This window comes from Bacteroides sp. 1_1_14 (assembly GCF_000162515.1).
In the GTDB taxonomy this organism is placed as follows: domain Bacteria; phylum Bacteroidota; class Bacteroidia; order Bacteroidales; family Bacteroidaceae; genus Bacteroides; species Bacteroides thetaiotaomicron.
This window is the reverse complement of record NZ_GG774704.1, coordinates 406,880-492,261: the sequence shown is the minus strand read 5'-3', so window position 1 is coordinate 492,261 and position 85,382 is coordinate 406,880. Positions and strand designations below refer to the sequence as shown.

The 85,382-nt window shown below is 44.7% G+C and carries 66 protein-coding genes, 1 tRNA gene and 3 pseudogenes; 37 read left to right on the top strand and 33 right to left on the bottom strand.

What is annotated here, in order from left to right:
* Positions 1-434, top strand: a pseudogene (locus HMPREF9007_RS27585) (hypothetical protein); the annotation flags it as partial.
* 173 nt (positions 435-607) lie between these two features.
* Positions 608-1,534, top strand: a complete 927-nt coding sequence (locus HMPREF9007_RS15985; protein ID WP_008761078.1) for an Rpn family recombination-promoting nuclease/putative transposase — start codon at positions 608-610, stop codon at positions 1,532-1,534.
* Positions 1,535-1,730: 196 nt separating this feature from the next.
* Here HMPREF9007_RS15985 and HMPREF9007_RS15990 read toward each other — a convergent pair whose 3' ends face one another.
* Positions 1,731-1,952, bottom strand: coding sequence for a carboxypeptidase-like regulatory domain-containing protein (locus HMPREF9007_RS15990; RefSeq protein ID WP_008761077.1), 222 nt, complete (start codon positions 1,950-1,952; stop codon positions 1,731-1,733).
* A 341-nt stretch (positions 1,953-2,293) separates the two neighbouring features.
* On the opposite strand from HMPREF9007_RS15990, the pseudogene HMPREF9007_RS15995 reads away from it, so the two are divergent.
* Both HMPREF9007_RS15995 and HMPREF9007_RS16000 read left to right on the top strand, forming a co-directional pair.
* Positions 2,294-5,263 (top strand): annotated as a pseudogene (locus HMPREF9007_RS15995) (SusC/RagA family TonB-linked outer membrane protein); the annotation flags it as partial.
* A gap of 11 nt (positions 5,264-5,274) precedes the next feature.
* Positions 5,275-6,888, top strand: coding sequence for a SusD/RagB family nutrient-binding outer membrane lipoprotein (locus HMPREF9007_RS16000; RefSeq protein ID WP_008761075.1), 1,614 nt, complete (start codon positions 5,275-5,277; stop codon positions 6,886-6,888).
* 294 nt (positions 6,889-7,182) lie between these two features.
* Here the strand turns inward: HMPREF9007_RS16000 and HMPREF9007_RS16005 are convergent, their stop codons facing one another.
* Positions 7,183-7,581, bottom strand: a complete 399-nt coding sequence (locus HMPREF9007_RS16005; protein WP_008761074.1) for a response regulator — start codon at positions 7,579-7,581, stop codon at positions 7,183-7,185.
* Between the two features lie 144 nt (positions 7,582-7,725).
* Here HMPREF9007_RS16005 and HMPREF9007_RS16010 point away from each other — a divergent pair, with 144 nt between their 5' ends.
* From HMPREF9007_RS16010 to HMPREF9007_RS16030, 6 genes are all read left to right on the top strand, one after another.
* Positions 7,726-9,363: an ABC-F family ATP-binding cassette domain-containing protein gene (locus HMPREF9007_RS16010; protein WP_008761073.1), complete on the top strand. Its 1,638-nt coding sequence runs from the start codon at positions 7,726-7,728 to the stop codon at positions 9,361-9,363.
* A gap of 105 nt (positions 9,364-9,468) precedes the next feature.
* Positions 9,469-9,879 carry a DUF6769 family protein gene (locus tag HMPREF9007_RS0124835; RefSeq protein ID WP_011108102.1) on the top strand — a complete coding sequence of 137 codons (411 nt, stop codon included), beginning with the start codon at positions 9,469-9,471 and terminating at the stop codon, positions 9,877-9,879.
* Positions 9,880-9,965: 86 nt separating this feature from the next.
* The gene (locus tag HMPREF9007_RS16015; RefSeq protein ID WP_008761072.1) at positions 9,966-11,237 is read left to right on the top strand and encodes an efflux RND transporter periplasmic adaptor subunit; all 1,272 of its coding nucleotides are present in this window, start codon (positions 9,966-9,968) and stop codon (positions 11,235-11,237) included.
* A 129-nt stretch (positions 11,238-11,366) separates the two neighbouring features.
* Positions 11,367-14,495, top strand: coding sequence for an efflux RND transporter permease subunit (locus HMPREF9007_RS16020; protein WP_008761071.1), 3,129 nt, complete (start codon positions 11,367-11,369; stop codon positions 14,493-14,495).
* A gap of 49 nt (positions 14,496-14,544) precedes the next feature.
* Positions 14,545-15,738, top strand: a complete 1,194-nt coding sequence (locus HMPREF9007_RS16025) for a TolC family protein (protein ID WP_008761070.1) — start codon at positions 14,545-14,547, stop codon at positions 15,736-15,738.
* An 84-nt stretch (positions 15,739-15,822) separates the two neighbouring features.
* A complete protein-coding gene (locus HMPREF9007_RS16030) occupies positions 15,823-16,647 on the top strand; it encodes a hypothetical protein (protein ID WP_008761069.1) in 825 nt (274 codons plus the stop codon).
* A 74-nt stretch (positions 16,648-16,721) separates the two neighbouring features.
* Here HMPREF9007_RS16030 and HMPREF9007_RS16035 read toward each other — a convergent pair whose 3' ends face one another.
* Entirely contained in the window at positions 16,722-18,200 is a 1,479-nt protein-coding gene (locus HMPREF9007_RS16035; protein ID WP_008761068.1) for an rRNA cytosine-C5-methyltransferase, read from the bottom strand.
* A 108-nt stretch (positions 18,201-18,308) separates the two neighbouring features.
* Between HMPREF9007_RS16035 and HMPREF9007_RS16040 the strand changes: the two genes are divergently transcribed.
* The 6 genes from HMPREF9007_RS16040 (at position 18,309) to HMPREF9007_RS16065 (ending at position 22,785) form a co-directional block, all read left to right on the top strand.
* The gene (locus HMPREF9007_RS16040) at positions 18,309-19,061 is read left to right on the top strand and encodes a DUF6249 domain-containing protein (RefSeq protein ID WP_008761067.1); all 753 of its coding nucleotides are present in this window, start codon (positions 18,309-18,311) and stop codon (positions 19,059-19,061) included.
* Positions 19,058-19,606: a sigma-70 family RNA polymerase sigma factor gene (locus HMPREF9007_RS16045; RefSeq protein ID WP_008761066.1), complete on the top strand. Its 549-nt coding sequence runs from the start codon at positions 19,058-19,060 to the stop codon at positions 19,604-19,606. The genes HMPREF9007_RS16040 and HMPREF9007_RS16045 overlap by 4 nt, the downstream gene beginning before the upstream one ends.
* Positions 19,590-19,919 carry a DUF5056 domain-containing protein gene (locus HMPREF9007_RS16050; protein ID WP_008761065.1) on the top strand — a complete coding sequence of 110 codons (330 nt, stop codon included), beginning with the start codon at positions 19,590-19,592 and terminating at the stop codon, positions 19,917-19,919. Before HMPREF9007_RS16045 ends, HMPREF9007_RS16050 begins: the two co-directional genes overlap by 17 nt.
* A gap of 263 nt (positions 19,920-20,182) precedes the next feature.
* Positions 20,183-21,454, top strand: a complete 1,272-nt coding sequence (cls, locus tag HMPREF9007_RS16055) for a cardiolipin synthase (protein WP_032850290.1) — start codon at positions 20,183-20,185, stop codon at positions 21,452-21,454.
* A gap of 37 nt (positions 21,455-21,491) precedes the next feature.
* Positions 21,492-22,286: a thymidylate synthase gene (locus HMPREF9007_RS16060; protein WP_008761063.1), complete on the top strand. Its 795-nt coding sequence runs from the start codon at positions 21,492-21,494 to the stop codon at positions 22,284-22,286.
* Positions 22,287-22,290: 4 nt separating this feature from the next.
* Positions 22,291-22,785: a dihydrofolate reductase gene (locus HMPREF9007_RS16065; RefSeq protein ID WP_008761062.1), complete on the top strand. Its 495-nt coding sequence runs from the start codon at positions 22,291-22,293 to the stop codon at positions 22,783-22,785.
* A 20-nt stretch (positions 22,786-22,805) separates the two neighbouring features.
* On the opposite strand, the gene HMPREF9007_RS16070 is transcribed toward HMPREF9007_RS16065, so the two are convergent.
* Complete coding sequence (locus tag HMPREF9007_RS16070; RefSeq protein ID WP_008761061.1) at positions 22,806-23,285, bottom strand: Lrp/AsnC ligand binding domain-containing protein; 480 nt, start codon at positions 23,283-23,285, stop codon at positions 22,806-22,808.
* A 152-nt stretch (positions 23,286-23,437) separates the two neighbouring features.
* Between HMPREF9007_RS16070 and HMPREF9007_RS16075 the strand changes: the two genes are divergently transcribed.
* Positions 23,438-24,715: a M64 family metallopeptidase gene (locus tag HMPREF9007_RS16075; RefSeq protein WP_008761060.1), complete on the top strand. Its 1,278-nt coding sequence runs from the start codon at positions 23,438-23,440 to the stop codon at positions 24,713-24,715.
* A gap of 180 nt (positions 24,716-24,895) precedes the next feature.
* Positions 24,896-25,432, top strand: coding sequence for a GNAT family N-acetyltransferase (locus HMPREF9007_RS16080; RefSeq protein ID WP_008761059.1), 537 nt, complete (start codon positions 24,896-24,898; stop codon positions 25,430-25,432).
* Positions 25,433-25,614: 182 nt separating this feature from the next.
* Here the strand turns inward: HMPREF9007_RS16080 and HMPREF9007_RS16085 are convergent, their stop codons facing one another.
* From HMPREF9007_RS16085 to HMPREF9007_RS16125, 9 genes are all read right to left on the bottom strand, one after another.
* The gene (locus tag HMPREF9007_RS16085) at positions 25,615-26,085 is read right to left on the bottom strand and encodes a biopolymer transporter ExbD (RefSeq protein WP_008761058.1); all 471 of its coding nucleotides are present in this window, start codon (positions 26,083-26,085) and stop codon (positions 25,615-25,617) included.
* A 3-nt stretch (positions 26,086-26,088) separates the two neighbouring features.
* The gene (locus tag HMPREF9007_RS16090) at positions 26,089-26,682 is read right to left on the bottom strand and encodes a biopolymer transporter ExbD (RefSeq protein WP_008761057.1); all 594 of its coding nucleotides are present in this window, start codon (positions 26,680-26,682) and stop codon (positions 26,089-26,091) included.
* Between the two features lie 35 nt (positions 26,683-26,717).
* A complete protein-coding gene (locus HMPREF9007_RS16095; protein ID WP_008761056.1) occupies positions 26,718-27,203 on the bottom strand; it encodes a hypothetical protein in 486 nt (161 codons plus the stop codon).
* Positions 27,204-27,209: 6 nt separating this feature from the next.
* The gene (locus HMPREF9007_RS16100) at positions 27,210-27,995 is read right to left on the bottom strand and encodes a MotA/TolQ/ExbB proton channel family protein (RefSeq protein ID WP_032850289.1); all 786 of its coding nucleotides are present in this window, start codon (positions 27,993-27,995) and stop codon (positions 27,210-27,212) included.
* 91 nt (positions 27,996-28,086) lie between these two features.
* Positions 28,087-28,174, bottom strand: a tRNA-Ser gene (locus tag HMPREF9007_RS16105).
* A 120-nt stretch (positions 28,175-28,294) separates the two neighbouring features.
* A complete protein-coding gene (locus tag HMPREF9007_RS16110) occupies positions 28,295-29,071 on the bottom strand; it encodes a TatD family hydrolase (RefSeq protein ID WP_008761054.1) in 777 nt (258 codons plus the stop codon).
* Positions 29,065-29,781: a hypothetical protein gene (locus tag HMPREF9007_RS16115; RefSeq protein WP_008761053.1), complete on the bottom strand. Its 717-nt coding sequence runs from the start codon at positions 29,779-29,781 to the stop codon at positions 29,065-29,067. The genes HMPREF9007_RS16110 and HMPREF9007_RS16115 overlap by 7 nt, the downstream gene beginning before the upstream one ends.
* A 15-nt stretch (positions 29,782-29,796) precedes the next feature.
* A complete protein-coding gene (locus HMPREF9007_RS16120) occupies positions 29,797-30,771 on the bottom strand; it encodes a polyprenyl synthetase family protein (protein WP_008761052.1) in 975 nt (324 codons plus the stop codon).
* Positions 30,772-30,841: 70 nt separating this feature from the next.
* Positions 30,842-31,525, bottom strand: coding sequence for an energy transducer TonB (locus HMPREF9007_RS16125; protein WP_008761051.1), 684 nt, complete (start codon positions 31,523-31,525; stop codon positions 30,842-30,844).
* Between the two features lie 221 nt (positions 31,526-31,746).
* On the opposite strand from HMPREF9007_RS16125, the gene cmk reads away from it, so the two are divergent.
* The 3 genes from cmk to pfkA all read left to right on the top strand — a co-directional run bounded on the left by cmk (position 31,747) and on the right by pfkA (position 34,433).
* Complete coding sequence (gene cmk, locus HMPREF9007_RS16130; RefSeq protein ID WP_008761050.1) at positions 31,747-32,436, top strand: (d)CMP kinase; 690 nt, start codon at positions 31,747-31,749, stop codon at positions 32,434-32,436.
* 18 nt (positions 32,437-32,454) lie between these two features.
* Complete coding sequence (locus tag HMPREF9007_RS16135; protein WP_008761049.1) at positions 32,455-33,324, top strand: 4-hydroxy-3-methylbut-2-enyl diphosphate reductase; 870 nt, start codon at positions 32,455-32,457, stop codon at positions 33,322-33,324.
* Positions 33,325-33,452: 128 nt separating this feature from the next.
* Positions 33,453-34,433 carry a 6-phosphofructokinase gene (pfkA, locus tag HMPREF9007_RS16140; RefSeq protein ID WP_008761048.1) on the top strand — a complete coding sequence of 327 codons (981 nt, stop codon included), beginning with the start codon at positions 33,453-33,455 and terminating at the stop codon, positions 34,431-34,433.
* A 462-nt stretch (positions 34,434-34,895) separates the two neighbouring features.
* Here pfkA and HMPREF9007_RS16145 read toward each other — a convergent pair whose 3' ends face one another.
* The 3 genes from HMPREF9007_RS16145 to HMPREF9007_RS16155 are packed head-to-tail and all read right to left on the bottom strand — an operon-like array spanning position 34,896 to position 37,767.
* Positions 34,896-35,747 (bottom strand): SDR family oxidoreductase, encoded by an 852-nt coding sequence (locus HMPREF9007_RS16145; RefSeq protein ID WP_008761047.1) that lies wholly within the window; start codon positions 35,745-35,747, stop codon positions 34,896-34,898.
* Positions 35,744-36,967, bottom strand: coding sequence for an NADH:flavin oxidoreductase (locus tag HMPREF9007_RS16150; RefSeq protein ID WP_008761046.1), 1,224 nt, complete (start codon positions 36,965-36,967; stop codon positions 35,744-35,746). The genes HMPREF9007_RS16145 and HMPREF9007_RS16150 overlap by 4 nt, the downstream gene beginning before the upstream one ends.
* A gap of 38 nt (positions 36,968-37,005) precedes the next feature.
* On the bottom strand, positions 37,006-37,767 hold the full coding sequence (locus HMPREF9007_RS16155; RefSeq protein WP_008761045.1) for a DUF1295 domain-containing protein: 762 nt from the start codon (positions 37,765-37,767) through the stop codon (positions 37,006-37,008).
* Positions 37,768-37,939: 172 nt separating this feature from the next.
* Between HMPREF9007_RS16155 and HMPREF9007_RS27070 the strand changes: the two genes are divergently transcribed.
* Positions 37,940-38,098, top strand: a complete 159-nt coding sequence (locus HMPREF9007_RS27070) for a hypothetical protein (RefSeq protein WP_008761044.1) — start codon at positions 37,940-37,942, stop codon at positions 38,096-38,098.
* Positions 38,099-38,101: 3 nt separating this feature from the next.
* Positions 38,102-38,737: a GNAT family N-acetyltransferase gene (locus HMPREF9007_RS16165; RefSeq protein ID WP_008761043.1), complete on the top strand. Its 636-nt coding sequence runs from the start codon at positions 38,102-38,104 to the stop codon at positions 38,735-38,737.
* A 395-nt stretch (positions 38,738-39,132) separates the two neighbouring features.
* Here HMPREF9007_RS16165 and HMPREF9007_RS16170 read toward each other — a convergent pair whose 3' ends face one another.
* From HMPREF9007_RS16170 to HMPREF9007_RS16180, 3 genes are read right to left on the bottom strand one after another with little or no spacing between them, the layout of a single operon-like run.
* Positions 39,133-40,476 (bottom strand): citrate/2-methylcitrate synthase, encoded by a 1,344-nt coding sequence (locus tag HMPREF9007_RS16170; protein WP_008761042.1) that lies wholly within the window; start codon positions 40,474-40,476, stop codon positions 39,133-39,135.
* Positions 40,477-40,501: 25 nt separating this feature from the next.
* Positions 40,502-41,692, bottom strand: coding sequence for an NADP-dependent isocitrate dehydrogenase (gene icd / locus HMPREF9007_RS16175; protein WP_016269563.1), 1,191 nt, complete (start codon positions 41,690-41,692; stop codon positions 40,502-40,504).
* A 14-nt stretch (positions 41,693-41,706) separates the two neighbouring features.
* Entirely contained in the window at positions 41,707-43,950 is a 2,244-nt protein-coding gene (locus tag HMPREF9007_RS16180; RefSeq protein ID WP_008761040.1) for an aconitate hydratase, read from the bottom strand.
* 54 nt (positions 43,951-44,004) lie between these two features.
* Between HMPREF9007_RS16180 and HMPREF9007_RS16185 the strand changes: the two genes are divergently transcribed.
* Complete coding sequence (locus HMPREF9007_RS16185; protein WP_008761039.1) at positions 44,005-45,960, top strand: AAA domain-containing protein; 1,956 nt, start codon at positions 44,005-44,007, stop codon at positions 45,958-45,960.
* 60 nt (positions 45,961-46,020) lie between these two features.
* Here the strand turns inward: HMPREF9007_RS16185 and HMPREF9007_RS16190 are convergent, their stop codons facing one another.
* The 6 genes from HMPREF9007_RS16190 to ilvD all read right to left on the bottom strand — a co-directional run bounded on the left by HMPREF9007_RS16190 (position 46,021) and on the right by ilvD (position 54,661).
* Positions 46,021-47,883: an LruC domain-containing protein gene (locus tag HMPREF9007_RS16190; RefSeq protein ID WP_032850288.1), complete on the bottom strand. Its 1,863-nt coding sequence runs from the start codon at positions 47,881-47,883 to the stop codon at positions 46,021-46,023.
* 799 nt (positions 47,884-48,682) lie between these two features.
* A complete protein-coding gene (ilvC, locus tag HMPREF9007_RS16195; protein ID WP_008761037.1) occupies positions 48,683-49,726 on the bottom strand; it encodes a ketol-acid reductoisomerase in 1,044 nt (347 codons plus the stop codon).
* Between the two features lie 62 nt (positions 49,727-49,788).
* The gene (locus HMPREF9007_RS16200; RefSeq protein WP_008761036.1) at positions 49,789-50,532 is read right to left on the bottom strand and encodes an acyl-ACP thioesterase domain-containing protein; all 744 of its coding nucleotides are present in this window, start codon (positions 50,530-50,532) and stop codon (positions 49,789-49,791) included.
* Positions 50,532-51,095, bottom strand: coding sequence for an acetolactate synthase small subunit (gene ilvN / locus HMPREF9007_RS16205; RefSeq protein ID WP_008761035.1), 564 nt, complete (start codon positions 51,093-51,095; stop codon positions 50,532-50,534). The genes HMPREF9007_RS16200 and ilvN overlap by 1 nt, the downstream gene beginning before the upstream one ends.
* An 18-nt stretch (positions 51,096-51,113) precedes the next feature.
* Entirely contained in the window at positions 51,114-52,811 is a 1,698-nt protein-coding gene (gene ilvB, locus HMPREF9007_RS16210; protein ID WP_008761034.1) for a biosynthetic-type acetolactate synthase large subunit, read from the bottom strand.
* A 47-nt stretch (positions 52,812-52,858) separates the two neighbouring features.
* A complete protein-coding gene (gene ilvD, locus HMPREF9007_RS16215; protein WP_008761033.1) occupies positions 52,859-54,661 on the bottom strand; it encodes a dihydroxy-acid dehydratase in 1,803 nt (600 codons plus the stop codon).
* Between the two features lie 474 nt (positions 54,662-55,135).
* Here ilvD and HMPREF9007_RS16220 point away from each other — a divergent pair, with 474 nt between their 5' ends.
* Entirely contained in the window at positions 55,136-55,711 is a 576-nt protein-coding gene (locus HMPREF9007_RS16220; protein ID WP_008761032.1) for an FKBP-type peptidyl-prolyl cis-trans isomerase, read from the top strand.
* Positions 55,712-55,841: 130 nt separating this feature from the next.
* Here HMPREF9007_RS16220 and HMPREF9007_RS16225 read toward each other — a convergent pair.
* Positions 55,842-57,130 (bottom strand): annotated as a pseudogene (locus HMPREF9007_RS16225) (L-serine ammonia-lyase, iron-sulfur-dependent, subunit alpha).
* A 132-nt stretch (positions 57,131-57,262) separates the two neighbouring features.
* Here HMPREF9007_RS16225 and HMPREF9007_RS16230 point away from each other — a divergent pair.
* Positions 57,263-58,348 carry a PCMD domain-containing protein gene (locus tag HMPREF9007_RS16230; protein WP_008761030.1) on the top strand — a complete coding sequence of 362 codons (1,086 nt, stop codon included), beginning with the start codon at positions 57,263-57,265 and terminating at the stop codon, positions 58,346-58,348.
* 90 nt (positions 58,349-58,438) lie between these two features.
* Positions 58,439-59,224 carry a porin family protein gene (locus HMPREF9007_RS16235; RefSeq protein WP_008761029.1) on the top strand — a complete coding sequence of 262 codons (786 nt, stop codon included), beginning with the start codon at positions 58,439-58,441 and terminating at the stop codon, positions 59,222-59,224.
* 15 nt (positions 59,225-59,239) lie between these two features.
* Here the strand turns inward: HMPREF9007_RS16235 and HMPREF9007_RS16240 are convergent, their stop codons facing one another.
* A complete protein-coding gene (locus HMPREF9007_RS16240) occupies positions 59,240-59,803 on the bottom strand; it encodes a calycin-like domain-containing protein (RefSeq protein ID WP_008761028.1) in 564 nt (187 codons plus the stop codon).
* 158 nt (positions 59,804-59,961) lie between these two features.
* On the opposite strand from HMPREF9007_RS16240, the gene aroC reads away from it, so the two are divergent.
* Positions 59,962-61,038 (top strand): chorismate synthase, encoded by a 1,077-nt coding sequence (gene aroC, locus HMPREF9007_RS16245; RefSeq protein ID WP_008761027.1) that lies wholly within the window; start codon positions 59,962-59,964, stop codon positions 61,036-61,038.
* Between the two features lie 101 nt (positions 61,039-61,139).
* Positions 61,140-62,504: a dipeptidase gene (locus HMPREF9007_RS16250; RefSeq protein ID WP_008761026.1), complete on the top strand. Its 1,365-nt coding sequence runs from the start codon at positions 61,140-61,142 to the stop codon at positions 62,502-62,504.
* 125 nt (positions 62,505-62,629) lie between these two features.
* Here HMPREF9007_RS16250 and HMPREF9007_RS16255 read toward each other — a convergent pair whose 3' ends face one another.
* Positions 62,630-63,688 (bottom strand): linear amide C-N hydrolase, encoded by a 1,059-nt coding sequence (locus tag HMPREF9007_RS16255; protein ID WP_008761025.1) that lies wholly within the window; start codon positions 63,686-63,688, stop codon positions 62,630-62,632.
* A 240-nt stretch (positions 63,689-63,928) separates the two neighbouring features.
* On the opposite strand from HMPREF9007_RS16255, the gene HMPREF9007_RS16260 reads away from it, so the two are divergent.
* Positions 63,929-64,804 carry a hypothetical protein gene (locus tag HMPREF9007_RS16260; protein WP_128567815.1) on the top strand — a complete coding sequence of 292 codons (876 nt, stop codon included), beginning with the start codon at positions 63,929-63,931 and terminating at the stop codon, positions 64,802-64,804.
* Between the two features lie 10 nt (positions 64,805-64,814).
* Here HMPREF9007_RS16260 and HMPREF9007_RS16265 read toward each other — a convergent pair whose 3' ends face one another.
* The 4 genes from HMPREF9007_RS16265 to HMPREF9007_RS16280 all read right to left on the bottom strand — a co-directional run bounded on the left by HMPREF9007_RS16265 (position 64,815) and on the right by HMPREF9007_RS16280 (position 73,356).
* Positions 64,815-65,639 (bottom strand): DUF5694 domain-containing protein, encoded by an 825-nt coding sequence (locus tag HMPREF9007_RS16265; protein WP_032850328.1) that lies wholly within the window; start codon positions 65,637-65,639, stop codon positions 64,815-64,817.
* Positions 65,640-66,906: 1,267 nt separating this feature from the next.
* Positions 66,907-67,998, bottom strand: coding sequence for a metallophosphoesterase (locus HMPREF9007_RS16270; protein WP_008761022.1), 1,092 nt, complete (start codon positions 67,996-67,998; stop codon positions 66,907-66,909).
* A gap of 140 nt (positions 67,999-68,138) precedes the next feature.
* Entirely contained in the window at positions 68,139-69,308 is a 1,170-nt protein-coding gene (locus HMPREF9007_RS16275; RefSeq protein ID WP_008761021.1) for a MalY/PatB family protein, read from the bottom strand.
* 115 nt (positions 69,309-69,423) lie between these two features.
* A complete protein-coding gene (locus tag HMPREF9007_RS16280) occupies positions 69,424-73,356 on the bottom strand; it encodes a two-component regulator propeller domain-containing protein (protein ID WP_032850285.1) in 3,933 nt (1,310 codons plus the stop codon).
* A gap of 495 nt (positions 73,357-73,851) precedes the next feature.
* Between HMPREF9007_RS16280 and HMPREF9007_RS16285 the strand changes: the two genes are divergently transcribed.
* From HMPREF9007_RS16285 to HMPREF9007_RS16300, 6 genes are all read left to right on the top strand, one after another.
* Positions 73,852-75,669, top strand: coding sequence for an alpha-L-fucosidase (locus HMPREF9007_RS16285; protein WP_008761019.1), 1,818 nt, complete (start codon positions 73,852-73,854; stop codon positions 75,667-75,669).
* Positions 75,670-75,908: 239 nt separating this feature from the next.
* Positions 75,909-79,145 carry a TonB-dependent receptor gene (locus tag HMPREF9007_RS16290; protein WP_022470697.1) on the top strand — a complete coding sequence of 1,079 codons (3,237 nt, stop codon included), beginning with the start codon at positions 75,909-75,911 and terminating at the stop codon, positions 79,143-79,145.
* A gap of 10 nt (positions 79,146-79,155) precedes the next feature.
* The gene (locus tag HMPREF9007_RS16295; protein ID WP_008761017.1) at positions 79,156-81,078 is read left to right on the top strand and encodes a RagB/SusD family nutrient uptake outer membrane protein; all 1,923 of its coding nucleotides are present in this window, start codon (positions 79,156-79,158) and stop codon (positions 81,076-81,078) included.
* A gap of 33 nt (positions 81,079-81,111) precedes the next feature.
* Positions 81,112-81,690: a DUF4959 domain-containing protein gene (locus HMPREF9007_RS27580; protein ID WP_277754644.1), complete on the top strand. Its 579-nt coding sequence runs from the start codon at positions 81,112-81,114 to the stop codon at positions 81,688-81,690.
* Position 81,691: 1 nt separating this feature from the next.
* The gene (locus tag HMPREF9007_RS27575) at positions 81,692-82,375 is read left to right on the top strand and encodes a DUF5000 domain-containing lipoprotein (RefSeq protein WP_277754643.1); all 684 of its coding nucleotides are present in this window, start codon (positions 81,692-81,694) and stop codon (positions 82,373-82,375) included.
* A 15-nt stretch (positions 82,376-82,390) separates the two neighbouring features.
* Positions 82,391-83,569, top strand: a complete 1,179-nt coding sequence (locus HMPREF9007_RS16300; RefSeq protein ID WP_032850283.1) for a DUF4998 domain-containing protein — start codon at positions 82,391-82,393, stop codon at positions 83,567-83,569.
* A 188-nt stretch (positions 83,570-83,757) separates the two neighbouring features.
* Here HMPREF9007_RS16300 and HMPREF9007_RS16305 read toward each other — a convergent pair whose 3' ends face one another.
* Complete coding sequence (locus HMPREF9007_RS16305) at positions 83,758-84,753, bottom strand: IS110 family transposase (RefSeq protein ID WP_008761015.1); 996 nt, start codon at positions 84,751-84,753, stop codon at positions 83,758-83,760.
* Positions 84,754-85,085: 332 nt separating this feature from the next.
* On the opposite strand from HMPREF9007_RS16305, the gene HMPREF9007_RS16310 reads away from it, so the two are divergent.
* A partial coding sequence (locus tag HMPREF9007_RS16310; protein WP_008761014.1) for an IS1182 family transposase occupies positions 85,086-85,382 on the top strand: 297 nt, incomplete at its 3' end.

The following is an 85,382-nucleotide window of genomic DNA, read 5'->3' as shown; positions in this document are numbered from 1 at the left end:
AAGAAGCCAAGCACAACGGAACTCAATACGAAAGAAACCAGCAGGAAGAAGCCAAGCACAACGGAACTCAATACGAAAGAAACCAGCAGGAAGAAGCCAAGCACAACGGAATCCAATACGAAAGAAGTCAGCAAGAAGAAGCCCCGAACGAAAACACTGCTTCCGGAGGATTCTCCGAATCCCTGCTACGCCTCAACATGGACGCCATCGGCATCCGGAACGAACCAACCGTGAAAGCCATCCTCGCCCTCGCCCGACGCAGAAAGCTGGGTGGTCCCTGCGGCACCTTATGGAAAGTCCTCAGCTCCGAATACCGCTCCACCCTGCTCAAAAAGAACGAGCCGGGCGACTACATCCTCTGGGCACTCAACCACTCGGCAGAATTTGAAGACACCTACAACGGCATCCTCAAAAAGCGAGTTAGGGGAAGATGAACATTTTTAAGAGGGAGATGAACATTTTTGAGCACCCACGTCATTTATTTCTCCCGCCAAACGCATCATAAAACAATAATTTATCCTATCTTTGTAGAATAAAGAAAAGCCTCTTCACTATACATGCGAAGAGAAACATCTCTTTACAACATAAAAGAGAAACAACCAAAACAATGAGCAAATTTATCAATCCGTTCACCGACTACGGATTCAAACTAATATTCGGCAGAGAAGTCTCCAAGAATTTACTAATCGAATTTCTGAACGACCTTCTCGAAGGTGAACGAGTGATAACCGACTTAACGTTTTTGAACAACGAACAGCTGCCGGACTACCCGGAAGGACGAGGCATCATCTACGATGTCTACTGCACCACGGACACGGGCGAAAAGATAATTGTCGAAATGCAAAACCGCATGCAGAGCAATTTTAAAGAACGCTCCATCTTCTATCTCTCCCGTGCCATCGTCAACCAGGGCCGGACGGGGCACGACTGGAAATTTGAAATAAAAGCTGTTTACGGAGTCTTTCTGATGAATTTCATCATGGACAAGAACATAAAACTCCGGACAGACGTTATTCTTGCAGACAAGGAGACAGGTGAACTCTTCTCGGAGAAGTTCCGGCAAATATTCATCGCCCTCCCCCTCTTCAAAAAAAGCGAAGAGGAATGTGAAACGAATTTTGAACGTTGGATTTATATATTAAATAATATGGAAACTTTAAAACGCCTGCCATTCAAGGCACGAAAAGCCGTCTTCGAAAAACTCGAAGAGATCGCTGATGTGGCTTCTATGTCTCCAAAGGAGAGAGAGCTATACGACAATAGCGTCAAAGTGTACCGGGATTATTTGGTGACAATGGATGCAGCGGAAAAGGAAGGAATAAAGAAAGGGATGGAAGAAGGGCTGAAAGAAGGAATGAAAGAAGGGCTAAAGAAAGGACTTGAAGAAGGACTTGAGGAAGGCCTGAAGAAAGGTCGCGAAGAAGCCTTGAACATCTTTCAGACAGCCATCGACATGAAAAAGCAAGGAATTGACAATCAACTCATTGCCGAAAAGACCGGTCTGCCCCTATCGCTCATAGAGAGCCTCAAATAAAGGTAGAACCTAAGCATCCGCCCCCTGAAAACAAGCCAAGTACCTGCCCGAAAAAGATGACTGAGATCGAAAAAGAAAGGGAAAAGGTTGCGATTATAGTAAGTGAGCCGGGAAGCCAAGTTGCGGAAAGAAGCACTTATATTCTGATTTACAATAAGATAGAATAAAAAGGAGGAAAAAGAGAGGCTTTAAAATATCAATAAGTCTTAGAAGAACTTGGTACATTCGTGATTGTAAACTTACCATCAATATCCGTGATAGTACCAAGAGTAGTGCCATTCACTAATACCGAAGCACCTACAACAGGCAGGCCATCTTCCTCGGCGGTTACCACACCGGTAACTCGGGACGTCTGCGCTGTCACCAGACCTATACCCAAAAAAAGGAAGGTCATAAAGAACATCAATTTTCTTTTCATAAATTCTCTCTTAAATTTAACCTATAAATAGACTTCTAGTCTCTAACAGGGTGCAAAGATAACACTATTTATATCAAAATTAAAAAAGTGTTACGTTTTTAACTATAAAGTATCATATTGAAAGAATTTAATCAGTATATTGATGAAATGAGAAGATTTGAGCACGATTTTAATAATATTCAAATTACATTACACGACATAAAGATAGTGTTAAAATCGTTATTTTCATAAAATAACATCAGCGAATCATTCAAAATGCTATCTTTTTATCATTTTATGCCTTAAATAGCCCCAAAAACACTTAACGCTTCCCGAAAGGGCAACTCCCCGCCGTACCAAGTTCTTCTAAAACTTTGCGCGTTTCCTATGTAGGAATGGTTCCGCAGACAGTAACGATCAAACAGGGCGTTATCAACGTAGTATTAAAAAGTGACGCCAAAGCCCTGGACGAAGTCGTAGTAACGGCCATGGGTATCTCCCGCGAAAAGAAAGCGCTGGGCTACGCCGTTCAGGACGTGAAGTCCGAACAACTGACCCAAGCTTCCAACTCCAGCCTGGCAGGAGCGTTGCAAGGAAAAGTTTCCGGTCTGGATATCAAACCTTCGAGCGGTATGCCCGGAGCATCTTCACAGATCACGATCCGTGGCGCACGTTCTTTCTCCGGAGATAACACGCCGCTTTACGTAATCGACGGAATGGCAGTGACCAGTACTCCTGACGTAGATACGGACATACAGAACAACGGTAGTGTTAGCGGTGTGGACTTTGCCAACCGCGCGGTAGATATCGACCCGAACGACATTGAAAGTATCAACATTCTGAAAGGACAGGCGGCTTCGGCACTTTACGGAATCCGCGCATCCAATGGTGTGATCATCATCACCACCAAAAGCGGTAAGGGACTGGAAAAAGGCAAACCCCAAGTCAGTTTCTCATCCAATGTCAGTTTTGACGTAGTCGGTCGCCTGCCCGAATTCCAAAAGACGTATGCACAGGGGTCCGGCGGAAGATACAGCCCAACTTCAGGATTATCCTGGGGACCTAAGATTTCTGAACTGTCCAACGATCCCAATTATGGCGGCAACACCGACAACGAATTTACTCAAAAGTATGGCATGCAATCCGGCAAATATTACGTGCCGCAGCGTGCTTCAGCAGGTCTTGACCCTTGGGCTACTCCACAGGCTTACGACAATACAAAAGAATTCTTCGAAACAGGTATCACTTGGAGCAACTCGCTGAACGTGGCACAAACGCTGGAAAAAAGTTCATACTCCGTTTCTCTTGGAAATACGCACCAAGACGGTATTATCCCCAAAACTGGCATGGACAGATACAACGTAAAAGTAAGCGCCGAAACGAAACTGACGAATAACTTCACAACCGGTTTTGCAGGAAACTACATCACGACTTCGATTGACAAGGCGGTAACGTCCGGAAACGGACTGCTGAGAACTGTTTACGCTTCGCCCGCAAGCTACGATCTGGCAGGTATCCCCAGCCATGTAGACGGCGACATTTATAAGCAAAACTCTTTCCGTGGAAATTTTGACAATGCCTATTGGGCTATTGACAACAACAAATACACAGAAGACACCAACCGTTTCTTCGGAAATGTATATGCCACTTATCAAACAGATTTCGGAACGGCCAACCATAAACTGAACGCGAAATATATGTTAGGTGTAGACGCTTATACCACTCACTACTCTGACAGCTACGGATACGGAAGTAACACCGGCGGCGGTCGCGGCCAGATAGAAAACTACGGTTGGACAAACGCTACCTACAACTCATTGCTGACCATCAACTACGACTGGCGCATCAATGACGACTGGGGATTGAACGCTGTAGCAGGTAACGAATTTATCCAGAGCAACAGAAAGAAATACTACGAATACGGAACAAACTATAACTTCGCAGGGTGGAATCATATCAACAATGCAACCACTCAGCTTACAGAAGAAGAAAGATGGAAAAACCGTACTGTCGGTTTCTTCGGCAACGTATCGGCTTCGTACAGAAACATGCTTTATCTGACTGTGACCGGACGTCAGGACTATGTGTCCAACATGCCGCGCAACAACCGTTCGTTCTTCTATCCCTCTGTGTCAGCAGGTTTCATCCTGACAGAACTTGACGAACTGAAAAATGATGTAGTCAACTACGCCAAACTGAGAGTTTCTTATGCGGAAGTAGGACAGGCTGGTGATTTCCTTGAGAATTATTACTCGACTCCCACGTACGGAGGAGGATTCTATTCGCTGACTCCCATCATGTACCCCATCAAAGGTACTACTGCCTATACCCCGTACTACACAATATTCGACCCGAATCTGAAACCGCAGAATACACGTTCGTACGAAATCGGTGCCGACGTGAACTTCTTCGACAACCTGATTACGTTGAATTATACTTATTCGCGTCAGAACGTCAAAGACCAGATATTTTCAGTGCCTTTGGCGTCTTCTACCGGTGCCAGCAAACTGTTGACAAACGGTGGTAAGATTCATACCGACACGCACGAAATCACATTGGGATTCAACCCGATCCGCACGAAGAATATCAACTGGGACTTCGGTTTCAACTGGACCAAAATCGACAACTATGTAGACGAACTGGCTCCGGGTGTGGAAAACATTTCACTGGGTGGTTACGTCACTCCACAGGTTCGTGCATCAGCAGGCGAAAAATTCCCTGTAATCTATGGCGTAGGATACAAGAGAGACGCTAACGGCAATCGTCTGGTAGACGAAAACGGTTTGCCTGTCGCCGGTGAGGCACAGGTGATCGGAAAAGTTTCTCCGGATTTCGTAATGGGTTTCAATACGTCATTGCGTCTGTGGAAATGTACCATCAGTGCTGTACTTGACTGGAAACAAGGTGGCCAGATGTACAGCAGAACTACCGGTTTGTCCGACTACTACGGCGTCAGCAAAAGAACAGAGAATCGGGAAGGCACGATCATCTTTGACGGTTACAAACAGGACGGAACCAAAAACGATATCGCCATCACCGGAGCCAATGCGCAACAAGTGTACTACAGCCGCCTGAACGATATTGACGAATCTTCTGTATACGACAACTCGTTCATCAAACTCCGCGAAGTGGCAGTAAGCTACAAAGTACTCCAGAAAAAGTGGATGGAACTTTCGGTGAATGCTTTCGCAAGAAATATCCTCGTCTGGGCACAGATGCCTGACCTTGATCCGGAAGCCAGCCAAGGAAACAACAATATGTCCGGAGCTTTCGAAGACTATTCAATGCCGCAAACAGCTAGCTTTGGTTTCGGCTTTAATATTAAATTTTAATCTGCAAGACAATGAAAAAATATAAATCAATAGGAAAATTGCTGGCAGTTTCTTTCTTTACTGCTGTCATTGCTTCTGCTTGTACGGAAGATGCAATGGACAAAGTCAACAAGAATCCCAATAACCCGCAGGATGCTCCGGCGAAGTTTTTGATAACAGACTTGGGAGTCAGCACTGCATTCAGCACAGTAGGAGGAGATTTTTCACTCTATTCGTCCGTTTACATGGAGCACGAAACAGGTATCGGCAACCAACTCTACCGGGCAGAAGTCCGCAGCGGAGAACCGACCACTGCCACGACCTACAACAATGCGTGGATCAGCGTTTACGCCAATATAAAGAATGCAAAGATTGTAATCAACAAGTGTCAGGAAGACCCATCGGAAAAAGGCAATGTAGTAACTGAAGCAATAGCCAGAATCCTTCTTGCCTACAATGGTGCGGTAGTAGCCGATGTGTTCGGAGACACACCGTTCAGCGAAACCGGAGTTTTAAATCCGGACGGCACACCGAAGTATATGCAACCTAAAATTGATTCACAAGAGTCTATCTACAAAGAAGTAATGCAGAACCTGGATGCTGCTATCACACTTTTGAAGGATGGAACAGCCGAAGACGAAGGATTATCAGGTGCAGTGGGATCAAAAGACCTCATCTACGGATCAGACCAAGATGCACAAGCCGGTCTGTGGCTTAAAACAGCTTATGCACTGAAAGCACGCTATACAATGCGTCTTCTTAACAAAAGCGCCAATCAGACTACCGATCTCCAAAACATTCTGACCTATGTAAGTAAATCATTTACCAATGCAAATGAAGAATGTAAACTGGACATTTATGACGGTGATTCTCAACTAAATCCCCTTTGGGCTTTCAGCTATAGCCGCAACAGCCTTGCAGCCAGCGAAAGTCTCATCGAGAAATTTGCAACAAGAAATGACCCGCGAGCTCCACGCTCATTTATCCAACCTGATCCTAGCGGAAATGTTGTATATGGAGGCGGTGCAAATCAAGCCACAACAATCGATGCCATCAACGTAGCTCCTAACGGCACCCCTCAGGAATTACAGAATAATTATGGCATGTCTATGGCCTCATGGGCTATGACCGCTCCCACACAACTGATCAGTTACCATGAAGTAAAATTCCTCGAAGCAGAAGCCCTGTGTCGTCTGGGTGGCAGAGTAGATGAAGCAAAAGCCGCTTTGAAAGATGCCGTTATCGCTGCATTTGCCAATTTGGAGAATACAGTTGCCGATGCCGCCAGAAACTGGCTGGGCGGGAAAGCCGATTTCTTGGGTGACGCCGTCGCCGAAGCCTATTTTGATAATGAAGTAGCTCCTCTTTTTGCCGCTAACCCATTAAAAGAAACAATGGTACAGAAATATCTCGCATTCTTTGGTGCATCCGGCGAATCTTTGGAAGCTTACAACGACTACCGCCGTATGAAAGGTGCGAACGAAAACTTAGTGGAACTGAAAAACCCGCTGAACTCTAACAAATTCCCGCTGCGTTTCGGTTACGGAGCAGACGATGTATTGGCAAATGTAGCCATCAAAGAAGCCTTTGGTGACGGACAATACGTATACTCCGAACCCGTTTGGTGGGCAGGTGGAAGCCGATAAAAATCGCTCTTAAAATCTCTCAAAGGAGAGACTTTACATAGAGTCGTTTCTGAACTCTAACAAATTAACGGAAACGAACAGAAATAGGCCGACCGTGAGGTCCGCCTATTTTATTTTACAGCCGTCAGCTATTTGTTAATATCACAAATACAAAACAGGAAAAAACACCCGAATTGTTATACCGTTTTTCTACTCAGCGATACCGTTTTGCCGGATAAAGATCATGTCTGCCGGAACAAAGACCGGTTTAACAAACAAAAAAGATCAGTCTACCGGACAAAAAAAGAGATCAGTCTACCAGACCAATTCGGGGAAATACTTCGTCAACGTATTGCGCAGAATCGACAGTGTGATCGGTTTCACCAGCACTTCGCTCGCTCCCGCGTTCATCGCATTCTCCTTGTCAGAGCTGAAAGCGTAGGCGGTCTGCATGATAATAGGGATTTCCTTGTTTTCTCCGCGGATGATCTTCGTAGCATCCAGTCCGTTCATCACAGGCATTTTGATGTCCATCAGGATCGCTTTGGCCTCGTTGCCGTATTCCTTGAACAGTGCCACGATTTCTTCGCCATTCTTGGCCCACTGTATATCACATTTCTTTCCGATGATTGCTTTGATCAATTTGAAGTTGCTGTCGTCGTCCTCGGCCACTAAGATAAGAGGTCTGAATTCATTTGTTTGTCCGCCTTCCATATCGTTTCTATATTATTTTTAAAATTATTCTCTAAAATTACTTTTTAGTCAACATATTTCAGTTAATAATGTTTTTCAGCCCGCAAGTTATAAAAAAGATTGATATATTTCGCTATCTTTGCGCCTCAAATTATAAAGAATTGTATGATTTCGATAGACGGACTAGCCGTAGAGTTTAGCGGCACTACCCTATTTAGTGATATTTCTTTCGTTATTAATGAAAAAGACCGCATCGCCCTGATGGGAAAAAACGGAGCGGGAAAAAGTACCTTACTCAAGATTCTGGCAGGAGTCCGACAGCCTACCCGTGGCAAGGTTTCGGCCCCCAAGGATTGCGTAGTAGCCTATCTCCCACAGCATTTGATGACGGAAGACGGCAGGACCGTGTTTGCCGAAACGGCACAGGCTTTCGCGCATCTGCATGAGATGGAAGCACGGATAGACGCACTGAACAAGGAGCTGGAAACACGGACGGATTACGAAAGTGACAGCTACATGGCACTGATCGAGGAAGTGTCCGCCCTCAGCGAAAAATTTTACTCCATCGACGCAACCAATTACGAAGAGGACGTAGAGAAATCATTACTCGGACTTGGATTCACACGCGAAGATTTTCAACGTCAGACGAGCGACTTCAGCGGAGGCTGGCGCATGCGCATCGAGCTCGCCAAACTGCTGCTGCAAAAACCGGACGTACTCCTGCTTGACGAGCCGACCAACCACCTCGACATCGAATCGATCCAATGGCTGGAAGATTTTCTGATCAATAACGGCAAAGCGGTCATCGTGATCAGCCACGACCGCAAATTCGTGGACAACATCACCACCCGCACCATTGAAGTAACGATGGGCCGCATCTACGACTATAAAGTAAACTACTCCCAATACCTGCAACTGCGCAAGGAACGCCGCGAACAGCAACAGAAGGCTTATGACGAGCAACAGAAGTTCATCGCCGAAACGGAAGCCTTCATCGAACGTTTCAAGGGGACGTATTCGAAGACTTTGCAAGTGCAGAGCCGTGTCAAGATGCTGGAAAAGCTGGAATTGCTGGAAGTAGACGAGGAAGACACTTCGGCACTGCGGCTGAAATTCCCGCCTTCGCCCCGTTCGGGCAGTTACCCCGTCACGATGGAAGGCGTCGGGAAGACGTACGGCGATCATGTCGTGTTCCGCAACGCCAACCTGACGATTGAACGTGGCGACAAGGTGGCTTTCGTAGGCAAGAACGGTGAAGGTAAATCGACACTGGTGAAATGTATCATGAACGAAATCGACCACGACGGCACGCTGACGCTGGGACATAACGTACAAATCGGATATTTCGCGCAGAATCAAGCCTCGCTGATGGACGAAAACCTCACGGTTTTCCAGACGATTGACGACGTGGCAAAAGGAGAAATCCGCAACAAGATACGTGACTTGCTGGGCGCCTTCATGTTCGGCGGACCGGAAGAGTCTATGAAGAAAGTGAAAGTACTCTCGGGTGGCGAACGTACCCGCCTGGCAATGATCAAGCTCCTGCTGGAACCGGTCAACCTCCTGATTCTGGACGAGCCGACCAACCACCTCGACATGAAAACCAAAGATATCCTCAAGCAAGCGCTGATGGATTTCGACGGCACCCTGATCGTCGTTTCGCACGACCGTGACTTCCTTGACGGACTGGTGACAAAGGTCTACGAATTCGGCAATAAGAAGGTGACGGAGCATCTTTGCGGCATCTACGAATTCCTCGAAAAGAAGAAGATGGATTCGTTGCAGGAACTGGAAAAGAAATAATAAACAATAAAAAGACATTATCTGCTTTAGGTGAAAGAAAAAGTATTTGTATATTTGTGCAAATTTAATAATAGACTTAGAGCAGACAATGTTCTGCAATAAAGGATGAAAGGGAAGAAACGATTCATAGTAACGATGCTATTCTTTATCAACATCATTATGTTGGTAGCCGCCGTTATTCCCCATCACCACCACCCCAACGGGATGATCTGCATGAAGCAGGACCAACCGGTAGAGCAGCAATGCCCCAACCACCATCATCACCCCGCAAGCGATTCATGTTGCAGCAGCGAATGCATGACCCGCTTCCACTCCCCCATCCCCTCCGTGCACACGGACAGCGGACCGAATTACGTATTCGTCGCCACCCTGTTTACGGATACGATCATCGAACATTTATTACGACCGCAGGAAAGACGAGTCAAAAATTACTACATCTATCGTGAATCCCTGCACGGTACGAAAATACCTCGTACCTCCTCACTTCGGGCCCCTCCCTACTCTGTTTTTGCGTAATGACGTAAATGCAAGCAAGTTGCATCTGCGTTACTCTATCTTTGTAGCGTACAAAAACAGTAAAACTTAGTAGGAAAACAACATTTATGAAGAAACTTATCTTTATAGGAGTCATGGGATTATTCGTCCTGGGCTCTTGCAATAGTAAAAATACTGGTCATGAAGGGCATGACCACGAGACCGTCACACACAATCATGATGAACACGAAGGACATGACCACGAAGTGGAAGGTCATGACCACGAAGCCGAAGGAGCCGACCATTCACACGAAGGTGAATGCAGCGGAGGACACGATCACGGCAAAGTTGCCACCAGCGAACCCGCCGGCGAGCACAGCGATGAAATCATCCTCCCGAAAGCGAAAGCTGACGCTGCCGGTGTAAAGGTAAATGCTATCACACCGGCCCCCTTCCAGCAAGTCATCAAGACAAGCGGACAGGTACTCGCTGCCCAAGGCGACGAATCGGTGGCTGTAGCCACGGTGGCCGGAGTCGTTTCTTTCCGCGGCAAGGTGACGGAAGGAATGAGCGTCGGTCGCGGCACTCCGCTGGTGACTATTTCTTCGCACAACATCGCCGACGGTGACCCCGTACAACGTGCCCGAATCGCTTACGAAGTATCCAAAAAGGAATACGAACGAATGAAGTCGCTCGTCAAAAACAAGATTGTGTCCGACAAGGATTTCGCACAGGCGGAGCAGAACTACGAAAACGCCCGTATCAGCTACGAAGCGCTCGCCAAAAACCACTCGGCCATCGGTCAGAATATCACCGCGCCCATTGCCGGATACGTGAAAAGTATTCTGGTCAATGAGGGAGACTACGTAACCATCGGTCAGCCACTGGTCAGCGTGACGCAGAACCGCCGGCTTTTCCTCCGTGCCGAAGTATCGGAAAAATACTACCCGTATCTCCGCACAATCAGTTCCGCCAATTTCCGGACACCTTATAATAATGAGGTCTACGAACTGAATGAACTGAGCGGCAGACTGCTTTCCTTCGGAAAAACTTCCGGAGACAACTCCTTCTACGTGCCCGTCACCTTCGAATTTGACAATAAAGGAGAAGTGATTCCGAGGTCATTCGTCGAAGTTTATCTGCTTTCCTCCCAACTGGAAAACGTGATATCCGTGCCCCGCACCGCCCTGACGGAAGAGCAAGGCATCTTCTTCGTCTACCTGCAACTCGATGAAGAAGGCTACAAGAAACAGGAAGTGACCCTCGGCGCCGACAATGGCAAAAGTGTACAAATCCTGACCGGAATCAAACCCGGAGACCGTGTAGTGACCGAAGGCGCATACCAAGTTCGCCTGGCAAGCGCAAGCAACGCCATCCCTGCCCACAGTCATGAGCACTAGCGGCAAAGCGCCGCATCCAAGTTCCCTTGCGGCACACACAGAACTCATTTATAGTTACGCAAGTTTATCCCCTGTCCGGCACTTCTCAAAAGTAAACCGGGAGGAACCAGACTTAATCAATGAAATATCATGCTAAATAAAATCATACATTACTCCCTGCACAACCGACTGGTTGTGCTCTGCGCGGCCATCCTCCTGCTTATCGCGGGGACTTACACCGCCATGCACACGGAAGTAGACGTGTTTCCCGACCTGAACGCCCCGACAGTGGTCATCATGACCGAAGCCAACGGTATGGCAGCCGAGGAAGTGGAACAGCTCGTCACCTTCCCCGTCGAAACAGCCGTAAACGGAGCTACCGGCGTGCGCCGTGTCCGTTCTTCTTCGACCAACGGTTTCTCCGTTGTCTGGGTAGAGTTCGACTGGGGCACAGATATATACCTCGCCCGTCAGATCGTCAGCGAAAAGCTCGCTGTAGTCAGCGAGTCACTTCCCGTCAACGTGGGCAAGCCGACTCTCGGCCCCCAATCGTCCATCTTGGGCGAAATGCTCATCGTCGGTCTGACCGCCGACTCCACCTCCATGCTCGATCTGCGGACGATTGCCGACTGGACGATCCGCCCGCGCCTGCTCTCCACCGGAGGCGTGGCACAGGTGGCAGTGCTCGGAGGAGACATCAAGGAATATCAGATTCAGTTGGACCCCGAACGGATGCGCCACTACGGCGTATCGATGGGAGAAGTGATGGCCGTCACCCAAGACATGAACCTAAACGCCAACGGCGGAGTACTTTACGAATTTGGCAATGAATATATCGTGCGCGGAGTACTCTCTACCCCCAAAGTGGAAGAACTCGGCAAAGCGGTAGTGAAAACGGTGAACAACTTTCCGGTGACGCTGGAAGACATCGCCGACGTGAAAATAGGTCCCAAAGCCCCGAAACTGGGCACAGCCTCGGAGCGTGGCAAACCGGCCGTACTCATGACCGTCACCAAACAGCCCGCCACCAGCACGCTGGAACTGACGGACAAATTGGAGGCCTCTCTGCAAGACTTACAGAAAAATTTGCCTGCGGACGTCAAAGTCTCCACGGATATTTTCCGCCAGAGCCGCTTTATCGAAAGCTCTATCGGCAACGTGAAAAAGTCTCTTTTTGAAGGAGGAATCTTTGTCGTCATCGTACTTTTCCTGTTTTTGGCCAATGTACGCACTACGCTGATTTCCCTTGTCACGCTGCCGCTTTCACTACTCGTCTCCATCCTCACGCTTCACTACATGGGGCTGACTATCAACACGATGAGTCTGGGAGGTATGGCGATTGCCATCGGTTCGCTGGTCGACGATGCCATCGTCGACGTGGAAAATGTATACAAGCGACTGCGGGAGAACCGTCTGAAAGCGGAAGCCGAACGCCTCAGCACGCTCGAAGTGGTATTCAACGCTTCGAAGGAAGTGCGAATGCCGATTCTTAATTCAACGCTGATCATTGTCGTCAGCTTTGTGCCGCTGTTCTTCCTAAGTGGAATGGAAGGACGTATGCTGGTACCGCTGGGTATCGCTTTCATCGTGGCGCTGTTCGCTTCCACGGTCGTTGCCCTCACGCTGACTCCGGTGCTCTGCTCTTACCTGCTGGGCAGCAACAAGACGAACAAGGAACTGAAAGAATCTTTCGTAGCCCGCTGGATGAAAGGCATTTACGAAAAGGCGCTGACATGGGTGCTGGCTCACAAACGGGTGACACTCGGCAGCACCATCGTCCTTTTCCTGATCGCCTTAGGGGTATTCTTTACGCTCGGGCGCAGCTTCCTTCCTTCGTTCAATGAAGGCTCGTTCACCATCAATATCAGTTCGCTGCCGGGCATATCTCTGGAAGAAAGCAACAAGATGGGACACCGTGCCGAAGAATTGCTGCTGACAATCCCCGAAATACAAACCGTAGCCCGCAAAACGGGACGTGCCGAACTGGATGAACACGCGCTCGGCGTAAACGTTTCGGAAATCGAGGCACCGTTTGAACTGAAAGACCGCCCGCGCAGCGAACTCGTCGCCGAAGTGCGCGAGAAACTCGGAACGATCACCGGAGCAAACATCGAAATCGGTCAGCCCATCAGCCACCGTATCGACGCGATGTTGTCCGGTACGAAGGCAAATATCGCCATCAAACTCTTCGGAGACGACCTAAACAAGATGTTCTCGCTGGGCAACCAGATCAAGGGAGCTATCAGCGACATTCCGGGAATTGCCGACCTCAACGTGGAACAACAAATCGAACGCCCGCAGCTGAAGATACAGCCCAAACGGGAAATGCTGGCGAAATTCGGCATCACCCTGCCGGAATTTTCTGAATACGTGAATGTGGCGCTGGCAGGAAAAGTGATTTCGCAAGTGTACGAGCAGGGCAAGAGTTTCGACCTCATCGTCAAAGTGAAGGACGACGCACGCGACGAAATGGAGAAAATCCGCAACCTCATGGTCGACACCAACGACGGACGCAAAGTTCCTCTGAACTACGTGGCGGAAGTGGTTTCCTCCATGGGACCGAACACGATCAACCGCGAAAATGTAAAACGGAAAATCGTTATCTCCGCCAACGTTGCCGACCGTGACCTGCGCAGTGTTGTAAATGATATTCAGAAGCAGGTAGACGCCACTATCCAGTTGCCCGAAGGCTACCACATCGAGTATGGCGGACAATTCGAAAGCGAACAGGCTGCCAGCCGTGTATTGGCGTTGACATCTTTCATGAGTATTGTCATTATTTTCCTGTTGCTTTACCACGAGTTCCGCAGCGTCAAGGAGTCCGGCGTGATCTTGCTGAACCTGCCTCTGGCATTGATCGGCGGCGTTTTTGCGCTTGTCATCACGACCGGCGAAGTAAGCATTCCGGCAATTATCGGTTTCATCTCGCTGTTCGGTATCGCGACCCGCAACGGTATGCTGCTCATCAGCCACTACAACCACTTGCAGCAAGTGGAGGGGCTGAACGTGTACGACAGCGTGGTACAAGGCTCTCTCGACCGTCTGAATCCGATCCTGATGACAGCTCTCTCCTCTGCGCTGGCACTGATACCGCTGGCTCTGGGCGGTGATCTGCCGGGCAACGAGATTCAAAGCCCGATGGCTAAAGTGATTTTAGGCGGACTTTTAACATCTACTTTCCTGAACGGTTTCATCGTTCCGATTGTTTATCTGATGATGCATCGCCAGCGTAGCACCGGAGCAAATTCTCCATGCGGCGTACCGGCGGAACAGGCATAATTATCAGTTAAATATAGCTACTATGTATATAGAAACAAATAAAAAAAGTATGAAACAAATCATCATCATAGGCTCTTTGGTAAGCTGCGCACTTCTCACCCTCACGGGCGAAGTGCAGGCCCAAAGCGGCATCGAACAGGTTTTGAAGAATATCGAAGCCAACAATAAGGAGTTGCAAGCAAACGCCCAACTCATCACCTCGCAAAAGCTGGAAGCCAAAACGGACAATAACCTGCCGGACCCGACTTTATCATACGCCCACCTCTGGGGAGCGAAAGATAAAAACGAAACGATCGGCGAACTTGTGGTGTCACAAAGTTTCGACTTTCCGAGCCTGTATGCCACCCGCAACAAGCTGAATCGTCTGAAAGCAGGTGCTTTTGACAGTCAGGCGGATGTCTTCCGCCAAGAGAAATTGTTGCTCGCCAAAGAAGTGTGTCTGGACATTATCATGCTGCGCCAGCAAAAACACATCTTGGAGGAACGGCTGCGCAACGCGGAAGAACTTGCCAAAATGTACGCCAAGCGCCTCCAAACCGGAGACGCGAACGCCCTCGAAACGAATAAAATCAATCTGGAACTGCTGAATGTCAAGACGGAAACTTCGCTGAACGAGACGGCACTGCGTAATAAGTTGCAGGAACTGAACACGTTAAACGGCAATATCCCCGTAGTGTTCGAAGAAAGCACGTATCCCGCGACGCCTTTCCCTGCCGACTATCAGATACTGAAATCGGAAGTGCTCTCCACCGACCGCACATTAATGGCGTTCAACAACGAAAGCCTCGTTGCCCGCAAGCAGATCGCCGTCAACAAGTCGCAATGGCTGCCGAAACTGGAACTCGGCTACCGCCGGAACACCGAAACGGGAACGCCTTTCAACGGAGTAGTAGTGGGATTCTCCTTCCCGCTTTTCGAGAACCGCAACAAGGTGAAAATAGCCAAAACGCAAGCGCTGAACATCGACTTGCAGAAAGACAACGCCACCCTGCAAGTGGAATCCGAACTGGCACAGCTCTATCGGGAGGCCAAAACGCTGCACACCTCTATGGAGGAATACAGGAAAACTTTTCAGGCACAACAAGACCTCGCACTGCTGAAACAGGCTCTGACAGGCGGACAGATCAGCATGATCGAGTATTTTGTCGAGGTATCCGTCATTTATCAAAGTCATCAGAATTACCTCCAACTGGAGAATCAATATCAGAAGGCAATGGCACGAATTTATAAGAGCAAGCTATAAATTCCCGCTTTATTTCGCCCGATTATTGAATAAATAAAAAGAATGCATTACATTTGGGGACTGTAAAAAAAACACTAAACTATTATGAAAACTAAAACCCTCTCTTACACCCCCATCTTGTTTTGCATTCTTATTTTATGGAGTGCCTGTAAAGACGATGCCGATGCCCCCCTGCGGTTTTACGACAGCAAATACGAAGTGCCCATGGGAGGAAGACGCTACCTCGGAATCGAAAGCGGAAACGGAGACTACTCTTTGGAAATCGGAAATCCCCGCATCGCAAGTGCCGGAATCGAAAGCGGCTGGAGCGGAGTTCCCGCCGGACGAATGATTTACATATCCGGAATTCTCACCGGAAGCACGTATCTGAAAGTGACAGACAACGCCACACAGGAAACGCTCACTCTGCCCATTAAAGTGGTGGACTACTACGAAGATCTCAATCTGATACACGGCTCGTCCTCCCTGCGTCCCAATGGGGACGAGAACCTACTGCCGGGTGTTGACGACATTTTCCTTGTCAGCAACGCTGCCCGTGACGCTTATTTCTTCAAACAAGGACAACGAACCGCTTTTTCATCGGGACTCGAACTGATCACCAAAGGAACTTATGCACTGAAGCAAGAGGACGAGAACAAAGCCACACTGACCCTTACTTTCTCATTGGATGCCTCACCGGCTACGGAACACCATTTCACCGTATGGGGAAACACGTACCTGCTTCACCGGCTGGACAAGAACTTACATCTGAACTGGGGCACGCCGCCCATTGGAGAAACACGGACATCACCTGCCCCGCCTCCGGCCTACACACTGGAAGAAATAACGGAAGGAGCAGAACCGGGAACAGGCAGACAGGTCGGTTTCATTCTCAATTATAAGGAAATACCCACTGGAATACTTCCCTAAATTATGGATGATAAATTAGCCGAGCTATCAAGATAAGCATTCTATCCGTTGTCCGTTTCTTTCGGAAATAATCTTTACAGCGTACGTATCTCCTCCGGCAAATACCCGCTGCGGATACGCCACTCCTGCGGATAAAGATTATTGGCACGATTCCCTATATTCTTCACAAATCCGAGAGGAATATTCCGGTAAGTAAGCAAGATATAACCACGAGGGGCTGTTTCCGACAAGGTAATAGCCTCTTTTCGTAAATAAGCGATAGCCTGTTCATAACTCACCTCTTCCGTATCAAAAGCATCCTGCCGCAAGAGCGTAGCGCTCATTGCCAGCGCATGAGCGGGAATCAAATCTCTCCCTTTCACTTCACCAGTCAGAACGCCTGCCTGTATCACTTTCAGATGCTGTTTCATGGCAGCCAGTTCATCGGTATATCGTTGCGGAAATGCGACGATGCCCGCGCCTTCCGCAGACAGGGTGTATTTTTCAACATTTTCCTGCTTCAGCCAGTTCAGTGCCATCCCCATGTGTTCTTTGGAAACGGGAGAAGCAGCCGCTCCGCCTTTCTTATCTTTTTTCTTGGACGCCTTTGCTTTTGAGAATGAATAGGCTGCCGGTTCATCTTCCGCATCCGGTTTACGAAGTGCCGCCAGAAAGAATCCTTCGCCTTTTGTCTTATGAGGAAGAAAATGACAGACAGACAAACTTCCCTGAGATTCATCCTCTCCATCGAGTAAATTCCCTGTTATATTCCACTCGTTCCGCACCTCCAGAGGCAAGAGCTCCGCACCGAATTCCTGCTGAATCCAGCAGACGTTCTCTTCATCTTCTTTGCTATTATAGGTACACGTACTATATATTAATATGCCGCCCGGTTTCAGACAGGGCCAAATATCCGCAATAATCCGCCGCTGACGCTGCCAGCAGATCTCTACATTCTCCGGGCTCCATTCCTCCACAGCCACGGGGTCTTTACGAAACATTCCCTCGCCCGAACAAGGCACATCGGTCAGAATGACATCGAAGAAAGATGGAAGTGCCGAGAAATCAGCCGGATCATTGTTGGTAACCACCACATCCGGATGCCCCCACTTCGTCAGATTCTCCGCCAGCACCTGTGAACGGTTCCGGATCACTTCATTCGCCACCAGCAGACTCCCTTCCGAAAGCACGCTACGCGCATGGGTTGATTTTCCTCCGGGCGCCGCACAAAGATCGAGCATCACCACCGGAGACTCGACATACTGCCGCAGCACCTGCTCCACAAACATGGACGAAGCCTCCTGAACATAGTAGCAACCGGCATGAAACAACGGGTCGAACGTAAAAGTCAGACGCTCGTCAAGATAGTAGCCGTCGGATGCCCAGGGAACTTTGTTGAAGGAAAAATGAGCAGAACTGTCTGTCAGCGAACTTAATCCTTCCTCCTTCATTCTCAATTTATTGATCCGAATGCTGACGGGAGGCTCCTGCTGCAAGGCGGCAGCCAGTTTTTCATATTCTTCATTGCCCAGTAAGGCACGGGTATAGTCGATAAAAGAAGCGGGTAAATTCATTTTTCATTTATTAATTCCTGCAAATATCAAAAATATTTCGTCTCTTTGCAACTTTCTGACATACGAACTACGTCTAACAGACAAAGAAACAAATAAAAGAATTAATATATGAAACGGATTTTAATTGCTTTACTGGTCATGATGACCATTTTCTCTCTGGCAAACGCCCAGAAACAAACGACTATTGTGAACGACTCTACCGGAAACGTAAAAGTGACCGTAACGAAAGGGAAAGGCAAGGATGCCAAGGTTAATGTCGGCAACACGGCCGTCACTGTGATCGGCATCGATGACGAAGACGCCGACACGACAAGTGTAGATACGGGCAAAGTGAGTAGCTCCTCGCGCGGCTCTCACGGAAAAGCGAGCTTCACCATCAGCTCTGACGACGATGACTTCCCGTTCAATAATTTCGGAGATGCAGTCGGAGGAGGTATTCTGGTAGCCATCATCAGCATCATTGCCATATTCGGAATGCCGGTATTCATCATATTTGTAGTCTTCTTCTTCCGCTACAAGAACCGGAAAGCACGCTACCGTCTTGCCGAACAGGCTCTCGCAGCCGGTCAGCCTCTTCCGGAAGAATTCATACGGGAGAACAAATCGACAGACCAACGTACACAAGGAATCAAAAATACCTTTACAGGCATCGGGCTCTTCATATTCCTCTGGGCCATCACCGGCGAATTCGGAATTGGCGCTATCGGACTGCTCGTCATGTTTATGGGACTGGGACAATGGCTGATCGGCTACAAGCAACACGCCAACGAGGATACCAAGAACAGAGAAACCGCCATCAGAAGCAACGACATCATCATCTCGGAGAAGAACGACGAAGAGAAGAACGAAGAAAATAGATGAGCCAACTCAACGATATATCGCTAGTCGCACAGGTCGTGGTGTTCAAGAACACCAGGGCCTTCGACCAGTTGGTACAAAAATACCAGTCGCCTGTCAGACGCTTCTTCCTGCATCTGACTTGCGGTGACAGCGAATTGAGTGACGACTTGGCACAGGATACATTCATCAAGGCATATACCAATCTGGCCTCTTTCCGTAACTTGTCGAGTTTCTCCACATGGCTATACCGTATTGCTTATAATATTTTTTATGATTATATTCGCAGCCGGAAGGAGATGGCAGACCTGGATACCAGGGAAGTAGACGCCGTCAACTGCACCGAACAAGCGAACATAGGGCAGACAATGGATGTTTATCAGTCACTCAAATCGCTGAAGGAAGTGGAACGAACCTGCATCACGTTGTTTTACATGGAAGATGTAAGCATCGACAAGATTGCAGGAATAACGGGAATACCGGCAGGAACGGTGAAAAGCCACCTGTCGCGTGGAAAAGAAAAATTAGCAACGTATTTAAAAAGAAACGGTTATGACGGAAATAGATAATGATAAACTTCTGAAAGATTTCTTTGCAGAAAACAAGCGGGAAATAGCCGACAACGGATTCAGCCGCCGCGTCATGCACCACTTGCCCGACCGCAGTAACCGGTTGGCACGCCTCTGGACTGTATTCGTAATGGCAGTAGGAGCCACGCTCTTCGTCACTCTGGGCGGACTGGAAGCCGTATGGGAAACACTGAAAGATGTACTCATCGGCATGATCAACCACGGCGCAACCAGCCTCGATCCGAAATCAATCATCATTGCAACGGTCGTCCTACTGTTCATGGCCGGACGGAAAGTAGTATCAATGGCATAACAATGCTTGTCACACTCTGTGCCAAGGGCTTGGCACAGTTGTGACACCGCACTGGCACAGCAGTGACAAGCCGTTGGCACAAGTGTGACAACGGCAGGGAACACAGCAGATCAGATGTATCGAACGAATATAATTCCCCAGATCAAGAGATTCTTGTTCATTTCTTCTGTTAAAGTATAATAAATTAGCCCTCCTCTCCCGATAGCTCCAAACATAGATGTTGTATCTTTGTTACTTTGTAAACTAAAATAGCGAGAAGAGTTTTGAAACTACGTATATTTCTTTTATTTCTGTTTCTGTCTTTATTCCGTGCTCAGGCAGATGTCATCGACAGTTTGATGACGCATTCCAGAGACTCCATAGCTCTGACAAGTGACTCCCTTGTATTACGTTTCTTATCGGAGTCAGGGATTCCTATATCCGACAATAACAAGGTCAGGTTACTGAAAAGCGGACGAGAAAAATTCATTGATTTATTCAGCGCCATCCGCGACGCCAAACACCACATTCATCTGGAATACTTCAATTTCCGCAATGACTCTATAGCCAATGCGCTTTTCGATCTGCTGGCCGAAAAGGTGAAAGAAGGCGTGGAAGTACGGGCCATGTTTGATGCGTTCGGCAACTGGTCGAACAATAAACCGCTCAAGAAGAGACATCTCAAAAAAATACGGGAGCAGGGAATCGAGATTGTCAAGTTCGACCCGTTCACCTTTCCCTACATCAATCATGCGGCACACCGTGATCACCGCAAAATAGCCGTCATCGACGGCGAAGTCGCCTATACGGGAGGAATGAACATCGCCGACTACTACATCAACGGACTCCCCAAAATCGGCACATGGCGTGATATGCACATGAGAATAGAAGGCGATGCCGTCAATGACCTGCAAGAAATATTTCTTACCATATGGAACAAGGAGACTAAACAAAACATTGGCGGCGAAGCATACTTCCCCAAGCACAAGGAGCAGTCGGACACCACCAATATAGTCGTCGCCATCGTAGACCGCACACCGAAGAAAAACAGCCGTATGCTCAGTCATGCTTATGCCATGTCGATCTATTCGGCACAGAAAAATGTGTACATTGTCAACCCGTATTTTGTGCCCACATCCTCCATCAACAAGGCGCTTCAACGCACCATCGAACGAGGTGTGGATGTCACGATTATGGTTTCTTCCGCCTCCGATATTCCGTTTACTCCGGACGCCGCCCTTTACAAACTTCACAAACTGATGAAAAGGGGAGCCACCGTCTATATGTACAATGGCGGTTTCCATCATTCCAAAATCATGATGGTCGACGATATTTTCTGCACGGTAGGCACCGCAAACCTGAACAGCCGCAGCCTCCGGTACGACTACGAGACGAACGCTTTCATCTTCAACAAGGAAATTACAGGCGAACTGAACGAAATGTTTCAGAACGATATAGAGCACTGTACGCAGCTGACACCGGAATTCTGGAAAAAGCGCTCACCGTGGAAGAAGTTCGTCGGATGGTTTGCCAATTTATTCACGCCATTTTTGTAATTTTGCATCGCACCAACTTATTGGAAAATTATTCGCTATGAAACAATATTTAGATTTACTCAATCGCGTATTAACTGAAGGAACTGAGAAAAGTGACCGTACAGGAACCGGAACGATCAGTGTGTTCGGGCATCAGATGCGTTTCAACCTCGACGAGGGTTTCCCGTGTCTGACCACCAAAAAACTGCATCTGAAATCAATCATCTACGAGTTACTCTGGTTTCTGCAAGGTGATACGAACGCGAAATATCTGCAAGAACACGGTGTACGCATCTGGAACGAATGGGCGGACGAAAACGGTGATTTAGGTCATATCTATGGCTATCAGTGGCGTTCGTGGCCCGACTACGACGGCGGATTCATCGACCAGATCAGCGAAGCGGTAGAGACGATCAAGCACAATCCCGACTCCCGACGTATCATTGTCAGCGCCTGGAATGTAGCCGATTTAAAGAATATGAATCTGCCTCCCTGCCATGCCTTCTTCCAGTTTTACGTGGCAGACGGCCGGCTGAGCCTGCAACTTTACCAGCGCAGCGCGGATATATTTCTCGGAGTCCCGTTCAATATCGCATCGTATGCACTGCTGCTACAAATGATGGCGCAGGTGACAGGACTGAAAGCGGGTGAATTTATCCATACACTTGGCGATGCCCATATCTATCTGAACCACTTGGATCAAGTCAAATTGCAGCTTAGCCGCGAACCACGCGCATTGCCTCAAATGAAAATTAATCCGGATGTGAAGAGTATCTATGACTTCCAGTTCGAAGACTTCGAACTGGTGAACTACGACCCGCATCCACATATTGCCGGAATAGTAGCGGTATAAAACCATGAGTAAAATATCAATTATTGCCGCCGTAGACCGCCGAATGGCGATCGGCTTTCAGAATAAACTGCTTTTCTGGTTGCCCAACGACTTGAAACGCTTCAAGGCATTGACTACCGGAAACACCATCATAATGGGAAGAAAAACCTTCGAATCGCTGCCGAAAGGTGCGCTGCCCAATCGCAGAAACGTTGTATTATCCACCCGTCCGGATACAGTATGCCCCGGTGCGGAAGTCTTCCCGTCGCTGGAAGTCGCCCTGCAAAGCTGCAAGGAAGATGAGCACGTCTATATAATAGGTGGCGCAAGCGTCTACCGACAGGCACTTCCTCTTGCCGACGAACTTTGTCTGACGGAAATAAACGACGTTGCTCCTGAAGCCGACGCCTTCTTTCCGGAAGTATCTCCGGCTCAATGGCACGAAAAAAGCAGAGAAGCTCATCCTGTGGATGAGAAACATCTCTGCCCGTATGCTTTTGTAGATTACGTGAAACAGTAAGCTATTTTTATTCTGTACGATTAATCTTCGTCTTCAATGTCGACCATAATCGGCATCTGCCGCTTTATGGCTTCATGGAAAGAGATCAATGTCTCCGTACGCGCCAACCCCAGAGGTTGCAATTTATCATGTATGATACTCAGCAAATGGTGATTGTTCTTAGCGTAAATCTTGATAAACATATCATATTTACCAGTAGTGAAATGACATTCTACTACTTCCGGAATAGCTTCCAAAGCTCTTGTTACCGAATCAAAGGATTCCGGATCTTTCAGATATATACCAATATAAGCACAAGTTTCATATCCTATCTTCTCAGGATCGATCACATATTCCGATCCTTTCAATATTCCCAGATTAGTCAACTTCTGAATGCGCTGGTGGATAGCCGCCCCGGAAACGTTACACGCTCTTGCTACTTCCAAAAAAGGAATACGCGCGTTCCCTGCTATTAATTTCAGAATTTGCTCATCTAAAGCATCTAATTGATGATGTCCCATTTTTGAATCAAATTGTTTTAATCAATGAATCTTTCATGCAAAGTTAGCTATTTTTCGGCAACAAATACTATGATTTATTACTTTTATTTGCAAATATCGAATAAGTCAACAATAGTTTGTACCTTTGTGAAAAACATAAATATACTATTTATATGAAACAAATTTGCAGTATTCTTCTTTTTTTCCTGATTTCGGCAGGAAGTTATGCGCAAAACTTTGCAGATTATTTTCAGAATAAGACGTTACGGGTGGATTATATCTTCACCGGAAACAATAAGCAGCAAGCGATCTATCTGGACGAGCTATCTCAGCTTCCCTCCTGGGCAGGTCGTGAACATCATTTGTCCGAACTTCCGCTCGAAGGCAATGGGCAGATTATCGTCAGAGATCTCGCCACCCGACAGTGTATCTACAAGACTTCCTTTTCTTCTCTGTTTCAGGAGTGGCTGTCCACCGATGAAGCCAAGGAGACAGCCAAAGGCTTCGAAAATACATTCTTGCTTCCCTACCCCAAACAGCCGGCAGAGATAGAAATCGTGCTGTTCTCTCCCCGCAAGGAAGTGATGACCAGCTTCAAGCACATTGTCCGTCCGGACGATATCTTGATTCATAAACGGGGAACATCACACGTCACTCCACACCGGTATATGCTTCAAAGCGGTAACGAAAAAGAGTGCATAGATGTCGCTATCCTGGCAGAAGGCTACACGGAAAAGGAAATGGACTTATTCTATCAAGATGCACAGAAAGCCTGCGAAAGCCTGTTTTCACACGAACCGTTCCGGTCGATGAAAAATAAGTTCAACGTAGTGGCTGTAGCCAGTCCGTCGATTGACAGCGGAGTCAGCGTTCCCCGCGAAAATCAATGGAAACACACGGCTGTTCATTCTCATTTCGATACTTTTTACTCGGACCGTTATCTGACTACAAGTCGGGTGAAGGCCATCCACAACGCTTTGGCCGGCATTCCTTATGAGCATATTATTATCCTTGCCAATACGGATGTGTATGGAGGCGGAGGAATTTACAACTCATATACGCTGACTACCGCTCATCATCCGATGTTCAAGCCTGTAGTGGTCCATGAATTCGGACATAGCTTCGGAGGCTTGGCGGATGAGTATTTTTATGATGACGATGTAATGACGGACACGTATCCGCTGGATGCAGAGCCGTGGGAACAGAACATCAGTACACGAGTAAATTTTGCCTCGAAATGGGAAGATATGCTTGCACCGAATACGCCTGTACCCACACCTGTAGCACAACATCAAAACTATCCGGTAGGTGTATATGAAGGCGGCGGTTACTCAGCCAAAGGTATTTATCGGCCGGCATTCAATTGTCGCATGAAAACGAACGAATATCCTGAGTTCTGCCCGGTATGCCAGCGTGCTATCCAGCGGATTATTGAGTTCTATGTACCTTAATTAAAGGCAGATGCAGGAATTCTTTTTCTTTTAGAATTCCTGTCTGACTCCTGACATAGTAACATCTCATAGTATCATATAACTGATATAATATAACACCCGATAGAGTATAACATTTGGTATAGCAATACCGGGTATAGCAACAAAAAACAATATTGTCAAACTTAAAACCCAAACCGTATGATCAGATTTCAACCGATCACCACATCGGACGTACAACATTACAAATTTATGGAAGAGCTTCTCGTCGAATCGTTTCCACCCGAAGAATATCGCGAACTGGAACATCTTCGTGAATATACAGACCGGATAGGCAACTTCCATAATAATATCATTTTTGACGATGACCTGCCCATTGGCTTTATCACATATTGGGATTTCGATGAATTCTATTACGTAGAACACTTCGCTACCAATCCGGCATTGCGCAACGGAGGTTACGGAAAACGCACATTAGAGCATTTATGTGAGTTTCTGAAACGCCCCATTGTACTGGAAGTAGAACGCCCGGTAGAGGAGATGGCCAAACGCCGTATCAACTTTTACCAACGCCACGGATTTACACTGTGGGAAAAAGACTACTACCAGCCGCCGTATAAAGAAGGAGACGATTTCCTGCCTATGTATCTCATGGTACACGGCAATCTGGATGCAGCAAAGGATTATGAAGGGATAAGACATAAACTCCATACAATCGTTTACGGAGTCAAGGAATAAAGATACAAAAGAATCGTAAAAAACATACTTCAGATAGATTTTAGATCATATACGGCAGACGAAGTTCAGACATAAAGTCTGCCTCTGCCGGAGAATAATAAACAGAGAGGCTAAAAAAGAAGCTAAAAAGAAAGGGGCGTCCAATTGCTTGGACGCCCTTCTCTATATATCAAATTAACTAATTATTTCTCACCACGTTTAGTAGAAGAATAGTTAATCTTCAAAGCGTAAGATTTTCTAAGGGCATTCTTCACGTCTGTGATAATACCCATTTTAGTCTTTTGGTCTACTTTCAGAGACACAGTCATCTTAGCTTGGTCACCCTCATTCATACTTGCACGTTCCTGGAAAATGAAGTCTTGTACTTCGCCAACTTCAGCATAGCTGTCGTTGAGCTGAATACGACTTTCAGTACCCATTTTCGCACGATATTCCTGAGTCGGTTCACCCACATAAATGAATGTTACCAGCGATTTCTTCTCCAGTTTTTCGAGTTCAGTACCTACCGGAAGTGTAAACTGTACCTTTAATGTTACCTCGCGCATTGTTGTTACAATCATAAAGAAGAACAACAAAGTAAAGATAAGGTCAGGCAACGAAGAAGTATTCAATGCCGGCATTTCACGTTTACCAGTTTTATTAAATTTTCCCATTACTTACTTCCTTTTTTCTCCGTATTTTTTAGGTTCTGCCTCAGAAATTCTCTGCGGATAGATTTCACGAATTGCTTTTTGCTGTTCGTCGTTCAATTCCGCATAAGGTCTTTGCCATTTCTGAAGGGCCAGTTCATCTCTCAATTCATTGTATGCAGCAACAAGTTCGTTCTGCACGCTGATATATGCCTGATAAGAAGATCCACGGTCATTCTGCAAAGAAATTACATGCTTGTCGTTAACGAGAGTCGTACCGAAAAACTCCACATTCTTCTGTGTCTTTTCAGGCATGTGCTCTGCATTGCCGGCATTAGCAATAAATTCTTTAGCTTTTTCCCTTAGTTGCTCAACACCGATATAATCATTACCGCACATCAAAGCATCATCCTTATTCAGGTATACCTGCAAAATGTTACGTTCTTTGATCTTATCTGTATTCTGTTGATCTTGATCTTCGGGTGGTGGAGGCAAAAGTCTTGCCAAACCACGGTCCGTATCCATTGATGTTGTAATCAAGAAGAAGATCAGCAACAAGAAAGCGATATCCGCCGTAGAACTTGAGTTAATATCAGGAACTTTTCTTTTTCCTCTTGCCATTGTAATTACTTATTAAATTGAGTATCCTCAATTGATTATGATATTTTTTTCTTTATGCCACTTGCGATGATTGCAACGATTGTTACAAACAACAGGATGTAGATAGAATAAAGGAACATATCAGTTAATTTCAGCCAGAAAGGAACGTTGTCAGTACCGTCATAACCTGGGATATTCATCGGTGTTCCATCACCAGCAGCCCAAGCAATCACTAAAACAACAACCAAAAGAACCAAACCAAGCAATGACTTAATTGCATTTGCAGGGCTATCTTTCAAAGCTGCTCCAAATTGGAATACAGCAGCAACTACTGTAGCAGCAACAGCCAAACCAAATAACCCATAAATGAGCATCAGTAAGGCATTTGTGTTTGCCGGTTGCCACATTTCAGGATCTACTCCCGCAATGACATCTGCTCCTTGAGCATCACCACCCAGGTAGAAAAGCCCCAGGACAATGAGGATGATGGCAAACATCGCATACAGTGCGTAATACGATACTTTATATGATAACTTACTCATTTCGAATTATTTTTTGTATTTCAGATCATATTTGATTACCATGTCAAGCAAAGAGATAGAAGAATCTTCCATTTCGCTTGTAAGAGCTTCAATCTTAGCAAGTACGTAGTTGTAGAATACCTGAAGAATCAAAGCAACGATCAAACCGAAAATAGTTGTAATCAAGGCAACTTTCATACCACCTGCAACAACCGTCGGAGAGATATCACCTACCTGCTGGATCTTATCAAATGCCTGCACCATACCGATTACAGTACCCAAGAATCCGAGTGACGGAGCCATAGCGATAAACAGTGTGATCCAAGAACATCCTTTTTCAAGGTAACCAGCCTGTACACCACCGTAAGATACTACTGACTTCTCAACTACATCGATACCTTGGTCGATTCTCATCAAACCCTGGTAGTAGATAGAAGCAACAGGACCTCTGGTGTTACGTGCGATGTCTTTAGCAGCTTCAACATCACCTTTTTCCAAAGCAGCTTCGATAGATGCCATGAATTTTTTTGTGTTGATTTCAGCCAAGCTCAAATAGATGATACGTTCGATACAGAAAGCCAAACCGATTACCAAAGCAATAGCAACCAAACTCATGAAAGATGCAGTACCTTCAATGAATTTAACTTTGATTTCTTTGTGAATACCACCTTCTTCTGCAGCAGGAGCAGCGGCCGGAGCAGCTTGAGCAGCAGCAGGAGCAGCTTGTTGTTCAGTTTGTTCTGCTGCAGGAGCATCTTGAGCCTGAGCAAGTTGAATTGAGCCAAATGTAAAGGCCCCAATCACAGCAACAATTGCAAATAACTTTTCATTGTGTGTCTAATTTTTAAGATTAATTAATTGATTATTATTTATTGTATTACTTCACGTTTCAACTTTTGTTCTGCGGAGAGACGGGGATTCGAACCCCGGATACACTTTTGGCGTATACACGCTTTCCAGGCGTGCCTCTTCAACCACTCGAGCACCTCTCCTTATGAGTTTTCCGCATTTTCAGCTACAAATGTATCCTTTTTTTTCTTTTCCTAAAGCATTATCCCTTTTTTATCTTAAATAAATACTGCAAATTAATATAATTTAAAACCTTTGGAACCTTATTTGACCATTCCGAACACTTTTAGCGCATTTTCGGAAGTGGCTTGTGAAAGGTGCTCCGGGGTGGTCCGATAAATTTCTACCAGTTTCAGGAACGTATCATGCACATTCGCACTTTCATTCCTCTTCCCCCGATTGGGGGCCGGGGTCAGATACGGTGAGTCCGTTTCGAGCACAATCCGCTCCAAAGGCACTGTCAGCAAGGTATCCGGCAGTGAGGACTTTTTAAATGTGACCACTCCGTTGATTCCCAACATGAAACCGCCAAATTCAAGCAACCGGGCCGCTTCTTCGGCATTTCCGGTGAAACTATGAAAAATACCGGTCAAAGCAGTGTTTTTATAGGGCTCCATTACCTTATATATATAGTCGAATGCCTCCCGCGAATGAACCACGATGGGCAATTTATATTCGAGCGCCCATTCTATCTGTTTCTCAAAAACGTACAGTTGTTCGTTCAGAAAGGTTTTATCCCAATACAAATCAAGCCCAATTTCGCCAATGGCTACAAAATTATTGGGTGCTTCCAGACGCTCCCGGACAATTGACAGTTCCTGCCGGTATGACTCGTTTACCGAGGTAGGATGCAATCCGATCATCGGATAACAGAAATCAGGATAATCCGCACAGACCGACAGCATGGGTTCGATCGTCGTACTGTCAATATTGGGCATGTAAATACGCGAAACACCTGCCTGACGTGCACGTTCCATCACCTGTGGCAGGTCATCGGAAAATTCTTCCAAAAAAAGATGGGAATGAGTATCTATTAACATGACAATTTGCTTTCTTCTTTTACTTTTTCGTTGGAACGGTAGTAATATACCAGTCCATAGTCACGACATTTTGCCAACCGGGCTTCATTAGGATTCACTTCCTGAAACTTCGCTTCCACCTGATTCCAGATATCCAGAATCAATTCATCCGCCCGGTCACGCATCGAAGCCAGTTCATCCAGACTCCGGTTGGTGGCAGACTGGTAATTTTTCTGACGTTCGTAGCTATCCAGAAAAATATCATAATGCACTTTTACGCGCGCAATAGTCGGGTTATAAATGGGGATTCCCCCTTGAGAGGTTCTCCGCTGCTCTCCTTCAATGATTTTTCTCCCCCACTCTACCAAAGCTGCTTCGCTTAATAAATCCGGTACCACATTCGCTTCCGGAAGATCATAAAGTTCTTTATGCACCGGTTTGATTTCATCGCGAAGCACCGCGAGGTTGAGCACTTGAATAAAATGGGATATATACAGCCGTGCCATCCGCACATTCGCCTGATGCTTGCGACTGGCTCTCGACTGGTTGTCATAACATTGGGTATAGTAAATCTGCGCAGCTTCAAACTTCAGCAGAAAATTACGGGCTTCAAATAATGTTTTCAGTGAGATAGCCAAGTCCCGCACATTATACACGTCACCCTTCTCGACCGCTGCTTTCAGCGCCCGTACTCTGGCTTGATCCGTATTTGGCAATCGTCTGTAAGGCATTTCCCACCAACTTTACTACATTTCCCGATACATCAGTAATTTCACTAAATTCTTAAGTTCTTTCTTCTTCTCTTCGGCAACCGCAACTGCTTCAAGGCTCTCCATAGCCAGCGTATAATATTCGCGCATTTTGTTTTCACAAACGCTACGGATAGTCAACTGATTATAGATCCCCGTCACTGCCGCTATCTTTTCTGCCGGCTGACAGTTCTCTGCATTCAGCCAGCGGTTCAGTTCTTTCAGCTGTTCTCCGTTTGCACGTTCCAGTGCTTTGATCAGCATATATGTCTTCTTATTGCAAAGGATGTCTCCACCGATTTTCTTTCCGAACACTTCCGGATCGCCATAAACATCCAGCAAATCATCCTGTAACTGGAATGCAACCCCTATCTGCATACCAAAATTATAAAGATTCTCCGCATCAACAGCAGACGCTCCTGCCAGAATCGCGCCGATCTTCAGACTTGCGGCAAGCAATACAGCCGTTTTCAGACGAATCATTTCAATATATTCGTCTTCCGCCACATCGTTGCGCGACTCAAATTCCATATCCAACTGCTGCCCTTCACAAATTTCCAACGCAGTCAGACTAAACAAATCAATGACTTCTTTCAAATGCTCGGGCGCACAACCGGCTACATACCGGAAAGCCAGTATCAGCATGGTATCACCCGACAAAATAGCTGTGTTATCGTTCCAGACCTTATGCACAGTCGGCTTTCCTCTGCGCATATCCGAACGATCCATCAAATCATCATGCAGCAATGTATGATTATGATAAACTTCGATACCGGTAGCAGGATCGTAAATTGACGAAACATCTTCCTTATACAAGTTATATGCCATCAGCATCAATACAGGACGAATCCGCTTTCCCCCCAAAGAAAGGATGTATTCGATTGGTTCGTAGAGTCCTTCCGGAGTCCGGGTTATCTGATTTTCAGATAGGTGGTTGTTTATTTTATCAAGTAATTGAGAAGCTGTAAACATGATGAAAACAAAGATTAATGAATAAAAAGAGGCTGCATTCGCAGCCTCTTAAATGTATGAGTGTTACAAATTACTGCAATCTGAACATTACAGGAACTGTAAATTTAACGCGAACCGGTTTACCACGCTGCATACCTGGTTTCCATTTCGGCATCGTGTTGATCACACGGAGAGCTTCTTTATCCAGATATGGGTCTACACTGCGTACAACTTTTGCATCTACGATACTACCGTCTTTGTTAACAACGAACTGTACGATAACACGGCCTTGAGTACCATTTTCCTGTGCGATAGTCGGATATTTGATATTTTTAGCCAGATACTGCATCAATGCTGCCTGTCCACCCGGGAAGTCCGGCATGTTTTCTACAACTTCGAAGATAGTCTGTTCTTCCGGCTCTTCCTCAACTACTTGTACCGGTACGTATTTTACTTCCACTTTAGGTGTGTTATCCTCATTAAGGATGGTAGTTGATTCTTCAATATCTGCCTGGTCATCGACAATTTCCAGCAATTCGGCCACCTTCGGAGCCTCGGGTGGTGGTGGAGTCGCTTGTTCAGGGGTTTCGGTAATAGGAATGATTTCCTCTTCAAAAACAACATCAGCTACAGCCTGGCTTGTATCGATTTTCACGTCACGCTGGGTCCATTCGAACGCCACGAACATAAAAGCCAATACCACCACGTAACCGATCAGCAGCCATGTGGATTTCTTTCCTTCCAGGTCTGCCTTGGGTGATTTTTTAACTTCCATAATTTTGTTAATATAATGATTAATAAAAAAAGTGTCTTCCTATGTGTCTCTGGGCAAATATACTACATTTTCAGATAACCGTCCGTTTCTTCGTATCTTTTTATCCGGCTTTTTAACTTTTTTAATTCTTTCATACTCATTCAGTTGCTTTTACAGTCAAATTTATGGCTGATTTTCAAAATAAGCGTATCTTTGGCGGACAAATATAAGAAGCAGATAATATGAAAAAGATAACAATCGCAATCGACGGTTTTTCCTCCTGCGGAAAAAGTACAATGGCCAAAGATCTCGCCCGCGAAGTAGGATACATTTATATAGATAGTGGGGCAATGTATCGCGCAGTCACCTTATATAGTATTGAAAATGGGATATTTAACGGAGACGTTATCGATACGGAGAAGCTGAAAGAAGCAATCCGGGATATCCGGATTACTTTCCGCCCAAATCCGGAGACAGGACGTCCGGACACCTACCTCAACGGGGTGAACGTAGAGAATAAAATTCGTACAATGGGGGTTTCGTCCAAAGTCAGCCCTATCAGCGCACTCGATTTTGTACGCGAAGCGATGGTAGCACAGCAACAGGCCATGGGTAAAGAAAAAGGGATTGTGATGGACGGACGGGACATCGGAACCACGGTTTTCCCGGATGCGGAACTGAAAATATTTGTTACGGCCACACCGGAGATTCGTGCCCAACGCCGTTTTGACGAACTGAAAGCAAAAGGCCAGGAAGGCAGCTTCGAAGAAATTCTTGAGAACGTCAAGCAACGGGATTACATCGACCAGCATCGTGAAGTGAGTCCATTGCGCAAAGCAGATGACGCTCTGCTGCTCGACAATTCTAATCTGAGCATCGAACAGCAGAAGGAATGGCTGTCGGAACAGTTCGGAAAAGTAGTAAAGGAATAGAGGATAGAAATCGAGTGTATGATTAAAGTAGAGATAGATGAAGGTTCCGGCTTCTGCTTCGGCGTGGTCACAGCCATCCACAAGGCGGAAGAAGAACTGGCAAAAGGAGAAACCCTCTATTGCCTGGGAGATATTGTACACAACAGCCGGGAGGTAGAAAGGCTGAAGGCAATGGGACTAATTACGATCAACCGTGATGAGTTCAGACAATTGCGCAATGCCAAAGTGTTGCTTCGCGCACACGGAGAGCCACCGGAGACTTACCAGATCGCCCACAAGAATAATATCGAAATCATCGACGCAACCTGTCCGGTCGTACTGCGGCTTCAAAAGCGCATCAAACAAGAGTTCCGGAAGGAAGATTTTGAAGAAAAGCAAATTGTGATCTACGGCAAGAACGGTCATGCAGAAGTGCTGGGACTGGTAGGACAGACCGGCGGTCAAGCCATTGTCATCGAAAGTGCAGAAGAAGCCAAAAAGCTAGATTTCACTAAAAGCATCCGCCTTTTCTCACAGACCACAAAGTCTCTGGACGAGTTTCAGGAGATTGTAGAATACATCAAACTCCACATTTCACCGGATGCCACTTTCGAATATTACGATACAATCTGCCGGCAGGTAGCTAACCGTATGCCCAATCTTAGGGAATTTGCGGCAACGCATGATCTGATTTTCTTCGTCAGCGGAAAGAAGAGTTCGAACGGAAAAATGCTTTTTGAAGAATGCCTGAAAGTAAACGCCAACTCACATCTGATTGATAATGAGAAAGAAATCGATCCCACTTTACTCCGGAATGTGGAATCCATCGGCGTATGTGGAGCGACTTCCACCCCCAAATGGCTGATGGAAAAAATACATGACCATATCCAGCTATTGATAAAAGATTAAAAAGAAAGATAGAAAAGACAATTTGAATATTTTTAATGGTTTCGACACACGAAAAAAAACTTATGAAACACTGCTTTCAACTTTTTGTTGTACATTTGCCACGTCAAACTAATTAATGAAAGATTGTTATGGGAACAGTTAAATGTATCGGTATTTTGACTTCGGGAGGTGATGCTCCGGGAATGAATGCGGCCATCCGCGCAGTAACACGTGCAGCTATCTACAACGGACTACAAGTAAAAGGTATATATAGAGGATACAAAGGTCTGGTGACAGGCGAAATCAAAGAGTTCAAGAGCCAGAACGTAAGTAATATCATCCAACTGGGTGGAACCATCCTGAAAACAGCCCGCTGTAAGGAGTTCACCACACCGGAAGGCCGCCAGCTGGCTTATGATAATATGAAAAGAGAAGGCATTGATGCTTTGGTGATCATCGGTGGTGACGGTTCGCTGACTGGCGCCCGAATCTTCGCACAGGAATTCGATGTTCCATGTATCGGACTTCCGGGAACGATTGACAACGACCTTTACGGCACAGACACCACTATCGGATACGATACGGCATTGAACACCATTCTGGATGCAGTAGATAAAATCCGTGACACCGCCACTTCACACGAACGTCTGTTCTTTGTAGAGGTGATGGGGCGTGATGCCGGATTCCTCGCTCTGAACGGCGCCATTGCTTCGGGAGCCGAAGCAGCCATTATTCCGGAGTTCAGCACGGAAGTCGACCAACTGGAAGAATTTATCAAGAACGGATTCCGTAAATCCAAGAATAGCAGTATTGTACTGGTAGCGGAAAGCGAACTGACAGGCGGTGCCATGCACTATGCGGAACGTGTGAAAAACGAATACCCGCAATACGATGTGCGTGTGACAATCTTAGGACACTTGCAGCGCGGTGGAAGCCCTACAGCTCACGACCGCATTCTGGCAAGCCGTTTGGGTGCCGCTGCCATCGACGCTATCATGGAAGACCAGCGCAACGTAATGATAGGTATCGAGCACGATGAAATCGTTTATGTACCATTCAGTAAAGCTATCAAGAATGATAAGCCGGTCAAGAGAGATCTGGTCAATGTATTGAAAGAGCTTTCTATTTAATAGAGACTGCCAACAGAACAGAAGCTTATTTTTATAAAGGCAATATAAAGAACGGTGGACGAATTGAGCTTTTCAATTGTTCACCGTTCTTATTTCAATTCATCCATTCCATGATCCATGCCACAGATTCCGGGCAGTCTGCCCGCCTTGTTTTGCTCTATCCGAATGAAAAATGAATGAAACGAATGAATCAAACAGTAGTATCTCCAATGGAGATACTACCGACTTTTTAGTCACCCCATTTAAGATACTATTGACTAACATTTGGCTCAAATCCGTATAAAAGGAACAAACGGCAACAACCTTTTTTCCGGATTGATCCCAGAATTCCAAGTGATTTCTTTTTCTCCTTCTCCGGCAGAAGAAAGAATGGTCGTTTTTTCACGTTTTTTCTTATTCATCATTTGCACTGCATCAAATGAATAACGATCAGATGCACGTACGATTACCCAAATGATTAAATCATGTGAACCACTGCGCCAGCAATTGCTCCGTTATTTCCCACAACTGTTCTTTCTGCACATGATAAATGTAGTTGTCCGACAACTCTTTCCTACGATTGCCTGCATAAAGCTGTCCGCTGACTCCGGCCACTGCCTCATCCAGCAAGAGGCCGACGGCAGTGGAAGCCCCTTTCTTCGGCGTGCGGATAAAGGGGCGGAAAAAGATATCCGTCAGAGGGTCAAACCACTGGTGCATAGTGATGATGTCGGTAGAAACAATGCCGGGATCGGCGGCATTGACAGTGATTCCTTTTTCACGGAGGCGTTCCGAAAGTTCGATCGTAAACAGCATCAAAGCCAGTTTTGTATTGCTGTAAACAGGGATTCGCCAAAAACTTCCCTTTCTTCCCTGCCGGAAGAAATCGGGAAAATCGAGGTGTCCGATCGCATACGTGCAAGAAACCATGTTTACAATACGGGCTCCGCGTGTCAATGCCGGAAGGAGTTTCCGGGTAAGCAGGTACGGCCCCAGATAGTTCACACTGACCGTTCGTTCAAAGCCGTCGTCGGTGATGTGAAGTCCGGTTTCCATCGTTCCAGCGTTATTCATCAGCAGGGAAACAGGGAGATGACGCTCCACAATCCGATCGGCAAAAGAAGCTGTCGATGCCATAGAAGACAGATCGACTGCCATGACTTCCAGGTTTGCGTTTCCTGTCTCGTTCACTAGACGCTGCCGTATCGGTTCCGCTTTGGACGGACGATAGCAAGCCATAATAATATGGTAACCGGCTTCGGCTACGGCACGGGTTATTTCCGTTCCCATGCCGCCGTCGGCACCGGTGATGATTGCCCATTTCTCTTCACTCATTGCTTTTCCAGTTTTTCAATCTCCCGTTGCAGGCAGGGAGGCAGTTTTTCTTTCAAATGTTGGTGGCAGGCCATTTCAATAGTGTACATGCGCCCGATGCAGTAGTTGCTGTGCCCGCAGTTACAGCGTGCCTGCTCTTCCCGCCTCATCCGGTTGACAAACTCCGGTTCGTTGAGCAACGCACGTGCCATCTGGACGGCATCAAAGCCGGCATCCAATACTTCATCTATCTTTTCACGGGACACCAGTCCGCCCACATAAATCAACGGAGCTTCCGGAAGTGCCGTCCGAAATTTCAGTGCATCCTCCAGGAAATAGGCTTCCCGGAAAGGAACGGTCGGAATCATCCACTTTCCAAACATCCGAACCCCGTATTTCAGCCACCAGCAGTCCATGTAGTAAGCCATCGAACGAATCGGCATCGCTCCCCGCATGACGTACATCGGGGCTTTGCTGACGAAGCCTCCGCTCAGTACCAATGCGTGCGCGCCCAATGCCAGCAGGCGTTTGGCCACTTGCAAGGTTTCATCGGTTTCCATGCCGCCTTTGAAGCCATCGCGCATATTCATTTTTACAAAGACCGCCATATCGCTTCCCGCTGCTGTCATCACCTCGTTCATCACCATTTCCATAAAGCGCATCCGATTTTCGAGCGAGCCGCCGTATTCGTCTTTCCGGTGATTGGTGTAGGGAGACAGGAACTGGCTGATCAGATATCCGTGTCCGGCATGCACCTCCACGGCGTCGAAGCCGGCTTCCCGTGCCAAGTGGACAGCCCGTCCGTAGGCCCTGGCCATCTCCGGCAACTCTTCTCTCTTCATGCCACGCACGAATGTAGGAGAATAGAGATTGAAACCGGTAGAGGCCGAAATGGGAGTGGTTCCGCAAATCTTTTTATGGGACATATTTCCGCAGTGCCCTATCTGGATGCCTGCTGCCGCACCTTCCGTGTGTATAGCTCCGGTCACTTCACGTAAACCGGAAATGATTTCCGGACGCAGCCACAACTGACGGTCGAAAGAAAGTCCGCTTTGCGTCACGGCTGCATAGGCTACAGTCGTCATCCCGACTCCGCCCGCAGCCACCGAGCGGTGGTAATCGAGCAGCATTTGTGAAGGGGCGTTACCGGGACACATGCTTTCAAAAGCGGCAGAGCGGATCGTACGATTCCGCAGCGTCAATGGACCGAAAGTGACAGGGGTGAAAAGTTTAGATTCCATAGTACGCTATTTTATGTCAATAGATAATTTATTTCAAATCAATAGATAAAAGGAAATACACGTTTGCGTCCGCCTACTTCCGAGCCAAATTCTTCACGGTAGCGATGCCAGATTGCATTGGCACGGGGGACGAGATTGGCCACTGTCCACCAGAAGAATACAAGTCCGGACAGTGAACAGGTCAGTATTGCCCAGCCTGCCCATTCGATGATTTCGCCCAAATAATTGGCGGAAGTAACATAGCGGTACATCCCTTTTTGGGGCAGATAATGACGGGTATCCCCCGGTTTGCGCAAATGACGGATGATATAGTCCGAATGCCAGTTCATCAACATACCTGCAAAGAAAAGCAGACTGCCCGCAATAAACCATGCGGAAGTGAACCAGCCGGAATGATACATTCCCTCGGGTGAGAGATAAAATATCCATTCGCCCTGCATATAGCCGTTCAATAGATTGAACAGGATTCCCATCGACATAATTGCCAGCGGCATTTTGCTCTTTCCGGTCAGTAGCAGGGGAAAGACGAAGGCGCGCTGAAAATAATGAATCTGAAAGAAGATAAAGAATGTCAGTATGACCGGATCAAAACGACGTTCCGAGTGCATCCACATCCAGCACATGACCAGAAATACGGGGGCTTCCATCAGTATCCACGCCAGCTTGTTGGAAATGGCGACTCCCCAGGAGGCAGTGCGAAATATCCCGTAACCGGCTTTCACAAAGTAGAGGGCGATGAAAACAATCAGAGCGATCAGACTCATGACGCCCAAAAATAGATTAAAGGCAGTTATACTCATCTTGATTTTCTTTTGAGATTCACAAAAATAACAAAAAAAGAAAAGAATGGCCACAAAAATAACTCAAATAAAAAACAAATCAAATGACAACAGACTTCCGGCATTCTTTGTTTATTCATTAAAAATCAGCTATCTTTGCAGTTGGTTATGAACTAAATAAAAAGAAAAAGCAATGGCAATGGAAATTAAAGCCATACCGACCTTAAAAGGAAAAGAAGCGGAACACTTCGTTAAGGCAGCGGACAAGGCTTATAAAAATCAAAACAAACAAGACTTCAGCAAACATGTGCTGGAAGCCCGTGCTGTGCTCAAAAAGGCTAAAATGTTATAAAACATGGGATTTCTTTTTGAGAAATGTACTTTTGCCGTACTTGATGAGGATACGATTAAAGAATGTGACCTTTTCTCATGCGGGCACCAAGACTTAGACGACTTCTTTCATAACGATGCTCCTCTCTATAATGCACAACTATTAGGAAAAAGTTACTGTTTTCGCTCAGATAAAAAGCCTTCGGACATAGTATGTGCCTTCACTGTTTCTAACGATAGTATCAGAGTAAACATCCTCCCCAACAGCAGGGAAAAGAAAGTTCAGAAAGCCATTCCCCGTGCCAAACAAATGCGCCGCTATCCGGGTGTATTAATCGGCAGACTTGGAATCAATAAAGAATACAAGCATCAGGGCATAGGCAGTGATCTGATGACTTTCATTAAATCATGGTTCATTGATGCAGGAAACAAAACAGGGTGTCGCTTTTTAATTGTTGACGCTTACAATGAAAATATTCCTCTGAACTATTATCTGAAAAACGGTTTCAAATACCTTTTCTCTACGGAAGCGCAAGAAGTGGAATATACAGGCTTTGAAACCGGAACGCATCTAAAAACACGCTTAATGTATTTTGATTTAATAGACATTATGCCTTATCCCAATAATAGCAGCAAAGATTCAATCAACGGTAATTATTAAAATAACAAGTTCGTTCTCAACAGGTCACCTGCCATAATCTCTCCTCCGGTAAAGGGAAAGTTCATAGTTTACTGATATCCAAAGAAATAGAATGTATAATTCATCGGTTGTAGAAACGCCCTTTTAACGTAGCGTTAAAAGGGCGTTTCTACCTGCCAGGCTGTGCCCTTTCTACCAACGATAAATGCCTTAGCCTCCATCGGATGAAAAATATAGCAGCCGCAAAGTGTTAAATGTTAAATGAACATCGGACGTTCTTCCTGAAACAAGTCACCCCAGACGTACAACCGGGTACTACCAAGATGTACAACTGGGGATTACCGAGACGTACATGCAGGGATTGCCGAGATGTACGTCTGAGGTTAGTTATTATTGCATAAAAGGATTTGTTCTTATCAGCGTTTCTTGATGGGGATATAAGCCAGATCATCAAGAACATTTTTATAAGCCGGACGGATAATGCGTTTGCCCTCGAAGTTCAGTTCTTCATTGCGGTGCGCACACCAGCCGACAATACGAGCCATGGCAAACAGCGGAGTGAAAATTTCCTGCGGCAAACCAATCATCTCATATACGAAACCCGAATAGAAGTCGATATTGCTGGAAACCGTCTTTCCGTTGTTCTTCACACGTCCGAAAGTAGCGATGGCACGCTCTTCAAGCAGTTCGAGGAAAGCGAACTCCTCTTCTTTTCCTTTCTCACGGGCAAGGTCGCGAGCCAGTTCTTTCAGCAACAGCGCACGAGGATCGGAAATCGTGTAAACAGCATGACCGATACCGTAAATCAGTCCGGTCTTATTATACACTTCCTTATTCAGCATCCGTGTGAAATAGGTATCTATCTCGTCCACGCTCTTCCAGTCCTTGATGTTCTCCTGCAAGTGATGGAACATATCGGCCACCTGGATATTCGCGCCTCCGTGAAGCGGGCCTTTCAACGAACCGATACCTGCGGCGATGGCCGAATATGTATCTGTTCCGGTGGAAGAAGTCACACGAACTGTGAAAGTCGAGTTGTTACCACCGCCATGTTCTGCCTGCAAAATCAATAGCAAGTCGAGCGTACGGGCATCCAGTTCCGTATAATCTTTTTTGAGCATATAGAGGAAATTCTCGGCAATAGAGAGTTTTTCCTGCGGATGACGGATATGCAGGGAACGGCCGAATGTAGCATGGCGGAGCATATTATAAGCATACGCAATGATGGTCGGGAACTTGGAGATAAGATCGATACTCTGGCGCATCAGATTGTCGCGGGAAGTATCGTCGGCATCGGGATCGAAACGATACATTTCGAGTACGCTGCGCGAAAGGATATTCATGATATTATTTCCCTCAAGCTCGATAATATTCATTTTCGTCTTCTGCTCGAGCGCCATATTGTCATTGATCAGTTCGCAGAACGAAGCCAGTTCTTCCTTGTCCGGCAGGCGACCGGAGAGTAGCAGATAAGCCACTTCTTCGAAGCCGAAACGTTTTTCCTTGATGATGGCATGGGAAATGTCTTCCACATCATAGCCCCGATAGAACAATTTTCCCGGAATAGGCTTCAGACCGCCGCCGGGGATACGTTCGTAACCCACCACATTACCAATCTTTGTCAGACCTACCAATACACCGGTGCCGTCTTCATTACGTAGTCCACGCTTCACGTCAAACTTGGGGAACAATTCATTGTCAATCCGGGTTGCCTCTTTCATCTCCTCGGAGAGCTTGTAAATCAAATACTCTTTCTTCATAATACTTCGTTTTTAATCGTTACATTTACTTTTCGATTCTTTCCACAATTTCGCGTGTGAAAGCGGTGGTAGACAGGGATGTACCTCCCGGCATAAAGCGAGCCAGATCGTGCGTGGCACGGGCATCGAGGAAACTCTGTTCCAGCGCCTTTTCGATAAGCGCGGCCGCTTCTTTCCATCCCAGATATTCAAGCATCATCACCGCCGAAAGAATGATAGAACAAGGATTCACGACATCCTTTCCGGCAATGTTGGGGGCGGTTCCATGAGTCGCTTCAAAAATGGCGTGCCCCGTCTTGTAGTTAATATTTGCTCCCGGAGCAATGCCGATGCCGCCTACCATTGCCGCCAACTGGTCGGAAACATAGTCTCCGTTCAGGTTCAGCGTGGCAATCACGGAATACTCTTCGGGAATCAGTAATGTATTTTGCAGAAAAGCATCGGCAATGCAGTCCTTTATCACCAGCCGGCCGTCTGCCAGCGCGTCGCCAAACTCACGTTGCGCCAGCTCATAGCCCCATTTCTTGAAACCTCCTTCGGTGAACTTCATAATGTTTCCTTTGTGCACCAGTGTCACAGAAGGCAGATGATGGTCGAGCGCATACTGGCAGGCAGCCCGCACAAGACGTTCCGTGCCCTCACGGGAAACAGGTTTCACCCCAAAAGAAGAGGTCTCGGGGAAGCGGACTTTCGTCACTCCCATCTCGTTTTTCAGGAATTGATAGAACTTTTCGGCTTCGGGAGTACCTGCCTCCCACTCGATTCCTGCATATATATCCTCCGTATTTTCACGGAACACGCACATGTTCACTTTTTCCGGTGCTTTCACCGGAGAATGAACGCCTTGATACCAACGAACCGGACGCAGACAAACATATAAATCCAAGGTTTGGCGCAAAGCTACGTTCAAAGAACGGATTCCACCGCCGACAGGGGTCGTCAGCGGACCCTTGATGCCGATCAGATATTCTTGGAAAGCCTTCATCGTTTCATCCGGCAGCCAAGAGCCTGTCTCGTTGAAAGCGCGTTCGCCCGCCAGCACTTCTTTCCATTCAATCCGGCGTTTGCCGCCATATGCTTTCTGAACAGCCGCGTTCACAACGGCTTGCATCGACGGAGTCACTTCCGCTCCTACTCCGTCTCCGGTAATATAAGGTACGACAGGCACATCGGGCACCGACAGCGTACCATCTTTTTGCATGGTTATTTTGTTCATTTCTATCATTTTAATTATCTGGCATTCAAGGCAGAGCCGGCACGGAACCAGGCAATCTGCTGTTCGTTGTATGTATGTTGCGCTTCAAAACTCTCTTTCGTTCCGTCTTCATGATGGAGAACGACGGTCAGATTCCGTCCCGGAGCAAAGTCGGGCAAGCCGATGACTGAAAGGAGGTCGTGCTCCTGTATCTTGTCATAATCCGCTTTGTCCGCAAAAGTAAGGGCAAGCATGCCTTGCTTTTTCAGATTCGTTTCGTGGATACGGGCGAAGCTCTTGGCGAGAATCACACGCACATTCAGGAAACGGGGTTCCATTGCCGCGTGCTCGCGACTGGAGCCTTCTCCGTAATTTTCTTCAGCCACGACAATGGAGGGGATTCCTTCGGATTTATACATTTTGGCTGTGCCCGAAACGGTTCCGTAGGTGTTTGTCGAACGGTTCCACACGTTGTTCGTTTCGCCATTGAAAGCATTCACGGCTCCCATCAGCATATTATCCGAAATATTCTCCAAATGTCCGCGAAAACGCAGCCACGGTCCCGCCATCGAAATATGGTCGGTAGTACATTTGCCCTGCGCCTTAATCAGCAGGGGCATATTGAGTATATCTTGTCCGTCCCAAGCGGGGAAAGGAGTCAGCAGTTGCAGGCGTTGGGAAGCCGGGTTGACGTTGATCGCAGTTTTCGTCCCGCCGGGGGCGATATAGCCTTCATTACCGGAGGTAAATCCTCTCAAGGGGAGTTCTTCGCCTTCCGGTTCGGCCAGTTTCACTTTTTCGCCATCATGATTCATCAGTCTGTCTTTCAGCGGATTGAAGCAAAGATCACCGGCAATGGTCAGTGCCATCGTCAGTTCGGGAGAAGCAACAAAGGCGTATGTGTTCGGATTGCCGTCCGCACGTTTGGCAAAGTTGCGGTTGAAGGATGTGACGATCGAGTTCTTCCGCATCGGGTCGTCCGTATGACGTTTCCACTGACCGATGCAAGGACCGCAGGCATTTGCCATGATCACGGCGCCGATCTGCACGAAGTCATCCATCATTCCGTCTCTTTCGGCAGTGGCGCGAATTTGTTCGGAACCCGGATTGATGATCAGCGGGGAAGCCACACTCAGATTCTTTTCCTTCACCTGCCTTGCAAGGGATGCGGCACGGCTGAGATCTTGGTAAGAAGAGTTGGTACACGAACCGATCAGCCCGACTTCCATCTTACGCGGATAGCCGTTCAGTAATACTTTTTCTGCAAATTCAGAGATAGGGGTAGCGGCATCCGGTGTGAAAGGGCCGTTGATGTAAGGTTCGAGCGTAGACAAGTCAATGTCAATGACACGGTCGTAGTACTTTTCCGGTTCGTCCGTCACCTGTTGGTCCGCACGGAGTTCACAGTCCACGGCTTCCGCCAGTTCCACGATACGATCTCTGCCAGTGGCTCTCAGATAAGTAGCCATGCGCCCGTCGAACGGGAAAAGCGAAGTGGTAGCTCCTACTTCCGCACCCATATTGCAAATGGTCGCTTTGCCGGTAGCCGACAGGGAAGCCGTTCCCGGTCCGAAATATTCGATGATGGAGTTCGTTCCTCCTTTTACGGTCAGAATCCCTGCAAGTTTCAGGATGACATCTTTCGGGGAAGTCCAGCCGCTCAATTTTCCGGTCAGGCGGACACCAATAATCCTTGGCATTTTCAGTTCCCATTCCATACCTGTCATCACGTCTACGGCATCCGCACCGCCGACACCGATGGCCACCATGCCCAATCCTCCAGCATTCGGAGTGTGAGAGTCGGTGCCTACCATCATTCCACCGGGGAAAGCGTAATTTTCGAGCACTACCTGGTGAATGATTCCGGCGCCCGGCTTCCAGAAGCCGATGCCGTAACGAGAGGATACATCGCGCAAAAAGTCGTAAACTTCTTCGTTTGTTTTGGTTGCCGTAGCAATGTCCTCCTTTGCTCCTTTGTACGCTTGTATCAAGTGGTCACAGTGCACGGTGGAGGGAACAGCCACTTTTTCTTTTCCTGCATTCATGAATTGAAGCAATGCCATCTGGGCAGTCGCGTCCTGCATAGCGACGCGGTCGGGACGGAAATTTACGTAGTCTTCACCCCGTTTGTAGTTTTTCACATCGCCCTCATTGAACAGGTGGGCATACAGAATCTTCTCGGCTAACGTCAAAGGGCGTTTCAAAACAGCCCGCACGTGTTCCACTTTTCCTTTATAAGCAGAATAAAAAGCCTCTAACATAGTCAAATCATACACCATATTGCTTTTATTTTTTTTAGTCTATCTATAAAAATAACGAACGGCGTTCGAGGAATGTTTAACAAAATGAAATATATTTTCGTCTCAGGAGGAAGATTTACTACCTTTGCATCTATTATGAATAATCATCCGAAAAGTCCAATCATCGACCTTCAGCAACAGCAACTCCTGCTACGCATGGAGTATGAACACGAAAAGGAGGAATTCAAGCGGCAGACTGAAACAATGGGTGTCGCCCGCAAAGTGAAACGTGGTCTGTGCTGGTATCCCGCCTCTCCCGGTCGAAGTTACTATAATTCTCTAAATCAACTTGTAATAGATATTACACGCACCGAAAATAAAGAAATCGAGCATTCCTTCGAATTCGGTCGTCCCGTCTGCTTTTTCCGTCAGTCATTTGACGGGAAAGTGAATTATATGAATTTCATTGCAACGGTGAGTTATGCGGACGATGAACGGATGGTGGTCGTGCTTCCCAGTGCAGGCGCATTGCTGGAACTGCAAACGGAAGAGGTGCTGGGTGTACAACTTTATTTCGATGAAACGTCCTATCGTGCCATGTTCGAAGCGCTGGAAGACACGATCCGCGCCAAAGGCAACCGCCTTGCCGAACTCCGGGACACCTTGCTGGGAACACAAAAGCCGGGATTCCGCGAATTGTATCCCGTCCGTTTCCCGTGGCTGAACAGCACGCAGGAGACAGCCGTAAACAAAGTGTTATGCACACGCGATGTCGCCATCGTACACGGCCCTCCGGGAACCGGAAAGACTACCACGCTTGTGGAAGCCATTTACGAAACGCTTCACCGCGAACCGCAGGTGCTGGTCTGCGCCCAAAGTAATACGGCCGTGGACTGGATTTGTGAGAAACTGGTGGACCGGGGTGTTCCTGTGCTCCGCATTGGTAATCCTACGCGTGTTAATGATAAAATGCTCTCTTTCACCTACGAACGCCGCTTTGAGAATCATCCGAGCTACCCCGAACTTTGGGGAATCCGAAAATCAATCCGTGAAATGGGCAGCCGGATGCGTCGGGGAAGTTACTCCGAAAGGGAAGGAATGCGCAGCCGGATGAGCCGCCTCCGCGACCGTGCCACCGAACTGGAAATCCTGATCAACGCCGATCTTTTCGACAGTGCCCGTGTGATTGCTTCTACGCTGGTCAGCAGCAATCACCGTTTGCTCAACGGAAGGCGTTTCCCCACCTTATTTATCGATGAAGCCGCCCAGGCACTCGAAGCCGCCTGTTGGATCGCCATCCGAAAGGCCGACCGTGTGATTCTTGCCGGCGACCATTGCCAGCTCCCTCCTACAATCAAATGTATCGAAGCCGCCCGTGGCGGACTGGACCATACTTTAATGGAAAAAGTCGTGCAGCAAAAACCTTCTGCCGTCTCGCTGCTCAAAGTGCAATACCGGATGCACGAGGCAATCATGCGCTTTCCCTCCGAATGGTTCTACAACGGAGAACTGGAAGCCGCACCGGAAGTGCGCAACCGGGGTATCCTTGACTTCGACACTCCCATGAACTGGATAGATACCTCGGAAATGGACTTCCACGAAGAGTTTGTAGGCGAGAGCTTCGGGCGCATCAACAAGCAGGAAGCCAACTTGTTACTGCAAGAACTGGAAGCCTATATCAGCCGGATCGGCAAAGCACGCATCCTGGACGAGAGCATCGACTTTGGTCTGATTTCGCCCTACAAGGCGCAAGTGCAATACCTGAGAAGTAAAATCAGAGGAAGCAGTTTTCTCCGCCCTTTCCGCAGCCTCATCACGGTCAACACGGTAGACGGCTTTCAGGGACAGGAACGGGATGTCGTCTTTATCAGCCTCGTCCGGGCGAACGAGGACGGACAGATCGGTTTTCTGAATGATTTAAGACGAATGAACGTAGCCATTACCCGCGCCCGGATGAAACTTGTGATTTTGGGAGATGCAACCACTCTTACCAAGCATGCGTTCTACCGGAAATTAATTACATATATCAAACAAAGCAGCCTATCATAAAATAAGGGGGGCCTCCTTCAGTCGAAGAAAAAAAACCACTTACAAACAAAACAAACTATATTATTTTCCTAAATACCAATCTTTGTCCTTTGCTCCATTGGACTCAGCCCAGGAGACAAAGCGGGGATAAGTCTTGTCTACTGCCTCTCTTTCCTCCGTCGAATAGACCTCTGCATCAGATAAGTTGATTGCAAACGGATATTTTGAAGCAGATACATAATAAATCCCAGCATTCAAATCGGATAAATCCTCACCTGTATGGAACAAAGCTTTCTTCGCTTTCTCCGTAGGTTTATGATTGACTAAATGTACTTCTGTCCGGTCATATCCCGTATACTTAAAAACACTGATAAATGGATTATACGGAGCTCCTCCTAAGACTTCGTGATCGACGGGAGTCTTAAATTTATTCGTGACATTCACTGTTGATGTCTTGGTATTATCGCCTGTCGCAGTTTTAACATCCACAAATACCGGAATAGTAGCAAGAGCCAAATCCTGATCTACCTCAAGTGACGATTCGACATTCAATTTATCAGTATTTAACTGATAAATAAAACTATTGCTATAAGAGGCTCCGGACCACAATGCAGTAAACGTGTCTTTCGTAGAAAGCACTTCATTCTTTGTATTAAAACTTAATACAGAATTGTATTTTATAACTACATCATTCAAATCGTAATCCCCCTTGGACGGCCAGTTATCTTCAAAAGCCAAAATACCTTTGTAAGTCATGCTATATGCAATTGAACTATCGTCAGGATTTCCGGGAGGAATAACCTCGGGCAAATTCGGAGTAACAATAGCTTTAATAGGATCTGACCATACATTAAACATCACGTCGTTATAATCCTCGTCAGTCCAGTCTTCAAAAGAGAGAACAACAAAGTCATTAATTCTAAAAGCAACAGTATGAGTTCGTCCATCAGTATTCAACTTTGGAGTTGAGTAGAACATTCCTTTCCCTTCACCAATATTTCCTTTCCAAAAAGCTGCATTCCTAATGAACCAGCCTATTTTTATACCTTTAGGAAAATCTGTTCCACGATCCACCCCATTTTCATCAATATAATGTAACGCGACACATTCCCCTCCTTTTAGCCCTATTCCAGTTCTTGTATTAGGAAAAACAATATACTTCTTGGCTTTCTTAATTTCTCCAATAGAAGCATCCGCTTTGTAACAATAATATCCAAATGTACTGTAAGCGCTACTCTTGCCGCCAATAAAACGTACCTTTACATGGGCAGGCTCTTTTATTTCAAAATCAACCGACTGACGATATTTTTGCGGACATTTCCCATCTTCCGGAAGTGTACGGTTTATTGCATTCATTATTGGTTGAGACAAGCTTAGTGCTCCCTCACTATCCAAATAATCAGGACGACCATTTTCATCCCAGTCACCCAATATATTAAAAGCCTTTGGATACGTAAAATTACTTTCCACTCGTGTTGGAGCCGCAGAAACAAAATCATACATAGTATCCCAGAATATATCAGCTTGAATCTTATTTCCCTGAAGAGTTGTCTTATAAAGCGTAGGCACTCCGATATAAGAAGAATAAATATAAATGTCACCATCCAAATAACCGGGAATCACTTCCAAGCCGGCATATTTACCATTTCCATCAGTCATTCTAGTCACTTTCGGCACAACATCAGTACGTTTTACAACTTGGCCTTCTTCATCTATTGCAAATGGATTCTCAAAATAGACATCAAAGAGTACTTGATAACCTTCAGGAACCTCATACTGCACATTTAACTGTACCTGTTGAGTTGTACTGTAATCAAAGTCGTTAGGAGTTTGGGGGGCATCCGGAAGAGAATAGTCTGTATCTTTATCGATACAACTTGCAATAACAATACCAAGTAAGGCATAAACAACTATTACTTTCAAAATACATGAATAGCTTCTCATTTTTAAAATTTGTTTTAGTTTGTTGAAGCAAAGATAAATACAAACTTGCATATCTTATGCATAATTCTAATATTTTTTCAATAAAAGACGAAATATATATTCTCCAACCTTTCGCGAAGTTATAAAATATAACCATATTTACTGTTTTTCAGACTCAATCTCCCCTTGAGCAACTCCGGCAGGAGTTGATGCAATCCTAGCGCCTACCACAACACCAACGTTCAGATATTTATGGATGAGAGGAATTAATCCTAAAGCATGCGCCTATGTTGGGCATATCAAAAAGAAGCCCCCTTTCTCACGAAAGAGGACTCCCATTTACAAACAAAACAAACAATGTTATTTTCCCACTAAATTCTGTTCCAAAAGCTCTGTCTTAAATTCAATTTAACGCATACTTTTTCCTGCTACAGAATAAAATTCTGCATCATATCAACGAATCACTAATGGAACACGAAATATAAAAAGGACTTGAAATGGTATTACAGCTACCATTCGGTAGAGAATAACTTAAATATCTTTTAATGTAACATTCTGATATACTATTTATTAAAGAAGAAATCATCTTCATACGTATCGATCTTCTGTAAGTAAAAAGTTTCTTCATTGCCTATTCTGTTTTATTTGTTGCCGTAAAGGTAATCATAAATGCTCTTTTTCACCTATATTATCAGTATCTTTTAATCTTTTTTTCTACTTTCATCCTTTTTCTATTACTCAAAAGACCGGTATCTACATAGAAAAGGCGGGAAAATACGCTTTTCCCGCCTTTTGAAAAACTTATATAGTATAAGTCTGATTAATTATTTTCCGGACGAAGTTTACGAACTGTCACGGCAGTCTGCCACATTTCGCTTTCGCGCAATGCTTTCAGTTCTTCTTCCAGTTTCTCACGATAATCCGGTTTGGAGTTAGAGTCGATTGAAATCTGTGCTTCGTTACCAGTCTTCACACTGTGATACAACTTTTCAACGACCGGTTTGATAGCATCGTGGAAGGGGCCCATCCAGTCGAGAGCACCACGTTGAGCTGTAGTAGAGCAGTTAGCATACATCCAGTCCATACCGTTCTTTGCAAACAACGGCATCAATGACTGAGTCAGCTCTTCTACAGTTTCGTTGAATGCTTCGGAAGGAGTGTGACCGTTTTCACGTAACACTTCGTATTGTGCCAGCAACAGACCCTGGATAGCTCCCATCAATGAACCACGTTCGCCTGTCAGGTCGGAAGTAGCTTCGCGGATGAAAGTTGTTTCGAACAAATAACCTGAACCGATACCGATACCCAATGCGATTGTTCTGTCCATAGCGTTGCCTGTTGCATCCTGATAGATAGCGTATGAAGAGTTCAACCCGCGACCTTCAAGGAACATAGTACGCAAGGATGTACCCGAACCTTTAGGAGCAACCATGATTACGTCGATATCTGCAGGAGGAACTACACCTGTGCGGTCACTCCATGTAATAGCAAAACCATGAGAGAAATAAAGAGCTTTTCCTGCAGTCAGGTAAGGCTTGATAGTAGGCCATACAGACATTACTGCTGCATCAGACAACAGGCACATAATGATCGTACCTTTTTCGCAAGCTTCTTCAATACCGAACAAAGTTTCACCCGGAACCCATCCGTCAGCTACCGCTTTGTCATATGTCTTTCCCTGGCGTTGACCAACGATTACATTGAAACCGTTATCACGAAGGTTCAGAGCCTGTCCGGGACCTTGTACGCCATAACCGATTACAGCGATTGTTTCATTTTTCAATACTTCACGAGCTTTTTCCAATGGAAATTCATCACGGATAACTACATTTTCTACAGTTCCGCCAAAATTCAACTGTGCCATTTTTTTGTTTTTTTGTTTTGATGACTTGCGCCATCTGTTATTAATTGATTTTATACTCTATATTATTCAAATATCACTTTGGAACGGCATACTACCTCGCTGCCGTTTTTCTTCACCTCTACATGAAACTCGTTTTCATTCGCCTCATCACAGAAGAAAGAGAGTTCGTCTCCGAAATAACTCTCAGCCACATACGCCATCTCAAACCGGCGGATACGTTTCGTCTGATACAGTTCTATCGGAAACAAGTCAAGTATGTGCTCGATATAACGAATACTGTTTACGTGTCCGTTAATATCGATATCACTGTATTTTGCCGTCAGCGTCGCAACAGGCTGATTGCTTGTCACCTTGATACGCGAAGGCTTTTCTATCGGGCAGGGTTCATCGCATATATAATCGACGATGCTTCCTCCATGCAATGCCAACAGATCGGCAGGCTTACGGGTATTCAGATTGATCATCGCCCATACGGAACGGGCATAGCCGATCTTCTTTCCATCCTTGTCAATGACGGCAAAGTTACGGTCGGTAAAGAGACGATAGACATTCTCCACCCATGTCTGAACCGAGAACTTCTCGTACTGGTAAGGCATCTCATCCAGCTCGATAGCCAGGCGGGAAAGCACCCATGTGTAATTGTCCTCGTTCAGCGTAGCAATACCAAATCCACGGTCGCTGGCATGAAAACCTGCGCAATTCAACAGATGATTTCCCAGCACGCCCATGGTCAGGCGGCCGTTAAAATCTACGTGAAACGGCTCTGCCACAAACTGATAAGTCCCTATTTTATTTTCTTCACTCATTACTCCTGTTCCTTTTTACTTTGCTTATACTTCGCTTCCTGTCCGTCCAGGAACTCATTCACACGTTCGAAACAGCTGGTAGTAATAGCCACACGGCCCGAACGGACAAATTGCAGCACACATTTCAAAGCCCGAAGTTCTTCGTAAAGGGAAGTAATCTCTTCACTCATGCCGTTCTTCTCGACGATAGAGAATACCGGATTCACCTCTACAATGCGGGCATTATATCTGCGGATCACTTTAGATGCTTCCGGAGTCTCCTGAAAAGCAGGAGTAGATACCTTATATAAGGCTATCTCATGGAAATAAATCTCGTCTTCCGTAAAATAGTGCGCCTGAATCACATCAATCTTCTTTTCGATCTGCTTCACCACCTTTTCAATAGTGTCCTTATCAGTCCACGCTGTAATCGTATATTTATGTACTCCTTTAATGGAAGAAGCAGAAACGTTCAAACTCTCGATGTTTATTTGCCGACGGGTAAATACAGCGGTCACCTGATTCAGCAATCCGGCTATATTTTCAGAATGAACTATAATCGTATATAATGTCTTATCACTCATAACTTTCTAAATTAAGGATTAACATTCCAGCAACATCTGATTGACTGAACCGCCCGGAGGGGTCATCGGGAGGACATTGCCTTCTTCTACCACACAGGCTTCGAGCAGGAACGCCCCGTCTGTCGAGAGCATTTCGTCGATGGCCGCTTTCAATTCTTCCCGTGAAAAGACACGTTTGGAAGGAATATCGTAGGCGGAAGCGATTTTCATGTAATCCGGATTCAGCATCGGAGTAAATGAATAACGGCGATTAAAGAACATAGCCTGCCATTGGCGCACGTTGCCGAGATAATTGTTGTTCAGGCAGATAATCTTCACCGGAGCTTTCTGTTCCATGATCGTACCCAGTTCCTGAATGTTCATTTGCAGTCCGCCGTCACCCATAAATACACATACCGTGCGGTCGGGACGGCCGAAAGTAGCTCCGATAGCTGCCGGAAGGCCAAAACCCATCGTGCCGAGTCCACCCGAAGTAACGATACTACGTTCCCTGGTATATTTAAAGTAGCGGGCAGAGATCATCTGATTCTGACCTACATCTGTCACCAATATGGCTTCGTGACGGGTCGCTTCGCTTACCGCACGCACCACTTCGCCCATACTCAGTGAATCCGTTGCAGGATGAAGTTCAGGACGAATGACTTTTTCTTCCTCTACCGCTTCATATTCCTTGAAACTATCGACCCACTCGGTGTGCCGGTTCTTTTTCAACAGTCCGGTCACAGCAGCCAGCGTTTTTTTGCAGTCGCCCAAAACGGCAATGTCTACCTTTACATTCTTATTTACTTCCGCCGGATCAATATCAAAATGGATCACTTTCGCTTGTTTGGCGTAAGTAGCCAGATTACCGGTCACACGGTCGTCGAAACGCATACCGACAGCAATCAGTACATCACATTTGTTAGTATTGATATTCGGTCCCAGATTTCCGTGCATACCCAGCATTCCTTTATTCAACGGATGATCGGTAGGCAATGCGGAAAGTCCGAGCAAGGTACAACCTGCGGGCATATCCGCCTTTTCGATAAAGATACGCAGTTCTTCCTGAGCGCTTCCCAGTTCCACTCCCTGTCCTACCAAGACAAGCGGGCGTTCGGCGTTATTGATCAGTTCGGCGGCAGCCTTTACCGATTCTTCGTCTGTATCGGGAACCGGAACATAGCTGCGGATAAACTCCTGCTTTGTCGGCTCGTATTTCGTTTTTTCAACCTGCGCATTCTTGGCAAAGTCGAGTACCACCGGACCGGGACGACCACTACTGGCAATGTAGAAAGCACGTGCTATCGCCCAGGCTACGTCTTCGGCACGGCGAATCTGATAGCTCCATTTAGCGATTGGCTGAGTGATACCTACGAGATCGACTTCCTGAAAAGCGTCTGTTCCAAGAAAGCCTGTTCCCACCTGTCCTGCAATGACAACGATAGGCGTACTGTCTATCATTGCATCTGCAATACCTGTGATCGTATTGGTTGCTCCGGGGCCGCTTGTCACCAAGCAAACACCGACTTTACCCGATACACGGGCGTAGCCTTGTGCCGCATGGGCAGCTCCCTGTTCATGGCGAACCAAGATATGGTTCAATGTATTTTGATGGTCGTACAGGGCATCGAACGTAGGCATGATGGAACCGCCGGGATAACCGAAAATGGTAGTCACTCCCTGATGTTCCAGAGAGCGCATCATTGCCTCTGCGCCTGTTATTAAGTCCTTACTCATAGTTCTTTAATGGATAATGGATGATTCATAATGGATAATGAAGTGGATCAGTCTATTAATCTCACTGCTCCCTTATCGGCAGAGCTTACCATGCTGGCGTATGCTTTCAGGCTCTTCGGCACGTAACGGTCACGGGTCACGGGAGTCATCGGGCGGGCAGCCAGTTCTTCATCTGTTAGTCGCACGTTAATCGTTCGGGCGGGAATGTCGATTTCGATGATATCTCCATCTACTATTTTTCCTATATTACCTCCGGCAGCGGCTTCGGGAGAAACGTGTCCGATACTCAATCCGGAAGTTCCACCACTGAAACGTCCGTCGGTAATCAAGGCACATTCTTTGCCGAGGTGACGGGATTTGATATAAGAAGTCGGGTAAAGCATTTCCTGCATACCGGGACCGCCCTTCGGACCTTCGTGCGTGATGACGACAACGTCGCCGCTGACGACTCGGCCTCCGAGGATGCCTTCACAGGCTGCTTCTTGTGAGTCGAATACTTTGGCAGGTCCGGTAAACTTCCAGATGCTTTCGTCTACACCCGCCGTTTTTACTACGCAACCGTCCTGAGCGATATTTCCTTTCAGTACCGCCAGGCCTCCGTCCTTGCTATAGGCGTGCTCCAGATCACGGATACATCCGTTCGCGCGATCTTTATCTAATTCCTGATAATAAGCTCCCTGAGAACCAAGTACGAGATTGAATCTGTTTCCTGCCGCACTTGAATATTTGCTCATTGCTTTTTCCGTAACGTTCGGGCTGGTAATTGAATATTGATCGATCGCTTCCGCCAGCGACATGCCATCCACACGGAGAACGGAAGTATCAATCAGACCGCCTTTTGCCAACTCTGCCAGGATAGCAATGATGCCACCCGCACGGTTAACGTCCTGAATATGATATTTTTGAGTATTCGGAGCGACTTTACACAGGCAGGGTGTCTTGCGTGACAGCATATCGATGTCGTCCATCTTGAAATCGACTCCTGCCTCATGTGCCACGGCCAACAGGTGAAGCACCGTATTGGTAGAACCGCCCATCGCAATATCCAGCGTCATGGCATTGAGGAATGCCTGACGGGTAGCTATGCTGCGGGGAAGTACACTTTCGTCACCTTCTTCATAATATTTCATTGCATTTTCCACAATCAGTTTGGCAGCATCTTCAAACAGTTTCGTACGATTTTCGTGCGTAGCCACGATTGTGCCGTTTCCCGGAAGAGCCAAGCCGATAGCTTCATTCAGACAGTTCATCGAGTTTGCCGTAAACATTCCGGAACAACATCCGCAGGTAGGACAGGCATTCTGTTCGATATTCGCTACTTCCTGATCGCTTACACTGTCGTCCGCCGATTTAATCATGGCATCGATCAAGTCCAGATGCTGACCGTTCCACTCTCCGGCTTCCATCGGTCCGCCGGATACAAATACGGTAGGGATATTCAGGCGCATGGCAGCCATCAGCATCCCTGGGGTAATCTTATCGCAGTTGCTGATACATACCATTGCATCCGCCTTGTGCGCATTGACCATATATTCTACGCTGTCCGCTATGATATCACGGGAAGGAAGCGAGTAAAGCATTCCGTCATGTCCCATAGCGATACCGTCATCAATAGCAATCGTATTAAATTCCGCAGCGAAGCATCCCAGCTTCTCAATTTCCGCCTTCACCAACTGCCCGATTTCATGCAGGTGCACGTGTCCCGGAACAAATTGTGTAAACGAATTGACGATAGCGATAATGGGTTTTCCCATCTGATTTTTCTTCATGCCGTTGGCTGCCCATAATGCGCGGGCTCCCGCCATGCGACGGCCTTGTGTACTAAACGAACTGCGTAATTGCTTTTTCATTTCAATCTATCTTTTAATTAAAGAGCCTCCCTCACATCAGTGAGAAAGGCTCCAAATTCTATCTTTTATGGTACGAATACATACACAAAACCTTTCTCACGCTCTTGATGGCACCACCACGACGCGAATAATATGCAGAACTGCTAGGTTAATAGATGTATGTAATATATTCATATCTTCTTTTCTTTATTTTCGTGCTGCAAAGGTAAGGGCTTTTTTATTATCTCCAAACAAATCGAAGAAAAAAATCACTAAAAAGCGAATAATCGTAAGAAAAGAACGGTAATAAACCTAAATTTTATCACTTAAAGGTTGAATTTGCAACTATCAGTTAGTAGAGAATGACTGTCCATTTCTGACAAAAGCGCTTAATAATCTGAAATTTACTCCGTATGCACCCGGTAGCAAGCAAATTATTCGTATCTTTGTCCACCCTAAATAAGGGATTTATTAATTAGAAACTATAAATATCAGATGGAAACAGTAGAAAACAAGTACATCACCGTTGCATATAAGCTATATACAGTGGAAGATGGTGAAAAAGAATTGTTCGAAGAAACAAATGCAGAACATCCTTTTCAGTTCATTTCAGGATTAGGCACAACGCTCGAAAGCTTCGAGAACCAGATAACAGCTCTTTCTAAGGGTGATAAATTCGATTTTACCATTCCGGCAGATGAAGCTTATGGAGCCTACGATGAGCAACATGTATTTGATCTTCCTAAAAATATCTTTGAAATAGATGGCAAGTTCGACAGCGAACGCGTAACAGAAGGCAGCATTGTACCTTTGATGACCGGAGACGGTCAACGCGTAAACGCCAGCGTCGTAGAAATCAAACCGGATGTAGTAGTAGTTGACCTTAACCACCCATTGGCAGGCGCTGACCTGATCTTTGAAGGTGAAGTAATCGAAAGCCGTCCTGCTACCAACGAAGAAATTCAGGAACTGGTGAAGATGATGAGCGGTGAAGGTTGCGGTTGCGGATGCGACAGCTGCGGCAGCGACTGTGGCGATGACTGCGGTTGCGAAGGCGGACACTGCCACTAATTTTAAGTAATAGGTAATAAGTATTAAGTATTAATTCCATGCGGATATAGGCGGAAGTTAATACTTAATACTTTTTTATGCCGTTATTCCGGCTATTACTTGTTACCTATTACTTGTTACTTATTACCTATTAACATCCTCCTTTGTGCGTCATGATATCAAGCACCATCTTATCCGTTTCGTTCATGGCTTGCGAGCCGATTCTTGTCAGGTTACGGATGCTCTGATCGACATCTTCGTCAATAATGCCTTCTACAGAAGTCACACAACGGTCCTCCATTGCCATCATGGCAGATAATACGGCTGTTGAGACTCCGGTTGTTACTTTGAGTGCGCAGCTCGGTTTTGCACCGTCGCAAATCATTCCCGTCAGGTTGGCAATCATGTTTTGAACGGCAAAGGCTACCTGATTATAATTTCCTCCCATCAGCCAGGTGATTCCGCAACTGGAACCTGTGGCAGCTACTACACAGCCACACAAGGCGGAGAGACGTCCCAGGCTTTGCTTGATATAGATTACAGTGAGATGACTCAGCATTAAGGCGCGGATCAGTTCCTCTTCGGTTTTACCATTTTCTTCGGCAAATACGACAACGGGAAGTGTGGCGGATATGCCCTGATTGCCACTGCCGGAGTTACTCATGACGGGAATCATTGCACCAGCCATTCTGGCGTCGCAAGCGGCGGAAGTATAAGATAGTATATGAGAGAATACGCTGTCTCCCATCACTTTATGTTCATACGTTCCACGGAGCATCTTACCTAAAGAGTGCCCGTAATTGCCTTTAAAAGCTTGTTCGGCGGCCGCTTTGTTCAGACGTGCCGTATCGAGAATAAAACGGATTTCATCCAGAGGGGATGTCAGGGCAAAATCATAGACTTTGCGCAGATTCAGTTCCAGTGAAGTGTCTTCTTCCTCTTCATTGGCAGTCTGTTGCTTGTCAAGCAGTACTTTTTCATCCGTAGCTATATAGACAAAGGTAGTATGTCCGCCGGCAATCACAGCCGTCGCTTTTTGGCTGCCGACTTTGCAGATTACTTCGATGTACAGTTTTTCCGTGATATCTTCTTTGAGAGAAATACAGATTCGCTTCTCTGCGATAAACTGTTTGCCTTGTTCTACTGCCTCCGGTGTGCAGTCTCTCAATACTTCCAGTTGATATTCCGATCGGCCGATCAACGCTCCCAAGGCTACGGCTATAGGAAGTCCGACCATATCCGTGCCGGGGATACCGACTCCCATTGCGTTCTTTAATATATTGGCACTCAATAACACTTCAATCTTTTCCGGTTTCACTCCTAACGTTTCGGCAGCTTTAGCCACACAAAGCGCTACCGCAATGGGTTCCGTACATCCTATCGCCGGAATCACCTCTTTTTGATCAAGTCTATTATCTGTTTTCTTTCCGATTCAATCATACCCTATAAGGCTTTAGTTTCCACAAAAGTAGAAAATTCTTTTTATCAAACATCCATTAGTGAACAAATAAAATTGCATATTGTTATAAAATCTCCCAAGAACCGAACTTTAACAGTTAGAATAGTAGAAAAATGAAAGCAAAACACGGTATTGTTTATTTGCTGCTAGCCATTTTCTCTTCTTCTTGCATCCGCGAAGAAGCTCCCAATGCAGAGGCAGATATACTAAGTTGCAGATTGCCGGGAGTAGTCATGACAACGAGTCCGATTATCACTAATAATTCCATCAATATATTTGTAGGACCGGGAACAGATATTTCATCCCTTGCCCCCGAATTTACATTGACTCCGGGAGCCACCATCGATCCTCCCAGCGGGACGGCTAGAGATTTCCATTCGCCTCAGCAATATACCGTTACGGCTGCCGACGGCTTTTGGAAGAAAAAGTACGCCGTGTCCGTTATTGATACGGAACTTGCTACCATCTATAATTTTGAGGATACGCTCGGCGGACAGAAATACTACATCTTCGTAGAACGGGAAGGAGAAAAAGTGGTAATGGAATGGGCCAGCGGAAACGCAGGTTATGCGATGACCGGAGTTCCCAAGACTGCCGACGACTATCCGACCTTCCAGATTGCAAACGGAAAAACTGGGAAATGCCTGTCCTTAGTAACCCGCAGCACCGGATTCTTCGGCGGACTCATGGGAATGCCTATCGCAGCCGGAAATCTGTTCATCGGTTCTTTCGATGTAGGAAATGCAATGAGCAATCCGCTGAAAGCGACCAAGTTCGGTCTGCCTTTCCGGCATATACCTACTTATCTGGCAGGCTATTACAAGTACAAAGCCGGAGATCTGTTTACAGAAGGCGGCAAACCCGTCAGTGGTAAACGGGATATATGCGATATTTATGCCATCATGTACGAAACCAGTGAGTCAGTGCCGACTCTTGACGGAACGAATGCTTTCACCAGTCCCAACCTGGTTTCAATAGCACGCATTGACGACGCCAAAGAGACGGATGAGTGGACATACTTTAAACTTCCCTTCCATATGTTATCCGGAAAATACATCGATAAAGAGAAGCTAACGGCAGGAAAGTATAATGTAGCTATCGTATTCACTTCCAGCCTGGAAGGAGATCATTTCAACGGAGCTATCGGAAGTACATTGCTGATTGATGAAGTCGAACTAATCTATCGCTCGGAAGACTGATTCCATTCGACCAATGATCTGATAGCAGCTATGGAAGGCAGAACAGAGCAACTATAATGAAATAACTAATGATTTAATAATAATGAAAAGATGAAAATCCATTCCTATATATTCAGTTTACTCGCCTGTCTGGTAATAGCCCTCCCCGGCTATTCACAGGTTGACAGAAACGAAACGCTTATCCGTTCCGCTCTTCACGGACTGGAATATGAAATCAAAGCAGGGTTCAGCATCGGCGGTACAGCCCCGCTCCCGCTGCCTGTCGAAATCCGTTCGATTGACGGCTACAACCCAACGCTGGCTATCAGCATCGGAGGAGAAGTAACCAAATGGTTTGCCGTTCAAAACAAGCTCGGAGTCATTGTAGGGCTGCGGCTGGAGAATAAAGCCATGACAACGGAAGCCACCGTCAAAAACTATAATATGGAAATCCTCGGACAGGGAGGAGAAAGAATCAGCGGTGTCTGGACAGGAGGAGTCAAAACCAAAGTCCACACTTCCGGACTGACAATTCCTCTAATGGCTACTTACAAGTTGAGCAACCGTTGGAATATTAAAGCCGGACCTTATTTTTCGTATCTGCTTTCAAGAGAATTTTCGGGGCACGTATATGAAGGATACCTGCGTGAAGGCGACCCCGTAGGCCCCAAAGTCGAATTTACGGATGGTAAAATCGCTACTTATGACTTCTCGGACGACCTGAGACATTTTCAGTGGGGCCTGCAAATAGGAGCCGGATGGAGAGCATTCAAACATCTCAATATATATGCAGACCTCACCTGGGGATTGAATGATATCTTCAGAAATGACTTTCAGACCATTACTTTTGCTATGTATCCGATCTACTTGAATATCGGATTCGGATATGCTTTCTAGCTGACCAAAGACGGATTAATCCTTACCGGATTCCTCCACCTGCTTCACACCGGAGAAAGCAACTTTCACGGTCTGCTTCAATGCAGGTACTTTTACCTGAATATTCATTGTAGCATTTCCACTTTGCACCGTTCCTTCTATACTGGTGGCACAGGTACCCAGAGCAGCGGCATCCCCCTGAAAAGTAAGGTCTTGCTGTCCGGTGAAAGTCGAAACGTCCGTTTCCTTTTTCACTGCACACTTGTCTATCACGATATCGCCGAACTTTAATATGTTTCCGTTTATAAACAGTTCAAATTCCTTCAGTTCCATCTTTACTTCCGTATCACTGACCTGGGAGAAAGTAATAAACTTCGGAAGTCCGTCGGCAATCACAACTTCCTGGTCAGAGCCATCGGGCAGCATTGAAATATCGAGATTTCCCCAATACGTTCCCACCACATCGGGAGCAGTCACCACAGCCTCTTCTTCCGGAGGAGTCGTTTCATCATTGACCGTATTATCATCATCACTGCTACAAGCCGTCAAAAGAGAGACAGAGCATATCAATGCCCACAAATACAATAGATTCTTTTTCATAATTTTCGGGTTTAGTTATTAAATAATCGTCATTTATAAACTAAAAAGAGGAAAAAAGGTTCAATTTGCTTCCTTTTCCGAAGATATTTTGAATTCACAACCTTCTTATCAAAAACTTTGTTATATTTGCATAGAGTAATTTTAAAAAAGCCACAACTATGTTTAATTCATTTGGCAACATCTTTCGGCTCACCAGCTTCGGCGAGTCTCATGGAAAAGGAGTTGGGGGAGTAATTGACGGATTTCCTGCCGGAATCACAATCGACGAAGAATTTGTACAACAAGAACTAAATCGACGCCGTCCGGGACAATCCATCCTCACCACACCACGCAAGGAAGCGGATAAAGTGGAGTTTCTTTCAGGCATCTTCGAAGGCAAATCAACCGGATGTCCTATCGGATTTATCGTTTGGAACGAGAATCAACATTCCAATGACTACAATAACCTGAAAGAGGTATACCGCCCTTCACACGCGGATTACACCTACAAAGTGAAGTACGGCATCCGTGATCATCGCGGCGGCGGACGTTCTTCTGCCCGCGAGACTATTTCACGCGTAGTAGCCGGCGCATTGGCTAAATTAGCCCTTCGCCAGTTAGGAATCAGCATCACAGCTTATACATCGCAAGTCGGTGCCATCAAATTGGAAGGCACTTATTCCGACTATGATCTCGACCTGATCGAAACAAACGATGTACGTTGTCCGGACCCGGAAAAGGCAAAGGAAATGGCAGACCTTATATATAAGGTAAAAGGTGAAGGCGATACCATCGGAGGTACGCTGACCTGTGTCATCAAAGGATGTCCTATCGGATTGGGGCAACCTGTGTTTGGCAAACTGCACGCCGCCTTGGGCAACGCCATGCTCAGTATCAATGCCGCCAAAGCCTTCGAATATGGAGAAGGATTCAAGGGACTGAAGATGAAAGGCTCCGAGCAGAACGACGTATTCTTCAACAACAACGGACGGATTGAAACGCATACCAACCACTCCGGAGGTATTCAGGGAGGAATCAGTAACGGACAGGATATTTACTTCCGTGTAGTATTCAAACCGATTGCTACCCTGCTGATGGAGCAGGAAACGGTGAACATCGACGGCGTAGATACGACACTGAAAGCCCGCGGACGTCATGACGCCTGTGTACTGCCACGTGCCGTACCTATCGTAGAAGCAATGGCTGCCATGACCATCCTTGATTATTATCTGTTGGATAAGACAACGCAGCTTTAATAAGTATCAATATGTCAATCTACCCATGTGCCAATACCTGCACTAAAAATCTGTCAGGCTATTGGCACATAGGCTAAATAACCGCCAGTAAACTATTCATTATGAACGAAATTCAAAAATATATCGCAGCGAACGAACCGAAGATTATGGAGGACCTGTTCAGCCTCATCCGTATTCCCAGTATCAGCGCCCTGCCGGAACATCACGACGATATGCTGGCTTGCGCCCAACGCTGGGCACAACTACTGCTCGAAGCCGGAGTGGATGAAGCATTGGTGATGCCTTCCAAGGGTAACCCGATTGTTTTCGCACAAAAGATCGTTGACCCGAATGCCAAAACAGTATTGGTCTACGCCCACTACGACGTAATGCCTGCCGAACCGCTGGAACTGTGGAAAAGCCAGCCCTTCGAACCCGAAGTACGGGACGGATACATCTGGGCACGCGGAGCGGATGATGACAAAGGACAATCCTTTATCCAGGTCAAAGCCTTCGAATATCTCGTCAAGAACGAATTGCTGAAAAATAACGTCAAGTTTATCTTCGAAGGAGAAGAGGAAATCGGCTCTCCCAGCCTGGAAGCCTTCTGCGAAGAGCATAAGGAACTGTTGAAAGCAGACGTTATCCTGGTTTCGGACACCAGCATGCTGGGCGCCGAACTTCCATCCCTCACCACCGGTCTGCGCGGACTGGCTTACTGGGAAATAGAAGTGACCGGACCGAATCGCGACCTGCATTCGGGACACTTCGGAGGCGCGGTAGCCAATCCGATCAATGTGCTTTGCGAAATAATCAGCCAAGTGACAGATAAAGACGGAAGAATCACCGTTCCCGGATTCTACGATGATGTAGAAGAAGTGCCGCAAGCAGAACGGGAAATGATCGCCCATATCCCGTTCGATGAGAAGAAATACAAAGAAGCCATCGGAGTGAAAGAACTCTTCGGAGAAAAGGGATACAGCACACTGGAACGCAACAGTTGCCGCCCGTCTTTCGATGTATGCGGCATTTGGGGAGGATATACAGGTGAAGGCTCCAAGACAGTCCTTCCTTCGAAAGCGTATGCGAAAGTTTCCTGCCGACTGGTTGCACATCAGGATCATCACAAGATTTCGCAGATGTTTGCTGACTATATCTTACAAATGGCCCCCGATACCGTACAGGTAAAAGTAACTCCGATGCACGGAGGACAAGGGTATGTCTGCCCGATTTCCCTTCCTGCCTATCAGGCTGCGGAAAAAGGTTTTGAGACAGCTTTCGGTAAAAAACCGCTGGCAGTACGTCGCGGCGGAAGTATTCCTATCATTTCGACATTCGAACAGGTATTGGGAACCAAAACCGTATTGATGGGCTTCGGACTCGAATCGGACGCGATCCATTCACCCAACGAAAACTTCTCGCTGGACATATTCCGGAAAGGAATAGAGGCAGTGATTGAGTTCCATCAGGAATATGCGAAAAGATAAAGGCTGCCTATAGCCGCACGCAGGACACGAAGATAAAAGGAGAACGGTAGACAAGCGGATAAATCCTTTGCCTACCGTTCCTTTTTATTCAAAAAAAGACCTCTTACCACATAACTAACTATCGACTACATCACCGGAGTTTCGAAAAGGAAAGTAAATGATTGACTATCCTTCAAATCCTTCACGGCATCTCCTGCGTAAATTTCTCCTTTGGTCAAGGACAGTTTCTTCACCCCAGCCTTCGGACTAAAATCAATCTTCTTCAAATCCAGCCAAAACAGGTTCGGAGTTAAAGTAGACTCAAAGTAATACACTTTATTCTTCTGATCGGAAACGGAACGCCAGCGAGTAGAAGAAATGTGAGGCTTCTCCGGTGTATTGATACCAAACGGAACGGAGACATTGCGCATCACACTCAGCACACTGGGGACAGCTATCTTTGCATCGGCAGTCTGCGGAATGGCGTGAATGTAGAAAGAGGCACGCACAAAACGGTCGCTCGAACGGTTCGTTCCCGGCAACATCTGCAATCCACCCACTTCTTTCCAGTAATCATTGACAGCCAACTGCAATTCATAACGCGGAGAATTGGTCATCACCTGATATTCTTTCCCCTCATGGATACTCAGTTTGCCATCCAGATATTCGATCACTGCCGTGTTGCCTGTTTCATCGGTAATAGCCATGTGTAAAGTAGATTCCGGTCCCCCGTTCGGCATACGGGGAGCGTCAATACGGAAAGTCTCTTTTTTCATTTCATCTACCGCCTCACGCACCGTTGCAAAATTGTCAAGCACATATTGAGTCCAGATACTGATTCCCATTGCCGGACGGGTATCTCCGGGAAGTGAATAAACAGATTCCGGCAAGAAGAGCAAGCTTGCCACCAGTCCTTTTTCATTCATTCCGTCACAAGTACCTATATCATAGCCTGTTGCGATTACGCTTCCATATTTGGAAGTCCAGTTTACTGTTTTTTCTTTATTGTGTCCCGCACGCTGCATTCCACGTGGAAACACATAGATATTTGACATAATGTCTTCTTTCCAGTCCATCGTGCGACCAGTGACCACCATTCGGTCCGGCCCCAGATATACGGCACGCGTACATGCTCCCGCCGGCTGTATGCCCATCAAAGAGACGGCAGCTAACACCAATGCAACACCCGTAAGTTTTTTCTTCATATTACTTCCAAATTAAATAGTTGATACTCTTATATCTATAATAACAAATATACAACGTATATTGCCTGAGAGAGAGAAAAATTTAAGGGAAAAAAGGGAATTTATTCAGAAAAAATCTTATCCGCTCTTATTTGAGTTAAAAAAGCCTGCGGATGGAAGGAAACATTACACATTATTTGCTTTTCAAATGGGATTTCATTATTTTTGTACATAACCTATCATAAAAACTAAGGAGGACAAATGCGTATGAAACAAAAAGTTAGCATATCACAGCTTCCAATTCGTTTGGGAATCTTTCTTTTGCTGTATTTCGTTCCGCAGTTACTCTCCGCGCAAGAAAACAACGACAGCACGTACATTCTTCGTAACGGTGCATCCATAACGCCGGACGACGTACTTAAACAGGCCAACATTAACTTGTTTCCAGAAAAGAGCACTACATATTCTTTATATTCACCCGGACAGTTGGAGCATATACCCCGCTTTTCACTCAAAAGGGATATTTCCCTGCCTTATCAGACCAATCCTTCCCTACTCTTCCGAGGTGATTACAGTACAGGCGGGGTATTGCATCAATTCGATCATGGAGCACTGTTCGGTTCCGGAAGTCAGACAAGTATGGCAGGCATCGGGCGTTTCAACAATGCTTCACTAGGTTATCAGCATATTTTCAATGAGCAATTCGAGTTACAAGTCCGTGCCAATGCGCTGAAGGTCAACATGTCCCACATCACCGGACAGGCTTTCAGCACTTCGGGCGCCTTCCTTTACCATCCTTCCGACCGTGTCACCTTGAAAGTCTTCGGATCATACGATATCGGAAACTCTTACGGAATGAGCACCCATAGCTACGGAGCTACGATGTCCGTCGATATGTCCGACCGCTTCGGGATGGAAATGGGAGTACAGCGATACTATGATGCGATGAGCGGACGTTGGGAAACGGTTCCCGTTATGATTCCTTACTACCATTTCGATAAGTTCACTCTGGGTTTGGATGTGGGCGGTATTATATATGAGATTCTCCGCAATGCCGTTTTTGATAAAAACAGAGGCATAGGCGGTCCATCCGGTCCGACAATCGGACCACCCCGGATGCATATACCTATACGGTAAACCTCCGTTATTACGAATTTGTTTTCAGATAGTCATTCACATTCAGCAATTTATATTCGGGTGAACATTCAAACAGATAGTTCAGCAGATTCATGTGTGCCGCACCAAAGATCACAAGTATCCGTTTGGCGGATTTTGGGGTACGTTGTATATTCCTGAATATCCGCAGATTACGGTTGAACCATCTTCCTGATTCGAAATCGGCTCCTGTATAATCTCCCTTATCGGATTCGTATTTGAAGTGTCCGATAAGATAATTGCCCAGGTCTTTCTTGATTTGTCGGGGATCATTCAGATGTATCAGCTGGGGAAGTATTCCTTTTTGCTTGAATATTAACTGGTCTTTGGAATATAAAGATGAGTCGGGAGAATTTACAAAACTCTCTTCAAAATCCTGATATTGTTTCGTGCTATCGTCTTCCAGCAGTTCTTCGATACGGGCTGTTTGTGTCCCCCGTGCATCTGCACAGTAAATCTTTGCTTTGCACATCTTTGCAATCCTGAAACCAAGTTGCTGCACTTCACTCTTTGACAGTTTATGATTTCCGGCAAGGTATGCTTTAAATAGAGAATCAATCTTTTGCTGTCCGCCTAGCGGGTGTTCAATGACGATTGCATCCGGCTTAAAGTTCGCCAGTTTACTCGCTATTAACTCTATTTCCTTCTGATAAACAGGCGACAAGACATTAATCTGATCTTCTTCGGATATTTGTTGCATATCGAGATTCGGAAAGTCAAAGTGAAAGACGCCTAGTGTCAGTACTTCTGTCCGCTGGGCATATCCTTTTATAAAGAACATACCGGTCATGATGAGAATGAATGCTATTTTATTCATTGTATTTATGATATGTTTGAAGCTCAAAGTTAGCAAACTTTTTCTAAATGGCAGATATTAAATTAATTTAAGTACAATCATTGCAGTCATTTCCATTCCGCATCGTCAAAATTACAAAGTAATAAACATATAGGTGTTATGATAAAAGAGTGTACAAAACAGATGATAATCCTTCTAAGGCTTGGAACCAAAGTTTCTGAGGCTTGGAACTAAAGTTTCATCAGTTTGGAACTAAAGTTTCATCAGTTTGAAACTCTAGTTTCAAGCATAGGAAACTTTCTGAAACACCTGTTAATCGAATTAGATCGACCATATGATTGGATTAACTCAACCGTATCGGTTGTCTCCGTTCACCTGTTCTTTCAGGTAGTGATCAAGCATTTTCAGTCAACAAAGTATGAGTTATCATCCATTAATATCCTAAAAATCAGAAGATAACATTAAAAAAATGATTCAAAATACAATGTAACGGTATGAGAGCAACCGTTTGCTCTCATACTTGCCACCACTCTTGCTACCATAGCCGAAACTGCGATGAATAAAGGGATACAGATGAATAGTTAGAGCATGAGAGCAAAACAGATGACTTTTTCATTGGGAGAAAAAACTAGCTGAATTAACCTATTTCCCCCCATCCGACTTCTCTTGTTCTGATTGTAATTCTTTTAATTCCATGAGTTCCATACTATTCTGAACATATATTCGTATCAACACCAAACGGGTGATAACACGATTTGGACAAGCAGACTTTTCATTCACGAACTCATCAATGAGAACATTAAGGAAACAGAGTGTACAGTTAAGTTCCTGTTTTGACAGTTTATCAATACTTTCAATTTGTCCAAAGCTAGGCTAGTTGTCTTTAAGAAAGGCAAATTTGTCGGTGGAGTTCTGTAAATCAGACTTCATCAGGCAGGTACCGCAACAAGTAGAATCATCCATAATTTTCTGTTCTTTTATTTGTGTGTGTTCCCGCATGCCACAAAAAAGAAGGGCGCGGAAACTATTACTACATTACCCTCTCAAAGGCTCTGGTAAGCCCGTATTCGAATAATAAGCAATAGTCCCACGCCCATGAGGTATATAACAAACTTATATACAACAAAGACGTGGAGACCGGTTACTTATTATCTGCGAATACTAAATTTACCAGATTTATGAGAGCAGATAATAAAAACGCTATCTCCAAAATAAAAAAGCGTATCTCCATTGCGGAGATACGCTACAAATATAGTTATATTTTCTGATATTGAAACTTTAGTGAGTACTATTTCGCCATCTGATTCAGATGAAATACCGCCATATCGCTGTTTGTTCCTATTCTGAAAGGAGGCCCCCAAAGAGATAATCCGCTGGAAACATAGATATGTGATTGACTCCATTTGCGATAGCCGTGACTCTGTTCATATATTCTGTCTGTAATCAGACTCATAGGCCATATCTGTCCATGATGCGTATGTCCGCTGAATTGCAGGTCTATTCCCAAAGAATCGGTTTTGGCCAGGTTGTAGGGTTGATGATCTAAAAGAATGATAGGTTTACTACGATCCGCTTGCTTTAATAAGGTAGGCAGGGAATGACGGGAACGGTTGGAACGGTCGTCACGTCCGATGATCTGCACACCGTTAGGCAATGTTACTACGGAATCACGCAATAGTTGTATGGGAGTATCTTTCAAGAAGCGGACGCTTTCATCAATACCGCTGATGTATTCATGATTTCCCGGAACCATATAAATGCCCAAGGGAGCTTTCAGCCGTGCCAGTTCTTCCGCCATATTCTCCTTATATAATGGGGTAAGACTATTGTCTATCAAATCTCCACCGATAAGTATAAGGTCGGGATGCTGCGCATTTATCATATCTACATATTCTTTCAGCATAGCTTTTCCCGTACCATACCCTAAATGGACGTCACTCACGGCTACGATATTGATTCCGTTACCTTCTATCGGCTTATCAAGGGAGACATCAATCTTGTTGACCTGCGGATGACGGTAATTATAATAACCGTACAGAAGCAGACAGCAAGTCGCTCCCAACGCATAATAGAAACCGTGATTCAGTGACGGCACAAATATTTTCGTCACATCCGCTATCAACAAAGCAAAAATCATGTACAGTGTAAACACCAGCCATACCGAACCGATGTGAAACATGGATTTCGACAGGATGACAGGCATATCTATATGACGGGTCAGCATAGCTATCACCAACGAGAAAGCTACCAGCCAATAGACGACAGACAACAGAATCTTCATAGCCAGCGAGAAACCGGAGAGCATCTGCAATGTACGGATAAATATGTAAACATTGCCACCTACATAAGCAAGCAGAAATATCAGGAAAAATATTCGCATAATCGTTATAAATTAAAATGGTTATCAAATATATTATCGCCCTTTTTCCGTTGTCAGGTAGTGAGTGTCTGTATATCTTTGTGAAGAATAAAAAACAGGTATTATGTTACCGGATTTGTGTAAAGCATTCGACAAAACTTCTACCTATTGTTGACAGCTTGTTCCAATTGCCTCAAAGCCTTCTCCAGCGTAGCACGCGGACAGGCTACATTCAACCGCATAAACCCTTCACCTTCTTTGCCGAACGTCGTTCCTTCATTCAAAGCCAAGTGGGCATCTTCTACAAACAGGCGATTCAGTTCCTCCTGACTTAATCCCAGCTCACGACAATCCAAAAAGATAAGGTAGGATGCTTGCGGACGAATCATTCTGATGGCAGGAATCCGCTCTTTCAGATAACTTTCCGTGAAGTCAATATTTCCTTTGATATAGGCAACGACTTGATCCAGCCATTCAGTACCATGACTGTAGGCTGCCGCTACGCTGAGATAAGCGAATAAGTGTCCTTCGGAGAACTCGCTCGCTTCCATATATACCTGAAACTGATGACGAAGTTCGTCATTCTCAATGATTGCATACGAACTTGCCAGTCCGGGCATATTGAACGCTTTGCTCGGAGACATAAAGACAAGGGAGTTCATCCGTGCTTTCTCCGAAATCAAAGCAAAGGTGGGATGTTTGTAAGGAGGCAGGGTCAAGTCGGCATGAATCTCGTCAGAGATTACTAATGTACCGTTCTCATAGCAGATGTCGGCAATCTGCGACAGTTCTTCTTTGGTCCATACACGTCCGCCCGGATTATGGGGATTACTCAGGATAAGCAGTTTGCATCCTTGCACATCTTTGCGGAAACGGTCGAAATCAATATGATATTGCCCGTCTTTCAATACCAACGGACTGTAAACCACTTCACGTTCGTTCTTCTGCGTCACAAGAAAGAAAGGATGGTAGACAGGAGGCATGACCATCACCTTGTCTCCTTTATCCGTGAAACAATGGATGGTAAATGCCAGTCCACGGACAATGCCGGGAGTAAACGTCAGCATTTCTTCACGAATCTCCCATCCATGCCGTTCTTTGAGCCAGTTAATAATGGATTCGGCCCATTCTTTGCAGGCAAATGTATAGCCCAGCACTTCGTGTTCCAGACGTTTCTTCAAGGCGTCGATTACAAAAGGGGCTGTGCGGAAATCCATATCAGCCACCCACATCGGAATCAAGTCATTACGCCCCCAACGACGCTCTACGGCATCCCATTTTACGGAGTCCGTACCGTTACGGTTTATTATTTCATCAAAATTATAGTTCATACTGCATGAGGTTTTTATGTATCTTGAAGCAAAAGTACACAAAAACTCCGAGTTTGTATCTTAAAACTCTGTAACAGACGTTTTCAAGCCGATTCTTTTAATATATACCGGCACTCTATTCCTTTTTTTTCTGCCTGCTCCTATAGGCCGTCGGAGTTTCTCCGGTATATTGTTTAAATGCTGTACTGAAATAACTGATAGTAGTAAATCCTACTTTCTCTGAAATGTCTGTCAGAGTAAAATCTGTAGTAGTAATCAGCTGTATCGCCTTTTCCATCTTAAGCTTATTAATATACTCATTAAGGCCAATGCCTGTCAGTGCCTTCAATTTCGTATAAAGCGAAGCACGACTCATTCCCACCCCCTTACAAATGAAAGGCACATCCAGCTTCGTATCACTCAGATTCTCCTGAATGATTCTATTCAATTTCACCAAAAACGTTTCATCTGCCAAACTGAAAGTAGTTTCCTCCGGAGCTGGTATTAATCCAGCATCCAGATATCTCTTCTTTGTATATTCACGATTTTTCAAACGATTCCGGATTAACTCCATCAACATTTCTATTTCGAAAGGTTTAGTAAGGTAGCCATCCGCTCCATTTTTATAACCGCTAATCTGACTTTCCTTATCATCTCTAGCCGTCAACAAAATAATAGGGATATGACTGACAGCAAGGTCTTCTTTAATACCTTTACAAAGTTCATATCCATTCATTCGTGGCATCATCACATCACTGACAATAATGTCTGGTGTATAACTCTTTACCAACTGAAGCGCCTCCACTCCATCAGAAGCTATCAACACCTTTTTAAAATATTCACTCAATGCCTTACTAAAAAAGTCCGTCAGATCCGAATTATCATCCACAACCAAAATCGTATACGAAGTTGTATCAAACTCCTCTCCTTTACTGATATGTTCACTATCATCGTTGCTCATCAACTCATTCAGATAAGCTTTCGGTTGACAAACAATCTCTTCAGCATCCTGCCTCAACGGCAGTTCGAAGAAAAATGTGGCACCTGTTTCCTGATTATCCCGGGCACCAATGGAGCCGCCATGCAATTCAACCAATATTTTAGAATATGACAACCCGATTCCTGTTCCGTTTTGTTCTTTGGTGCCCTGATAAAATCGGGTAAAAAGCTTTCGGGTATCCACATTTTCCAATCCGCTTCCCTGATCAATGACGGATACGCGCACTCTTTTTCTTTCAGAAATCAATTCCGAAACAATAGTTATCTCTGTATGTTGCGGACTGTGTTTCAAGGCATTAATCAGCAAATTGCTTAGAATAATTTCACACTTGTTTTTATCAAAACTGACTGCTTCTATTCGTGAATCAAACCGATAACTGATATGTACACTTTTTGCCTCTCCCTCGCTGATAAAGTCTTGTGATACATGCTTGATCCATTCGTTTAGCGGCTGTGGTTCTATTTGTAACCGACTTTCACCTACCTCCATTTTACGTACATCAAGCACCATATTTATCAGATTTTTCATACGCTGTGACTGTCGATAAATAGCCTTTATCGGCAAATATTGGGCATCTTGAGGAGAAAGCGATTTCAATATTTGCTTGAGAGGTGCAGAGATCAGTGTCAAAGGCGTACGCAATTCATGACTTATATTAATCAAAAAACGAACTTTTTCTTCATACGTTTTTTGCTCGTGTTCCTTCATTTCCCATCGTAGCTTTTCCTCCTTACGTTTCAACAATTTTCGCACACTTTCAATGACAATGACAGCTACCAAAAGAATACAACCCAATATAAACCACCATGTCTTATACCATGGAGGAGAAATTGTCAGTTGTAACAATTGCTGAGCAGGCACCCAACTACCGTCTTTAGCGGTACAAGAAGCCATAATCTGATAATTGCCCGGAGGAAGCGCACGCATAGTCAGTTCCGGACTATATGATTCAACAAGCTGCTCATCCAGCCCTTTTATCTGATACCGATACACCTTCTGTCTGAAGATATCTTCTTCTTTCGCCATGACATGAATGACAATATTACTATTCCATGGCACGGAGAGCTTTCTTATACCATCATACAATTTATTGTTCGCAGGTTCTCCATTGATTATGATATCTGATAATTGTAATTGCGGATTCGTATTTCTCAATGGTAGCTTACCATCAATATGAAGCAATCCTTTAACCCCTCCCATATAAATGTCACCTTGACGACTTAACAGACGAGCTTCCGGAAAATATTCATTCGGAACAGCTCCATCCGTTTCGCCGAATAATGCCATCTTCTCCTCCGCTATGGACCATGCAAACAGTCGGTTTTCAGCACCAACCCAAATCTTTCCTTTTTGATCACAAATCAATGAGGAGACCTCTGTAAATAATGAAGTAGAAATCATTTTTTGTTTCTGTGTCGCTGGACGATAACTCACCAAACCTAAATTACTCCCGATCCAAAAACAGCCACTCTCATCCATGGATACTGAATTTATATTCATATCATCCTGAGCAGTAAACAACACTCTCAGTTTATTACTATGATTATCCAACTCATAAACATGTTTTATATCGTTCAAATAAGTTGAATGTCCATCACAGGCAATTGCTTTCAAGGACCCCTCAATAATATTTATGCCTTTTTCTTCGGAAACAATAGAAAACTGCTTCTCCTTCAAATGATAACAATACACGTGATTGCCCAATAGCAATATCGTGTTGGGAGTATTCCGATAAACATTGACCGTATTTCCGTGAAGACATAAACGCTCATTGACTTCTTTATCAATAATAGTAAATGGTTGTTTATTTCCTGTGACCGGATCAAAAATAAATATCCCTTGTGCAAATATAGACAACAATAATTTCCCGGAAGCAAAGCCACAAATCGAAGCGACTTTATCTCCCGAAGTAGAAGGATAATGTGTAAACTCTCCGGCAAGGGAGTTAAAACAATTAATTCCACCTCCATTTGTTCCCACCCAGATATGACCTGATTCCTGCTGACATAAGCTCAATACTATATTGTCACTCAAACCTTGTTTATTATTTGGCAACGCATCTGTGTATGCCTGCATATATACCTCACGAACACTAATCAAACCACTATAAATACTCCCAATCCATATATTATTATTTTGATCATTATAAAGACAGATGATTGAGTTATTAGGAAGTGATGAATTGTCTTTTCCGGGGATATGCTTTAAGGAGGAAAACTGATGGGTCTCGGGATTGAGTATATTAATACCTCCCCCGTCTGTCCCAAGCCATATTTGTCCTTTACGTTCAACAATACTCAATATAATATCATTGCTAAGAGAGGAATTACGAGTTGTATAAAGTGCAATCTGCTTTCCATCACGGGTAAAACAACGCAGACCGACATTATAAGAAGCAACCCACACTCTTTGTTCGGAATCAACAAGCATACCCGTAATTTCTATTTCCGACCCAAAAGGCGCCCGTCTGCATTCGCCTGACTGAAGATCAACCAAATACATCCCTTGCCAACGACTGCAACATAGTATCGTATGAGAATCTATCAAACCCAAAGCGGTAATATTAAAGTTCTGCTCCGATTTAAATTCGTAGATTTTCCGTATACAAGATTCTTTATAACTATAGTGATAGATTTTCCCTTGTCCACCGAATAAAATCCCTTCAGGGGTCCGGCAAACAGAATAAGCAATCAAATTTTCACCTTTCTCATCCGTCTGCAAAAGAAAGTCATCACTCTGATATCGATAAAGTGAAATTCCCTTATCTGTTAATATCCAAAGATTACCCTGCTCTCCTCTCGCAATCTGATAAATTTGATTACCGGGAAGAGAATTAGACAGGGATGAATCATGAATATATTTTTTAAGTTCCTGTCCATCAAATCTTCCCAAGCCTGATCTTGTTCCCATCCAGACGAAGCCACGATTATCTGCTGCAATGCAATGTACAGTTGAAGGTAAACCAGCCTTTAATGAGATTTGTTTGTAGTAATAATGTTCTGCCCGAAGGGGATATAAAAAGAACATCTGTATAATAAAGGTTATAAGTAGTCGTTTTGTTATGTTCATCTGCAGCTAGATTTTAGATTTAGTTTTCAAAGATACTACTTTTAAGATAGAATGTCACCGGATAAAAAGAAAAAGTATCTCCTTCTTTTATCTCAAAAGCGCTACAATGTCAAAAAGAGAGAAAGTTAAGTTTACGAGAACATTTCCTGTCCTACACAAGTAATATTTCTTTTTTTACGGTTAATTTCCCGATGAAATAGGGAGAATTAGTGATTTTTGAAAATAAATTAGTGATTTTTGAAACATACCGTGTCCTCCATTCACCTACTTTTGCACAAAACAATTAATCGATTTATTAAGTATTTATGAAAAAACACAGCCGACATACAAACCACATTTATAGTTCTCATACTTCTTTGAGATCAATCACCATAACACTATTATTATATATAGGTTTACCAAACTTAACACCCCCCTAAGTTCCACGACCGGCACCGTCTGACAGTGTCGGCTAGTGGTAACTTATTTATTATTAAAATTAACACCATAAGCATTATGAACAAACTACTAACCTCTTTTTTATTCTTCTCTCTTATTGCCTTGAATGGACAGGCACAAAAGAAGGAAAACTATTATGTAAAACACGTAGAGTTTCCCTTGAATGCCACTCTTGAACAAAAAGTCGATATGGCTGCACGTTTGGTTCCAACGCCTCAACAAGTAGTCTGGCAACAAATGGAACTGACGGCTTTCCTTCATTTCAGTATAAACGCCTTTACCGGACGTGAATGGGGAGATGGAAAGGAAGACCCCAATCTCTTTAATCCTACAGAATTGGATGCAGAACAATGGGTAAGCAACTTGAAAGAAGCAGGTTTCAAAATGGTGATTCTGACAGCCAAGCACCATGACGGTTTCTGCTTATGGCCTACAGCTACGACCAAGCATTCCGTAGCATCTTCCAGTTGGAAAAACGGACAAGGCGACGTAGTGAAAGAACTTCGAAAAGCATGCAAGAAATATAGTATGAGGTTTGGAGTATATCTCTCTCCATGGGATCGAAATGCAGAATGTTACGGAGATTCTCCTCGCTACAATGAGTTTTTTATCCGCCAACTAACCGAATTGCTAACTAACTATGGAGAAGTACACGAAGTGTGGTTTGACGGAGCAAACGGAGAAGGCCCCAACGGAAAAAAACAAGTATATGACTGGGATACCGTCTATGAAACCATCCACCGGTTACAACCCAAAGCAGTAATGGCAATTATGGGAGATGATATTCGTTGGGTAGGCAACGAAAGCGGATTAGGCCGTGAAACAGAATGGAGTACAACTGTATTAACTCCGGGGATATATGCCCGTTCAGACAAGAATAATGAAAAATTAGGAATCAATGGACAGTCAAATGATATAGGAAGCCGCAAGATGTTAGAGAAAGCTACGGAGTTATTTTGGTATCCCTCAGAGGTAGATGTTTCCATACGTCCGGGGTGGTTCTACCATAAAGAAGAAGATAATAAAGTGAAGTCATTGAAACATCTCGCAGATATTTACTTCCAGTCAGTAGGATACAATTCTGTACTTCTGCTGAATATACCACCGGACCGTAGAGGTTTAATTCATGAAGCAGACGTACAACGTCTGCATGAGTTTGCCGCTTACCGAAAGCAAGTATTTGCTGACAACTACGTGAAAAAAGGGAAAAAATATTGGAATACAGCTTCCGGCAATGAAAAGATATACCAATTAAAATCCGGTTCAGAAATTAATGTAGTTATGCTGCAAGAAGATATAACCAAAGGACAACGGATAGAAGCATTCACCGTAGAAGCACTGACAGATAACAGCTGGAAAGAAGTGGCTAAAGGGACAACTGTAGGTTACAAACGATTACTACGTTTTCCAACTATTAAAGCCGATCAGTTACGAATAAAGATTTTAGAATCTCGTCTGAATGCTAACATCAGCCAGGTGGCTGCTTATTATGCAGCACCTATACAGGAAGGGAAACAAGAGGAAAACTGGAATCAGTTGCCTCGTTCAGGATGGAAAGTTATGTCTACAAAGCCATTAACGATAGATTTGCAAAAGAAGGTGACAATCAACGCTTTTACCTATGCTCCCCTAAAAGCGGAAGCAAAGCCTACAATGGCTTTCCGATATAAATTTTATATCAGTCTCGACGGCAAGAGTTGGAAGGAAGTACCTACCAATGGAGAATTCAGTAACATTATGCACAACCCATTACCTCAAACGGTCTATTTCAATCAAAAAGTTCAGGCACGCTTTATCAAACTGGAAGCCACCACTCCCACTGATACAGCCGCAGAAGTTGAACCAAATGAAATCGGAGTAACAATAGCCCCTTGATTCTATATTCGTAACGAATAGTAACCACAAGCAAAAGTCAAAATAGAAAAGATGCCGTCTATTTTGATTTTTGCAAATATAATTTATCAAATACTAATTTAAACCCAATGAAGGCAAAGAAAGAGAAATTAGTCTTAATAAGGATAGTGAATTCTTACAAATAAGAACTGTCTATCCAAACTTATTGAAAAAATTTAATTAACCACAAGATTCATGCTTATCAAAAACACAAGAATGAATTGTTAACACTTTTAATTTCTATGATTAATGAAAAACAAAATGGTGGTGGAAGAATACTACAATTATTAATCCTGTTTTGTTTGTATGGAATGTGTTCTACTCCACTGTATGCCAAACAGGATATAGCATCGCCACAACAGACAGGTAAAACCTACACGATTAAAGGTATTGTTCTGGATTTCAACAATGAGCCTATCATTGGCGCAAGTGTTTATATTCCGGGAACCAATACGGGAGTGGCCACAGATTTAGACGGTAACTTTACATTGAAAGTACCGGCTAATACAAAAACGGTCGAATTCTCCTATATTGGATTTGAAAAGAAGATCATCGAGTTCAATCCTAAAAATCTAAATGCCTTTCGTGTTGTTACCATGAAAGAAGATAGTGGGATTGCTCTAGAGGACGTAACAGTAGTGGCATTCGCCAAGCAAAAAAAAGAATCTGTATTAGGTTCAGTCTCCACTATTAAGCCTGCAGAGTTAAAAACGACTAGCAGTAACTTAACCACAGGTTTTGCCGGAAAACTAGCTGGTGTGGTTGCTTACCAAAGAAGCGGTGAACCAGGAGAAGATAATGCAGAATTCTTTATCCGCGGTGTAACGACTTTTGGTACAGGTAAAGCCGACCCACTAATCTTAATTGATAATGTTGAACTAACTTCTTCGGATCTATCAAGACTGAATCCTGACGATATAGCTAGTTTTTCTGTTCTAAAAGATGCAACCGCAACCGCCCTTTACGGTGCACGTGGTGCCAATGGCGTTATCTTGGTAACGACCAAAGAAGGAACAGAAGGCAAAATGAAGTTATCATTCAGAGCAGAAAGTTCATTCTCTTCCCCGTCAAAAGAGGTAGAATTAGCAGACCCGCTAACTTTCATGAAACTTCATAACGAAGCTGCAAGAACTAGAAATCCAGGCAATGCATTACCTTATCTTGAAAGTGCAATAGCTGCCCGAGAAAAAGGATTGAATCCATATGTTTATCCTATGGTAGACTGGAAAGACATGCTTTTTAAAGATTACACAGTAAACTATCGTGGTAACATGAGCATCAGTGGTGGTGGTCGGGTAGCCCGCTACTATGTAGCCTTATCTTACTCAAGAGACAATGGTATCCTCAAACAAGTACCTAATAACATCTTTGATAATAACATCAAGCTGAACAAATATACGGTACGTTCAAATGTAAACATCAACCTAACCAAAACAACCGAATTAGCTGTACGTATAAGTGGCACATTCGACAGTTATCAAGGACCGTTATCCGGTGGTTCTGCCATATACAGCCAAGCCATAAAAGCCAGTCCTGTTGAATTTCCTGCTATGTATGCTCCTGATGAAACGAATATTAACACCAAACATGTATTATTCGGTAACTCAGGAAGCAGTGCAAACTATCTGAACCCTTATGCAGAAATGGCCAGAGGATATAAAGAATATGAAAAAACTGTTGTTCTTGCTCAACTCGAGCTTAAACAGGATTTCGGTTTCATCACCGACGGATTGAACGGACGTTTATTGGCAAATGTCACACGAAACTCTTATTATGATCTCACCCGTTCTTATACTCCGTTCTATTATTCTTTAGACAGTTATGATAAATATACGGACACATATACACTTAGCGCCTTAAATTCAGACAAAGGTACAGACTATCTATCATATAATCCAGGAAGCAAATCGGTTGACAGTTCTCTATATCTAGAAGCATCGCTATCTTATGACCGGACATTTTATGAAAAACATAACATAAGTGGAATGATGGTATATACCGTACGTGAATCAAAATCAGGAAATGCACAAACTCTACAATTATCATTGCCATCACGTAATATGGGGATTGCTGGCCGTTTCACTTATGGATATTCCGATCGTTATTATGCAGAATTCAATTTCGGCTACAACGGTTCAGAACGTTTTGACAAAAACCACCGTTGGGGATTCTTCCCATCAGGAGGACTAGGCTGGATGGTTTCCAATGAAAAATTTTGGAAAGACAAACCTATCACAAAAGTAATTAGTTCACTAAAACTGAAAGGCTCTTATGGATTAGTAGGTAATGATAATATTTCTGACGAACGTTTCTTCTATCTATCCGAAGTAAGCATGGATGGTGACAACGGTATGGGATTCGGAACAAATTTCAATGCAAAAAACTCTAACGGTAAGATTTCCATCAAACGTTATGCTAATCCCAAGATAGGTTGGGAAATCTCTCATAAATTAAACGTAGGATTTGAGATGAAACTATTTAAAGATCTGGAAATACAAGCCGAATATTTCAAAGAAAGAAGAACTAATATTTTACAGACGCGTGCTGATATTCCTACTCTAATGGGTTTTCAAGTCCCTCCGCAGGCAAACATTGGTGAAGCCAAAGGACATGGTGTCGATATTTCACTGGACTATTCTCATTTCTTCAATAAGAATTTATGGGCTACCATCAGAGGTAATTTTACCTATGCCAGTAGTAAGTTCTCCAAGTACGAAGAGCCTGATTATTCAGCTACTCCATGGAGAAGTAAAATAGGAACGAAACTCAGCCAAGAATTCGGTCTGATTGCTGAACGTTTATTTGTAGATGAAGAAGATGTAGCAAATTCTCCTAAACAACAATTTGGAGAATATATGGCAGGAGATATTAAATACAAGGACATTAATCATGACGGAATTATTGACGAACAGGACAGAGTTCCTATCGGTTATCCTACTACCCCCGAGATTATTTACGGTTTCGGCTTCTCAATAGGATATAAAGATTTTGATTTTAACTGTTTCTTCCAAGGATCATCACGTTCTTCTTTCTTTATATCACCAGCGGATATAAGCCCTTTCATACAACCTAATGACCCGAATAATGAATTAGGAGGCAAACAGGCAACTAATGCTCTGTTGCAAATTGTCGCAGACGATCATTGGAGCGAAGCCAATCAGAACATGTATGCATTTTGGCCACGTTTGTCAGATACTGCTATTAGTAATAATAACCAAAAAAGTACATGGTGGCTACGTGACGGAACTTTCTTACGTATGAAATCTGCAGAAATAGGCTATACACTACCAAAGCGAATATCCAGTAAAGCCAAACTTGAAAATTTACGTATCTACGTGAGCGGAACAAATTTGTTCAATATCTCTAAGTTTAAAACATGGGATACGGAAATGGGAGGAAACGGTCTTGGATATCCCGTTCAACGTGTATTTAACATTGGTGTTCAACTTTCACTCTAAAATTTGCTATATGAAAAAAATTATAGTATCCATATCATTTATTCTTACAGTTATACTATGCAATACATCTTGCAGTGATTACTTGGATATAGTGCCCGAAGGTACCCCAGACATGGAAACAGCCTTCAGCAACAAGACAAATGCCCGTAAGTTTCTTTTTACTTGTTATAGTTACCTGCCCAAATGGGATCAATCCGGTTCCATTGGCTTTCTAGCAGGTGATGAACATTGGTTAATACCCAAAGGTACCGGATTTATAGATCAACGCCTCAGTCTCAACGCTTGGGAAATCGGTCGTGGAGAACAGAACAGTAATGATCCTTATCAGAATTATTGGGATGGTCTTAATGGAGGAACAAATCTTTGGACTGCTATACGCGACTGTAATATTTTTCTTGAAAATATTGACAAGCCTTTAGATTTACAGCAATATGAACGTAACAGATGGATTGCGGAAGTAAAATTCCTCAAAGCATACTACCACTATTATCTATTTATGCTTTATGGTCCTATCCCTGTCATGGATAACAACATTTCGATAGATGCATCTGCGGAAGAGGTACGACGCTACCGGGACCCAGTGGACGATGTAGTCAACTATATTTCCAATCTACTGGATGATGCAGCTAAAGATCTGCCTCTTCAAGTCACTGATGCAGGTGAAGAATTGGGAAGAATCACCCAACCAATAGCTAAAGCGGTAAAAGCACAACTGTGGTTATTGGCTGCTAGTCCTCTATTCAATGGAAATACCGATTATATCAACGTAAAAGATAATCAAGGAAGAAGTCTTTTTCCCGCTGAAACAGATAATAACAAATGGGAACAGGCTGCAGACGCAGCTTTAGACGCCATAAAGTGCGCAAAAGAAGCCGGACATGACCTTTACTACTTCACTCTGCCCGTTAACGGACTTTCGGATGCTACACGCAAGTTGCTTGATATCGGTGAAGCAGTTACAGAGAAATGGAATACGGAAATTATATGGGGAAGTACATGGAACGTCAACGGATTACAAAAGGTAGCAGTAGCCAAAACAACTAAGGGCAGTCACTACGATGCAATATCTGTAATGGCTCCGACTTTAACTGTTGCCGAACAGTTTTATTCCTCTAACGGTGTTCCCATCTCCGAAGATAAGGGAGACTTTTGGTCGAAAAACTACCCAAATCGGTATGAATTCACTATCATTCCTGATGAAGGAAATAATAAGCATTATCTCAAAATCGGTGAAGAAACTGCGTATCTTCACCTCAACCGTGAGCCACGCTTTTATGCTAACCTATCATTCGATCGGGGAACATGGTACGGCTACGGCTATGCTAGTGATGAACCGAAAGATCTGGCTTTCTATAAATTTCGCGCTAAAGAAGTCTCTGGTCGTATCACTTCCGAGGACTATTCATATACTGGATATTTAAACAAAAAAGTATGTAGCTATAAAACTAGTGTGACTGACAACGGTCTGTCAACGGAACGTTATGCATTTCCGATTATTCGTCTTGCAGATCTGTATCTGATGTATGCAGAAGCACTGAATGAAACGCTCAGCTCCCCTAACAGCGATGTTTATACCTATATTGACTTAGTGCGTAAACGTGCCGGTCTTGACGGAGTAAAGGAATCCTGGCAAAAATATTCAAAGTATCCTGAAAAACCAAACACGAAAACAGGTATGCGTGAAATCATTCGTATGGAACGCTTAAATGAACTTGCTTGTGAAGGAAAACGCTTTTGGGATTTACGTCGTTGGAAGAAAGAACTTCCTCGTGAAGTGAAGGGCTGGTATGTACAAGGAGAAACAGCACAAGAATTTTACCGTGTCACTACGCTTTATCTGCGTTCGAGATACAGTTTTAAAGATTACTTGTGGCCCTTAAAAGTAGAAACTGTATTGAAAGATCCGAACCTGGGACAAAGCCCGGGTTGGTAATCACCATATTCATGTTATAAAATAACTGGAAAGATGAAAAAAATAAATTATAGATTAAAGCTGACAAAATATATGTCTGCGACTTTAATTGGTATACTGTTTCTTATAGGATGCGGACAAGACGACAGAATTGGACTTGACGCAACTGACAGTATAGCACCGGGATTGCCTAGCAACATAAAAGTGGAAAATATTAACGGTGGAGCTATCATCAGCTACACTCCTCCTAAAGATGACGATCTCCTATGTGTAGTAGCTTCTTATATGATCAATGGAAAAGAAAGAACTACTAAGGCCTCCCCCTATGTAAACAAACTTACAATAGAGGGGTTTGGCAAAGTGGGTGACTATCAAGTGATTCTAAAGAGTATAGATAAAAGCAGGAACGAATCTGAACCGCTTTCGGTAACGATAAGTCCACTGACTCCACCCGTCGAATTTATTTATAATTCTCTGAAAGTCGAAGACAGTTTTGGCGGGGTTAGTCTGACTTGGGAAAATCCAACAAGAGAAAACATTATTCTAGAAGTATTCAAAAAAGATGATGGGGAATGGATATCTTTGGAAAATTTCTATTCTAGTGTACTAAACGGAGTAGCCAAAAATCCGTAATTTGGCTGCAGAACCAATAACACTAGGATATAGGATTCAAGATCGCTGGGAGAACTATTCCCAGATGCTGGAAAAGGAAAGTACGCCTTTATATGAAGAAGAACTGTCTAAATCTTTATTCAAGGAGGTTAATCCATTACCTGGTGACTGTGAAGCAATGTCCGGTTTGCCAATACGAAATATATGGCAAGGTGATTACAATATGAATTGTTTCCATAATGTTACAGCTACAACAAACCCTGCAATTGGAAGGACGATAACTTTTGACATGGGACAGCTAGCCAAGGTCAGTCGTTTTAAAATGTATCAGCGTAGAGGAAATGATCCAGTTAATATATGGGCTTATGATCATAACAATTTAAAAAAATATGTTATCTATGGTTGTGAAGCACTTACGGATAATATGTATCTAGGAGGTGAAATAAAAGAAGATGGCATCAAATATCCTACGTTCGAAGGATGGACAAAAATCATGGAAGTAGAGTGTTATAAACCTTCAGGAAGCGATAACCCGACGAAAACGAATGAAGATTTAGAATATATTGAAAACGGTGACGAGCATGAGATTCCGCTAGATGCACCCAACTTCCGTTACATTCGGATTTACATGCTTGAGAATTGGAGTGGAGGTACTTATGCACAAATCGGTGAAATGACCTTTTGGGGACAACCTGCCGGGAAATAATTTAACAATTAGATTATGAAAAATATTATAAACTATATAATTTGCAGCATGCTAATTCTCGGAATAGCTGCTTGTGGAGATATGTATGATGTACACGAAAAGTATCTCAAAATGGGAGAAGAGACTTATCTCGGGATCGCTAGTGATTTGGAAGCAAACAGCGGTTTCAACCGTATTGAATTAAAGTGGAAACTAAATGCTGATCCTCGAATCAATGCCAGCATCATTTCGTGGGAAGGATGCGAAACTCCAATCGAGGTACCCATCTCTGCAGACCGTGATGTCAATGATTATATCTCAAAGATTATCGATCTTTCAGAAGGGAAATATATCTTTTCGATAATAAACAAGAGTGAAACAGGAAAAGAATCTTTGATACAAACTATTTCCGGTGAAGTATATGGGGCTTCCTATCAAGCTGGTTTATCCGCACAAGGAATCAACTCTATGGCAGCGACATTGTCGAAAGGAGTTACCATTAAATGGGCTCCTATGGAAGGATGTACAAAAACGATGTTTACTTATACCAGCAACGAAGGCAGCGAAAAAACAATCACTTTGATGGAAGGAGAAACGACTTCCATCATACCAGATGCCGTACTCAATACAGAGTTTAAAGTAACTTCTTATTTTAAACCTTCAGAGGAAGCTATTGACGAAATTCCATCATTAGAAAAAGTTGTGAGTTTTCCAACCTACTATACTGTATCAAAAGAAGAGTGGGACGAGATTCATAACCAATATATCGATGTGGATAGAACAGGATGGGGAGTCGAGGCTAACACAGAAGAATTGACCGGTGAAGGAGCCGTAAACGGGCATAAAGAAGCATTAATTGATGGTGATTTAAATACTTTCTGGCATTCACAATGGGATGGTGAAGGGAAGAATCCACCATTGCCACATATAATCATATTTGATATGCAACAAACACAAAACATTCTATCAATAGAATTGGCAAGGCGTAAAAATAACCTTGATTTAAAAGCAGTCATGTTCAGCATCAGTAATGACAAAGAAAACTGGACAGAATTAGGAAAATTAGATTTTCCGAATGATAAGGTTCCTAATGCACAAATTATTTTATTACCAAAAGCTGTAAGTGGAAGATATTTCCGTACTACAGTGACCGACAGCAACAATGGTGTGAATGCAAGTATTGCAGAGATTATGTTTACAATGGGAAAAAAATAATAACAGTCGGTGATTAAATCAAGGAGGTTGAATTCTAAGTCCTCTCCAAACAATATCTATAAAATCTTACCCAAGTTTACGAACATTAACGTATCCTTGGGTAAGTTTGTATATAGACATAACTACTCTTCAGAAGTGTATAGCTACTTCCTAAACCTAAGATATTTTCGAAGTTAAGGACCTTTTTATTATACGGCTAATGTTACAAATGGAGTCTGCCTTCGTATCACAGCAAAAGACCTTGCTATGATTTTGGCTCTTACAGCATTGATTACAGATGCTTTATGTTTCCCCTCTGCTATTTTCCTTTTATAGTATGCTTTCATCTGCGGATCCCAAGAGATGGCAGTAATAGCTGCCCGGGTAAGGTATACTTTTACTTCTTTGTTAGCCAATGAAGAAGTCTGCGTTTTTCCCCGTATGGAAATACCTGAAGTATGTTCAAATGGGGCGACCCCACAATAGCAGGCAAATTTCCTCGGGTTGTCAAATCTTTGAAAATTGTCAGTAACACACAGTAATACAATGGCATTGATAATTCCTATTCCTTTTATACTTCTTAATAGCAAGTAGTTTGTGTAAAGCGATGTACTGGCGGCTATTAGTTGCTCCATATCCTCTTCCACCTCCAGGATTCTTTCTTTTATCGACTTGAGCTGCTCTTCCAAAAAAGAAATGGATTCTGTCACATCAGCCAACTTAGCCATCCAGGAGAATGTTTCCAATAACTTTATACTTGATACTTTTTGCTTGACCAAATTGTCACGTATAATAATCCATCCCCGCAGTCTCACCAAGTCTTTGTCAGGCAATTTGTATAACTCCAGTTTTCGATAGTGTAATACCGCATAGTTCGCTATTCTTTTGGCGTCAATGCGGTCATTTTTGCCTCGTTGCAAGCCTATGGACTTCTTGATGGTCAACGGGCAAACCAAAGCCAGGGAAAATCCCATGGAGACACTGGAAACAGATAACTCTGTGACATAACTTCCCATGTTTTCAGCACAGAACAAGAGTTTGGATAAAGAGAGATGATAACCAGCTATCCAATCCAATAAAGATTGGATCCCAGTTGGAGTGTTATCAAAAGACTTGTGAGAAAACTCTTTTTCGTCTGCGGACATTAATGATGCATCGAAAGTTTTTTTTCCTACATCAAGACCTACAAAATGAGAATAATTCATAACTTTGTATTTACAGTATTAAACATGAAGGAGAAACAGCTAATACATTTATTAGGTCGTGAGCCTACAATTCTAACTGGCTAGGTTCTCCTATTAAGAGAGTTGCAGTCTGATTCAGCCTATAGTCATTTAAGACTAGTGTCAAAGTTAGTTCACTGCAACTCTACTTTTCAAATATACACTTATATTTTGTTGTGATATTTAATACTGCAAATGTAAATGTGTCAAAACGCTGGCACAACCTTTTTTTATGCACAAAGCCCAGACTTTCACAAGCCCGGGCTTTGTTATTACCCAAAGTTTTTGTATCTTTAGGCATAAAGTTTTTCGTTATGGCAAAGTTACATTTTCGTCCTTACATTCCCAACCAAACAGTTCTTTTTCCCGGAAGAATTGATGAAAACATAGCAGCGAACGATCCGGTTCGCATAGTTAATACTGTTGTTGATAATCTCAATCTTGACAATTTCAAGAAGCTTTATAAAGCAACTGGTCGTTGTCCTTATCATCCTAAAATGATGCTTAAGGTGATTATCTACGCCTACATGAACAATATCTATTCGTGCCGCAAAATAGAGAAGCTTCTCCTACGTGATATTCATTATATCTGGCTTTCCGGTAATGAACAT

Bases quoted from the DNA above. Each gene is read 5' to 3' on its own strand.
- HMPREF9007_RS16015 (WP_008761072.1), top strand. From the start codon at position 9,966: ATGAAGAAACTTATCTTTATAGGAGTCATGGGATTATTCGTCCTGGGC.
- HMPREF9007_RS16010 (WP_008761073.1), top strand. From the start codon at position 7,726: ATGATTTCGATAGACGGACTAGCCGTAGAGTTTAGCGGCACTACCCTA.
- HMPREF9007_RS16170 (WP_008761042.1), bottom strand. From the start codon at position 40,476: ATGAAGAAAGAGTATTTGATTTACAAGCTCTCCGAGGAGATGAAAGAG.
- HMPREF9007_RS16200 (WP_008761036.1), bottom strand. From the start codon at position 50,532: ATGAGTGAAGAAAATAAAATAGGGACTTATCAGTTTGTGGCAGAGCCG.
- HMPREF9007_RS16125 (WP_008761051.1), bottom strand. From the start codon at position 31,525: ATGGAAGTTAAAAAATCACCCAAGGCAGACCTGGAAGGAAAGAAATCC.
- HMPREF9007_RS16040 (WP_008761067.1), top strand. From the start codon at position 18,309: ATGAAACGGATTTTAATTGCTTTACTGGTCATGATGACCATTTTCTCT.
- HMPREF9007_RS16115 (WP_008761053.1), bottom strand. From the start codon at position 29,781: ATGCCTTACAGACGATTGCCAAATACGGATCAAGCCAGAGTACGGGCG.
- HMPREF9007_RS16020 (WP_008761071.1), top strand. From the start codon at position 11,367: ATGCTAAATAAAATCATACATTACTCCCTGCACAACCGACTGGTTGTG.
- HMPREF9007_RS16120 (WP_008761052.1), bottom strand. From the start codon at position 30,771: ATGTTTACAGCTTCTCAATTACTTGATAAAATAAACAACCACCTATCT.
- HMPREF9007_RS16265 (WP_032850328.1), bottom strand. From the start codon at position 65,639: ATGAATAAAATAGCATTCATTCTCATCATGACCGGTATGTTCTTTATA.
- HMPREF9007_RS16190 (WP_032850288.1), bottom strand. From the start codon at position 47,883: ATGAGAAGCTATTCATGTATTTTGAAAGTAATAGTTGTTTATGCCTTA.
- HMPREF9007_RS15990 (WP_008761077.1), bottom strand. From the start codon at position 1,952: ATGAAAAGAAAATTGATGTTCTTTATGACCTTCCTTTTTTTGGGTATA.
- HMPREF9007_RS16300 (WP_032850283.1), top strand. From the start codon at position 82,391: ATGAAAAATATTATAAACTATATAATTTGCAGCATGCTAATTCTCGGA.
- HMPREF9007_RS16230 (WP_008761030.1), top strand. From the start codon at position 57,263: ATGAAAGCAAAACACGGTATTGTTTATTTGCTGCTAGCCATTTTCTCT.
- HMPREF9007_RS16260 (WP_128567815.1), top strand. From the start codon at position 63,929: ATGCGTATGAAACAAAAAGTTAGCATATCACAGCTTCCAATTCGTTTG.
- HMPREF9007_RS16220 (WP_008761032.1), top strand. From the start codon at position 55,136: ATGGAAACAGTAGAAAACAAGTACATCACCGTTGCATATAAGCTATAT.
- HMPREF9007_RS16255 (WP_008761025.1), bottom strand. From the start codon at position 63,688: ATGAAGAAAAAACTTACGGGTGTTGCATTGGTGTTAGCTGCCGTCTCT.
- HMPREF9007_RS16295 (WP_008761017.1), top strand. From the start codon at position 79,156: ATGAAAAAAATTATAGTATCCATATCATTTATTCTTACAGTTATACTA.
- ilvN (WP_008761035.1), bottom strand. From the start codon at position 51,095: ATGAGTGATAAGACATTATATACGATTATAGTTCATTCTGAAAATATA.
- ilvD (WP_008761033.1), bottom strand. From the start codon at position 54,661: ATGAAAAAGCAATTACGCAGTTCGTTTAGTACACAAGGCCGTCGCATG.
- HMPREF9007_RS16110 (WP_008761054.1), bottom strand. From the start codon at position 29,071: ATGTTAATAGATACTCATTCCCATCTTTTTTTGGAAGAATTTTCCGAT.
- HMPREF9007_RS15985 (WP_008761078.1), top strand. From the start codon at position 608: ATGAGCAAATTTATCAATCCGTTCACCGACTACGGATTCAAACTAATA.
- HMPREF9007_RS16060 (WP_008761063.1), top strand. From the start codon at position 21,492: ATGAAACAATATTTAGATTTACTCAATCGCGTATTAACTGAAGGAACT.
- HMPREF9007_RS16240 (WP_008761028.1), bottom strand. From the start codon at position 59,803: ATGAAAAAGAATCTATTGTATTTGTGGGCATTGATATGCTCTGTCTCT.
- HMPREF9007_RS16045 (WP_008761066.1), top strand. From the start codon at position 19,058: ATGAGCCAACTCAACGATATATCGCTAGTCGCACAGGTCGTGGTGTTC.
- HMPREF9007_RS27580 (WP_277754644.1), top strand. From the start codon at position 81,112: ATGAAAAAAATAAATTATAGATTAAAGCTGACAAAATATATGTCTGCG.
- HMPREF9007_RS16280 (WP_032850285.1), bottom strand. From the start codon at position 73,356: ATGAACATAACAAAACGACTACTTATAACCTTTATTATACAGATGTTC.
- HMPREF9007_RS16025 (WP_008761070.1), top strand. From the start codon at position 14,545: ATGAAACAAATCATCATCATAGGCTCTTTGGTAAGCTGCGCACTTCTC.
- HMPREF9007_RS16005 (WP_008761074.1), bottom strand. From the start codon at position 7,581: ATGGAAGGCGGACAAACAAATGAATTCAGACCTCTTATCTTAGTGGCC.
- HMPREF9007_RS16250 (WP_008761026.1), top strand. From the start codon at position 61,140: ATGAACGAAATTCAAAAATATATCGCAGCGAACGAACCGAAGATTATG.
- HMPREF9007_RS16185 (WP_008761039.1), top strand. From the start codon at position 44,005: ATGTTTAACAAAATGAAATATATTTTCGTCTCAGGAGGAAGATTTACT.
- HMPREF9007_RS16165 (WP_008761043.1), top strand. From the start codon at position 38,102: ATGGGATTTCTTTTTGAGAAATGTACTTTTGCCGTACTTGATGAGGAT.
- ilvC (WP_008761037.1), bottom strand. From the start codon at position 49,726: ATGGCACAGTTGAATTTTGGCGGAACTGTAGAAAATGTAGTTATCCGT.
- HMPREF9007_RS16180 (WP_008761040.1), bottom strand. From the start codon at position 43,950: ATGGTGTATGATTTGACTATGTTAGAGGCTTTTTATTCTGCTTATAAA.
- HMPREF9007_RS27070 (WP_008761044.1), top strand. From the start codon at position 37,940: ATGGCAATGGAAATTAAAGCCATACCGACCTTAAAAGGAAAAGAAGCG.
- HMPREF9007_RS16065 (WP_008761062.1), top strand. From the start codon at position 22,291: ATGAGTAAAATATCAATTATTGCCGCCGTAGACCGCCGAATGGCGATC.
- ilvB (WP_008761034.1), bottom strand. From the start codon at position 52,811: ATGAGTAAGGACTTAATAACAGGCGCAGAGGCAATGATGCGCTCTCTG.
- pfkA (WP_008761048.1), top strand. From the start codon at position 33,453: ATGGGAACAGTTAAATGTATCGGTATTTTGACTTCGGGAGGTGATGCT.
- HMPREF9007_RS16270 (WP_008761022.1), bottom strand. From the start codon at position 67,998: ATGCGAATATTTTTCCTGATATTTCTGCTTGCTTATGTAGGTGGCAAT.
- HMPREF9007_RS16050 (WP_008761065.1), top strand. From the start codon at position 19,590: ATGACGGAAATAGATAATGATAAACTTCTGAAAGATTTCTTTGCAGAA.
- HMPREF9007_RS16085 (WP_008761058.1), bottom strand. From the start codon at position 26,085: ATGGGAAAATTTAATAAAACTGGTAAACGTGAAATGCCGGCATTGAAT.
- HMPREF9007_RS16095 (WP_008761056.1), bottom strand. From the start codon at position 27,203: ATGAGTAAGTTATCATATAAAGTATCGTATTACGCACTGTATGCGATG.
- HMPREF9007_RS16275 (WP_008761021.1), bottom strand. From the start codon at position 69,308: ATGAACTATAATTTTGATGAAATAATAAACCGTAACGGTACGGACTCC.
- HMPREF9007_RS16080 (WP_008761059.1), top strand. From the start codon at position 24,896: ATGATCAGATTTCAACCGATCACCACATCGGACGTACAACATTACAAA.
- HMPREF9007_RS16070 (WP_008761061.1), bottom strand. From the start codon at position 23,285: ATGGGACATCATCAATTAGATGCTTTAGATGAGCAAATTCTGAAATTA.
- HMPREF9007_RS16135 (WP_008761049.1), top strand. From the start codon at position 32,455: ATGATTAAAGTAGAGATAGATGAAGGTTCCGGCTTCTGCTTCGGCGTG.
- cmk (WP_008761050.1), top strand. From the start codon at position 31,747: ATGAAAAAGATAACAATCGCAATCGACGGTTTTTCCTCCTGCGGAAAA.
- HMPREF9007_RS16035 (WP_008761068.1), bottom strand. From the start codon at position 18,200: ATGAATTTACCCGCTTCTTTTATCGACTATACCCGTGCCTTACTGGGC.
- HMPREF9007_RS16285 (WP_008761019.1), top strand. From the start codon at position 73,852: ATGAACAAACTACTAACCTCTTTTTTATTCTTCTCTCTTATTGCCTTG.
- HMPREF9007_RS16305 (WP_008761015.1), bottom strand. From the start codon at position 84,753: ATGAATTATTCTCATTTTGTAGGTCTTGATGTAGGAAAAAAAACTTTC.
- HMPREF9007_RS16000 (WP_008761075.1), top strand. From the start codon at position 5,275: ATGAAAAAATATAAATCAATAGGAAAATTGCTGGCAGTTTCTTTCTTT.
- aroC (WP_008761027.1), top strand. From the start codon at position 59,962: ATGTTTAATTCATTTGGCAACATCTTTCGGCTCACCAGCTTCGGCGAG.
- HMPREF9007_RS0124835 (WP_011108102.1), top strand. From the start codon at position 9,469: ATGAAAGGGAAGAAACGATTCATAGTAACGATGCTATTCTTTATCAAC.
- HMPREF9007_RS16075 (WP_008761060.1), top strand. From the start codon at position 23,438: ATGAAACAAATTTGCAGTATTCTTCTTTTTTTCCTGATTTCGGCAGGA.
- HMPREF9007_RS16090 (WP_008761057.1), bottom strand. From the start codon at position 26,682: ATGGCAAGAGGAAAAAGAAAAGTTCCTGATATTAACTCAAGTTCTACG.
- HMPREF9007_RS16150 (WP_008761046.1), bottom strand. From the start codon at position 36,967: ATGGAATCTAAACTTTTCACCCCTGTCACTTTCGGTCCATTGACGCTG.
- HMPREF9007_RS16145 (WP_008761047.1), bottom strand. From the start codon at position 35,747: ATGAGTGAAGAGAAATGGGCAATCATCACCGGTGCCGACGGCGGCATG.
- HMPREF9007_RS16155 (WP_008761045.1), bottom strand. From the start codon at position 37,767: ATGAGTATAACTGCCTTTAATCTATTTTTGGGCGTCATGAGTCTGATC.
- HMPREF9007_RS16235 (WP_008761029.1), top strand. From the start codon at position 58,439: ATGAAAATCCATTCCTATATATTCAGTTTACTCGCCTGTCTGGTAATA.
- HMPREF9007_RS16030 (WP_008761069.1), top strand. From the start codon at position 15,823: ATGAAAACTAAAACCCTCTCTTACACCCCCATCTTGTTTTGCATTCTT.
- icd (WP_016269563.1), bottom strand. From the start codon at position 41,692: ATGAACAAAATAACCATGCAAAAAGATGGTACGCTGTCGGTGCCCGAT.